Annotated in this window: 90 protein-coding genes and 4 tRNA genes (2 of these 94 only partly in view); 38 read left to right on the plus strand and 56 right to left on the minus strand. The window is 41.9% G+C overall.

The features are described 5' to 3' along the window. From AAHJ11_RS10800 to AAHJ11_RS10815, 4 genes are all read right to left on the minus strand, one after another. A protein-coding gene (locus AAHJ11_RS10800; RefSeq protein ID WP_217721147.1) for an HD domain-containing protein crosses the window boundary here: on the minus strand, window positions 1–476 show its 5' portion. Its footprint begins 166 nt before the window's first position; the window shows 476 of its 642 coding nt (coding positions 1–476); it begins with the start codon at window positions 474–476; its stop codon lies beyond the left edge, outside the window. A 37-nt stretch (window positions 477–513) separates the two neighbouring features. After that, window positions 514–969: a preQ(1) synthase gene (gene queF, locus AAHJ11_RS10805; protein WP_004304260.1), complete on the minus strand. Its 456-nt coding sequence runs from the start codon at window positions 967–969 to the stop codon at window positions 514–516. A 580-nt stretch (window positions 970–1,549) separates the two neighbouring features. Further along, the gene (queC, locus tag AAHJ11_RS10810) at window positions 1,550–2,209 is read right to left on the minus strand and encodes a 7-cyano-7-deazaguanine synthase QueC (RefSeq protein WP_320982727.1); all 660 of its coding nucleotides are present in this window, start codon (window positions 2,207–2,209) and stop codon (window positions 1,550–1,552) included. 8 nt (window positions 2,210–2,217) lie between these two features. Next, a complete protein-coding gene (locus AAHJ11_RS10815; RefSeq protein WP_148364806.1) occupies window positions 2,218–2,898 on the minus strand; it encodes a queuosine precursor transporter in 681 nt (226 codons plus the stop codon). Window positions 2,899–3,628: 730 nt separating this feature from the next. Between AAHJ11_RS10815 and AAHJ11_RS10820 the strand changes: the two genes are divergently transcribed. Continuing rightward, window positions 3,629–4,471, plus strand: a complete 843-nt coding sequence (locus tag AAHJ11_RS10820) for a DNA-directed RNA polymerase subunit alpha C-terminal domain-containing protein (protein WP_217721148.1) — start codon at window positions 3,629–3,631, stop codon at window positions 4,469–4,471. A gap of 399 nt (window positions 4,472–4,870) precedes the next feature. On the opposite strand, the gene AAHJ11_RS10825 is transcribed toward AAHJ11_RS10820, so the two are convergent. Then, window positions 4,871–5,377, minus strand: coding sequence for an RNA polymerase sigma factor (locus AAHJ11_RS10825; RefSeq protein WP_074559099.1), 507 nt, complete (start codon window positions 5,375–5,377; stop codon window positions 4,871–4,873). A 163-nt stretch (window positions 5,378–5,540) separates the two neighbouring features. Between AAHJ11_RS10825 and AAHJ11_RS10830 the strand changes: the two genes are divergently transcribed. After that, window positions 5,541–6,830, plus strand: coding sequence for a DcaP family trimeric outer membrane transporter (locus tag AAHJ11_RS10830; protein WP_074559100.1), 1,290 nt, complete (start codon window positions 5,541–5,543; stop codon window positions 6,828–6,830). 83 nt (window positions 6,831–6,913) lie between these two features. Here AAHJ11_RS10830 and AAHJ11_RS10835 read toward each other — a convergent pair whose 3' ends face one another. Further along, on the minus strand, window positions 6,914–8,341 hold the full coding sequence (locus AAHJ11_RS10835; protein WP_413579518.1) for an OmpP1/FadL family transporter: 1,428 nt from the start codon (window positions 8,339–8,341) through the stop codon (window positions 6,914–6,916). Window positions 8,342–8,549: 208 nt separating this feature from the next. On the opposite strand from AAHJ11_RS10835, the gene AAHJ11_RS10840 reads away from it, so the two are divergent. The 6 genes from AAHJ11_RS10840 to AAHJ11_RS10865 all read left to right on the plus strand — a co-directional run bounded on the left by AAHJ11_RS10840 (window position 8,550) and on the right by AAHJ11_RS10865 (window position 13,346). Continuing rightward, a complete protein-coding gene (locus tag AAHJ11_RS10840; protein ID WP_195649410.1) occupies window positions 8,550–9,551 on the plus strand; it encodes a 2-hydroxyacid dehydrogenase in 1,002 nt (333 codons plus the stop codon). Window positions 9,552–9,614: 63 nt separating this feature from the next. Then, entirely contained in the window at window positions 9,615–10,319 is a 705-nt protein-coding gene (locus tag AAHJ11_RS10845) for a pirin family protein (RefSeq protein WP_148364804.1), read from the plus strand. A gap of 44 nt (window positions 10,320–10,363) precedes the next feature. After that, a complete protein-coding gene (gene pdxH / locus AAHJ11_RS10850; protein WP_259023248.1) occupies window positions 10,364–11,011 on the plus strand; it encodes a pyridoxamine 5'-phosphate oxidase in 648 nt (215 codons plus the stop codon). Window positions 11,012–11,078: 67 nt separating this feature from the next. After that, window positions 11,079–11,810, plus strand: a complete 732-nt coding sequence (locus AAHJ11_RS10855) for an MBL fold metallo-hydrolase (RefSeq protein WP_413579520.1) — start codon at window positions 11,079–11,081, stop codon at window positions 11,808–11,810. A 13-nt stretch (window positions 11,811–11,823) separates the two neighbouring features. Beyond that, a complete protein-coding gene (locus tag AAHJ11_RS10860; RefSeq protein ID WP_148364801.1) occupies window positions 11,824–12,954 on the plus strand; it encodes a DUF4468 domain-containing protein in 1,131 nt (376 codons plus the stop codon). 14 nt (window positions 12,955–12,968) lie between these two features. Then, the gene (locus AAHJ11_RS10865; protein ID WP_004304308.1) at window positions 12,969–13,346 is read left to right on the plus strand and encodes a VOC family protein; all 378 of its coding nucleotides are present in this window, start codon (window positions 12,969–12,971) and stop codon (window positions 13,344–13,346) included. A 66-nt stretch (window positions 13,347–13,412) separates the two neighbouring features. On the opposite strand, the gene AAHJ11_RS10870 is transcribed toward AAHJ11_RS10865, so the two are convergent. Together AAHJ11_RS10870 and AAHJ11_RS10875 are read right to left on the minus strand one after the other, a co-directional pair. Beyond that, window positions 13,413–13,877, minus strand: a complete 465-nt coding sequence (locus AAHJ11_RS10870) for a DUF3592 domain-containing protein (protein ID WP_258981349.1) — start codon at window positions 13,875–13,877, stop codon at window positions 13,413–13,415. A 4-nt stretch (window positions 13,878–13,881) separates the two neighbouring features. Then, the gene (locus tag AAHJ11_RS10875; protein WP_004300779.1) at window positions 13,882–14,067 is read right to left on the minus strand and encodes a hypothetical protein; all 186 of its coding nucleotides are present in this window, start codon (window positions 14,065–14,067) and stop codon (window positions 13,882–13,884) included. Between the two features lie 95 nt (window positions 14,068–14,162). Here AAHJ11_RS10875 and AAHJ11_RS10880 point away from each other — a divergent pair, with 95 nt between their 5' ends. Continuing rightward, the gene (locus AAHJ11_RS10880) at window positions 14,163–14,894 is read left to right on the plus strand and encodes a class I SAM-dependent methyltransferase (RefSeq protein ID WP_413579521.1); all 732 of its coding nucleotides are present in this window, start codon (window positions 14,163–14,165) and stop codon (window positions 14,892–14,894) included. 98 nt (window positions 14,895–14,992) lie between these two features. Here the strand turns inward: AAHJ11_RS10880 and AAHJ11_RS10885 are convergent, their stop codons facing one another. After that, window positions 14,993–15,595, minus strand: coding sequence for a TlpA family protein disulfide reductase (locus AAHJ11_RS10885; protein ID WP_148364800.1), 603 nt, complete (start codon window positions 15,593–15,595; stop codon window positions 14,993–14,995). Between the two features lie 94 nt (window positions 15,596–15,689). Here AAHJ11_RS10885 and AAHJ11_RS10890 point away from each other — a divergent pair. After that, window positions 15,690–15,763 (plus strand) — tRNA-Thr (locus tag AAHJ11_RS10890). Window positions 15,764–15,979: 216 nt separating this feature from the next. On the opposite strand, the gene AAHJ11_RS10895 is transcribed toward AAHJ11_RS10890, so the two are convergent. The 3 genes from AAHJ11_RS10895 to feoB all read right to left on the minus strand — a co-directional run bounded on the left by AAHJ11_RS10895 (window position 15,980) and on the right by feoB (window position 18,801). Beyond that, a tRNA-Cys gene (locus tag AAHJ11_RS10895) sits at window positions 15,980–16,051 on the minus strand. A 51-nt stretch (window positions 16,052–16,102) separates the two neighbouring features. After that, complete coding sequence (locus tag AAHJ11_RS10900; protein WP_148364751.1) at window positions 16,103–16,318, minus strand: hypothetical protein; 216 nt, start codon at window positions 16,316–16,318, stop codon at window positions 16,103–16,105. After that, entirely contained in the window at window positions 16,315–18,801 is a 2,487-nt protein-coding gene (gene feoB / locus AAHJ11_RS10905) for a ferrous iron transport protein B (RefSeq protein WP_413579522.1), read from the minus strand. The genes AAHJ11_RS10900 and feoB overlap by 4 nt, the downstream gene beginning before the upstream one ends. 145 nt (window positions 18,802–18,946) lie before the next feature. Between feoB and tilS the strand changes: the two genes are divergently transcribed. Beyond that, window positions 18,947–20,227, plus strand: coding sequence for a tRNA lysidine(34) synthetase TilS (gene tilS, locus AAHJ11_RS10910; RefSeq protein WP_413579523.1), 1,281 nt, complete (start codon window positions 18,947–18,949; stop codon window positions 20,225–20,227). Here the strand turns inward: tilS and AAHJ11_RS10915 are convergent. Beyond that, window positions 20,212–21,048, minus strand: coding sequence for a 4Fe-4S binding protein (locus tag AAHJ11_RS10915; RefSeq protein ID WP_195649502.1), 837 nt, complete (start codon window positions 21,046–21,048; stop codon window positions 20,212–20,214). The genes tilS and AAHJ11_RS10915 overlap by 16 nt on opposite strands. 236 nt (window positions 21,049–21,284) lie before the next feature. On the opposite strand from AAHJ11_RS10915, the gene rho reads away from it, so the two are divergent. The 11 genes from rho to AAHJ11_RS10970 all read left to right on the plus strand — a co-directional run bounded on the left by rho (window position 21,285) and on the right by AAHJ11_RS10970 (window position 35,190). Continuing rightward, window positions 21,285–23,582 carry a transcription termination factor Rho gene (gene rho, locus AAHJ11_RS10920; protein ID WP_217721156.1) on the plus strand — a complete coding sequence of 766 codons (2,298 nt, stop codon included), beginning with the start codon at window positions 21,285–21,287 and terminating at the stop codon, window positions 23,580–23,582. 283 nt (window positions 23,583–23,865) lie between these two features. Beyond that, complete coding sequence (locus AAHJ11_RS10925; RefSeq protein WP_167511758.1) at window positions 23,866–25,332, plus strand: sulfatase; 1,467 nt, start codon at window positions 23,866–23,868, stop codon at window positions 25,330–25,332. Window positions 25,333–25,422: 90 nt separating this feature from the next. After that, the gene (locus AAHJ11_RS10930; protein WP_195649503.1) at window positions 25,423–27,273 is read left to right on the plus strand and encodes a sensor histidine kinase; all 1,851 of its coding nucleotides are present in this window, start codon (window positions 25,423–25,425) and stop codon (window positions 27,271–27,273) included. Then, window positions 27,270–29,225, plus strand: coding sequence for a sensor histidine kinase (locus tag AAHJ11_RS10935; RefSeq protein WP_148364746.1), 1,956 nt, complete (start codon window positions 27,270–27,272; stop codon window positions 29,223–29,225). Before AAHJ11_RS10930 ends, AAHJ11_RS10935 begins: the two co-directional genes overlap by 4 nt. Before the next feature lie 39 nt (window positions 29,226–29,264). Continuing rightward, window positions 29,265–30,587 carry an MATE family efflux transporter gene (locus AAHJ11_RS10940; RefSeq protein ID WP_195649505.1) on the plus strand — a complete coding sequence of 441 codons (1,323 nt, stop codon included), beginning with the start codon at window positions 29,265–29,267 and terminating at the stop codon, window positions 30,585–30,587. Between the two features lie 104 nt (window positions 30,588–30,691). Continuing rightward, complete coding sequence (gene ffh / locus AAHJ11_RS10945; protein WP_320979106.1) at window positions 30,692–32,014, plus strand: signal recognition particle protein; 1,323 nt, start codon at window positions 30,692–30,694, stop codon at window positions 32,012–32,014. Window positions 32,015–32,170: 156 nt separating this feature from the next. Then, entirely contained in the window at window positions 32,171–33,052 is an 882-nt protein-coding gene (gene folD / locus AAHJ11_RS10950; protein WP_148364743.1) for a bifunctional methylenetetrahydrofolate dehydrogenase/methenyltetrahydrofolate cyclohydrolase FolD, read from the plus strand. Beyond that, window positions 33,049–34,197, plus strand: a complete 1,149-nt coding sequence (locus AAHJ11_RS10955; protein WP_320979107.1) for a CapA family protein — start codon at window positions 33,049–33,051, stop codon at window positions 34,195–34,197. The genes folD and AAHJ11_RS10955 overlap by 4 nt, the downstream gene beginning before the upstream one ends. 65 nt (window positions 34,198–34,262) lie before the next feature. Next, window positions 34,263–34,339 (plus strand) — tRNA-His (locus tag AAHJ11_RS10960). Between the two features lie 238 nt (window positions 34,340–34,577). Then, window positions 34,578–34,811: a PspC domain-containing protein gene (locus AAHJ11_RS10965; protein ID WP_298046905.1), complete on the plus strand. Its 234-nt coding sequence runs from the start codon at window positions 34,578–34,580 to the stop codon at window positions 34,809–34,811. Window position 34,812: 1 nt separating this feature from the next. Further along, complete coding sequence (locus tag AAHJ11_RS10970; RefSeq protein WP_195649507.1) at window positions 34,813–35,190, plus strand: VOC family protein; 378 nt, start codon at window positions 34,813–34,815, stop codon at window positions 35,188–35,190. Here AAHJ11_RS10970 and AAHJ11_RS10975 read toward each other — a convergent pair. Beyond that, complete coding sequence (locus AAHJ11_RS10975) at window positions 35,182–37,047, minus strand: DNA polymerase III subunit gamma/tau (RefSeq protein ID WP_148364740.1); 1,866 nt, start codon at window positions 37,045–37,047, stop codon at window positions 35,182–35,184. The genes AAHJ11_RS10970 and AAHJ11_RS10975 overlap by 9 nt on opposite strands. Before the next feature lie 157 nt (window positions 37,048–37,204). On the opposite strand from AAHJ11_RS10975, the gene AAHJ11_RS10980 reads away from it, so the two are divergent. Both AAHJ11_RS10980 and AAHJ11_RS10985 read left to right on the plus strand, forming a co-directional pair. Further along, complete coding sequence (locus AAHJ11_RS10980; RefSeq protein WP_148364739.1) at window positions 37,205–37,501, plus strand: FtsB family cell division protein; 297 nt, start codon at window positions 37,205–37,207, stop codon at window positions 37,499–37,501. Window positions 37,502–37,504: 3 nt separating this feature from the next. Further along, window positions 37,505–37,846, plus strand: a complete 342-nt coding sequence (locus tag AAHJ11_RS10985) for a hypothetical protein (RefSeq protein WP_148364738.1) — start codon at window positions 37,505–37,507, stop codon at window positions 37,844–37,846. A 102-nt stretch (window positions 37,847–37,948) separates the two neighbouring features. Here the strand turns inward: AAHJ11_RS10985 and AAHJ11_RS10990 are convergent, their stop codons facing one another. After that, window positions 37,949–38,551: an OmpH family outer membrane protein gene (locus tag AAHJ11_RS10990; protein ID WP_004300804.1), complete on the minus strand. Its 603-nt coding sequence runs from the start codon at window positions 38,549–38,551 to the stop codon at window positions 37,949–37,951. A 27-nt stretch (window positions 38,552–38,578) separates the two neighbouring features. Then, window positions 38,579–38,812: a hypothetical protein gene (locus AAHJ11_RS10995; protein WP_004300805.1), complete on the minus strand. Its 234-nt coding sequence runs from the start codon at window positions 38,810–38,812 to the stop codon at window positions 38,579–38,581. Between the two features lie 133 nt (window positions 38,813–38,945). Between AAHJ11_RS10995 and AAHJ11_RS11000 the strand changes: the two genes are divergently transcribed. Both AAHJ11_RS11000 and AAHJ11_RS11005 read left to right on the plus strand, forming a co-directional pair. Beyond that, window positions 38,946–40,406: an aminoacyl-histidine dipeptidase gene (locus AAHJ11_RS11000; protein ID WP_298046403.1), complete on the plus strand. Its 1,461-nt coding sequence runs from the start codon at window positions 38,946–38,948 to the stop codon at window positions 40,404–40,406. Further along, a complete protein-coding gene (locus tag AAHJ11_RS11005) occupies window positions 40,387–41,586 on the plus strand; it encodes an endonuclease/exonuclease/phosphatase family protein (RefSeq protein ID WP_298046401.1) in 1,200 nt (399 codons plus the stop codon). Before AAHJ11_RS11000 ends, AAHJ11_RS11005 begins: the two co-directional genes overlap by 20 nt. Window positions 41,587–41,751: 165 nt before the next feature. On the opposite strand, the gene AAHJ11_RS11010 is transcribed toward AAHJ11_RS11005, so the two are convergent. The 10 genes from AAHJ11_RS11010 to AAHJ11_RS11055 form a co-directional block, all read right to left on the minus strand. Beyond that, a complete protein-coding gene (locus tag AAHJ11_RS11010; protein WP_148364735.1) occupies window positions 41,752–42,927 on the minus strand; it encodes a mechanosensitive ion channel family protein in 1,176 nt (391 codons plus the stop codon). Window positions 42,928–43,067: 140 nt separating this feature from the next. After that, window positions 43,068–44,885 (minus strand): alpha-L-fucosidase, encoded by a 1,818-nt coding sequence (locus AAHJ11_RS11015; protein WP_320979108.1) that lies wholly within the window; start codon window positions 44,883–44,885, stop codon window positions 43,068–43,070. Window positions 44,886–45,029: 144 nt separating this feature from the next. Further along, the gene (locus AAHJ11_RS11020; RefSeq protein WP_320974947.1) at window positions 45,030–48,104 is read right to left on the minus strand and encodes a glycoside hydrolase family 2 TIM barrel-domain containing protein; all 3,075 of its coding nucleotides are present in this window, start codon (window positions 48,102–48,104) and stop codon (window positions 45,030–45,032) included. A gap of 152 nt (window positions 48,105–48,256) precedes the next feature. Further along, window positions 48,257–50,581, minus strand: a complete 2,325-nt coding sequence (locus tag AAHJ11_RS11025) for a family 20 glycosylhydrolase (protein ID WP_413579525.1) — start codon at window positions 50,579–50,581, stop codon at window positions 48,257–48,259. 15 nt (window positions 50,582–50,596) lie between these two features. Continuing rightward, window positions 50,597–52,180 carry a sulfatase gene (locus AAHJ11_RS11030; RefSeq protein ID WP_148364731.1) on the minus strand — a complete coding sequence of 528 codons (1,584 nt, stop codon included), beginning with the start codon at window positions 52,178–52,180 and terminating at the stop codon, window positions 50,597–50,599. Window positions 52,181–52,458: 278 nt separating this feature from the next. After that, a complete protein-coding gene (locus AAHJ11_RS11035) occupies window positions 52,459–54,273 on the minus strand; it encodes a RagB/SusD family nutrient uptake outer membrane protein (protein ID WP_148364730.1) in 1,815 nt (604 codons plus the stop codon). A gap of 22 nt (window positions 54,274–54,295) precedes the next feature. Then, window positions 54,296–57,502 carry a SusC/RagA family TonB-linked outer membrane protein gene (locus tag AAHJ11_RS11040; protein WP_413579526.1) on the minus strand — a complete coding sequence of 1,069 codons (3,207 nt, stop codon included), beginning with the start codon at window positions 57,500–57,502 and terminating at the stop codon, window positions 54,296–54,298. Between the two features lie 848 nt (window positions 57,503–58,350). Beyond that, entirely contained in the window at window positions 58,351–60,330 is a 1,980-nt protein-coding gene (locus AAHJ11_RS11045; RefSeq protein ID WP_148364728.1) for a response regulator, read from the minus strand. 108 nt (window positions 60,331–60,438) lie between these two features. Then, window positions 60,439–61,188, minus strand: a complete 750-nt coding sequence (locus tag AAHJ11_RS11050) for a nucleotidyltransferase family protein (protein ID WP_167511756.1) — start codon at window positions 61,186–61,188, stop codon at window positions 60,439–60,441. Between the two features lie 35 nt (window positions 61,189–61,223). Then, window positions 61,224–62,654, minus strand: a complete 1,431-nt coding sequence (locus tag AAHJ11_RS11055) for a phosphotransferase (protein WP_148364727.1) — start codon at window positions 62,652–62,654, stop codon at window positions 61,224–61,226. Between the two features lie 165 nt (window positions 62,655–62,819). Here AAHJ11_RS11055 and AAHJ11_RS11060 point away from each other — a divergent pair, with 165 nt between their 5' ends. Further along, window positions 62,820–66,770: a two-component regulator propeller domain-containing protein gene (locus AAHJ11_RS11060; protein WP_413579527.1), complete on the plus strand. Its 3,951-nt coding sequence runs from the start codon at window positions 62,820–62,822 to the stop codon at window positions 66,768–66,770. 78 nt (window positions 66,771–66,848) lie between these two features. Here the strand turns inward: AAHJ11_RS11060 and fsa are convergent, their stop codons facing one another. The 8 genes from fsa to AAHJ11_RS11100 form a co-directional block, all read right to left on the minus strand. After that, a complete protein-coding gene (fsa, locus tag AAHJ11_RS11065) occupies window positions 66,849–67,505 on the minus strand; it encodes a fructose-6-phosphate aldolase (RefSeq protein WP_148364720.1) in 657 nt (218 codons plus the stop codon). A 67-nt stretch (window positions 67,506–67,572) separates the two neighbouring features. Continuing rightward, on the minus strand, window positions 67,573–68,625 hold the full coding sequence (locus tag AAHJ11_RS11070; protein ID WP_148364719.1) for a class I fructose-bisphosphate aldolase: 1,053 nt from the start codon (window positions 68,623–68,625) through the stop codon (window positions 67,573–67,575). 27 nt (window positions 68,626–68,652) lie between these two features. Beyond that, a complete protein-coding gene (gpmA, locus tag AAHJ11_RS11075) occupies window positions 68,653–69,399 on the minus strand; it encodes a 2,3-diphosphoglycerate-dependent phosphoglycerate mutase (RefSeq protein ID WP_148364718.1) in 747 nt (248 codons plus the stop codon). Window positions 69,400–69,694: 295 nt separating this feature from the next. Then, on the minus strand, window positions 69,695–72,187 hold the full coding sequence (locus tag AAHJ11_RS11080; protein ID WP_074558749.1) for a zinc-dependent metalloprotease: 2,493 nt from the start codon (window positions 72,185–72,187) through the stop codon (window positions 69,695–69,697). A gap of 16 nt (window positions 72,188–72,203) precedes the next feature. Next, window positions 72,204–73,631, minus strand: coding sequence for a RagB/SusD family nutrient uptake outer membrane protein (locus AAHJ11_RS11085; protein ID WP_148364717.1), 1,428 nt, complete (start codon window positions 73,629–73,631; stop codon window positions 72,204–72,206). Window positions 73,632–73,652: 21 nt separating this feature from the next. Next, the gene (locus AAHJ11_RS11090; RefSeq protein WP_148364716.1) at window positions 73,653–77,252 is read right to left on the minus strand and encodes a SusC/RagA family TonB-linked outer membrane protein; all 3,600 of its coding nucleotides are present in this window, start codon (window positions 77,250–77,252) and stop codon (window positions 73,653–73,655) included. 19 nt (window positions 77,253–77,271) lie between these two features. After that, window positions 77,272–78,336, minus strand: coding sequence for a FecR family protein (locus tag AAHJ11_RS11095; RefSeq protein ID WP_413579528.1), 1,065 nt, complete (start codon window positions 78,334–78,336; stop codon window positions 77,272–77,274). A 66-nt stretch (window positions 78,337–78,402) separates the two neighbouring features. Continuing rightward, window positions 78,403–78,906 carry an RNA polymerase sigma factor gene (locus AAHJ11_RS11100; protein ID WP_148364714.1) on the minus strand — a complete coding sequence of 168 codons (504 nt, stop codon included), beginning with the start codon at window positions 78,904–78,906 and terminating at the stop codon, window positions 78,403–78,405. Between the two features lie 491 nt (window positions 78,907–79,397). Between AAHJ11_RS11100 and AAHJ11_RS11105 the strand changes: the two genes are divergently transcribed. After that, the gene (locus AAHJ11_RS11105; protein ID WP_195649526.1) at window positions 79,398–81,218 is read left to right on the plus strand and encodes a PAS domain-containing sensor histidine kinase; all 1,821 of its coding nucleotides are present in this window, start codon (window positions 79,398–79,400) and stop codon (window positions 81,216–81,218) included. Between the two features lie 40 nt (window positions 81,219–81,258). Here the strand turns inward: AAHJ11_RS11105 and AAHJ11_RS11110 are convergent, their stop codons facing one another. The 9 genes from AAHJ11_RS11110 to AAHJ11_RS11150 all read right to left on the minus strand — a co-directional run bounded on the left by AAHJ11_RS11110 (window position 81,259) and on the right by AAHJ11_RS11150 (window position 93,563). After that, window positions 81,259–82,713 (minus strand): ATP-binding cassette domain-containing protein, encoded by a 1,455-nt coding sequence (locus AAHJ11_RS11110; protein WP_148364713.1) that lies wholly within the window; start codon window positions 82,711–82,713, stop codon window positions 81,259–81,261. A gap of 107 nt (window positions 82,714–82,820) precedes the next feature. Then, window positions 82,821–84,959, minus strand: a complete 2,139-nt coding sequence (locus AAHJ11_RS11115; RefSeq protein ID WP_320974945.1) for an alpha-glucuronidase — start codon at window positions 84,957–84,959, stop codon at window positions 82,821–82,823. A gap of 37 nt (window positions 84,960–84,996) precedes the next feature. Then, window positions 84,997–85,974, minus strand: a complete 978-nt coding sequence (locus AAHJ11_RS11120) for a glycoside hydrolase family 43 protein (RefSeq protein ID WP_148364711.1) — start codon at window positions 85,972–85,974, stop codon at window positions 84,997–84,999. A gap of 27 nt (window positions 85,975–86,001) precedes the next feature. Continuing rightward, window positions 86,002–87,132 carry an endo-1,4-beta-xylanase gene (locus AAHJ11_RS11125; RefSeq protein ID WP_148364710.1) on the minus strand — a complete coding sequence of 377 codons (1,131 nt, stop codon included), beginning with the start codon at window positions 87,130–87,132 and terminating at the stop codon, window positions 86,002–86,004. Between the two features lie 38 nt (window positions 87,133–87,170). Then, window positions 87,171–88,586 carry an MFS transporter gene (locus AAHJ11_RS11130; RefSeq protein WP_320979109.1) on the minus strand — a complete coding sequence of 472 codons (1,416 nt, stop codon included), beginning with the start codon at window positions 88,584–88,586 and terminating at the stop codon, window positions 87,171–87,173. A 22-nt stretch (window positions 88,587–88,608) separates the two neighbouring features. Next, window positions 88,609–90,261, minus strand: coding sequence for a sialate O-acetylesterase (locus AAHJ11_RS11135; protein ID WP_413579531.1), 1,653 nt, complete (start codon window positions 90,259–90,261; stop codon window positions 88,609–88,611). Between the two features lie 382 nt (window positions 90,262–90,643). Next, complete coding sequence (pulA, locus tag AAHJ11_RS11140) at window positions 90,644–92,650, minus strand: type I pullulanase (RefSeq protein ID WP_320982721.1); 2,007 nt, start codon at window positions 92,648–92,650, stop codon at window positions 90,644–90,646. Between the two features lie 47 nt (window positions 92,651–92,697). Then, the gene (gene ruvC, locus AAHJ11_RS11145) at window positions 92,698–93,264 is read right to left on the minus strand and encodes a crossover junction endodeoxyribonuclease RuvC (protein ID WP_004300848.1); all 567 of its coding nucleotides are present in this window, start codon (window positions 93,262–93,264) and stop codon (window positions 92,698–92,700) included. Then, complete coding sequence (locus AAHJ11_RS11150; protein ID WP_148364706.1) at window positions 93,261–93,563, minus strand: DUF4286 family protein; 303 nt, start codon at window positions 93,561–93,563, stop codon at window positions 93,261–93,263. The genes ruvC and AAHJ11_RS11150 overlap by 4 nt, the downstream gene beginning before the upstream one ends. Before the next feature lie 116 nt (window positions 93,564–93,679). On the opposite strand from AAHJ11_RS11150, the gene AAHJ11_RS11155 reads away from it, so the two are divergent. Further along, window positions 93,680–93,756: transfer RNA gene (locus AAHJ11_RS11155), tRNA-Ala, on the plus strand. Between the two features lie 100 nt (window positions 93,757–93,856). Here AAHJ11_RS11155 and AAHJ11_RS11160 read toward each other — a convergent pair. The 5 genes from AAHJ11_RS11160 to AAHJ11_RS11180 form a co-directional block, all read right to left on the minus strand. Further along, window positions 93,857–94,177, minus strand: a complete 321-nt coding sequence (locus AAHJ11_RS11160) for a HigA family addiction module antitoxin (RefSeq protein ID WP_320974941.1) — start codon at window positions 94,175–94,177, stop codon at window positions 93,857–93,859. A gap of 5 nt (window positions 94,178–94,182) precedes the next feature. After that, complete coding sequence (locus tag AAHJ11_RS11165; protein WP_148364704.1) at window positions 94,183–94,503, minus strand: type II toxin-antitoxin system RelE/ParE family toxin; 321 nt, start codon at window positions 94,501–94,503, stop codon at window positions 94,183–94,185. A 179-nt stretch (window positions 94,504–94,682) separates the two neighbouring features. Further along, the gene (locus tag AAHJ11_RS11170; protein WP_117934125.1) at window positions 94,683–94,895 is read right to left on the minus strand and encodes a hypothetical protein; all 213 of its coding nucleotides are present in this window, start codon (window positions 94,893–94,895) and stop codon (window positions 94,683–94,685) included. 128 nt (window positions 94,896–95,023) lie between these two features. After that, a complete protein-coding gene (locus AAHJ11_RS11175; RefSeq protein WP_258981407.1) occupies window positions 95,024–95,890 on the minus strand; it encodes a hypothetical protein in 867 nt (288 codons plus the stop codon). 891 nt (window positions 95,891–96,781) lie between these two features. Beyond that, window positions 96,782–97,798 (minus strand): energy transducer TonB, encoded by a 1,017-nt coding sequence (locus AAHJ11_RS11180; protein WP_320979112.1) that lies wholly within the window; start codon window positions 97,796–97,798, stop codon window positions 96,782–96,784. Between the two features lie 120 nt (window positions 97,799–97,918). Here AAHJ11_RS11180 and pheS point away from each other — a divergent pair, with 120 nt between their 5' ends. The 8 genes from pheS (at window position 97,919) to AAHJ11_RS11220 (ending at window position 108,083) form a co-directional block, all read left to right on the plus strand. Then, a complete protein-coding gene (pheS, locus tag AAHJ11_RS11185; RefSeq protein WP_148364701.1) occupies window positions 97,919–98,938 on the plus strand; it encodes a phenylalanine--tRNA ligase subunit alpha in 1,020 nt (339 codons plus the stop codon). 154 nt (window positions 98,939–99,092) lie between these two features. After that, the gene (locus tag AAHJ11_RS11190) at window positions 99,093–100,292 is read left to right on the plus strand and encodes an MFS transporter (RefSeq protein ID WP_320974939.1); all 1,200 of its coding nucleotides are present in this window, start codon (window positions 99,093–99,095) and stop codon (window positions 100,290–100,292) included. After that, a complete protein-coding gene (nth, locus tag AAHJ11_RS11195) occupies window positions 100,289–100,966 on the plus strand; it encodes an endonuclease III (protein ID WP_004300865.1) in 678 nt (225 codons plus the stop codon). The genes AAHJ11_RS11190 and nth overlap by 4 nt, the downstream gene beginning before the upstream one ends. A 93-nt stretch (window positions 100,967–101,059) precedes the next feature. Next, window positions 101,060–102,319, plus strand: a complete 1,260-nt coding sequence (locus AAHJ11_RS11200) for a phosphoglycerate kinase (protein WP_148364699.1) — start codon at window positions 101,060–101,062, stop codon at window positions 102,317–102,319. A 105-nt stretch (window positions 102,320–102,424) separates the two neighbouring features. Continuing rightward, window positions 102,425–103,393, plus strand: a complete 969-nt coding sequence (locus AAHJ11_RS11205) for an ABC transporter substrate-binding protein (RefSeq protein ID WP_217721182.1) — start codon at window positions 102,425–102,427, stop codon at window positions 103,391–103,393. A 61-nt stretch (window positions 103,394–103,454) separates the two neighbouring features. After that, on the plus strand, window positions 103,455–104,447 hold the full coding sequence (locus AAHJ11_RS11210; protein WP_195649547.1) for a porin: 993 nt from the start codon (window positions 103,455–103,457) through the stop codon (window positions 104,445–104,447). Between the two features lie 236 nt (window positions 104,448–104,683). After that, on the plus strand, window positions 104,684–105,868 hold the full coding sequence (locus tag AAHJ11_RS11215) for a DUF418 domain-containing protein (RefSeq protein ID WP_148364696.1): 1,185 nt from the start codon (window positions 104,684–104,686) through the stop codon (window positions 105,866–105,868). 7 nt (window positions 105,869–105,875) lie between these two features. Continuing rightward, the gene (locus tag AAHJ11_RS11220; protein ID WP_195649548.1) at window positions 105,876–108,083 is read left to right on the plus strand and encodes a tetratricopeptide repeat protein; all 2,208 of its coding nucleotides are present in this window, start codon (window positions 105,876–105,878) and stop codon (window positions 108,081–108,083) included. 183 nt (window positions 108,084–108,266) lie between these two features. Here the strand turns inward: AAHJ11_RS11220 and AAHJ11_RS11225 are convergent, their stop codons facing one another. The 5 genes from AAHJ11_RS11225 to AAHJ11_RS11245 form a co-directional block, all read right to left on the minus strand. Next, window positions 108,267–108,848, minus strand: coding sequence for a Maf-like protein (locus AAHJ11_RS11225; RefSeq protein WP_148364695.1), 582 nt, complete (start codon window positions 108,846–108,848; stop codon window positions 108,267–108,269). Between the two features lie 183 nt (window positions 108,849–109,031). Next, complete coding sequence (locus AAHJ11_RS11230) at window positions 109,032–109,553, minus strand: KdsC family phosphatase (protein ID WP_148364694.1); 522 nt, start codon at window positions 109,551–109,553, stop codon at window positions 109,032–109,034. Further along, window positions 109,534–110,328 carry a Rossmann-like and DUF2520 domain-containing protein gene (locus tag AAHJ11_RS11235; protein WP_148364693.1) on the minus strand — a complete coding sequence of 265 codons (795 nt, stop codon included), beginning with the start codon at window positions 110,326–110,328 and terminating at the stop codon, window positions 109,534–109,536. Before AAHJ11_RS11235 ends, AAHJ11_RS11230 begins: the two co-directional genes overlap by 20 nt. Window positions 110,329–110,335: 7 nt before the next feature. Then, window positions 110,336–110,671, minus strand: coding sequence for a hypothetical protein (locus AAHJ11_RS11240; RefSeq protein WP_148364692.1), 336 nt, complete (start codon window positions 110,669–110,671; stop codon window positions 110,336–110,338). 2 nt (window positions 110,672–110,673) lie between these two features. After that, window positions 110,674–111,210: a nitroreductase family protein gene (locus tag AAHJ11_RS11245; protein WP_004327009.1), complete on the minus strand. Its 537-nt coding sequence runs from the start codon at window positions 111,208–111,210 to the stop codon at window positions 110,674–110,676. A gap of 122 nt (window positions 111,211–111,332) precedes the next feature. Between AAHJ11_RS11245 and AAHJ11_RS11250 the strand changes: the two genes are divergently transcribed. Continuing rightward, window positions 111,333–111,551, plus strand: coding sequence for a hypothetical protein (locus tag AAHJ11_RS11250; RefSeq protein ID WP_320974938.1), 219 nt, complete (start codon window positions 111,333–111,335; stop codon window positions 111,549–111,551). A gap of 5 nt (window positions 111,552–111,556) precedes the next feature. Here the strand turns inward: AAHJ11_RS11250 and AAHJ11_RS11255 are convergent, their stop codons facing one another. From AAHJ11_RS11255 to AAHJ11_RS11265, 3 genes are all read right to left on the minus strand, one after another. Next, window positions 111,557–112,099 carry a beta-class carbonic anhydrase gene (locus AAHJ11_RS11255; RefSeq protein WP_148364690.1) on the minus strand — a complete coding sequence of 181 codons (543 nt, stop codon included), beginning with the start codon at window positions 112,097–112,099 and terminating at the stop codon, window positions 111,557–111,559. Window positions 112,100–112,217: 118 nt separating this feature from the next. Next, the gene (locus AAHJ11_RS11260; protein WP_148364689.1) at window positions 112,218–114,242 is read right to left on the minus strand and encodes a RagB/SusD family nutrient uptake outer membrane protein; all 2,025 of its coding nucleotides are present in this window, start codon (window positions 114,240–114,242) and stop codon (window positions 112,218–112,220) included. Window positions 114,243–114,265: 23 nt separating this feature from the next. Then, window positions 114,266–115,343, minus strand: the final stretch of a protein-coding gene (locus tag AAHJ11_RS11265; protein ID WP_413579533.1) for a SusC/RagA family TonB-linked outer membrane protein. Its footprint extends 2,162 nt past the window's final position; only the last 1,078 of its 3,240 coding nucleotides appear in the window; its start codon lies off the right edge, out of view; its stop codon occupies window positions 114,266–114,268.

Raw genomic sequence — 115,343 nt, forward strand, 5'->3', positions numbered from 1 at the left:
TTCCGAAAACGGGCGTATTGCTCTTCTTTATCCATCTCCGGATAATGAGACAGCCCATATTGTACGGTACGACGTAAAGTGACTTCGGGATCAATAATTCGGTCAGCCTCGGCAACAATCATTCCATAGATTGTTCTGGGAGCCTGTTTATTAGAAGCCCGATGATCTTCTATCGCCTCTTTCATCTGCAACAGCTGCTCATCCGTAAACCAACGCCGCAAAGTTTCGTCCGCTAGCAACACTTTGCCGGAGGTTATATGATGAAATTCACGTCCTTCGTATAATCCCAGGTCATGATAAGCAGCAATGACATAAACCATCGAATAATCGACTTCATAATGTGCCGCTAATTTCAGACTTTCCTCCATAACCTTTTCTACATGGTCTATTTGATGCGCTTTATCAAAGTTAGCGTATTGAGGGATAATACTTTGCCGAACATAGTTTTGCAATTCAACAGGCACATGATGAGTCATATTCGATATTTTTAGCAAGTGAATTCCTTTATTTTTATTATTCCCGATTCATCAAACGATGTTCTGCCATCTGTTCGAACTTTGTTCCCGGACGACCATAATTGGCATACGGATAAATGGAAATACCACCGCGAGGAGTAAATATCCCGGTTACTTCTATGTATTTGGGATTCATCAACCGGATAAGATCTTTCATGATGATATTCACACAATCTTCATGAAAGGCTCCATGACTGCGGAAACTGAAAAGATAGAGTTTCAAACTCTTGCTTTCCACCATTTTTATATCAGGAATGTAGCTGATACGTATTTCGGCAAAGTCCGGCTGTCCGGTAATAGGACACAGACTTGTGAACTCCGGGCAGTTGAAACGTACCCAGTAATCATTTTCAGGATGCTTATTATCAAAGGCTTCCAGTACTTCAGGAGCATAATCTTGCTTATACTCGGTTTTTCTTCCTAACAAGGAAAGTTGGTCTTTTAATTCAGTCACTGCACTCGTTAACTACAACCTCTACCCTAAACAAAAAAATGCATTTCCTCTTTCACCTATCACCGTTCAGCCTCAAACGCTTTATTCATCGAGGTTTCAGTGGTGAAAGATTCATTTTACAACCTATCACCGCATCTATCACCTATCACCATCAACTCTTAACCCACGTTTGCTTTCTCCTCATCTTACTTGTTACGGTGAGTTTCATTGCCTGAAACAATGTGTTTCCCGTGCTGAAACAAAGTGTTTCATTACTTGGAACAAACTGTTTCAAGCCTTGAAACTATAGTTTCAAGCGTTAGAAACTTTAGTTTCCTACCGTTGAAACTCTAGTTTCTCACCGATGAAACAACAGTTTCATGCTGTTGAAACTAATCTAAGCCTATACGTTCCGGATAGAAGCTACTACCATTTATTAATTAGAACGTACCGGTGACGGCAAGTAGTGACAGCAAAATATCAAAATTAGCTGCTGTCACTACTTGCCGTCACAGACCAGACATTTCATAATCAAACACTTACCTACAACAATGTGACAGATGACAACAAAAAAATGCATTTTAATCTCTATGTAGAGATATTATTGATTCTTACTTTTTAAATACTTCTTCAATCCCTCCCGACGTAGTGTACAAGCCGGACAGTGCCCACAACCATCTCCCTGAACGCCATTATAGCAAGTCAGAGTCTCGGTGCGAATCAGTTCCAGCACTCCCAGTTCGTCGGCCAATGCCCATGTTTCTGCCTTATCAATCCACATCAAAGGGGTATGAATCACAAATTGTTCATCCATAGCCAGATTGAGAGTTACATTAAGAGACTTGATAAAGGCATCACGGCAATCGGGATAACCGCTGAAATCCGTTTGGGAAACTCCCGTTACCAAATGATTAATGCCACGTTCACGGGCATATACCGCTGCGATACTTAGAAAAAACAGATTACGTCCCGGAACAAAGGTATTGGGAACGCTATCTGCTGGTTTTTCCTGATCCATCACCATCGTAGTATCGGTCAATGAATTGTGACCTAACTGTCCGATAAAGGAAACATCCATCACATCAAATTCCACTTCTGCTTTCCGGGCTATCTCCCGTGCAAGCTCCACCTCTTTCTGATGCTTCTGACCATACAGGAAACTCAAGGCATATACTTTCTTAAAGTTGCGTTTTGCCCAAAACAAACAAGTAGTAGAGTCCTGTCCACCGCTAAACACAACCAATGCTGCTTCTCTATTCATATTCTATCTTAAATATCTTTGATTTTCAACACATTATAGGAGATATCGGTATCATACACATCACTACCGTCTACCTTCTTAATGGCTTTCACTACACGGATTGTCACCGGAAGGATCATAACTTCATACATGGATTTCAGCACAATCTGAATCCCCATCATGATAAGCAGTTCTTTCCAAGCAATGATTCCGCCAAAAGCTACCGGGAAGAAAATCAGTGAATCGGCAGTCTCACCTACTACAGTAGACCAGATGGCACGGGCCGAAAAGTTACGTCCCTGACTGGCTACTTTCATCTTACTCATCACATACGCATTGAGAAATGAGCCTACCAAAAAAGCCATCAGACTGGCAGCCACGATACGAGGCGCCATGCCGAATACAAAATCAAAATGTTCTTCACCCTCCCAGAAAGGAGCAGCCGGAATGGCAACAGCTATCAACCCAAGAGCAACCACGAAGAAGTTCATGGCAAAACCGCTCCAAATGATGAGCCGCGCTTTCTTGAATCCCCAAACTTCGGCGATACAATCATTAATAATATAAGAAATAGGAAAAACTAATAATCCGGCTGTCACGGTCAGACTACCCACCTGGATTACTTTTGTTTCAAGAAGATTGGCTGCAATGAGACAGACATTAAACAGAATGCCCAGCAGCATAAAGGGTACAGATACTTTCTCTTTCATTATTCCTGTTTTTTACGTGGTGTTCTAGAATACACGACCGCTATTCACGGCATCATACTTTATTTTTATCTTTCGGGGGCAAAGGTATAAGAAAAAAGCGAGAGGGCAAAAAGAAAAGAACAACATTTTAAACACCTATCTTTTTCTACTCATACTATAATCGTTTTGAAATAAGTCAAGTCATAAAAAAACAGGCACGGATTACGCGGATTAACACGGTTTTTAATAGTCTATCCAATCTCTTAAAACCGTGAAATCCGTGTAATCCGTGCCTAAAATATATTCCTTATCGTACCATTTAAAGTAATTTTTGGTGCAGTTGTCCGGCTTGTTCATCTGCAACAGTATATAAAAGTGTCCCAACTTATTTTTTAGCGATTACTTATTTTCTATGAGATTGACAAAAAACGACCTTTTCATATCCTTTCTTCTCGAAAAAATATTTATATTTGCAGCGAGGATTGGACCATTATTGACAGCCAATCTTCATGTTTTAGGACATTTAATTTATCTTATTAGAAAAGTCGCGTTTTCGAAACAGAAATCAAAATTAGATGTCCGCACTGAACTTATATCCAAATTAAGACATATAAGTACAGGTGCGGGCATACTATATTCGATTTCTGTGGGCTCGCGCGACTGCCTCTAGTAAGGAATATATGTATCGTCCGTGCCTCTTATTTTATTATAATCCGGCTGCGGCGCATACACTAAAAAAACAAATTGAGGTATGACAACAAAACAATGGATTGGCATTGAAGAAGCCGCAGAGAAGTATCAAGTATCTATCAGACGTATCAATACGTGGTGCAAAAGACAGGAAATTACTTTCACAGAAATTGACCATTACCTGATGCTGGATGAAAACAGTTTGCTGGAATGTATCGAACGAAACACACAGCTTGCCCTTACAAATGAAGAGTTTGAACGACGCAAAGAAAAACTCATAAGAGAAAACGAAGAAAATCTATTTATTCTCCAATCATTAGCGCCACTAACCCCAATGATGCGTCTGATAATAAAAGAACTTGCCGGAATGATTCAAAATGAAAACAGAAGACGCATGTTCCTGTTTGTCACACTGGAAGGTAATTTCAAAAAATATGCAGAAGAATCCTGCCAAGATTTCTTTTATATTCGAAGAGAGTTTCAGATACTTATTCGGGATATTCAATCCCGAATCGGATTTCTAAAGACATACAAAGACGAAATGACGTATCTCAAAGCGGCACTGCGACTATACGAAATGAACTTCGGCAGAAATCTATTCAGCAAGAATAGTTTAGAAAAGGAAAGTCCGGCAGCCCGGGAAAAGAAAAATGCCATCCACCTGCTCAATACTCCTATTCGTGACTTTGAGTTTGACCCAAGATCAAGTCGGGTGCTAGGCGAAAACGGTGTACAGACACTTCGGGATTTATTAAAAATCACCTATAAATACGGATGGAATAGAATAAATAAACTACCGAACATTGGTCCGACCTCACTAAATAAGTTAATCAACCGACTGAAACAGTTGAATATCCTTGATGATGAAGAAGGGTGCTATCTCTATAAATATTTGGATGAATGAAAACAATCATGAAATTTCCCTAACATCGAAATCCTTTTAGTCGCTCTGTTGTTCTAAGTGGATGTTTAATCAAAAAATATATCATGGAACATCAAGTCTTCTTATCGGTTACTACGGTGGGAAGACTGTTTTTTTAACTATTTCGGAGAGCGAAAATATAAAATTGTTTTATCTCTGAAAAAGAAAGCTTCAACAAGCTCCAGTTGTTCGGAGTTTCCGAACAACTAAGGCGATATCTATGCTACTGCCGTGGATTTATCCCTATGTTGAAGATAGTATTAAAACGTTGATGGACGGCATTCAGCAGAAAATAAACAAGCCTTCCCATCAGTCGTCGTATTCTGACAGGAAGGCTCATCACTTTGACCTTAAAACACATCACTCAATCAGGCACCTGCATCAGGAAGAAAAATCTTTCAGTTCCTCTTTCAACCGCTTACGGATGAAAAACAAACGGCTCTTTACCGTTCCCATCGGCAATCCTAATTTTTCGGCAATTTCTCGATACTTAAATCCGGCAACAAACATCTGGAAGGGAACTTTCATTTCTTCCGGTATGGAATGTATCACCCGATACAGTTGTTTCATATCATACGTAAACTCAAACCTGTCGGCATCTTCATCCTCGATCAAATGTTGCTGATTGATAGAATAACTGTCATCAATCAGATTCATTTCGCGAACTGTACGACGATAGTTGTTGACAAAAATATTACGCATAAGCGTATACATCCATCCTTTCAGATTCTTACTATATGTAAACTTTTCACGATTATCCAGTGCCTGCAACACACAGTCCTGAACCAAATCATTGGCAGAGTCACGATCTGCCGTCAATTTATATGCGAAGCGATGCAAATCCGGTTGTATCGCCAATATTCCTTTAGTAAAATCCACTTTTTCCATCATCGTATTTCTTTTATCTAATTAGTACGATACAAAGATCCGCTTTTTTAGAATCATTATAAATAGCAATTCTTCCGATTAGTTTGGCTATTTTTCCTTTGCCCCTCTCAACCATTTCTTTTTTTAGTTGTTCATTGGGCATTCACCTAAAACTTAACTGATAATGAGAACAAGCTTTAAAATGGTAGCCATGCTACTGGGGATAGGAATTTTTCCCCTCTGTGCTCATGCACAAAAGAAAGTAATCATCGAAGATGAAGAACCCAATTCCATCATGTTTGTTTCGAAGAACAAAGCAGGAGATGAAATCATCCGAATCATGAACGACCGTTCGCAGATGCGTTTCCACGACCCGAATGCTCCCCGCTTCCTGCTCACCGACCAAAAAGGGAAATTTGCCCTGGGCATCGGAGGATATGTCCGTGCAACGGCAGAGTATGACTTTAACGGTATCGTAAATGATGTCGATTTCTATCCGGCATTGATTCCACAACGCGGAAGCGGCAATTTTGCCAAGAATCAATTCCAGATGGACATCACCACTTCTACCCTATTCCTCAAACTGGTAGGACGTACGAAACATCTGGGAGACTTCGTTGTCTACACAGCCGGAAACTTCCGGGGTGACGGAAAAACCTTTGAATTGCAGAACGCTTATGCGCAATTCCTCGGTTTCACGATCGGATACAGCTACGGTTCGTTCATGGACCTCTCCGCACTGCCTCCTACCATCGACTTTGCAGGTCCTAACGGGTCGGCATTTTACCGCACCACGCAATTGAGTTATATGTACGATAAGTTGAAAAACTGGAAATTCGGTGTTTCAATGGAAATGCCTTCAGTAGACGGTACAACCAACAATGACTTGTCTATCAACACCCAACGGATGCCGGACTTCGCCACTTCCGTACAGTATAACTGGAATAGTAGCAGTCACGTTAAATTAGGTGCTATTGTCCGTAGTATGACTTACTCAAGTAACGTACATGAGAAAGCCTATTCCGCCACCGGATTCGGGTTGCAAGCATCTACAACATTCAATATTACCAAGAAATTACAAGCATTCGGACAGTTTAATTATGGAAAAGGTATCGGATCTTACCTGAACGATTTAAGTAATCTGAACGTAGATATCGTTCCCGATCCTGATAATGAGGGAAAAATGCAGGTTCTCCCGATGCTGGGATGGTATGCAGGGTTGCAATATAACCTTTGTCCGAGCATCTTTATATCCGGCACATATAGTTTATCCAGACTTTATTCTGAAAACGGATATCCAAGTGAAAATCCGGAATCCTATCGCAAAGGACAGTATTTAGTGGCTAATGCTTTCTGGAATGTAAGCAGTAACCTGCAAGTGGGCGTAGAATATTTAAGAGGATGGCGTACTGATTTCAGTTCTTCAACCCGCCACGCCAACCGGTTGAATATGCTGGTACAGTATTCTTTCTAAACTAACATAGAACAGTAAAACAAAAAAGCCGTCTCGAACATGGTGTCGAAACGGCTTTTCTATACATATAAAGGATTAGAAATCTAGAACTTATAGTTCACGCTCACACCAAATACTTTATTGGTACGGCTATAAACGTCTTTATCAATAGATGCACCTAATCCACGTACATTTTCTTTAGTGTAATCACTATACGTAGTCCAGAAATAAGCAACATCAAGGCTCAATGCCTGCGTGAAATTAATACGACCTCCGAAACCAACTGAATAAGAATCACAAGAAAAACTTGTATCTGATTGGAAAGCATCGCTCAATCCGTAGTCTGTTTTCTGATAACCTCCACTGACTGTGAACAGTTTATTGATATCCCATTCGACACCCGCCAAGTACTCGTGTGTACCATGTCTCAGTGTTTTCTGCTTACCATCCGCCATACCGGCATTCTTATCATCAAAAAAGTGATATTCTACCGAAGCTCTCAATGATGGCAAAAATTCATAACTTGCTGCTACAGAAAGCATAGAAGGAAGGTCGCTCGGCGTGTTCACACCATTCGCATAAGGTGCCATAAAATCCGCAGCTGCATCCGGAAACTCACGTGTATGCGTATCATTTTCAATATTCATATTAGCCTTAAATTCGTACTTCGCTGCCAAATTCAACTTTCCGAATTTAGCATCTACGCCGATAATAGGTGTCAATCCCCAACCTGTCTGGTCACAATCAAGCTCAATCTTTGTATCATCCAGTTTTTGAAGCAAAGGACCCGATTGCGCCTGCGCTGCCAGAGTTGCTTGTTCCAAACTCATATCAGGATTAGCAGCCATGATTTTTTGTACTATGGCAGCACCCAACTGTTGAGCCACACCCTCTTTCAGACTAATATTCAAATGCCCCTTATATCCACCAGTAAAATAATTCATACGTGCACCAGCAAAAACAGAGAAGTGTTCATTAATCTTATAACTTGCTCCTAACTGAAAACCATAGATGTACTGACGACCTTCCATAGCCGAATTAATATTGTACATATTAGGTTTCAACATTCCTCCACTCGCAGAATTTGCCAAACTAATAGCAGCGGCATCAAACATAGGCAAGCCTGTGTTGAAAGAAGCTTTTCCACCGCCACCCACAATGGCAAAGCTACCGGAAAACGCCCAGTCACCTTTCTTATATACAGCATGTATGGAAGGAATAACGGGAGCAGAAGCCGTCCCTTCATAATTACGCACAGTAGTCTGTCCGTCCATGGTCCATAAAGGACTTGTTGCAGCAATATCACGGGTCTGATATGCACTTTGAATAGTAAGTGCTACTTGAAGACCATCTTTGGGAAGAAATGCCAGTCCGGCAGGATTACTATAAACTCCATCAACATCGATGGAAGCGCCGCGGGCTATCATGCGTAAGAAAGCAGCATTCTGATTCGTATTGGTTAGATAATCTCCGGCAAAAGTTGGAATTGAAACGATCAACATTGCAAGACCAATCAACGAAATTTTTCTCATCTAAATCTTTTTTAAAATTATTTCGGCGCAAAGATATAATAATATTGCACAGGGAGCACACATTTGTGCATTTATTTTCATATATCCGCCATTTTAATTGAAAAATCAAACTGTTTCTAATGAAACAATCTGTTTTTCGAATGATGGATTGATTAAACAAATTCACCTGCTCCAACGTTTAATATTATATAATTTATAGAATAATATTATGGCCTATACAATTGCATTTTTCGGCACAAAGCCTTATGATGAGTCCTCTTTCAATGACAAAAACAAAGAGTTCGGGTTTGAGATACGCTACTACAAAGGGCATCTGAATAAAAACAACGTACTACTGACACAAGGAGTAGATGCTGTCTGTATCTTTGTGAACGACGTTGCCGATGCAGAAGTAATCCGTGTGATGGCAGCCAACGGAGTAAAACTATTGGCACTACGCTGTGCCGGATTTAATAATGTAGATTTAGATGCTGCCGCCGCTGCCGGAATTACCGTAGTACGGGTTCCTGCCTACTCTCCTTATGCCGTTGCAGAGTACACCGTAGCTCTTATGTTATCGCTAAACCGGAAAATTCCCCGTGCTTCCTGGCGTACCAAAGACGGCAATTTCTCCCTGCACGGCCTGATGGGATTCGACATGCATGGAAAAACAGCAGGCATCATCGGCACAGGAAAAATAGCGAAAATACTGATTCACATCTTAAAAGGGTTTGGAATGAACGTATTGGCTTACGACCTCTATCCGGACCATAACTTCGCCCGTGAAGAACAAATAGTTTATACTTCATTGGACGAACTATATCACAATTCGGATATCATCTCCTTACATTGTCCGCTCACCGAAGCGACCAAATACCTGATTAATGACTACTCTATCAGCAAAATGAAAGACGGAGTAATGATTATCAATACCGGCCGTGGACAGCTGATTCATACCAACGCACTGATCGAAGGATTGAAGAACAAAAAAATAGGTTCTGCAGGACTGGACGTATATGAGGAAGAAAGTGAATACTTCTACGAAGACCAATCCGACCGTATTATCGACGATGATGTACTCGCCCGTTTGCTTTCATTCAATAATGTGATCGTCACTTCTCATCAAGCTTTTTTCACACATGAAGCGATGGAGAATATTGCTGCGACCACCCTGCAAAACATAAAAGATTTTATCAAACATAAGCCTTTGCTAAATGAAGTGAAGAAATAAAACTTTTAAGCTCCTTTCTTTGTTTACAAAACATATAAACAAATAAGAGAAAGGACAGATTTTATGAAAAAAGTAATACATAAAGCAGATACAAGAGGACATTCCCAGTATGACTGGTTGGATAGTTACCATACTTTTAGTTTTGACGAATACTTCGACTCCAATCGTATCAACTTCGGTGCCCTTCGCGTATTGAATGATGATAAGGTTGCACCCGGAGAAGGTTTTCAGACTCACCCGCATAAGAATATGGAAATCATCTCCATCCCTCTGAAAGGACATCTGCAACATGGAGACAGCAAGAAGAACAGCCGCATCATTACTGTTGGAGAAATTCAGACAATGAGTGCCGGAACGGGAATCTTCCACAGTGAAGTGAATGCAAGCCCTGTAGAACCGGTAGAATTCCTGCAGATCTGGATTATGCCGAGAGAACGGAACACCCGTCCCGTTTACCAGGATTTCAGCATTGCAGAACTGGAACGTCCGAATGAACTGGCAGTCATCGTATCTCCCGACGGCAGTACACCTGCTTCCCTTTTACAAGACACCTGGTTCTCAATCGGTAAAGTTGAAGCCGGAAAGAAACTGGGTTATCATATGCATCAAAGTCATGCAGGCGTCTATATTTTCCTCATTGAGGGAGAAATTGTAGTAGACGGCGAAGTATTGAAACGCCGCGATGGTATGGGTGTTTACGATACCAACAGTTTCGAACTGGAGACACTGAAAGATTCACATATCCTATTAATAGAAGTACCTATGTGATTCCATCATTAGAAATTAAGAACTAAAAACAGCCAGATAATCTTATGGCGAAATTAAACATAGCAGATATCCGACAGGAATATACGAAAGGCGGGTTGCGGGAAAGTGAACTTCCCGGCGACCCGCTTTCGCTTTTCAATCGTTGGCTACAAGAAGCAATTGAGGCAGAGGTGGACGAACCGACTGCAGTCATTGTAGGAACCGTATCTCCCGAAGGGAGACCGTCTACCCGTACCGTATTATTAAAAGGGCTCCATGATGGAAAATTTGTCTTTTATACCAATTATGAAAGCCGTAAAGGCAGGCAATTGGCACAAAATCCGTATATCTCCCTCTCTTTTGTGTGGCACGCCCTCGAAAGACAAATACATATAGAGGGAATAGCGACGAAAGTTCCTCCGGAAGAATCGGATGAATATTTCCGGAAACGTCCTTATAAAAGTCGGGTCGGTGCACGAATTTCTCCCCAAAGTCAACCTATAATAAGCAGAATGCAATTAATACGGTCTTTTGTCAGGGAGGCAGCCCGGTGGATCGGAAAAGAAGTGGAAAGACCTGATAATTGGGGCGGATACGCCGTTACCCCAACAAGGATTGAATTCTGGCAAGGACGTCCCAACCGTCTGCACGACCGTTTTCTATATACCCTGCAACCGGACGGGGAATGGAAAATCAGTCGTCTTGCTCCTTGATTTCGTCGATTTTTCTTGGCAACTCCAACTAGAATACGTAATATTGCAACTATAAAATAGTCAGCTTATGACACTGGATTATATTTATCACAGCGGTTTCGCCATCGAAATGGAAGGTGTAACCGTTATCATCGATTACTACAAAGATTCTTCCGAAACGGAACATAACCGGGGAATCGTACATGATTATCTCCTGAAAAGGCCGGGTAAGCTATATGTATTGGCCACCCATTTCCATCCCGACCACTTTAACCGTGAGATATTGACCTGGAAAGAACAACGCCCCGACATTCAATATATTTTCTCCAAAGATATCTTGAAATCCCATCGTGCCAAAGCCGAAGATGCTTTCTATATTAAAAAAGGAGAAACATACGACGACGAGACAATTCGTATCGATGCTTTCGGCTCAACGGATGTCGGCAGTTCGTTCCTGCTTCACCTGCAAGATTGGAGTATTTTCCATGCCGGCGACTTGAACAACTGGCATTGGAGTGAGGAATCTACTGAAGAAGAGATCCGAAAAGCCAATGGTGATTTCCTTGCAGAAGTTAAATATTTAAAAGAAAAAGCGCCAAACATCGATTTAGTACTATTCCCAGTGGATCGGAGAATGGGAAAAGATTACATGAAAGGGGCAAAACAGTTCATCGAACAAATAAAAACTACTATATTTGTGCCCATGCACTTCAGTGAAGATTATGAGGGGGGAAATGCGCTTCGTAGTTTTGCTGAAAATGCCGGATGCCGTTTTATCAGCATCACCCATCGGGGCGAAAGTTTTGAGATTACCAAATAAACACATGATAATTATGAATAAATTTACGATTCTGTTTCTTACCCTGTTCCTTGCATTGCCGATGGCGATGAAGGCAGATTCTGCAAAAGAGAAGAAAGACGACACCAGGTACCTTGTAGGAGCTGTTCCTGAAGTAGATGGTAAAGTAGTATTTTCCAAAGAATTCCAGATTCCCGGAATGAGTCAGGCACAAATCTACGACACAATGACAAAGTGGATGGACGAACGTCTGAAAGAAAATAAAAATATTGATAGCCGCATTGTTTTCTCTGACGAAGCAAAGGGGACAATTGCCGGTGTTGGAGAAGAATGGATTGTTTTCAGTTCAAGCGCCCTTTCATTAGACCGTACACTGGTCAACTATCAGATTACCGTTACCTGTAAACCCGGCAACTGTCTGGTAGAGCTTGAGAAAATCCGTTTCACTTACCGTGAAACAGAGAAATACAAAGCAGAAGAATGGATCACCGATAAATATGCGCTCAATAAAGCAAAGACCAAATTAGTGCGCGGCTTAGCTAAATGGCGTAGAAAAACTGTAGATTTCGCAGATGATATGTTTATGGATGTAGCAGTAGCTTTCGGAGCACCTGATACTCGTCCGAAGACAGAGAAAAAGAAAAAAGAAGAAGAGCAACAAAAAACATCTGTTGTGGCCGCTGCCGGTCCGATCATTATCGGTCAGGGAGGTAAAGTTACCACTACCGAATCTGCTCAAACCACCATTCCTGCGGCTACTTTGACTCCTGCCACTCCGGCTACCAAAGTTGCATCCGACGCATCCGGTTATACAGAAATTGATTTGAAACAAATTCCGGGCGAAGTATATGCTTTAATGGGAAGTGGCAAATTAGTGATCAGCATCGGAAAAGATGAGTTCAACATGACCAATATGACTGCAAATGCAGGTGGTGCATTGGGTTATCAATCAGGAAAAGCTGTTGCATATTGCACACTTTCACCCGATCAACCTTATGACGCAATAGAAAAGGCAGACAGCTATACACTAAAATTGTATGCTCCGAACCAAACAACTCCTTCAGCTGTTATCGAATGTAAGAAAATGCCTTCACAGACAACTCCGCAAGCCGGACAACCCCGTACCTATGTTGGAGAAATTGTGAAACTCTTAATGAAAAAATAAGGAAAATTGCAACAATGGAAATAAAAAGTAAATTTGACCATTTTAATATCAACGTTACAAACTTGGAGCGGAGTATCGCTTTTTATGAGAAAGCACTCGGCTTAAAAGAACATCATCGGAAAGAAGCATCCGACGGTTCATTCACACTGGTTTACCTGACAGATAATGAAACGGGATTCCTATTGGAATTGACATGGCTCAAAGATCATACTGCTCCATACGAACTGGGGGAAAACGAAAGTCACCTCTGTTTTCGTGTAGCCGGTGATTACGATGCAATCAGGGCCTATCACAAAGAAATGAATTGTGTATGTTTTGAGAATACTGCCATGGGGCTTTATTTTATTAACGACCCGGATGATTACTGGATTGAAATACTTCCACAGAAGTGATTTTATATAAAAAGGTGGGGCAGGATAATTATCCTGCCCCACCTTTTTATATAGAGAACGCTGTTTCTAAAAAACAAAGGATAGCCCTAAAATTGCCGACATTATAAAAAAACTACCAAGAACAAAATGGCTAATAAACAGCCTCATTATTTGCATGCTTGGCAACACAAACATATCATCTTTCTTATTTTTATCATACAATATGACAACCTTATCACCTACATGATACTGTTTTGGATAAAGATAAACATGACTTTCCCTTTCACTCTTTGGAGCAGAAGGAAGAAATTGGCAACATACCTCTTTTTCTCCCTCCAATTTATATTTTATTTTTGGTATACATACATCAGTAATATTCACACCATCAGACTTTAGTATCTCTATATCCACTACCTTCCCATATGTTTTCTTGCTATACGCTTTTATTATCTTGCAATGAATTATCCACAAGATTCCCATTTGCAGAACAAGAAAAGCACCTCGCAATAGAAGTATAACAGCAACTATACAAACTATTATATTTATAAACATATTTTTATTTTTTATGTCGACTAGCTCTTTTCTTCCGGATATCTGCTTTCATCTTCGCTGCACCCGAACCATGCTGACCACGAATATACGTCGCTTTTTTCGCTTTCGTTTTCACCTTTTCCTCTTCTTTGGGCTTATCTTTCTTACCTTTAAAAACGATGCCACCCATGATTGCTTCTTCTATACTCATATAATCATTTATTAGTATTCAATATTTCCGATGGCAAAGATAACCCTTTTCTGCGGATTTATTTATCTTTGCAAAGTTAACAATCGTAACCACCAATGGCAACAACAATTCTTTCTGCAGAAAAGGACCCGATGGGAGCCGCTATTTCTGACTATTTCAACCATCACAGAGCTGATCGTTTGCGGGTATTTTCTTCTCAATTCGAAGAAGATGAAATTCCCGTCAAAGAACTGTTTCGTAATATACAGTCTATGCCTATACTAGAGCGTACCGCCCTGCAAATGGCTACCGGACGGATTTTGGATGTAGGTGCCGGAAGTGGTTGCCATGCGCTGGCACTTCAGGAAATGGGAAAAAACGTATGCGCCATTGACATTTCTCCCTTATCTGTCGAAGTAATGAAACAACGCGGAGTGAACGATCCCCGCCTCATCAACCTTTTTGATGAAACATTTTCCGAAACATTCGATACGATCCTAATGCTCATGAATGGTTCCGGAATTATCGGACGGCTGAATAATATGCCCGTTTTTTTCCAACGGATGAAACGTATTCTCCGCCCTGGTGGATGCATACTTATGGATTCCAGTGATTTGCGTTATCTTTTTGAAGAGGAAGACGGTAGCATAGTCATCGACCTTGCCGGAGATTATTACGGAGAGATTAACTTCCAAATGCAGTATAAAGATGTAGAAGGAGACACATTCGACTGGTTATATGTAGATTTCCAGACTCTTAGCTTATATGCTTCCGAATGTGGTTTTAAGGCAGAATTGATAAAAGAAGGAAAGCATTACGATTATCTGGTCAAACTTAGCATTGCTTGAATACATCATCATATAGTGACGGTATGCACTCCGGATAGCGTCACTATTTTTATATACTCATACCTGTTCCGTTAGGAACATCTGATGAGGGTTTTCTTTTATTTTAGCATTTCATTAATTGCCTGCACAAGAGAAGCAAACTCTTCCTCATTATATAAACGAGTCAGCTTTACAATTTTCCCTTCCTTATCAATCAACACGTTTCTCGTTATTCCGGATTCACGTAATGCATATTTCGCAAAAATATCAGCTCCCGGATCCAGTCCTAGCGGATAAGTGACTCCGGTAGATTTAGCAAAAGCCAGTACTTTGTCAAGCGGTTCGTCACGGTCAATGCCAATCAGAGCAAAGTCTGCATTATTTTTATGCTTCAACCAAATATCCTTCTCGATAAACGGCATTTCTTTACGGCAAACTCCACACCAGCTTGCTGTGAACTGCAACATGACTACTTTACCACGAAGGGAAGATAAACTCACTTGTTTCCCATCTGTCAAGGTAATCGTGAAATCCGGAGCCATCTCTCCTACCCGGACAATATATCCTGTACTATCTGCCTGAACAGATTTTGCATCCGTAGCTACTTCTACACTATCTGTTGCAACTTCAACATTCGCCGTTCCTTTCTTCTGTCCGGAACAAGCCCATATACCTATGGCTAAAAGCGCCATACTACATACATTCATAATTTTCATTTTCATCTAATCATTGGTAACTTTGCAAATATAAAAAAAGTATGCGATGTATTTGCATTTTTAAAAGAAATTCATACCTTTGCACCCGCAAAAGAAAAACGCCTCTTTAGCTCAGTTGGCCAGAGCACGTGATTTGTAATCTCGGGGTCGTTGGTTCGAATCCGACAAGAGGCTCTCCAGAATGAATGCTGTTTATCACATCAGATAAGCAGCATTTTTTTATTAATTACCGTTACATTTCAAGTAGCAAGTCCGGGTACACGTTGAAAAAAAGCGTTTATCGGTGCATCGTAAATAAACTTATCCAAAGCTTGCGCCCCTATTTGCGTCCTCTTCAAAAACAAAAAGCTCCGAAACCCTTTATTATAAGTAGTTTCGGAGCTTTGCTTGAGGTTCCTGGCGGATTCGAACCGCCGTACACGGTTTTGCAGACCGCTGACTAAGCCACTCATCCAAGGAACCATTATTTCTCGTTTGCGGTTGCAAAGGTAGTACAAATTTTGAAACTACCAACTATCCGCAGCAATTTTTCTTTGTACTTTTTTTCTTTACATCACACTCTCCGCGTTTCTTGTCCATCATATCCTTTAGTTCACAGCCACTTACACAGCTATCGCAAGGATTCTGATTTTCTCGCGTACGACGAAAAAAAAGAAATATTCCATATATAACGCGGGCAATACAGAGTACAACCAGTACTCCGACTACCCAATCTTGCCAATTATTCATACAAACAGTCCTCCAATCTGATAAACAGCAAATGATACAAGCCAAGCCAAGCCCGTTGTGTAACAAGCAGCAAAGAGCGCCCATTTCCAACTACCCGATTCCTGTTTTATAGCCGCTATCGCCGCAATACACGGAAAGTAAATCAATACAAACAACATATAACAGAAAGCAACCAATGGAGTAATCGGAATTCGTTCTGCCAAACTTACCGAATCAGCATCCGGATCATCTGCATATAAGACACCTAATGTACTTACTACCAACTCTTTCGCTCCCACACCGGAAAGCAAGCCAATACCTAGTTTCCAATCAAATCCCAGTGGTTTTATAACCGGCTCTATGCCACGCCCCAACTGGCCGATATAAGAATTTTCCTGCTGTTCAGCAGCCGTTTCATAAGCATCATGATTCGGATAATATCCCAGGAACCAGATTATAATAGAAGCAATCATAATAATTCCTCCCATCTTTTTCAAATACTGCGCTCCCTTTTCCCATGTGTGACGGAAGATCGATTTCGCTGTCGGCATCCGGTAAGGTGGAAGCTCCATCACAAATGGAGTATCATCACCTTTCACCAAAAACTTGCTAAATAAGCGGGCCATTACCACAGCCAATACAATACCAATCACATAAATACTTAACAACACCAGACTTGCATTGTTCGGGAAGAAAGCACCCACCAACAATAAATAAATCGGCAGACGCGCACTACAAGACATCAAAGGATTCACCAACATTGTAATAAGGCGGCTCTTCCGGTTCTCAATAGTACGGGAAGCTATAATAGCAGGCACATTGCACCCAAATCCCATAATCAAAGGTATGAATGATTTTCCGTGCAATCCCATTTTATGCATGATCTTATCCATGATAAAAGCCGCACGAGCCATATAACCCGAATCTTCCATAAGAGAAATGCAGAAATACAAAATCAAGATATTCGGCAAAAAGACAATAACCGCTCCTACCCCACCAATAATTCCATCAATCAGCAAATCTTTAAATGGACCTTCTGCCATATTATTGCGCAACAAGTCACCAATCTGCTCAACAACCCATTCAATCCCCATCATCGGATATTCTCCAATGACAAACGTACCTTCAAACATCAGATACATAAAAAGGAAAAAAATAGGAAATCCCCAAACACGATGAGTTACGATCGAATCCAGCACTTTCGTTGTCTGCGCCTGCTCCAAGTGATTATCTGTGAATGTCTCTTTCAGTGCACCGCTGATAAATCCATATTTAGCATCCGTAATAGCCGATTCACAATCCTCATTCATTGTGTCCTGAACACGCTTCGACATCTTGTCACGGACATGGAATATCTCATCCGCATTTGGCAATGTGCGCACAATACGTTCAATATCAGGATCATTCTCCAACAATTTAATGGAAAGGAAACGGGTAGAATATTTATGCCGGATAAATTCGTTCTTAGACACTTCACTTTTTACAGCCTCAATCGCTTTTTCGATATCAGGTCCATGATTAATATGAATATGTCGGAAGACACGTCCCGTCTTTTTGTGTTCACGCACATAATCTTCCAAATGCTCTTCCTCATGTTTCTTGCGATCCACCAAGGAGTCATGCCATTCAGTCAAATCCTTAAGAACTTCCGGATTCATATTTCCCTGTTTGTCGAAGAAGTCTACTCCTTCATACAGATTGATAACAACATGAAACAAGGTGTCCAATCCACGATTTTTCTTACTGACAGTAGGCAACATCGGCACCCCGAACAACTTGCTCAACAGATGATAATCCAAGGTATTTCCACTGGCTTCCAACTCATCATAAATATTCAGAGCTACTACCATGCGGACATTCATATCTATCAATTGGGTAGTCAGATATAAGTTTCGCTCCAGATTGGAGGAATCGACCACATTAATAATCACGTCCGGAGTTTCATCGATAATATGACGACGGACATAGATTTCTTCCGGCGTATAAGCAGACAAAGAATAAGTTCCCGGCAAATCGACAATACGGAAATGATAGCCTTCGAAATCAAAATAACCTTCTTTGGCATCCACGGTTACACCGCTGTAGTTTCCGACATGCTCATGAGCACCGGATACAAGATTAAACAGAGAAGTCTTGCCACTGTTCGGGTTTCCGACCAAAGCAACATTGATGGTACGGCGTTTACCTAACGCCAACCGTTTCATATCTTCTTCTTTTACTGAAAGGTCTTCAGGCAATCCTTCATGATAAACGGTCTTTTCGGCCAGCTTCTTTGCTTCCTCCTCGCTGATCACTTCGATCATTTCAGCTTCCTGACGACGAAGAGAAATTTCATAACCTAAAACTTTATATTTTATGGGATCTTTTAGCGGGGCATTCAACAGCACTTCAACCGTTTTACCTTTAATAAAGCCCATCTCCACAATACGTTTACGAAAACCACCGTGCCCCAATACCTTTACAATAACACCTTTTTCTCCTGTTTTTAATTCGGACAAACGCATAACTCTCAAAATTTTTGGCAAAGATAATTCATAACTTCGGAGCATGCAAATTATTTAGAATGTTTTTAAATAGCAGCCTTTTTCATCCTCTAAAAGATTCAGAAAAAATAAAAAAACTTATTGATAAACTCGTATCTTTGCAGGCATGATACAACAACGCGTTACAAAATATATAGAAAAGGAACATTTGTTCTCACCGGATGATAAAATCCTGATCGCATTGAGTGGTGGTGCCGACTCGGTAGCATTGCTATATATTCTGCATACAGCAGGTTATCATTGCGAAGCCGCACATTGTAATTTCCACTTGCGAGGCAAAGAGTCAGACCGGGACGAGTTATTTGTCCGCCAACTTTGCGAAAGAATGGAAATCCATTTACATACCATTGATTTCAACACGACCCAATATGCAACGGAAAAACATATTTCGATTGAAATGGCCGCACGGGAACTCCGCTACCAATGGTTCGAGAAAATTAGAAAAGAATATCAGGCAGATGTTATCGCTGTGGCCCATCACCAAGATGATAGCATAGAAACTATACTACTTAACCTGATTCGGGGAACAGGAATTACCGGTCTGTTAGGAATCCGCCCCCGTAATGGAGCCATCGTACGCCCTCTGCTTTGCATCAACCGGGAAGAAATAATTCGTTACCTGCAAAACATCGGACAAGATTATGTGACAGACAGCACCAATCTGGAAGACGAATATACCCGTAATAAGATCCGGCTCAACCTCCTTCCCCTCATGCAGGAAATTAATCCGTCAGTCAAAAACACTCTGATAGATACGAGTAATTATCTGAATGATGTAGCCACTATATATAATAAATGTATAGAGGCGACTAAAAAGAAAATCATTACAGCAGAAGGTGTCCGAATCAGTGATTTGGTTAAGGAACCGGCACCCGAAGCTATCTTATTCGAAGTCCTGCATCCTCTAGGATTCAATTCCGCACAAATCAAAGATATCGCCCATTCGCTTCATAGCCAACCGGGCAAGCAATTCTGCAGCAAAGAATGGAGAGTGATAAAAGACAGAGAATTCTTATTAATAGAAACCATTGAATCTGAAAATGAGGTTCTTCCTCCTTTTCAAATCACCAAAGAGGAAAGAGAGTACACCCCGGATTTTCTCATTCCACGTGAAAAGAAAATAGCCTGTTTTGATGCCGACAAACTGAATGGAGAAATTCATTACCGGAAATGGCAACCGGGAGACACTTTTATCCCTTTTGGAATGAAAGGAAAGAAAAAAATAAGCGATTATCTGACCGACCGCAAATTTTCTATCAGCCAAAAAGAACGCCAATGGGTACTCTGCTGTGGAGAACACATCGCATGGCTGATAGGCGAACGAACAGACAACCGCTTTCGTATTGATGAAACGACCAAGCGCGTCGTGATCTACAAAATAGTTTGAGGCAACTTCTGTTTCTTGAAGCAATCTGACAACAAAACTGCAAAAGGGGTATCATATACCCTTGCTTTCCTAACGCAAGCTTTTACACAGGCACAACATTTAATACATTTAGCCTCATCCGTATGTAGCTCGTCCCCTTTCGTTATAGCCCCTGCCGGACAACGGACCACACACAACCCGCAATGGGTACACAAATTCTCATCTTCCACCCAAGGAGCCCGGGGAAGCGGTGTCCCACTTTTACGTAACTTGATGACTTTCCTCAAAAAACGGAACAAAGGAAAAAATGGCTGACTCGGACGCTTGATAGCACGTACATCCACCGGATAAAGGGTATCCATATTATCAGCTGTCTGTATTTTTTCCATGATTTTCTTCCCAAACTCCACCGCAAAGGCTAAATCCGTTTCATCAGGACGTCCCATTGCAATCGGATATTTGTCGGTACTATATGAATGTTCTCCAATAAAAGTTGCCCCGGCTATTACTTTAAATCCATGAGGAATAGCAAAAGCATCCAGTTCCATTAAAGCTTTTTCATAAGCACGATTTCCATAAACCACTACCAAAACGGTAGGAGTATCCACTCCACGGATATACTGCAAACGCTCCATTGCCAGAGGAGCGACATGTCCTCCATACACAGGCACTACAATAATAGCCAAAGAAGATGTAGGAATCACAATTTCATCTGCAATCTGCTGTGTCACATTGATAGGAAAAATATTTTTTATGCCCGCTCCGTGAACAATCGCCTCCGCAACTTGTTTAGATGTGTGTGTAGGCGAAAAATAAATTAAATGAGCTTCATTTACTGTCATACTATTTTCTTTTATGTAGCAAAGATACACTTTTACGTGGAAAAAAATGTTTGATTGTTCATGAAACCAAAAAAAATTATTATCTTTGCCCCGTTGAAACATTCTACGATTCAACATATACATCCCTAATTCAGAATAAAAAACAAAACGTATGCTCGCATATCTGTAGCCATGAGCTGTAGTAATGCTGTCCATAATTCAGCAAAAAAAGAAATATTAATAACTTACCATACTATATGTATAACATTATCCAATTAAACGACAAAAATCTGTCGGAACTTCAAGTTATTGCCAAAGAGTTAGGCATAAAAAAAGCAGACTCATACAAAAAAGAAGACCTTGTTTATAAAATACTCGATGAACAGGCCATTGTAGGAGCTACAAAAAAAGTTGCCGCAGATAAACTAAAAGAAGAACGCAAAAATGAAGAACAAAAGAAAAAGCGTTCACGGGTAGCTCCTACCAAAAAAGAAGACAAGGTGGTTTCCGCAACAAAGAGTGGAGAGGCTAACAAGACAAAAGAGCCCACTCCTGTAAAAGCGGCACCACAACCTTCCCAAAAAGAAGAGAGTACAAACAAAGAAAAAGAAACTGTTGTTGTAGAAGCTAAAGCAGAAAACACTGCTACTCCCAAGCGTAAAGTAGGCCGTCCTCGTAAGAACTCTGACGCAGAAGAGAAAAAAGAAGTAGAAAATGCAAAACCGGCAGCACCCAAAGTAGTGGAGTCTAAGCCTGTTGTTGCAGAGAAAGCTACTGGTACTGAGGAAAAAACGGCTCCGGTACAACAGCAAACAGCCGAGAAGAAAGCAAAAAACAAACCTGCATCAGAAGCGAATAAGCCTGTTGCAGAAACAAATAAACCGGCTGCAGAACCTAACAATCCTGTTGTAGAGAAAAAGGTTATAGATAAACCACAAAAGAAAGCTGCCCCCGTTATCGACGAGGAAAGTAATATCCTGTCCAACGTTGACGACGATGATTTTATTCCAATCGAAGATCTGCCTTCTGAAAAAATAGAGCTTCCTACCGAACTATTCGGAAAATTCGAAGCTACCAAAACAGAATCAGCACAGACAGCACCGGAACAATCACCTCATCCTCAACAGCAACAACAATCTCAACAGCAGCAATCCCAGCAGCAACGTCCGCGTATTGTTCGCCCACGCGACAATAACAACGGCAATAATAATGCTACTAACAATGGCAATAACGCCAATAATAATAGCAATAATAATTTCCAGCGTAACAACAATAACCAGAATCAGGCTCAGATTCCAAATCAAAATCAGAACCAAAACCAACAACGCTTACCGATGCCACGTGCCGCTCAGCAGAACAATGCGGGTGAAAATCTTCCGGTACAACAACAGCAGCAGGAACGCAAGGTTATTGAACGCGAAAAGCCTTATGAATTCGATGATATTCTCAACGGAGTAGGCGTTCTGGAAATTATGCAGGATGGATACGGATTCCTCCGTTCTTCCGACTACAACTACCTTTCTTCTCCGGACGATATTTATGTATCACAGTCTCAAATCAAACTATTTGGTCTGAAAACCGGTGATGTAGTAGAAGGAGTTATCCGTCCACCCAAAGAAGGAGAAAAATATTTCCCATTGGTAAAGGTTTCGAAAATCAACGGACGTGACGCAGCTTTCGTTCGCGACCGTGTTCCTTTCGAACATCTGACACCTCTCTTTCCGGATGAAAAGTTCAAACTTTGCAAAGGCGGTTATTCAGACTCTATGTCTGCCCGTGTTGTCGATCTTTTCGCTCCTATCGGTAAAGGTCAGCGTGCATTGATCGTTGCCCAGCCAAAGACAGGTAAGACCATCTTAATGAAAGATATAGCTAATGCTATCGCAGCCAACCACCCGGAAGTTTACATGATTATGTTGCTGATTGATGAACGCCCGGAAGAAGTAACAGACATGGCTCGCAGTGTTAATGCAGAAGTAATCGCTTCTACTTTTGACGAACCGGCAGAACGTCACGTAAAAATTGCAGGTATCGTATTGGAAAAGGCAAAACGTCTGGTAGAATGCGGTCACGACGTAGTTATCTTCCTTGATTCTATCACTCGTCTGGCTCGTGCATACAATACAGTATCTCCTGCATCCGGAAAAGTTCTTTCTGGTGGTGTGGATGCAAATGCACTTCATAAACCAAAACGCTTCTTCGGTGCTGCCCGTAATATTGAAAACGGCGGTTCACTGACCATTATTGCTACCGCACTGATCGATACCGGTTCTAAAATGGACGAAGTTATCTTCGAAGAATTTAAGGGTACAGGTAACATGGAGTTGCAGCTCGACCGCAACCTGTCCAACAAACGTATCTTCCCGGCAGTCAACATTACCGCATCCAGCACTCGTCGCGACGACCTGTTGCTTGATAAAACAACCCTTGACCGCATGTGGATATTACGCAAATATCTTGCCGACATGAATCCGATCGAAGCAATGGACTTCGTTAAAGACCGTCTGGAAAAAACCAGAGACAACGACGAATTCCTGATGAGCATGAACAGCTAATCAACAGCAAACTTATAAATGAACGGTGAACAAACTGCGCCATAACAAGTGCAGTTTATTCACCGTTTTCTTTTTCAGTAACCCGTTTTATGACTCATCACCTGCCGTTTATCACTTATCATTCAACTCCCATCACCGATAGTTCCCCCTAACGGCCAGCCAACCTTTCATTTTTGTACAAAATACTTTCATTTGCGTCCAAAACCACTACCTCACCCTTTTTTACGTTTCCTTTTTTCCTATTTTTGCTTCCAAATCAAATATTACTTAATTCTAACCAGTAATGAAAACTATTTATCCATTCATGGGATTAGCCCTGTGCAGCGTGACAGCACAGGCTCAAGAAAAGCCCAATTTCCTGATTATTCAGTGCGACCATCTTACACAACGTGTTGTGGGAGCTTACGGACAAACACAAGGCTGTACCCTCCCTATTGATGAAGTCGCTTCACGAGGAGTTATCTTCTCCAATGCTTATGTAGGTTGCCCTCTCAGCCAACCCTCACGTGCTGCTTTATGGAGTGGCATGATGCCTCATCAAACCAATGTACGCTCCAACTCCAGCGAACCTATCAACTCACGTATTCCCGAAAACATACCGACATTAGGAAGCCTTTTCTCTGAAAACGGTTATGAAGCCGTACACTTCGGAAAAACACACGACATGGGTTCACTTAGAGGATTCAAGCATAAAGAACCGGTAGCCAAGCCATTCACCGATCCGGAATTCCCGGTTAATAACGACAGTTTCCTGGACGTAGGAACATGTGAAGACGCTGTTGCTTATCTAAGTAATCCGCCGGAAGAACCATTCATCTGTATTGCCGATTTTCAGAACCCTCACAATATCTGCGGATTTGTAGGAGCAAACGAAGGAATACATACCGACCGCGCCATCAGTGGAACCCTTCCGGAGCTACCGGCCAATTTCGATGTAGAAGACTGGAGCAATATCCCTAAACCAGTGCAATACATCTGCTGCAGCCATCGCCGCATGACCCAGGCCGCTCATTGGAATGAAGAGAATTACCGTCATTACATTGCCGCTTTCCAACACTATACCAAGATGGTTTCCAAGCAAGTAGACAGCGTATTGAAAGCCCTCTACTCCACTCCTGCCGGAAAAAACACAATCGTTATTATCATGGCTGACCATGGTGATGGAATGGCTTCACACCGCATGGTGACCAAGCACATCAGTTTCTATGATGAAATGACCAACGTACCGTTTATCTTTGCAGGTCCTGGCATCAAACAACAGAAAAAGCCCGTAGACCAAGTATTGACACAGCCTACGTTAGATCTTCTGCCTACCCTTTGTGATTTGGCAGGAATTCCCGTTCCGGCCGAAAAACCGGGAATCAGCCTTGCACCTATATTAAAAGGGGAGAAACAGAAAAAAACTCACCCTTATGTAGTTTCCGAATGGCATAGCGAATATGAATATGTCGTTACTCCCGGACGTATGGTACGCGGACCGAGATACAAGTACACTCACTATCTGGAAGGTAACGGAGAAGAGCTATATGATATGAAAAAGGATCCGGGAGAACGCAAGAATCTCGCCAAAGACCCTAAATACAGTAAGGTTCTCGCCGAACACCGTGCCATGCTTGATGATTACATCGCCCGCACCAAAGATGATTACCGGAGTTTGAAAGTAGATGCCGATCCACGATGCAGAAACCATACTCCCGGCTACCCCAACCACGAGGGCCCTGGGGCACGAGAGATACTCAAAAGAAAATAAATTATAAAAAAGAGTGAAGATTTCTTTGTAATCTTCACTCTTTTTAGTTCTTTTGCAGATAAACTTACAAGCAAGCAATTCTTATATCAAGTGAAAAAATACAGACGTCATATAATTGCAATAGTCGTAACCGTATTAATATCGGTCACCTTATATGCAGCACGTACAAATTCAGATCGTCTTTCTTTATTACAACCTTTACTTGAATATAATCATCCATTCAGTCCGGACATCCCTATCGACAGCATCATTGCCTGGGAAAAACTTTTAGAACCGGAATTACAAAAGAAACAACAATATCCACTCCTATTTCAAATAAATTTGCTGACCGTTCAGGCCTTGATAGCAGAAGGCAACATCAGTCTTGCCATCAATCAGGCCAACCAGATGTACCAGAAAGCCAAAGAAATGGATTATCCTCTGGGGACAGCACTCGCATTACACGCCATTGGAAATACTTATTTAAGTTCATCAACGCCACAAGCCGCCATCGAATCATACAGGGAAGCATTAGAAGTGATCCGGAAAATCCCTCATGCCAGCCAATATGTCAAAACAATTCTGCCCCAACTCATTCTGACCAAGCTCAAATATCATCAAATGACAGATATAGAAGACAATATCCGGGAACTCGAATCTGTTACTGACAAAGGCGGGAATCCACAAGACGACTTTCATCTAGTTTACTGTCAGGCATTCTACCGTATTCAGACACACCATCTTCCCGAAGCATTAAACCACATACAGCAAGCCAAGCAAATCAGTCAGCAGCATCTGTACCCATATTTTCATTTAATGATTAAATACTTGTACTCTTGCTACTACACTGAATCTAAAGAGTACATTCAGGCATTAACCACACTTGATGAATTACTTTCGCATACGAGAACTACCAACTCATACACATCCTTGCAAGTACAAAAGGATCGTGCCCACATACTTGCCCTGATGGGAAAAGGCAAGGAAGCATGTGAAGCCTATGAAATATTCAATACGTACAAAGACTCTTTGGACGCAATGAATTATATTCGCCAAATCAACGAATTACACACCCTCTACCAAATAGACAAAAACGAACTGGACAACTTAAACAGACAGAAGACAATCCTTTTCTGGAGTTGGTTTACCATCCTATTCATTGTCATACTGATTGTATTTTTCATCCTTTTGGTCAAACGAGGGAATAAAAAACTGCGCCAATCACAACAGGAACTGGAAAAAGCGAAAAAGCAAGAAGAAAATTCCATCCGGGCAAAGAGCCTTTTCCTTTCCAACATGAGCCATGAAATTCGGACACCACTCAATGCGTTGTCCGGCTTCTCCTCTATCCTGACGGAAGAATCCATCGACAACGAGACCCGGAAACAGTGTAGCGATATTATTCAGCAAAATTCAGAACTGTTACTCAAGCTGATTAACGACGTAATCGACTTGTCCAGTCTCGAAGTGGGCAAGATGAAATTCAAATATGAGCGGTGTGATGCAGTAGCAATATGCAAAAATGTTATCGACATGGTTGAGAAAATAAAACAGACAAATGCAAACGTCCGTTTTTCAACCTCTCTCCATTCATTAGAACTGACGACAGACAATGCAAGGTTGCAACAATTATTAATCAACCTTCTCATCAACGCAACCAAATTTACTCCGCAAGGCTCCATCACCATGGAACTGGAAAAACAGACAGAAGATATAGCACTGTTTTCTGTGACCGACACCGGTTGCGGTATCTCTCCGGAGAATCAGAATAAAATATTCAACCGTTTTGAGAAACTAAATGAAAATGCTCAAGGCACAGGACTCGGCTTGTCTATCTGCCAACTCATTGTCGAACAGCTGGGCGGCAAAATATGGATTGACTCCAATTATAAGGAAGGAGCCCGTTTCCTGTTCACACACCCTATTTACCATGAGCAACCAGGAAAGGAGGAAGCCGAATGAAACAAGTCCTGCTCCTGTTCCTTCTATTATGCTGCGCCTTCACCGGAAAAGCCAGTACCGAGATTGTTTTGGAATCAGATAGCCTGATAAAGGTGTTGCAAACGTTACCATACGATACGACACGGCTGAATGTTCTTAATAAAATCATCAGAATAGAACAAAACAACCAGCAATGTATCCAATATTCAGATGTATTAATGAAAGAAGCATTGCAACTGAGAAACGACAGATACGCCGGTCTGGCCGCTTACTACCATATCTTATACTATTACAATCGTAATAATCAAGACAGTGTAGCGAAATGGCTCACCATAATGGAGCCTCATGCCCGGAAATCAGATTTATGGAATTACTTCTTTGATGCCAAACGTTTCCAGATAGATCTGTACACATTCAACGAACAATATGAACTTGCTATCAACGAATCTCAAAAGATGCAACAGCAAGCCTCCCAAAGGAATAGTAACCGGGGGAGTATAGCCGCCTATCAATGCCTAAGCAATGCATATATCGGCAGTCAGCGCTGGGATAAAGGAATAGAAGCATTGGAGACTGCCTACCAGCTACTCACCCCGACAGAAAATCCGGTGGTCCGTATCTCGGTATTATCACAGTTAGTATCCGTTGTCAAAGAAAAGAAGGATAATAAAAAACTACTCAAATATCTGCAGGAACTGGAAAACACCCTTCATAACCATATCAGTGCGAACCCATCTTTAAAAACGGGGTTTGCCGATGTATATCTGTTCAATGAACTGTTCTACAGCTATTATTACCTGAATACCCATCAGCCGCAACAAGCTTATGAACATCTTGTAAAATCTAAAGAATATCTGGATGAGAATACTTATTTCATGTATAAAGTACTCTATTTCGACACATTTGCCAAATATCACCAAGCAATTGGAGACTACCAACAGGCATCGGATTATATCGACACGACACTGACGATGTTGAAGAAAGACTTCACAAGCGACTATGCCGAACAGCTACTCGAAAAGGCCAGAATATGGAAACAGGCAGGGCAAAGCGAAAAAGCCATCCCTCTGTATGAGGAGGCACTCGCCATCAAAGACTCGACAGCCACTGTACTCTCAAACAATCAGATGGCACAGATACAGAGCAAATACAATATCGAAAAAACAGAACTGGATCAAAAAAGGGAAAACAACCGGCTCCAGCTCACCTATCTGATCTTTATATTTGTTATCCTGCTTCTGCTTTTTATCTTTATGGCGCGACTCTTTATGGTACGGAAAGCACTCAAATACGCAGAAAACGAAATCCGGAAAACAACAGAAAACGTGCGGAAAACCAATGAAATAAAAAATCGCTTCCTGTCCAACATGAGCTATAACATCCGTACCCCGCTCAACAATGTAGTCGGTTTCTCACAACTCATAGCCAGTGAACCCAACATAGACAAGGAAATAAGGCAAGAATACTCAAACATCATCCACAAAAGTTCGGAGAAGTTAATGAGACTTGTCAATGACGTTCTCGACTTATCCCGTTTGGAAGCCCAAATGATGAAGTTCCAGTTGCAAGACTATGATGCCACTACCCTATGTAAGGAAGCATGTTGCATGGCGCAGATGCAAAACGAGAAAACAGGTATCCAGATTGAGTTTTCCAGTGAAACAGACGCTCAAATCCATACCGATATAACACGACTGACGCAGGCCTTGCTTAGCGCACTGGTATACCCGCAAGAACACAGACAAGCACGAATCATCCGATTCACATTAAACCGGGATGAAGATATGCTCCGTTTCCGGATCACTAATTCACCTTTGGCAGACCATGCATTCGTATCACAGGAAACCATCATCCGGCATGATATAAACCTGTTATTGCTAAAACATTTCGGAGGAAACTATCTCGTCAACGATAAAACTCCCGAAGGTCCGGAAATTGTTTTCATCTACCCCATCGTTTCCGAATCGAAATAAAGCACTATCTTTGCAAAGTGTAAACTTAAACACTTAATTATGTACACCAACAAACAGATTTGGAGTGTCAGTTATCCGATACTACTAAGCTTGCTGGCACAAAATGTCATCAATGTCACCGACACAGCATTCCTCGGACACGTGAGTGAGGTAGCCCTTGGAGCATCGGCTATGGGCGGGTTATTCTATATATGCGTATTCACCATCGCATTCGGATTCAGTACCGGTTCGCAGATAGTCATAGCACGACGCAACGGCGAAGGACGCTATTCGGATGTCGGTCCCGTCATGATTCAAGGAGTCATGTTCCTGTTCGTGATGGCACTGCTGCTATTCGGATTCACCAAAGCATTCGGCGGAAACATCATGCGTTTGCTGGTTTCTTCAGAATCCATCTACGAGGGAACGATGGAGTTTCTGGACTGGCGTATTTACGGATTCTTTTTCTCGTTCATCAATGTCATGTTCCGGGCATTGTATATCGGCATTACACGCACTAAAGTACTAACGATCAATGCTATCGTCATGGCATTAACCAATGTAGTACTGGACTACGCATTAATTTTCGGAAAGTTCGGTTTGCCGGAAATGGGTATCAAGGGAGCGGCTATCGCCTCCGTACTGGCAGAAGCTTCCTCCATTCTCTTTTTCGTCATTTACACATACCTCACCGTCGATTTGAAGAAATATGGTCTGAACCGTCTGCGTACATTCGACCCGGCATTGCTGATGCGGATACTTAGTATCTCCTGTTTCACTATGCTGCAATATTTCCTGTCAATGGCTACCTGGTTCGTATTCTTCGTAGCCGTAGAACGGTTGGGACAACGGGAACTGGCGATTGCCAATATCGTCCGGAGTATCTACGTCGTACTGCTGATTCCGGTCAATGCATTGGCTACTACCACCAACAGTCTTGTCAGCAACGCCATCGGTGCGGGAGGTATCCAGCACGTGATGCCGCTCATCAATAAAATTGCCCGGTTCTCCTTTTTCATCATGCTGGGATTAGTAGCAGTATCAGCATTATTTCCAGAGTTCCTGCTCTCCATCTACACCAGTGAAGCGGCACTCATTACGGAATCCGTGCCCTCAGTATACGTTATTTGTTGCGCCATGCTTATCGCATCTGTAGCCAACGTGGTGTTCAACGGCATCTCCGGAACAGGAAATACACAAGCAGCCCTGTTGCTCGAAACAATTACAATCATCATCTACGGGTCCTACATAGTTTTCATCGGAATGTGGCTGAAAGCACCGATTGAAATCTGCTTTACAATTGAGATTGTGTATTATAGCTTACTGTTGATCACAAGTTATATTTATCTCAAAAAAGCAAAATGGCAAAATAAAAAGATATAAATACAAGAGATTTTTGTACATTTGCAAGCTCAAATAAAGAGTAGACGGAAAAGTCTCTCTTTTGCCCAAGTAAATTGTAATTAGTAATTCGTAATTAAATAACTATGTTCGATAATTTAAGTGAAAGACTAGAACGGTCATTCAAGATTCTGAAAGGTGAAGGCAAAATCACCGAAATCAACGTGGCGGAGACGCTGAAAGACGTACGTAAAGCACTTCTCGACGCCGACGTAAACTACAAGGTTGCAAAGAATTTCACGGATACAGTGAAAGAAAAAGCGCTTGGCCAGAACGTTCTTACGGCTGTGAAGCCAAGCCAGTTGATGGTGAAGATCGTGCATGATGAACTTACACTGTTGATGGGTGGAGAGACAGCCGAGATCAATATCGACGCCCGTCCGGCAGTTATCCTGATGTCAGGTTTGCAGGGTTCGGGTAAGACCACTTTCTCCGGTAAACTGGCACGGATGCTGAAAACCAAGAAGAACCGTAAGCCATTATTGGTCGCTTGTGACGTTTACCGTCCGGCAGCTATCGAACAGTTGCGTGTATTGGCAGAACAGATTGAAGTACCGATGTACTGTGAACTGGACAGCAAGGATCCGGTAGAAATCGCACAACACGCCATTCAGGAAGCCAAAGCCAAAGGATACGATCTCGTTATCGTCGATACAGCCGGACGTCTGGCAGTAGACGAGCAGATGATGAACGAGATCGCCGCTATCAAAAAAGCAATCAACCCAGACGAAATTCTGTTCGTGGTAGACTCCATGACCGGTCAGGACGCTGTAAACACTGCTAAAGAATTCAACGAACGTCTGGACTTTAACGGTGTGGTACTGACCAAACTCGATGGTGATACCCGCGGTGGTGCGGCTCTTTCTATCCGTTCGGTAGTGAACAAACCGATTAAATTCGTAGGTACAGGTGAAAAACTGGAAGCAATCGACCAGTTCCACCCTGCCCGTATGGCCGACCGTATTCTCGGTATGGGTGACATCGTTTCATTGGTAGAACGTGCTCAGGAACAATACGATGAAGAAGAAGCCAAACGCTTACAGAAGAAAATTGCCAAAAACCAATTCGACTTCAACGACTTCCTTAGCCAGATTGCACAAATCAAAAAAATGGGTAATCTGAAAGACCTAGCTTCCATGATTCCGGGAGTAGGAAAAGCAATCAAAGACATTGATATTGATGACAATGCTTTCAAGAGCATCGAAGCCATTATTTATTCCATGACTCCGGCAGAACGTTCCAACCCGGAAATACTGAACGGTTCACGCCGTACGCGTATCGCCAAAGGTAGCGGAACGACTATCCAGGAAGTAAACCGCCTGCTGAAACAGTTCGACCAGACACGCAAAATGATGAAAATGGTGACTAGCAGCAAAATGGGTAAGATGATGCCTAAGATGAAAAAGTAATCATTCAATAGATCCAAATCTAATGATAAGTAAGAAGAGGGAGTTTCGGCTCCCTCTTTTTTTATACCACTCATCTCTTGACAAAAATTCCAATCCCTTTGGAGAGTTCAGTTATTTATTTTACTTTTGTCCATCACCAATAAATACTCTGAAAATATGACTCTGATAGACGGAAAAGCAATTTCCGAACAAGTAAAACAAGAGATTGCAGCCGAAGTAGCCGAAATGGTGGCTCATGGCGAAAAACGCCCGCACCTGGCCGCTATTCTTGTAGGACACGATGGTGGTAGCGAGACTTATGTAGCTGCCAAAGTAAAAGCCTGTGAAGTATGTGGATTCAAGTCTTCCCTCATCCGTTATGAAAGTGACGTGACCGAAGAAGAACTGCTTGCCAAAGTACGTGAACTGAACGAAGACAACGACGTGGACGGCTTTATCGTACAACTTCCCCTACCCAAACATATCTCCGAACAGAAAGTAATCGAAACAATTGATTACCGTAAAGACGTAGACGGTTTCCACCCGATCAACGTAGGCCGTATGTCCATCGGACTTCCATGTTACGTATCTGCTACTCCCAACGGCATCCTCGAATTGTTGAAACGTTATAACATAGAAACTTCCGGAAAAAAATGCGTCGTACTCGGACGCAGCAATATTGTCGGCAAACCGATGGCTGCCCTGATGATGCAGAAAGCCTATCCGGGCGATGCCACAGTAACCGTATGCCACAGCCGTAGCAAAGACCTGGTAAAAGAATGTCAGGAAGCTGATATTATTATCGCTGCTTTGGGACAACCGAACTTTGTAAAAGCCGAAATGGTGAAAGAAGGCGCGGTAGTTATTGACGTAGGTACTACCCGTGTGCCGGATGCAACCAAGAAATCCGGCTTTAAACTGACAGGTGACGTAAAGTTTGACGAAGTTGCACCGAAATGCTCATTCATCACTCCCGTACCGGGTGGTGTCGGACCAATGACGATTGTATCGTTAATGAAAAATACACTCTTAGCTGGTAAGAAAGCTATTTATCAATGAGACATACCCTGTTTCTGATGATTTTGCTTCTCTCTTTGTCCTGCACCTCCCGGTCGCAGGCAAAGAGAGATTCTATCATTGACACCCTATCGGACGGACTTTCCGACAGCATCTTCCCCACCGACACCCTACGCCTCCTTTTTGTAGGTGACCTCATGCAACATCAGGGACAAATCAACGCTGCACGAACATCGACCGGTTATGATTACTCCACATGCTTTGCGTATGTCAAAGAAGAGATAAAGAAAGCCGACCTCTCTATCGCCAACCTGGAAGTGACATTAGGAGGCAAACCTTACAAAGGTTATCCTGCTTTCAGCGCGCCGGACGAATTTCTGACCGCAATTCACGATGCAGGTTTCAATGTTTTAGTGACTGCCAACAACCACAGTCTCGATCGTGGTAAATCCGGACTGGAGAGAACCATTCAATTAATAGACTCTTTAAAGGTTCCACACGCAGGCACGTATATCAACGCTGATGAACGCGAAAAGAAATATCCTCTTTTATTAGAAAAGAACGGATTCCGCATCGCTCTGCTCAACTACACGTATGGAACAAACGGCATCCCCGTTACCTCTCCTAATATCGTGAACTATATCGATACAGCCATCATCGCCAAAGATATTGAAGAGAGTAAAGCAATGAAGCCGGATGCCATCATAGCTTGTATGCATTGGGGAATCGAATACCAGTCACTCCCGGACAAAGAGCAAAAATTCCTCGCCAATTGGCTGATTGAAAAAGGAGTAAACCATATCATCGGCTCCCATCCTCACGTAGTTCAGCCCATCGAAGTTCGCACAGACAGCCTGACGAATGACAAACATCTCATAGCCTATTCGCTGGGAAATTATATTTCCAATATGTCCGCCCGCCGCACTGACGGAGGACTGATGGTAAGAATGGAATTAGTAAAAGACAGCACTGTCCGCCTCAATAATTGTGATTATAGTTTGGTATGGACAGCCCGTCCCATTCAATCAGGGAAAAAAAATCATCAATTGCTCCCAGTCAATTTGCCGATTGATTCAATTCCTTTACAAGCACGTAACTCTCTGAAAATCTTTGTAAATGATGCGCGAACCCTTTTCAGCAAGCACAATCGGGGAATAAAAGAATATACTTTTTTCGAAAAAAAATAGCAGAATCTTTTGGAGATTAGAAGATAATATCTATCTTTGCACCGCGTTAGAGAAACGCAAACATGGTGGATGTAGTTCAGTTGGTTAGAGCGTCAGATTGTGGTTCTGAATGTCGCCGGTTCGAGTCCGGTCTTCCACCCCAACAAAAACCCTTGTAAGTCAATCGCTTATGAGGGTTTTCTGCTTTCAGGAAATAGGCATCTTAGAGAGTAAATCATGCTAAATCCTACCTAATATTCCTTATTGTTGGTCTATTGTTGACCCCCAATTAAGTAAGTTAAAATGCTAACAAATAATACATAAATCTTTCCGTTTAACCCATAAACCAAATATATTCTCTATATTTGTGTAGCATTTGCACTAAAAGAACATAGTATATCATGGAAAATGAAAAGAAATTAACCCGCTCTTCCAATCGAATGATTGCAGGTGTATGTGCCGGAATAGCTGAATATTTCGGATGGGATGCTACTTTATTGAGAATAGTATATATATTGGCTACATTCTTCACTGCTTTCGCCGGAGTGATTATATATATCATCCTGTGGATTGTCATGCCGGGAAGAAAACCTTCAGACAGATATGAAAACCGCATGAATCAACGCCTACATTGATATGAAAATCAAGAATATCGACCATATCGTCATACCGGTGTCCGATATAGATAAAAGCCTACATTTCTACACAGAAGTCCTGGGAATGGAAGCCGATACAAGCAACCAACGCTTTGCCGTCAAGTTCGGCAATCAGAAAATCAATCTTCACGTAGGAGAAGCACAGTTCCTTCCTGCCGCCAAGCATCCTGCTTTCGGAAGTGCGGACATCTGTTTACTGACAGAAGGAAACATAGAGGAAATAAAAGCCGAAGTAGAATCCAAAGGAATAGAAATAGAAGTCGGTATAGTCCAGCGTCAAGGTGCTCAGGATGCCATCCGGAGTATTTATTTCAGAGATCCGGATGGTAATCTGATAGAAGTAAGTACATTAATATAATTCCAGCCCGAACTCATCTTTCAGTTGCATCAATGCCTGATTCTTTTGAGCCATCATCTGGAATTTCTCGACACGTCCCACAGGACGCACTGTTTCTGTTGCCTCACTTACCCGCACTGTCATCATCACTTTACTGTTCTTCAGTCTGCCGCGAAGATAATCCTGCAATTCGGGAATCAAAGCTGTAAAATCCTTTGCAGCAAACTCATTATCAACCACCACTTCAAAAGTCGTTGAGTTGTTAAGCAACGCCGGACGGAGCATTTGCATACGTTTTGCGAGAGCATCCTGTTCTTTCGGCAACTGGCCGGCATACTCCTGCCAATAATAATTCAAATCCCGGTCATTGAACATAAAATCCTCTTCCGGTTGTTGCACCTTAGGAACATAAGTTGTAGTCGCATTCTGCGATACTTGGTCACGCTGCGGATTCTTGATAGATACCCCCAAGCTGGACATCTTCATCACGGGAATTTTCCGTTCTTCCTTGGCAGTCTGAGCAACTCCCGCTCCTTGCGACGGAGCAGACGAAGCCGCCCTAGGAGAAGCCGGTGCTCCCGGTTGCACAGCCGCAGAAGCCTGCGGATACTGGGCAGTAGTGCCATTAGCAGCCTGTGTTGTAACTGAAGACGGAGACGAATGAACTGGAGCCTGCTGAACCTGAGTGGCAGAAGCTACCTGCGGCTGCTGTGCTGCGGCAGGCTGAGTGAATACGGGTTTTATGGTCTTCTTAGGGCCACGCCCACCACTCACGTCATCCCCCTCGGTGGTAAGCTGTGCAACCTGTATCAAGGTCAGTTCTACCAGCAAACGCTTATTTTTGCTGATGCGGTAATTCAAATCGCACTCATTACACAGCTTCATAGCCCGGTACAAAAAAGGTAGCGGACATTTCTGCGCCTGTTCCTGATAGCGTTGGCGTATGCTCGCTCCCACTTCCAGCAAAGGCAATGTCACCGGGTCTTTCCCGACCAACAGGTCACGGAAATGAGACGATAATCCGGTAATAAAGTGACTTCCGTCAAAACCTTTATTCAATATATCATTGAAAAGCAACAATGCGTCACTCACCTTGTTTTCGAGGAAGCAATCCGTCAGACGGAAATAATATTCATAATCAAGTACATTCAGATTATCAATCACACTCTTATAGGTGATATTTCCTCCGGTGAAACTAACCACCTGATCGAAGATAGACAAAGCATCACGCATACCACCGTCCGCCTTCATGGCTATCACATTCAGCGCTTCCGGCTCTGCCGTGATTCCTTCTTTCGAAGCAACGTACGACAGATGGCTCACCGTATCTTCCACACTTATCCGGTTAAAGTCATAAATCTGACAACGGGAAAGAATAGTAGGAAGAATCTTATGCTTCTCCGTCGTAGCCAGAATAAAGATTGCATGGCGGGGAGGCTCTTCCAGCGTTTTCAGGAACGCATTGAAAGCAGATGCCGAGAGCATATGCACCTCGTCGATGATATATACCTTATACTTACCAATCTGTGGCGGGATGCGTACTTGCTCCACCAATTGGCGAATGTCATCCACCGAGTTATTGGAAGCAGCATCGAGTTCGTGAATATTATATGACCGCTGTTCGTTGAAAGCTACACATGACTCACACTGATTGCAAGCCTCTCCGTCAGCGGTGGGCGTCATACAATTAATGGTTTTGGCAAAGATACGCGCGCAAGTCGTCTTTCCTACCCCGCGCGGTCCGCAAAACAAATAAGCATGAGCCAGTTTTTGGGTAGCAATTGCATTTTTCAGCGTAGTAGTCAACGCCCGCTGTCCCACCACCGATTCGAACGTGGACGGACGGTATTTACGGGCTGAAACGATATAGTTTTCCATATCCGGGATTCTCTCTGTTTTTTGAATTTTCGCTTATTCTGCAAATGTACACAAAAAAAGTGATAAGTAATAAGGGATAAAGAGAGAAGTTTTGAAGCCGAAGCGATAAGTTTTTAAGTTATTAGTTTTATCTTTGCAGATATTAAAAGGAGAAATTATGGGTAAACTAATCAGTATCTGGAGTTTCATATGCAGACGCAAGTACCTCATTACGGTCGTTGCATTTGCTGTTATCATTGGCTTTCTGGACGAGAACAGCCTGATTCGTCGTTTCGGATATGAACGGGAAATCAGCCAGTTGAAAGAAGAGATAGAAAAGTACCGGACAGATTACGAAGAGAATACCAAACGTCTCAACGAAATAAGTACCAATCCGGACGCCATCGAACAGATCGCCCGTGAAAAGTATCTGATGAAGAAACCCAACGAAGATATTTACGTTTTTGAAGATTAAAGAATGAAACAATTAGTACCTGCCCTTTTTGTCGTGGGCGCCATAATGGCTCTCGCCGGAGCAGCCGTATTTATCACCGGATGGATATACGCTCCTTACATATATACTGTTGGAGCCGGATGTATCGCATTGGCACAAGTGAACACACCCGTCAAAGGAAAGAGCAAAACATTGAAACGCCTGCGCGTTCAGCAGATATTCGGTGCACTGGCACTTATCCTGACCGGAGCCTTTATGTTTACCACACGAGGCAATGAATGGATTGCCTGCCTCACAGTTGCTGCCATCCTCGAACTTTACACCGCTTTCCGTATTCCACAGGAAGAAGAAAAAGAAAGATCATAAAAAAAGCCCGTTCATGGCTTCGCAGTCTTGAACAGGCATAACTTTTTTTTAATTCGATAATGTTCCGTCCTTTTTATAAGGAACGGAACAGTTTAATATCATTTATTTCTTCACAGGTGAATATCTTGCATTCAACCCATCAACAATTTCTTTTGTAATATTGAAAGTGCTGTCAGCATAAAGCAGGTTATCGAAACCAGTGTTGCTGAAGATCAGGCTATATCCGTGAGTCTTATTATATTCTTTCAGGAAAGCGTTGATAGAATCGCGGAACTGCAAGCTATTCTTGTTGTTCTCTTCCATCAGACCATTCTGAAGTTTGTTGCTCAACTCTTGCAAATCTTGTTCCAACTTCACCAGACGGTTGTACTCTTGCTGCGCTCTATCTTGTGACAGGAAAGCATTATTTTCAACTTTCTTCTGAAAATCTTGTTTTTCCTTGTTCAAAGAGGTAGCCTTCTGATTCAATGTCATACGAACGTTTTCGCTCTTCTTTACCATCGCCTCATTCAAGTCAATACAGAAATTGTATTTGGCAAGCAGCGTATCTATTTCAACATAGGCAATTTTCATTCCTGACAGTTCGGCATTAGCCTGCGCCGGAGCATTTGTAGTTTGATTGTCAGTTTTGCCAGCACATTGTGAAAATAAAACGATAAACGCAAGAGCAGCCAAACCGTTCATGAGGTAGTTCATTCTATTCATAATTAATAAGTATTGTTTTTAATAAATTTAATTCATACTATCGTTCAAGGCTTTTTCCAACTCGTTAATAGAAAAACGCGGTTTCTTTTGTGCTTCGCGATCTTGCGATTGTGCGCATCCGATTCCTTTCTGACGCAACGCTTTATTCCCGCTCACATGACCATTCGGGAACTTCCCACCCTTCGTAAAGAATACTTTCACCCCTAATAATACCAGGGAAATAGCAACTATTAACAAAGTTATCAGTATAGTCTCAACCATTTCTATTAATTTTGTGAGTGCAAAGATAGGCTTTAATGAGATATGAGTTCAGATAAGTCAATCAAATTAACCATATTTAGCAATAGAAGAAGCGAAAACAGCCCTTCTATTCCTATTATAAAATAGAAACAGCATGGAAAAAAAAGACTTAAAGCCGGCTGGCGTATTCAAGTATTTCGAGGAAATCTGCCAAGTGCCGCGCCCTTCGAAGAAGGAAGAGAAAATAATTGCCTACCTGAAGGCATTCGGAGCAAAACATAATCTGGAAACCAAGGTGGACGAAGCCGGCAACGTATTGATTAAAAAGCCCGCTACTCCGGGAAAAGAAAATCTGCAAACCGTCGTTCTGCAATCGCATATCGACATGGTATGCGAAAAGAATAACGACGTTCAACATGACTTCCTCACCGATCCCATCGAAACGGAAATTGACGGTGAATGGTTGAAAGCCAAAGGTACTACCCTCGGAGCCGACAACGGTATCGGTGTAGCTACCGAGCTGGCTATCCTAGCTGACGACAGCATTGAGCACGGTCCGCTGGAATGCCTGTTTACCGTAGACGAAGAAACCGGACTTACCGGAGCTTTTGCCCTGCAAGAAGGTTTTATGAGCGGTGACATCCTTCTGAACCTCGATTCGGAAGATGAAGGGGAAATCTTTATCGGATGTGCCGGAGGTATTGACTCCGTTGCAGAATTTACTTATAAGGAAGTGGAAGTTCCCGCCGGATATTTCTTCTTCAAGGTGGAAGTGAAAGGGCTGAAAGGCGGTCACTCCGGTGGCGACATTCACCTGGGACGTGGCAATGCCAACAAAATTCTGAACCGTTTCCTTTCCCGCATGGCTACCAGACACGATCTGTACCTATGTGAAATCAACGGAGGTAACCTGCGCAACGCTATTCCCCGCGAGGCTTATGCCATCTGTGCTGTTCCCGAAGATGCCAAACACGATGTCCGCACCGAACTGAATATCTTCACCAGCGAAATGGAAGACGAATTATCCGTTGTAGAACCCGACTTAAAACTGGTTCTCGAATCGGAAAATCCACGCAAAATGGCTATCGACCAAGATACTACCGCCCGTTTATTAAAAGCTCTGTATGCAGCTCCTCACGGTGTATATGCCATGAGCCAGGATATTCCCGGACTGGTGGAAACTTCTACCAATCTGGCATCTGTCAAGATGAAGCCCAACCATATCATCCGCATTGAAACCAGTCAGAGAAGTTCTATACTGTCCGCACGCAACGATATGGCGAACACGGTTCGTGCCGTATTCCAACTGGCAGGAGCCAATGTTACTTTCGGAGAAGGTTATCCGGGATGGAAACCGAATCCACATTCGGCCATCCTCGAAGTAGCTGTTGAATCATACAAACGTTTATTCGGCGTAGATGCGAAAGTAAAAGCAATCCACGCAGGATTGGAGTGCGGCCTGTTCCTTGATAAGTATCCAACGTTGGATATGGTTTCTTTCGGACCGACACTTACAGGCGTTCACTCTCCCGACGAACGGATGCTTATTCCTACCGTAGAGAAGTTCTGGAAACATCTATTGGATATCTTGGCACATGTACCTGCCAAGAAATAACAGACAGACCAAATATCACAAAGAAGAGTATGGTAACAAGCGAAAAAAAAATGCTGTTGCCATGCTCTTTTTCACAATGTTTTTAATTGTCGTAAGTTTCTTCGCTCCTTGTTATGTCATCGCACAAGACTATCATAGCAAACAAGCTCCCTGTCAGGAAGAAAGAATCCCTTTCCGTGTTGTCAGCTGGAACATAGAAAACCTGTTTGATACGCATCATGATAGTTTAAAGAACGACCGTGATTTTCTTCCCGATGCGCTGCGTCATTGGAATTATAGCAGATATAAGAAAAAGCTGGCTGATGTGGCGCGCGTAATCACAGCTATTGGAGAATGGAATCCTCCTGCGCTAGTCGGATTATGCGAAGTAGAAAATGATACGGTGCTGCGTGATCTGACCCACCGTTCTCCTTTAAAAGAGCTTAACTACCGTTATGTAATGACTGATTCCCCTGATTTGAGAGGGATTGACGTAGCCCTGCTTTATCAACGGGATTTATTCAAGTTGTTATCTTCCCGTTCTATCCCCATTCCTCCATTGGGACAATACCGCCCGACAAGAGATTTACTGCACGTCAGCGGACTTCTGTTGACAGGAGATACATTAGATGTATTTGTCTGCCATCTCCCAAGCCGTTCGGGTGGAGCTAAAGAATCGGAACCCTATCGTTTATACGCAGCTCAAATTCTGCGCACGGAAGTCGATCACATTCTGAATATTCGTTCTCATCCACAAGTTATTATTATGGGGGATTTCAATGATTATCCCACGAATCAATCTATCCAGAAAGTACTGGAAGCCGAAGCACCTCCCATTACTACCCAAGAGCCAGCCTCAACACTCAACTCCACCAACCCTTCAACAATTGTTCCTTCCTCATTAAAACTATATCATCCGCTTGCCCGGAAAGCAAAGTCAAAAAGCTTCGGTTCTTACAAATATCGCGGTGAATGGGGGTTGCTTGACCACCTGATTGTATCGGGCACTCTATTAAATCAATCGAGCCATTTTTTCACCAGTGAAGAAAGAGCAAACGTCTGTCTTCTCCCCTTTTTACTGAAAGAAGACGAGAAATATGGGGATAAAGAACCTTTCCGCACCTACAAAGGAATGAAATATCAGGGAGGTATCAGCGATCATCTTCCTGTTTATGCAGACTTCGAACTGATTCCCTATTGATTAGAACTCACTAAACGACGTCACAGTATATTCTGACAAGAGATCATTCTCACCGTAGTGAGAAAATATTCTCATTGCAATGAGAAAAAGTTCTCACCATTATGAGAATAAATTCTCATAGTGGTGAGAATACTTGAGAATATATATTCCCCTGTTGATGGTTGACTAATCCGAGTACTGATAAACTTTTAAATCAAACTTCGGAACCATTGCCAGCAAATGATCGAAGATATCGGACTGAATACGCTCGTATTCTTTCCAAACCTTATTGCGGGAGAAGAAGTAAACCTGAATAGGTACTCCGTACATGGTAGCTTCTTTCTGGCTGATAATCAGATCCAAATCCTGATTGACCACAGGCAGACTGCACAAATAGCGCTCAATATACACCCTGTACACTTGAGAATTGGTAGGAACCACTCCTTCTTCCGGTTGATAATCCGCCATTAATGGAATTTCTTTCCGGTAACGGTCCAGCATTTCCGGCGTACAGAATTGAAGTGTAGTTAAATCCAAAGTGATATTCTTCATCACCCGTCGTCCTCCCGACTGCACCATTCCCCGCCAATTCTGGAAAGGGCTGCTCACTAACGTATAAGGGGGAATAGTGGAAATGGTATTATCAAAATTCTGAATCTTGACCGTATTCAATGTTATCTCCTGTACCGTACCATTTGCGTCGCCGGAAGGCAATGTTATCCAGTCGCCCGGACGGACCATGTCATTGGCAGAAAGCTGGATACCTGCCACAAAGCCTAATATGGAATCCTTGAACACCAACATCAAAATAGCTGCCGAAGCACCCAACCCGGCAAACAAAGTGGCAGGAGACTTATTCACGATAATGGCAACGATCACAATTCCACCTACAAAGAAAAGAAGCACCTGCAAGACCTGAATAAACCCTTTCATCGGGCGATCCTTCATCGTTTCTTTTCCATCATAGATATCCATTATCATCAACAGAATCCCATTGATAGCCAATAGTAAAGAGAAAATAATATAAATGACACATACCTTTTGAGAAATCAACAACAACTCTTTTCCCCGGATAAAAGCCATCGGCAACAAAGCATAAACCAAAAAAGCCGGGATGGTATGAATCAAATGATGAAACACCTTGCGCTTCATCAGCAATGTATTCCACTGATGGGGCTTCCGCCTCGTATACTGTTTCATTCCTCCGATTAGAATCGCCTGGCAGAGGTAATTCAGAACGATGGCAACCACTATCATCAATAAAGCCATAATAGTCTCATCAAAACGATCGGCAACAGCCGGATCTATTCCCCAATTTATGAGGGTTTTATTCATCCATTTTCCTAAATCTACTACTAACATAACTTCTGTCTTTTTTTAATTAATAACAGTAAAATATTCATTTGGTTTAGAAAAAAAAGAGACCGGCACCTGATTCATTAAAAATCAAGAGGCCGGTCTACACTGCTATTCTCTAAACATATCTTCCGATGAGGGCTCTATCAGGGAGCCACCATCACTCCTATTTCATCCATATTTACTTTAGCAACGGCAGCATCAGGTGTAGTGGCCTCCAGTTTAATGAAACGTGTCCTCACTTTCTGATTGAAAGCAACCGTCTGTGGCAACGGATTATGCATGATATTGCTGAACTCCCCACTAGTAGGCACCTCTTTCCAATTCTTACCATCCACACTTACAAAGAATTTATAACGGAATGCCATCGTTGGCTTAGCCTCGGCTTTCGCGGGAGCATACGTAAAACTGTTCAATGTTACTGTCTTCCCCAAATCAACCGTTAATGGAGAGACGGCCACTTGTTTCCATCCGGAACGCGGCAAATTATTCCAGTCTTCTTTCTTTGTTTCTTCCTGCAAAAGTTCCGCATAATAGGCAGCAACCTGACTAATAGATGCAGTCAACCGGCATTCGTCTATTTTCACGCGAAGCTTACTGGCTTTAACTGCCGGAAAACGCAACATACGCTTATATCCTATCGTCGTACCTTTTCCAACTTCCTTCCAACCATTATCAGTCAGGGCTTCCACCGTAAAGGCTTCTACCCGCTGCCCTTTCGTTATATCCTCCTGAAGCATCACCACATTTATCTCTGCATTCGGCTTCAATGAATAAACCTTTTCACTGCCGAAAGTTGCATTCCAATATTTTCGGCCATTCACAACCTTGTTAGAAGCGAATACCCGCTCACGATAAGCTGCAAATTCATTCAATCGCTGCACATCGGCTTCATTAATCAATCCCCTACGATCCGGAGGAATATTCAGCAACAAAACGGAATTATAACCTACTGATTGAAAATAAATATCCGCCAAATGTTTCAAAGACTTCACTTTGCTGTCTTCTTCCACATGATAGAACCATCCCGGACGAATGGATACGTCCACCTCCGAAGGATACCAGAATAATTCCGTAGCTTTCTCCAATATCTTACGACTTCCCAAATCTTCCGCTTTACCAAAAACTCCCAGACGATTATTATTCTCTGGTGAACGGGTATATATGCCGGGAGTTAGCACAGTTGCACTCCATTCAGTTGCACGTCCTAATCCTTTTTCGTTTCCTACCCAGCGGACATCATCCCCCATAATTGCCATCACAGCTCTGGGTTGAAGGCGTTGGATGGTCTGATAGAAAGCATCCCAATCATACACCTGTTTCTTTCCGTTCGGACCTTCTCCATTCGCTCCGTCGAACCAGACTTCATGCACTTCACCATAATTAGTGAGCAATTCAGTCAGTTGCCGGATAAAAAATTCATTGTAACGGGGAGAGTCTCCATAACATTCCGCATTCCGGTCCCAGGGAGAAAGATATACTCCAAACTTCATATCATATTTATCACAGGCAGCACGAAGTTCTTTCACTACATCGCCTTGTCCGTTTTTCCAGGGAGAAGAGGCTACGGAATGTTTGGTAGTAGCCGTAGGCCACAGGCAGAAACCGTCGTGATGTTTTGCAGTCAGAAGCACCATTTTAAAGCCGGCTTCCTTGAGGGTACGTACCCATTGTTCAGCATCCAGTTCCGAAGGGTTAAAAAGTGCGGGGTCCTCTTTTCCGTCGCCCCATTCACGTCCGGTAAAGGTGTTGATTCCGAAATGAAGGAAAGCAGTCAGTTCCATTTGCTGCCAGGCATATTGCTGCGGAGTGGGTACCAGCCGTGCTGCCATATCGACTTTCTGTTCGAGAGTTGCACCCTGAGGAAACTCAACATGCTTCACATAATAGTTTTCTTTTTTCTGCGCCTGCACTCCACCCATGAGAGTAACAGACAATAAAAGAGAGGTTAGTAGTTTATTCATGGTCTATTCATTATTGTAATCGTACAAAGATAAAATAAAGGTGCAGATTTCAACGATTATCACGGAATACTTTCTTACGATATTCCATCCAATCAGTGCAACCCCCACCTTTATATATTATCTAAAAACCTATTGATTCAGTATCTATTTCACCGGATAAAGGGTAAATTCAAAACTCTGTTTCTTTAATGGAACCAGGTATTGCGGTAATACTCCGGGACCACAAGTGGCCGTTCCCACGCCTGCCTGTTCGGCATCCAGATGTACAGTCAGCAATCCGTCACGTTCCAGTTCATTAATATGGCGGGCCTTCTCTAATAATACATCCGAGAAAGGAATGATACTAAACTGGAAAGCACGATCCGACTCAACAAAGATGCCTTCGCCGGAAGTATCTGCCAATTTTGCCCAACGTACATCGGTGCGGTTACCCGTAGACTGCGGAGCAACATAATAATGGAACATCCGTTCCGGTGTGGTCTGATATACACCGATTTTGCCGGATTGATTGCGGTCAACGTATGTTTCATTGTCCCCACGTCCCAGATAAGAAACCTGATCGTAAGAGTTCGCTACCCGGAATATCAGTCCCAAGCGGGCTATGGATTTCACGATGGTCGTATCAGGTTGGAAAGTAGTGTGTACCTTCAGTGCACCGTTTTTATCCAACGAATACACAAAGTCGGCTGTTCCTACCTTTTGATTTTTCGCATTTAGAATTTCTACACGGGCAGTAGTCGAAGTCTTACTTTCCTTCAGTGAAATTACTTTCTGGGTCAGACCATCCAGTCCTGCATCGCGCCACAGGCGTGCGCCGTTCTTATCCCGGTTGTCATTATCCGTTGCCGGGCGGAAAAGGCTCAATGTCAGCGGAGCAGCCAATAAATCTTTGCCGTTCAGATTCAATGAAGTAAGCGCTCCTGTTTTCTTATCAACGGTGAAAGTCGTTTCGCCTGCTTTTTGCGGACGGTAGCCTGTGTAATTCTTATTACCGGCAAGTACAAACTGGTCGTATGCCACTTCCCAGTCCTTATCTATCATTGAAGAAGCTTCACGACGGGTCCAGCTGATATTCAGATAAGCCTCACGGACTGTATTCGGAAATTTTACAGCACCCAAAGTAACATCGACGGTGGCGTGCGGCGCACAATCAACCATTTTCGTACCTTCCGCCAATATCTTGCCATTATCTGCTGTCACATTCCAGTTCAGTATATACTCGTTCAAGTTAGAGAAATCATACCAGTTCTTAACACGGATGGTCAGATTCTTCTGATTTGCGAGCGTTGCTTTTATGTTCTGATATACTTTCTTTACTTCGAGCAAATGCGGGTGCGGTTCACGATTAGCACCTACCAAGCCGTTACAGCAGAAGTTGCCGAAACTCGGAATTCCTTCCGGTCCGTAATCACCGCCATACGTCCAGTACCATTTACCGTTCTTGTCTATTTCGCGGAATGACTGATCCACCCAGTCCCAAACGCAGCCGCCTTGTGCCATCGGGTTGTTTTCAAATACATCCCAGTATTCTTTCAGTCCACCGCAACTATTACCCATTGCATGGAGGTATTCACAAAGAATGAAAGGACGATAGATGTCTTTCTCGTTTACATACGCTTTGATGTCGTCCACACTGCGGTACATACGGCAATAAATATCTGTGTTATAGTTCAATTCAGCACGTTCATACTGCACGGGACGAGTTTTCTCTACCGATTTCAGCCAGTCATAGGTACGTTCGAAGTTGATTCCGTTTCCGGCTTCATTTCCCAACGACCAGATAACGATAGCCGGGTGATTCTTGGAACGCTCATACATGCGGTGGGTACGATCCATGTGCGCAGTCAGCCAAGTACTATCCTTGGCAAGGGAAGCAGGACCATATCCCATTCCGTGAGATTCGATGTTTGCCTCGTCAATCATGTACAAGCCGTAACGGTCGCAAAGTTGATACCAGTAAGGATGCGTGGGATAATGTGAGTTACGCACGGTGTTGATATTGTGCTGCTTCATCAGTTTGATGTCCAGTTCCATCAGTTCCTTGCTCACAGTACGTCCCAGTTGGGAGTGTTCGTGACGGTTGGTTCCCTTCACCAGTACCGGAACGCCGTTGATACAGAAACGTCCGTCTTTAATCTCCGAGGTACGGAAACCTACTTCACAGCCGGTCAGTTCAGTGACCTTGCCTTGTTCATCTTTCAATTCGAGCATTAATGTATAAAGATAAGGATGCTCCGCGCTCCAAGCCTTTACACCGGGGAGCTTCTTTTCTTCAAATGCGATAAAATTGCTCAATCCACGGGATTTTATCCGGATAGCATCCTGCAAAACAGCTTTACCATCAGCATCTTTCAGTGTATAAGCAATGGAAGAAGTAGTAGCGGAAGGTCCCTCTACGGTCACTTCAAGTCCGAAAATACCATCTTTGTATTTCTCTTTGTCTAAAGAAGCATTCAGTTTATAGTCTGCAATATACTGTTTGGGGGTACTGTAAAGATACACGTCACGTTCGATGCCGCTCAAACGCCACATATCCTGACATTCCAGATAAGCGCCCGAACTCCAACGGTACACCTCCAAAGCGACCACATTTTCACCTTCATTCAGTACATCTGTAATATCCCATTCGGCAGCCGTCTTTGATCCCTGGTTATATCCCAGTAATTTTCCATTCACCCATACATAATAGAAAGAAATAACTCCTTCACAACAAAGTACAACCCTGCGTCCTTGCCAGTCGGCAGGCACTTTGAAGGTACGGCGGTAGGAGCCGACTTCATTCTCTGCATAAGGAACCAGCGGCGGATTTTTCTTGAAGTTGAACATTTTATCATCAAACTCGTACGTCTCGTTGACATAGATAGCTGTACCATACCCCTGTGGTTCCCAGTTACCGGGCACGTTGATGTCCGCCCATCCTCCTGTATAATAAGAAGGTTGGTAAAAGTCCTTCGGACGGTTATCGGGATTCTTCACCCAATGGAATTTCCACTTTCCGTTCAGGCTCATATAAAATGGAGACTGCTCGTATCCTCCCGGCTTTTCAATGTCGGAAGCGTTGGCATAAGGCCATACGTATGTGTGAGGAGCGAGTTTGTTCAGTCCCACCGCATATTGGCTTTGCCATTCGGGCAACGGTTGTTGTTGCGCTAACATGAAAGTTGTGGCAGCCAGTACTGCTGATAAGATTAAAAACGTTCGTTTCTTCAGGTTATTCATGGTTAAGTACTCATTATTAATTTAGTTCATACTATTTCTTAAAGCTATTATTTTAAGGCACGGATTACACAGATTTCACAGCTTCAGTACTATGATTACGCAAAGCAACAGTGTTAATCCGTGTAATCCATGCCTCAAATAACCAATATTGATTATTCAATCATTATTTCATCAAAATAAACTCTCGCCTCTTGTCCCGGACGTACATGGTCGGCAGGACATTCTCCCGCCCCTTCTGCCGTTACACGGACATATCTTGCTTCCGTTCCTTTCATATCCATGGAGAAATCTTCGATAAAGGTTCCTTCACGGAATATATCCCGGAAAGTAAAATTCAGACCTGCTACCTCACGATAGGTTTCGTTATCATCTGAAACTGCGATACGGATTGATTTCGGTTTATGTACCGCCATGCCGTAATTAGTGATACAACCTATAGTAAAAGCATTCAATTTTTCTTTTTGCAGCAAATCTATCGTAAAAGATATGTGGTCGCTCTTCTCCCAACAACACCATTCAAAGTCTGTATACTTCAAGCTACCACGTAATCCGTTCGTCATGAGTTTCTCATTCGGTTTATTTCCGAGGATAGGTTTGCCGGTCGCTTTGTTCCAGACAATAGGTAATACAAGCGTCTGCCCCATCTGCTCACCTTGTGCAAAGGTAGCACTCTTAATGATTTGAGTCGCCGTTACCGTTAATGAATCGGTATATAAAGATGAACTAGCCGTCGGCTCGCTACCATCTACTGTATAACGGATTTCCACATCAGGACGAATACACTCCAACTTCACTTGCAACACACCATTTTCGGGAGTCACTTTATGCTGGATATTATACATGGAACGAGCATAAACAATTCCCTTCTCTGCAAGATGCTCATTATACCTGTCCATTCCTTTCAGGAACAAAGCCCAGTCTTTCTTATCCGGTTGTGTCCAAGCTACTTCGGCTAACGCGGCTAAACGAGGAAATAAAAGATAGTCCACATCTTCCGGTTTATTACAGAATTCTGTCCACATACAAGCCTGTACACCCATCAATAACGAAGCATATTCCGGTTTCCAATCCTTTTGTACCGGCTCGTAGTCATACACGTCTTTCAGGGTATTATTCCCGAAATATGTCAACGGTTCAAACCACTGCGGTCCCTGATAACGAATCAGATACATAATGCGTGCCGGAGTCATAATAAAACGATGTCCTTTCTCTGCCGCCTTCAATGCAGCCTGTCCAAACCCTTGCCAACCAAGAATAATAGACTCTTCCGGCAGAAAACTGCTATTGGTCAGTTCATCCCAACCGATCACCTCTCTGCCTTTGCTACGTACATAGTCACTTATCCGCTTCATGAAATATCCTTGCAGGTCCTCTTCATTAGCCAGATTTTCTTTTTTCATCCGTGCCTGACACAACGGACACTTCTTCCAATGTGTTTTTTGAGCCTCGTCACCACCAATATGGATATAGCGTGAGGGAAACAATTCCATGATTTCATCCATCACATTTTGCAAAAAGTTGAAAACACTGTCGTTTCCTGCACAATAAATGATCTCGGAATTTCGTCCTCCCAAGCCGGGCAATACACCAATATAATCCTTCACCGTCGGGCAAGCCAGTCTGGGATACGCTGTCAATGCAGCATTGCTATGAGCAGGCATATCTATTTCGGGCACAATCTCAACCTGACGTTCAGCAGCATAAGCCACCATTTCCCGGATGTCCTCTTGGGTATAGAAGCCTCCTACCGGGGTAGGTTCTCCCTTTTTCGGATTGCGACGGGCAGGAAAAGGCAAATCCTGATGATCCACCCGCCACGCACCGACTTCCGTCAATCGGGGATATTTCTTTATTTCCACCCGCCAGCCATTGTCGTCTGTCAAATGAAAATGAAGTGTATTCAGTTTAAGCATTGACATACAATCAATGATACGTAATACATTTTCTTTAGGAATAAAGAAACGGGATGCATCCAACAACAATGCCCGGTATCCGAAACGTGGTTCATCCTGAATGATTACGACCGGAATGCTCCATTCCAATTTCTTGTCCAACAAACTTTCTCTTTCAATGGAGGGAGGAAGTAATTGGCGAATTGTTTGTAAGGCATAGAAAAAGCCTTTGTTATCCGAAGCCTTAATAACGATCTCTGGGGGAGAAACTTCCAAAGAATAGGCTTCGCTCTTCAAAGAAGGGTCTGTCAGCAAACGGACATTCCCCTCTCCTCCTACATTCAGTTTGGGGGTAAAACCGGCTGTACGAGTAAACAAAGTAATCAAACCTCTTGCAATTTCCGCCTGCTCCTCATTCTCCACTGCAAAAACTGTCTGATCGGAGAATAAATGGTTGCCACTGCCCGGCATCATCTGTGCCGGGCGCGGAACCATAGAAATACTGCGTGTTAAGTTTGTATTATCACATCCTGTCACTATTGATGCCAGAAATCCGGTCAACAGTATGAAGATATATTTTATCATGATATTATTTCAGGGTTATTCCTTGTCTCTTTCGGGGGAGAATCGGACAGGGTCATTATATTGTTCTTGTAGTTTCAACATCTCTTCTTTCAATTCCTTCACTACCGGCTCGTATTCAGGTTGCTCGTAGAGGTTATGCATCTCTGTCGGATCTGCCTGTATGTCATAGAGTTCCCACCAGTTGATATCATTATAGAAATGAATCAGTTTATAGCGTTCTGTGCGTATTCCATAATGGCGTTTCACCATGTGCTCGGCCGGATATTCATAGAAGTGATAATAAAGTGCCTTGCGCCAGTTTTCCGGATGTTCTCCTTTCAACAGAGGAACAAGCGAGACTCCCTGAATATCCGATGGCACCTCTGCTCCTGCCAATTCGAGGAAAGTGGGTGCATAGTCGATATTCTGTACCATTTCGGTGATATCCCCTCTACGGTCGAAGCCTTTCGGTAAGCGCATGACAAGCGGTGTACGCATGGATTCTTCATACATAAATCGTTTGTCGAACCAGCCATGTTCGCCCATATAGAAGCCCTGGTCGGAAGTATAGACCACAAGTGTATTATCCAGCAATCCTTTTTCTTTCAGATAATCGAGTACACGACCTACATTGTCATCCAGCGATTTAACCGTCTTCATATAGTCACGCATATAACGCTGGAATTTCCAATTGGCAAGGTCTTTGCCTTGCGGATTCTGTTTGTAGAAGTCATCGATAATCGGACCATAGAATTTATCCCATGCAGCACGTTGTCCTTCGTCCATTCGGGCCAAGAATCTTTCGTACAGTGATTTTAACCGCGAGTTCTTGTCAGGACGCAGCATTTTGAGGTCATAGATCATATCCATATCTTTCACGATGCTCATTTCTTGTGCAGCGGCAGCCGGACGGCCTTCATAATCATCAAAGAAATTATCCGGCAACGGGAAGGTCTTGTCTTCATATAAAGCCAGATTGCAAGTATCTGCCATCCAGTTACGATGAATAGCCTTATGATGAATCAAAAGGCAGAAAGGCTTTTGTGGGTCACGCTTGTTTTCCATCCAGTCAATGGCATCATCCGTAATAAGATTGGTGATATAACCATGTTTCTGAATGGTATCATTGTCCTGCGTAATAAAGTCCGGATTATAATAATCTCCTTGTCCGGGGACGATTTGCCAGTAATCAAATCCTGATGGCAAACTCTCAAGATGCCATTTACCGACTAATGCGGTCTGATAACCGACTTTTCTCAAGAGTTTAGGGAAAGTCTGCTGAGAACTGTCGAAAACGCAAGTGGTATTATCATAGAATTTGTTTGCACAGCTATGTTTACCCGTTATCATGCAGGCACGGCTGGGACCACTTAAAGAATTGGCCACAAAACTTTGAGTAAAACGTACTCCGTCAGCTGCAATACGGTCGAGATTCGGAGTTTCCATATAGCGAGTGTCATAACAGCTCATCATTTGAGCCGTATGGTCGTCTGTCATGATATAAACAATGTTCAGAGGTTGCTGTTCCGCAGGTTTTTGCTTGCCTGCACAAGAAGCTAGGGAAGCTATAGCAGCTACTCCCGCTAAAGGAAAAAATAAGTTTGATTGCAGTTTTTCCATAAATACTATTTTGTATAAGATTGTTGTGACAAAGGTAGGGGGCTGTCGACCAAATCTATGTTCACAAATCACCAATTAATTTCCAATATTCTCCACTTCTAGCTGTTTCATAAAGAAAAAGTAGTAAAAAACACTATTTACGACTCATTCCCAATCCAGCAAATCCTAGAAAACATATACAATGATTTCTACTAATAACAGAAAACCCGAATGAAGAGCAGAAACACCCCTCCTCTGCATCCGGGAAATCTAAAATTACCTGTTATAACTACATTTTTTTAATAGCCGAAGTTATTTTCCGTAATAGCTATATTAGTATTCATTTCATCGCGCGGAATGGGGAACAACAGATTCTTCTTCAAGAAAGTCTCATCATCCAAATTTCCATTATTGTAAATACGTTCTCCCCAGACTCCCGTTGCATTGGGATTATTTTCCTGCCACTTTTTAGTTATGGAGTGATTATTATTCACAGTAAGCGCTTTTTTCAAATATTCAGTTCCACGCAAGCGCATCATTTGATACATTTCAGTTTCACCGGCACCTTCAAAAAGTCTTTCGAAGAATATCTTTTCACGTACTTGATCTTTTGTTAAGGTTGACTCCCATTTGGCTGGTTGTGCAGAAACCTTAGCTCCCGACTTACGTGCACGCGCCAACACGAGATCTACCGTATTAATAGCATCGTCTTTTCTATCCAATTCATTATAGACATCAGCCAACATCAATAATAAATCTGCATAACGATATAAAATCAGATTTTTATGACTGGCAATACCTGCCATATTCATATCAAAGGTTTTTGCAAAATGAGGCCATGCCGCTCTTTCTCCTGTTCTACCTGCAGCAGTACATACATTTAGATAATCTTTCAATCCTTTACGGTATTTCTCATCAAATTTCGCTTCATCATCCGTGATAGCCAGAATTTCATCTGCGCTCGGATTCTCTTTATTAGTCAATAACTCATAAGGAATTCTACCAACTAACAACTTGTTATTTTTCCAACCTGCCGGTTTTACACCACTATCATAAGTGAAATAAGGATATTCATAGGTGGAGTCGCGGGCAGACGGCACAGGTTCTACTTGAGCTACAGGTCCGACATTGTTTGTACATTTTCTCCATTTTGCCATAAATGTAGTTTCAATACGAGGATCTCCGAAATAGGTTCCCGCAAAAAAATCATAAAATGCTTTCGTACACTTAACTCTATGAAAACTCTTACCATAAGATGATGCAGCAGGATTAAAGACCCAAGACCCTCTATTGAAAGAAGACAACTCACCATTCACCTGAAATCCCAGTTGGAATATAGACTCTTTTGAACCTTTAATCTTATCAACAAATAAATTAGAAAATTTCGGTTCCAGATCATATTTACCTTTCACTCCTTCAAAATAGGTCCTTGCTTTTTCCCAAGCTGTGGCATCACCCAAACAGCCTAAAGTATGATATAATTTTCCTAAATATGCTTCTGCAGCCCATTTCGTTGGAAATCCGTCAGAATTTGTTTCCGGTAAATATCTCGCAGCAAATTCCAAGTCCGTCCGTACCACATCCAGCACCTCTAAACGCGGAGAACGAGACACAGCTACTCCATCATGAGAAGAAGGGCTTGTTTTCAAAGGTACATCTCCCCAACATACCGCAAGATTATAATAAGACAAGGCACGCAAGAAATGAGCTTCTGCAGCCATTTCGTCTTTATCTTCTAAAGAGGTGCTTTCCACATTGGCTATAAATGCATTAGCTTCATTAATTACTTTATACATCACATACCATGCATTTGTCAGCAAATCATCTGTATAGTCACATTGCAACCATCCACACATATCATTTGTTCCCCCATTGGTCTGGGCCCATCCGAAACCACTATACCGTACCGGAATTTCCTGCCAATGCTGACCATATCCTCCACTAGTCAATGCAAAATATCCATAGCATCCATACAATGCTGCACGCGCCTTTTCAGAAGTAGAAAACTGAATTTGTGTATTCAATGTATATTGCGGATCTTCATCCAACCACGATTCACAAGAAGCCAGTAATAAGCAGCTTGCCAATAAAAATATATAGGTTAATTTCTTCATTTTCATAATCATTTATTGTAAATTAAAAGGTTACATTCAAGCCAAACACAAAAGAACGCATATTGGGGAAAGCATTCATATCAACACCCCGACGCAGACCGTCAAATGCAAAACTATTTACTTCCGGATCATATCCACTATAATTGGTAATCACAAATGCATTCTTCACTGAAGCAAAAATGCTGGTATTCTGAAACCCTATCTTAGTCATCCACTCTTTAGGCAAAACATAATTCAGCGTAATATCCGAACAGCGCAAATAACTTCCATCTTCTATGTAGCGATCATAAACAACGCCTTTTACATTTGAAGTAGATGACGGATATAAATTAGAACGATTCTCCGGAGTCCATGCATTATAATAAGCATCTTTTCTCAAGTTTCCGGCCTGTCTGGAAGGAGTTTGTTCGTAACGGATATTTGTATTCAGAATATCATTACCATAAACGCCTGTGAAAGAAGCTGAAAGAGAGATATTCTTCCATTCCAGGCGTGTCTGGAAACCATAGGTGAAGTCGGGATTCGGATCACCTATCACAACCATATCGTTAGCATCCACTACACCATCTTCATTCACATCCACACATTTAATATTACCAGCTGCCATATCATTTCCTGCAGATGAAGTGTAATATTTAGTGGAACCATCCGATGAGATATATCCTACTTTACCATCAACTACATCTTCTTCCTGAATAATTCCTTGTGTCTTATAACCGAAAAATAGTCCCGGAGCTTTACCCTCAATAAAAATATTTGCAGGTCCGAAATGATCGCCAATCGTCTTTCCTAAATAACCACGTACTCCTTTCAAAGAACCTATATCAGAAATTTCCAAACCTAAATTTTCAATAGTAGTCTTGTTGAAACCAATATTTCCGCCTATATTCCATTTCCATCCATTACTACGAATGATATCAGCATTTAAACTAAATTCAAAACCTTTATTCAATAACGATCCTTCATTTATCATCACTGTTGCAAACCCACTGGAATATGGCAAAGCACGTTCAACCAACAAATCCTTTGTATTTTTACGGTAATAATCAAATGCACCATTCAGACGGCCATTAAAGAAACCAAAGTCAAGACCAGCATTCCATGAAGAAGTACGTTCCCACTTCAAGCCCTCATTTTGCAGGCTTTTGATTTGCATAGACGTCAATTTATTTCCATCTCCATCAGCATAGTCCACCTTATTCTCATAAATAGAAAGAGACTGATATGGATCAATACCTTGATTACCTGTCTCACCATAACCCACACGTACCTTCAACTGACTTAACCAATCGATGCTCTTCATATAAGCTTCCTGTTCCATACGCCATGCTAATGAGAAAGAAGGGAAATATGCCCAACGATTACCTTTTTTAAATTTACTGGATCCGTCAGCACGCAATGAAGCTGTCAACAAGTACTTATCATAAGCAGATAAATTAACACGTCCTAAATAAGAAAGCAGCTGATAATCTTTTTGTATAGGTTGTTTCACATCTACTTTTCCAGCATTGGATAATCCTTTTGTACGCAAGTCATAGATAGAAAAAGTATTACCTGAAACATTCTCTGTCAGAAAATGATATTCATCATAAGTGATACCGGCAGTAGCCGACAGACGAAAATCCTTTGTCAAATCCATGTTAAAGTTTAACAGGTTTTCCACTGTATAATTAGACTTATTGACATTACTGATTGCCAATAAACCTTTCACGTTTTCTCCCGGAGGCAACTGAATCCCGTACCAACGCTTACGGTCATTCACTATAATATTTCCTCCTGCACGCAGGCTATACGAGAAATATTTATTAATATTCCAATTCAGATTCAAACTTCCGTTGAATGTTTTATCATTCGTAATATCATCGTAATCATTTACCCAACTAAAAACATTCATTTTTGATTCCAAAGCACCCGGATCATCATCAGGAACAATATAAGGAGCTGTATCGAGAACCGTACGAGCCAAAGATCCGGCAACGCCTCCAGTTGTATTACCACCCGTCATCATGTCATTCTGCTTCAATGAACCACTCAATATCAAATTTAAAGTTACTTTTTTAGATAATTCAGCAGTTAAATTGGCACGCAAGTCACCCTGTTTTATTCCTGTATTCTCTACAATACCATTAATATCTTTAAAGTTACCCGATATATAATATTTCATACCAGCAGTTCCTCCACTGACAGAAGCCGAGTAGACTTGTGAGAAAGCTGATGCATATGCCTCTTTTTGCCAGTCACGATAGGTAATAACCTTATATAATTCCGGATTATTCGGATCTGCCTGATAAGCGGACTCATTACCACTAAATACGTACCGCATTTCACCATTAGGTTGCAAATAATATCGCGGCTGGTCCAATTTAGAATTTGAGTAATCGGCATATTCTTCCAAATTTAACATATCGTGCAAGTTACGCGCATTAGCTATCGTAAAATTTGCTGTGACATTCACTTTTGCCTTTCCGGCCTTTCCCTTTTTAGTTGTAATAAGAATTACACCATTAGCACCACGAGAGCCGTAAATTGCAGTAGCGGAAGCATCTTTCAGGACGGTAATATCCTCGATATCATTAGGATTGATTGCACTCAACGGATCTTGAGCTATTTGGAAGTCACCACTGCCTACAGCAGACTCGGCAAATTCACCAGTAGATGCTTGCGGCACATTATCAATCACATATAATGGCTGATTATCTCCACGTAACGAGTTAGCACCGCGGATAGTAACAGAAGAAGCAGCACCCGGAGTAGACATTGAAGCAGTTACATTTAAACCTGCAATCTTACCTTGTAATAATCCATCGATGGATATAGCTTTTGAAGCATCATTTGCATCAGGACGGAGACTGGCAGTGGCACCTGTTAAATCGCTCTTTTTAGCCGTTCCATAACCGACAACAACTACTTCATCCAAATTTTGTGCATCTTCTTTTAATTGAACATTCATTTTAGTCTGATTTCCAACCATGATTTCCTGTTTGGAATAACCGATAAAAGTAAAGATCAACACAGATTTTGAGTTTGGAACGGAAATGGAGAATTTTCCATCAATGTCGGTAATTGTTCCATTAGTAGTACCTTTTACTTGTACATTGACACCAGGCATACTTTCATTTAGAGCATCCACTACCTGACCGGTAATGGTCTTTCCTTGTCCCATGGATTGCGCAGAAAACACAAACAATGTGATGAAACATAGCAGAAAAACTTTTGATAGGTTCTTCATAGAAGTCATTTTTATAAATTATTAAATTTAAAGATTAAAAAGCTTATTCCAGTTTATTTGCTGAAATCGATACGCAAATATAGATGTGGTTATCGAAAGCACATGTTCTATTTTTACTATAATTCTTCCAATTTTGTCTAAAATCGTCCAATTCATCGACAAATTAGAGCATTATAGACATCATTGAACATCTTCCAAACCAAATATGGAAACCTTTAAATATAATAGTTAGCAAATATAACAATCCTATTCTCCTCCAGACACTATATGTGTGCTATTTTTCAGATTCAAGAAGAAAAAATAACTGCAGAAAGAAGTGTCTTAGCATAGAAAAGCATTGAGATATTACATATATATGCATACTATCAGAGAAATACCACATTTATTCTCTGATAATATGCATTTTTCTTTAAGAGATGGATAAGTTTCCCCGGTGTGCAACAGGTCGTTCCTCGGTGAGCAAGGTTCCGTTGCTCACCGAGGAAGCCCTCCTTAGCCACCGACCAAGGTATAGTAGCCCTCTTAAAAAGGCATTTGTAAGCTAGTTTACTTCCAAACAGTCGGACGTTTTAAATAACATAAAGGATAGGAAATAAGAAAAAACAGCACATACATCTATAATAAGTAAGCCTCATCACAGACATTTTAATAGCAATATTACAAAATACCAAACAATTTCACATTCCATAATTTGAAATGCCGGGCATTTTTCTATATACTACAAATAAGTGGTCGAAATATTAGAAGCAGCAAGGATATAATATACTTTTTTTCATATTAGTATATTCTTAATCAGCTTTGCATGATTAGCACATTTCGCAAGTAAAAGATTCTCAAAAAGAAATCATCTAACAACCATACTCTTTCAACGTCTGCATCAACTTCGCTCCATTGATCGGCTTCACTAGATAATCATCGCAACCGGCTTTCAAAGCAGCCACCCGGTCGGCATCAAAAGCATGAGCGGTCAGGGCGATAATTGGTATTTCCGTATTGAACTTCCGGATCTCGGAAGTTGCAGTACGCCCATCCATAACAGGCATCTTCATATCCATCAATATCAGATCCACCGGTTGAGTCCGGACGATCTCAACCGCCTTCAGCCCATTCGGAGCATGTAACAACTGAAATTTATTTTTCAATATAGAAGATACTAAAAAAAAGTTACTCTGAATATCTTCTACTACAAGCACTCTTTTAGAAGACTTCATCTCTTCGGAAGCATGAGGTTCTTCTTTTTCCACTTCCCTCCCAAGGCGCTGACGGGAAATATACAGTCCGCTGTCGACCGATTCGAACTGACACGGCAGAACCGCCCAGAACAGGGATCCTTTATCAAATTCCGACTCAAAACCTATCTCTCCTTTGAAAGCCTCAACTATGGCTTTACAAATAGATAATCCCAATCCGGTCCCCTGCGCAAACTCATCCAGTTTTTCAAAACGCTGGAACACCTTGTCTTTTTTATCTTCCGGTATGCCGATGCCTGTATCACGAACATAAAGATGAATACTCCCGTTTATCTTTTCATATCCCATTTCAATCATTCCTTCGCAGGTATATTTGATGGCATTAGTTACAAAATTGGTGAGAATCTGTGCCAACCGGTTCTTATCCAGACGAACGATACAAGATTCATAAGGATTCATAGCAACCAAACGAACCTGTGGATTCACTACACGACGATGCATTGCAGCAGCCAATTCATTGAAATAAACAGCCAGATCAAAATCCTCGTATTTCAATTCTACCGAGCCGGCTTCTATTTTCGAAAGATCCAGTATGTCATTAATCAGTTTCAGAAGTAATTCATTATTGGCATTGATAATCTGAATGAACTCTTCTTTTTCTTCTTTATCTTCCGTCACCATCAGCAAGTCGGAAAAACCAACGATAGCATTTAGCGGAGTACGGATTTCGTGACTCATATTTGCTAGAAAAGCAGACTTCAACCTATCGGATTGTTCAGCCCGGCTCCTCGCCTTTTCAAGTTCACCAATCATGTGCTGCCGCTCGGTCACATCATCCACGCGAATTACCACACCATCAACATCTCCCTGTTCATTAAATATAGGAGTAGCAAATACTTCAATGACGTGCTTGTTATCCAGATTAAACAAAATAGACTCTACCTGACCGGATTGGCGGGCACGTTGCATCACACAATTCTCACAAGGAGCGTTGCGATTATGGGCTGTCAAATAGCAAGGTTCTCCTTTCTTATAAGCCTCATACGAAAGGCTTTTACTACAAAGCGAGATATTCTCCCATTGTACGATATAGTCGTTTGCAATATACGCCAAGCCTGAATTAATATTGTTCAGCACCAATTCATTCTGACGAATCAAATGAATCATCCTTTGTTCGCTCTCAAGGAGTTCTTTTTTCGAGCGCACAGCTTCTTCATAGAGATTATCATATTTGTTTTGCCATAAGATACGCTCGGTGACATCCTGAGTTATCACCATATAATTCGTAATTTCAGACTTTTCATTATGAACGAAAGAAACAGTGATCTCAAAGAATCGAGTACCGGACAAACAAGTAGGGAAAAGATGACGTAAGGCATCAAAATCATATTTTGCAACGAAACGCACAGTCTCCCCTTTTCTAATTTGTTCTCTGATTTCATCAGAGAAACTCGTATAGTTGAATAGATTATAACCCAAAATGTCTTTTTTGTCTTTTATCCCCATTGATCTCAACCGCGAATAATTGACATCTATCATAATGCCATCCTTATCATACAACTCGAGTCCTACAGACAAATCATTAAAAATGTCATGTAATAAATTATCAGCTATCCCATTTATCCGAATCTGTTCCATGTAGCAAGATTTGTATAGTATTGCAATTTCGTTTGTTCAGCCGGGCAAAGTTAAACAAATATTTTGCTACATATTAGAAAAGGGACCTTTTGGTCCCTTTCTGTATCTTTATTTGGTGCTTTGGTATAGAAAACTTTCAGCTTTAGCCAATGTCTCCGGTTTACCGATGTCAATCAGTTGTAAATTCTCTGCAAGATAACCGGAATAGTTTATTTGCCGACAAGTGGCAAGATAGAAATCCATAATAGAAAACTTCCCTTCCCAACGAGGCGTATCCATAAATTGGAAAATGGCAGGTGAAAGGACATGGATACCGCTGAATGCATATTCCTGATAGCATAATTCATCATATTGGAATCCCTCCGGCTTCACCTGTCCCGTATCCTTGTTAGTCCAGCCACAAAGTTTCTTCTTTTCATCAAAAAGCAGATAACGAGAGGTTTTACGTCGGCTTGCCAGTAAAGTTGCCACACCGCCACTCTGTAAATGATAGTCATATAATTCCTTCAGATTCACATCTGAAAGAATGTCTACATTATGTATCAGGAAAGGTTCATCCGAATTTTCAAAGAAAGAACGGGCTTTCTTGACTCCTCCACCAGTATCGAGCAACAAGTCACGTTCGTCGGAAATATGTATGGTAAGCCCGAAATTCTCATTGACTTTCAGGAAGTCAAGTATTTGATCGCCAAAATGGTGGATGTTAATCACAATTTCCGTGAATCCGGCAGCTTTCAGTTTTAAAATCACATGTTCCAACATCGGATGTCCGGCTATGGGAACCATAGCCTTAGGCATGGTATCGGTAAGCGGTTTCAACCGGCTACCCAAACCGGCAGCAAATATCATTGCTTTCATTTTATTCGTAACTTCCTCCTTTATAGTTAATCTCTTTAGATAGTTGCCTCAAACGTACGTTCTATATTCTGTTCCCGGTGCACCAGTTCGACTTTCACACCAAATTTCTGATTCAGGTGTTCTGCCAGATGCTGGGCTGAATAAACAGAACGGTGTTGCCCTCCGGTACAACCGAAACAAACGGACAAATTGCTGAATCCACGTTCCATATAGCGTTTTACGGAGGCGTCTACCAAAGCATAGGCATGATCGAGGAAACGGAGTATTTCACCATCTTCTTCGAGGAAAGTGATTACAGGTTCATCCAGTCCGGTGAAAGGTTTGTAACGCTCATACTTACCGGGATTGTTGACGGCCCGACAGTCGAATACATAGCCTCCTCCATTGCCGGTAGAGTCATCAGGAATTCCTTTCTTATAGGCAAAGCTCATCACTTTGACAGTAAGCTGCCGCTTTTTCAGGTCGTCCGTAAATTGTTTCAGTCCGGTAAGTTCCCGCAAAACCTCGCAGAGATACGGATATTCCGGGTATTCTTCTTTCAACAATTCACGCAGGTTTTCGATAGCATAGGGAACGCTTTGAATAAAATGAGGTTTCTTTTCGAAGTATCCGCGGAAGCCATAAGCCCCTAGCACTTGCAACGTACGGAAAAGAACAAAGTGACGAAGTTGGCTATAAAAATAGGATTCGTCAATCGGTTGGTATTTGCGAAGAGCGTCTATATATTCTTGCAGCAGTTCTTTACGGAGGCTATCCGGATATTTCGCTTTCGCTTGCCACAGGAAGGAGGATATGTCATAATAAAACGGACCTTTACGTCCTCCCTGAAAGTCGATAAACCATGGCTCCCCGTCTTTTATCATCACATTACGACTCTGAAAATCACGATACATAAAAGTAGCGGAAGAACTACGTAGCAGAACATCGCTCATCTTCTGAAAATCATCTTCCAGTTTGTCTTCCTGAAATTCCATTCCGGTAGCTTTCAGAAAACAATATTTGAAGTAATTCAAATCCCAAAGGATAGAACGCTGATTGAACTCCGGTTGGGGATAGCAACGGGAAAAGTCGAACCCGTCAGCACCGGCAAACTGAATAGCGGGAAGTAAACGGATCGTCTTGCGGAGCAGTTCTTTTTCTTCCTCGGAAAATACACTGGTGGCCCGGCCTTTCTCAATGGCATGAAACAATAAAGTATCACCTAAATCTTCTTGCAGATAACAAGTTTTATCTTCCGATGCAATGTAAACTTCGGGAACCGGCAGGCCGTTTTTACGGAAATGTCCTGCCATATAAAGAAAAGCTTCATTCTCATCAATAGAGGTTCCATATACTCCAACCAGTGTTTGTATGCCCGTCAGACGGAAATAACGGCGATTGGAACCGGAAGACGGTAATTCTGCGATGTTTTCAGCGGGAACACCTGTATATGACTGATAAAGTTTCTGTAGTTCTTCGGTAATCATAGTCGTATATTTTCGGGCAAAGATAGAGAATCCAGCTAAATAAAGAAAAGAATTTTCATTCAAAGACCATTCTCTGACTCAAAGGAATAATAAAATAAGTTTGCTTTCTTAACAAATATTCATTTGAATATATTATCTTTGTTTCAGTTTAACTGACCTAATACCATGAGAAAAAGAACCTTTATTCTGCTATGTATAGCGTTCATCATACAGTTTGTCGGCGTTCCCTCCCTTCAAGCCGGACATTATTATTACAAGCAAATCTCCCTGAAAGACGGGTTACCTTCTACCGTACGATGTATCCTGACCGATGAACAAGGTTTTGTATGGATTGGAACCCGTTCCGGACTAGGACGGTACGACGGCCACGAACTTAAAAAGTATACTCATCAAGCAGACAACCCTCATTCCATCCCCCACAACCAAATCAATCAGATAACAGAAGATAAACTGAATAACATCTGGATTCTGACAGAAAAAGGAGTGGCATGTTATCAACGGCAAAGTGATGATTTCTTCATACCTACGGACGAGAAAGGAAATAATATAGTAGCCTACTCGACTTGTTTAATGAAAGACGGAGTTTTATTCGGCTCGCAAAACAAAGTCTATTTCTATAGTTATCAGCATTCTTCTCTTCACCTTTTACAGACGTTTAATCGAGAGCCCAATTTCAATATCACGTTACTAAGTTTATGGAATGAGCACACTCTTCTTTGCTGCAGCCGATGGCAGGGATTACTTCTTCTGGATTTAAATACGGGTAAACACACACCTCCTCCTTTTGACTGCGGAAAGGAAATCATGAATATGCTTATTGATTCACAAAACCGGATATGGATAGCCCCCTACAACGAAGGCATAAGCTGTTTTTCCCATGACGGAAGACCATTGGCTTCGTATACCACACATAACTCGGATTTAAGCAATAATGTCGTCTTAAGTCTTGCTGAACGGGAAGGGAAGATATGGATCGGAACGGATGGAGGAGGCATCAATATTCTTGAACCTGAAACGGGAAATTTCTCTTTATTGGAGCATGTACCGGGAAGAGATAACTACTCACTGCCCGCTAACTCCATTCTCTGTCTTTATAATGACCGGAACAATAATATATGGGCAGGAAGTATTCGCAACGGTCTTATCAGCATCCGGGAGGTTTCCATGAAAACTTATACGGATGTATTGCCGGGCAATGACCGCGGATTAAGTAACAATACCGTACTAAGCCTCTATCAGGAATCTGATAGTCGCATTTGGATAGGCACGGACGGTGGAGGTATTAACCTTTTTAATCCCCTTACAGAAAAGTTCACCCACTTTCCTTCCACATGGGAAGATAAAGTTGCCTCTATCTGCCCTTTTACCTCCGGTAATCTATTGCTTTCTATTTTCTCACAGGGCGTATTTGTTTTCAACCCGTCAACGGGAAAGAAGACTCCTTTTATTATTATTGATCCCGAAACTTCCAAACGTCTCGGAAGCCGGGGAAAAACAGTAAACCTATTCCTCAATTCCCCCCATAGTGTACTGCTATTGGGAGACCATATCTACCAATACAACTTGAAAGAACAAACATTCAGTATTGCTACCGAACAACAAGGAGCAGACATTATCGGTACCATTTTGCCTATAGCAAATAGTCAGAATAACACATATCTGAACGACAGCAAACATATCTTCTGTCTGGACAACCGTACCAACCGCCTCGAAATAATATTTCAATGCAGTAAAGACACATTGATTAATTCTGTCTCACGAGATGAATATGGAAATTTCTGGATAGGAAACAATTACGGACTGATACATTATAACCCTGTCACTCAAGAACAAACTCCGATACCAACCTCCCTCTTTGAAGAAGTCACTCTGATAGTATGCGACCAGCAAGGAAAAGTCTGGATAGGAACAGACAATATGCTTTTCGCCTGGTTAATCAAAGAAAGAAAATTTGTTCTATTCGGTGAATCCGACGGTGTCATTCAGAATGAGTACCTATCCAAGCCCCGTTTATTAAGTTCACAGGGGAATATCTATATGGGAGGTGTGAAAGGATTACTGCATATTAACAGCAACTTGCCCTTAATCACTTCCGAATTCCCGCAATTACAACTCTCGGATGTGGTTATCAACGGAGAATCCGTTAATGATAAGCTAAGTAGTAACCCTATAGGAATTTCTGCTCCCTGGAACAGTAATATAACCATTCGGATCATGTCGAAAGAAAAAGATATCTTCCGGCAGAAAGTATACAGATATCAGATAGAAGGACTGAACGATCAGCAAATCGAATCATATAATCCCGAATTGGCCATACGCTCACTTCCTCCGGGAAGTTACAAGATCATGGCTTCCTGCACAGCGAAAGATGGTAGTTGGATTCCCAGTCAAGAGGTACTGGAACTGACGATTCTCCCTCCCTGGTATCGGACATGGTGGTTCATCATTAGTTGTGCAGTGTTCATTACTGCTGCTGTCATCGAAACTTTCCGAAGAACGTTAAAACGCAAAGAGGAAAAGCTGAAATGGGCAATGAAGGAACATGAGCAACAGGTGTACGAAGAAAAAGTGCGCTTCCTTATTAATATCAGTCACGAACTGCGTACCCCATTGACTCTCATACATGCGCCACTTAGCCGAATATTGAAATCGCTTTCTGCCGAAGATACACAATATCTACCTATAAAAGCGATATATCGCCAGTCACAGCGAATGAAGAATCTTATCAATATGGTACTTGATGTGCGTAAGATGGAGGTTGGAGAAAGCAAATTGCAGATACAACCATACGCTCTCAATCAATGGATTGAACATGTATCACAAGATTTCACCAGCGAAGGAGAAGCAAAGAACGTATGTATCCGTTATCAGCTTGACCCGCATATCGACACTGTTAGTTTCGATAAAGACAAGTGTGAGATTATTCTAAGCAATCTGCTTATCAACGCCTTAAAACACAGTCCGCAAGATGCAGAAATAATCATTACTTCGGAGTTGCTTTCAGAGGAAAACAGGGTCCGTGTCTCCATCATAGATCAGGGAAACGGTCTCAAACAAGTAAATACGCAGAAACTCTTCACCCGTTTCTATCAGGGTACAGGAGAACAGAGCGGGACAGGAATCGGATTATCCTATTCCAAGATTCTGGTCGAATTACACGGAGGTTCCATCGGTGCCCTAGACAATCAGGAAGCCGGTGCAACATTCTTCTTTGAACTCCCACTTCGCCAACAATCAGAAGAGATTATCTGCCAACCGAAAGCCTATCTGAACGAATTGATGAGCGATGACAGTAAAGAACAATTGCCGGAGGAGAGTAATTTCGATACGAGTTTTTACAGTATATTAGTGGTGGATGATAATCCGGACCTGACGGATTTCCTAAAAAAGTCACTGGGAGAATATTTCAAACGGATAATCATTGCTTCGGACGGTGTGGAAGCCCTCCAACTGACCAGAAGCCATACTCCGGATATTATCGTCAGTGACGTGATGATGCCGAGAATGAATGGATACGAACTTTGTAAAAACATCAAGGAAGACATTACCATCAGTCACATTCCTATTGTACTGCTGACAGCAAGAGATGATAAACAAAGCCAGTTAAGTGGTTATAAGAATGGAGCAGACGCCTATCTTACAAAGCCTTTTGAGATAGAAATGTTAATGGAAATCATTCGTAACCGGTTAAGAAACCGCGAATCTATCAAAAAGAGATATTTAAATGCAGGATTGGTTCCTGCACCGGAAGAAAGCACATTCAGCCAGGCAGATGAAACCTTCCTGTTGAAACTGAATAAAATTATTCAGGAGAATCTGGATAACAGCAATCTGGATGTCACTCTTATTTGCAAAGAAATAGGAATGAGCCGGGCTTCCCTTTACAATAAGCTGAAAGCTCTAACCGATATGGGAGCCAATGATTACATCAATAAATTCCGGATGGAGAAAGCGATCACATTCATCACTCATACGGATATGTCTTTTACGGAAATTGCCGAGAAGATCGGATTTACTACTTCACGCTATTTCAGTACGGCTTTCAAACAATACACAGGAGAAACGCCGACTCAATACAAAGAAAAACAGAAACAAAAAAGGAAAGAAGGAAAATAAAAAAGGTGAACATCATGCGGACAAAAAATATCCACGATGATGTTCACCACCCATTTTATCATTGCATCTCACTTACATTCAGCCATTCACTTTCTTATAATCCTCCAGAAACTTCTTCAATCCTGAATCTGTTAACGGATGATTGAGCAATCCTTTGATAGCACTCAACGGACAAGTAGCCACGTCGGCTCCTACTTCTACACATTCGATAATATGTTTTGTATTGCGAATAGAAGCAGCCAACACCTGTGTTTTATAATCATACGTACGATACATACGTACGATATCTCCCACCAGCTTCACCCCATCTTCACAAATATCGTCCAGACGGCCGACAAAAGGTGAAACATAGGTAGCTCCGGCTTTAGCAGCCAGCAATGCCTGTCCTACAGAAAACACTAACGTACAATTGGTACGGATTCCTTTCTGCGTGAAATGTTTGATAGCTTTGATTCCATCAGCAATACAAGGAACCTTTACTACGATATGCGGATTGAGTGCGGCAAGTTCCTCGCCCTCACGAATCATCCCTTCATAATCGGTTGCTATCACCTCGGCACTTACATCTCCCTCAACGATCTTACATATCTTGACGTAATGTTCACGCTGATTCTGCGTTCCTTTAATGCCTTCTTTCGCCATCAACGAAGGGTTGGTAGTCACACCGTCAAGTACTCCGAGGTCATAAGCCTCCTGAATCTGCTCCAGATTAGCTGTGTCAATAAAAAACTTCATACTCTTAATTTTTAATGGTTAACGATCTAATAGTCAAAGATAAGAATTTATTTCTATTCATCCCTGATTAAGCGATCGTAATTGACGGATCAAGATATACATCCTGAATGGCATTCAATAATTCTACTCCTTCGTTCATTGGCTTCTGGAATGCTTTACGCCCGCTAATCAATCCCATACCTCCGGCACGTTTGTTGACTACGGCTGTAATGACAGCATCACGTAAATCGGAAGAACCATGAGATTCTCCACCCGAATTAATCAAGCCTACACGTCCCATATAGCCGTTGGCTACCTGGTAACGGCAAAGGTCAATCGGATGTTCGGAAGCCAGTTCGGTATACATACGTTCGTCGATCTTTCCGAAACCAATGGCTTTGAAGCCACCATTATTAGTAGGAAGTTTCTGTTTCACAATGTCAGCTTTGATAGTCACTCCCAAGCGGTCGGCCTGACCTGTCAGGTCGGCGGCAGCATGGTAATCGACTGCACCTTTCTTAAAATCATTGTTACGCAGGTAACACCAGAGGATGGTTGCCATACCCAATTCGTGAGCATATTCAAAAGCTTCGGCAATCTCTACCAGTTGACGGCGACTCTGTTCCGAGCCAAAATAAATAGTAGCTCCTACGGCCACCGCTCCCATATTCCAGGCTTCTTTGACAGTGCCAAACAACACCTGGTCGAAGCTATTCGGATAAGAGAGCAGTTCATTGTGGTTCAATTTCACAATGAAGGGTATCTTATGCGCATATTTACGTGCTACGGATCCAAGAATTCCAAACGTGGAAGCTACTCCGTTACAACCGCCTTCAATAGCCAGTTTCACAATATTTTCAGGATCGAAATAGATCGGATTGGGAGCAAATGATGCTCCGGCAGTATGTTCGATGTCCTGATCGACAGGAAGTATAGACACATAACCGGTATTTGCCAACCGTCCATGTCCCAACAGAGATTGCAGGTTGTTTAATACTCTTATGTTTCGATCCGAATCAATCCAGATTTTATCTATCGTATCGGGAGACGGAACATGAATTAATGATTTATCGATGGTTTCACAGGTATGTTCCAAATAATAACAGGCCTGATCTCTTAATAATTCAACTACTTTACTCATAACTTTACTTTTTAATATGTAACTATTTTATTTTTTCTTTCCCTGATTGGCAACTGCCTCCATTAGTTTTTTAATCTCTTCCGGATTTCCCAGGAAGTAGTCGTTGGATACATTCAGGTTTTCATCAAACTCAAATACGTAAGGCACAGCCGTAGGTAGATTCAGTTTGACAATATCTTCATCGGAGATGTTTTTTAGATGCTTGATGATGCCTCTCAAACTATTGCCATGAGCGACCACCAACAGCGTATGAGCTGTTTTCAGACTAGGAAATATATCACTTTCCCAATAAGGCATAATACGTTCAATGGTATCTTTCAACGATTCCGTGCGAGGTAATTCTGCATCGGGCACTTCATGATAACGGTAATCAAAATGCGGATTTCTCAAATCTTTTTCCGAAAGTGGATTGGGGGCTATATCATAACTACGGCGCCAGATGAGCACTTGTTCTTCACCATACTTCCCGGCAGTCTCGGCTTTATTCAATCCCTGTAAGTCACCATAATGTTTCTCGTTCAGACGCCAGTTCTTTTCGACAGGAATCCAGTCGAGATTCATTTTATCGAGTACGCAATTCAACGTTTTCACTGCACGTTTTAAATAAGAGGTGTATGCTTTATCAAAATTAAAGCCATACTCTTTCAATGTTTCTCCGGCTTTTTCGGCTTCGGCAACCCCTTTTTCTGTCAGGTCTACGTCGGTCCAACCGGTGAAACGATTCTCTTTGTTCCATGCACTTTCTCCATGACGGAGCAATACTATCTTTTTCATTGCTAAAAGTCTCCTTTCTTCTTTTTATATATACAACAGATTGTTTCTTCACAAAGTTCACTAGAAAACAAATAGTTATCAATACCCAGAAATTATGATTCTTTCAGCTAAGAAGTAAGGTGCAGTAATTAGGCATATAAAAAAACTTACTCTCCTCTAACTCAAAACTTGCATGTATTGATCGCTTATGAATCAAAACAAGTTTATCGTCAGAGAAGAGTAAGCCTGTTAGAGAGAGAGTTTATATATACAAGAAAATCTGTTCTGTTTTTCCGTTTCTTTTAAAGGTCCCTCTTCAAGATATCTCGGCATTTTTTCCGTAATACTCTTCTTTTGCTTTCTTAATATTCCGTAGTAAAGCCGTGTAATGCCTATAATTGAAATCTCCTTCTTTACATACGGTAAGCTGCTCTTTCACATATTCTTCAATCTTATCCAAATGCATTTCTATAAAAAGCAAAATATCAGAACGGTTCACCGTCGCATTTACATTTCCGGCATCTTTATCACTTGGATTCATCATACGTTCAATAAATCCCAGGTAAGTCCGTTGCTGCTGACGGCGGAAATTATTCTCTAATTCATTTGAATCATTCAAAGGTTTCCACACTGTAGCAAACACATCGTCCAGATATTCCTCGAGCGGATAAGGATCCGAAGCACACATCGAAGCCGAATACAAATTCTGCAACATTCCCGATGCCAGTAATAAGGCTATAATAGAACTTTGGCGATCACGAATTTCATCCACAGCTTTCACTCCCGTGCAATTCACTACCTTATCAGGATAGAGCCAAAGTGGAGCTACAAGCAAATTCCGTCCTAACCATTCTACAGCTTCTTTCTGCACACTACGTGGCAAGTAATCATGAGGATCCTGCCCTGGCAGATTATTAGTATACCGGCCCCCCAAGTTTCTCTGTACATGCAGCGTATATTTCATATATTGGGCACGCACTGATTTATAAATCGTATTTAAATCGTCATATTGGCCGTCAGGTTGTGCAGTCCAAGTCATAATATTTTCCATCACCCTTTTCAGGTTCTTCATACCATACTCATTGGCCTTCATATTATTATCCCCCAAGTCCTCACTCTGGCTACGGGGATCAGTCCCTTTTCCTTCATCACCGATAAACAACAGACGACGGTCGCCTTGAAGTTTCTTCGTGACTTCAGCACGCAACGCTGCTTTCTCCTTAAAAGGATCTTTAAATTCCGGACGGTATTGATACCCCCATTTTATCGCCCATTTATCATAATCGCCAATACGGGGGAAAAGCCCTTTTTCTGAAATCCGGTCTTCGGGTTGTGCTACATAGTTAAACCGTGCATAATCCATAATAGATACTGTGTGACCATTGGCCTCCACCCATGCTTTATCACGCAATTTCTCTACCGGGGTAGCCGAACTGGCAGCCATATTGTGACGCAATCCAAGCGTATGACCTACCTCGTGTGAGGAAACAAATTGGATCAGAGTCCCCATTAATTTGTCATCAAAGGTCATTGATTGCGCACGTTTATCCAAAGGTCCACACTGCACCATATACCATTTCTTAAGTAAGTTCATTACGTTGTGATACCAACAGATATGACTTTCCATGATCTCTCCGCTACGAGGATCTACAATACGCGGACCATAAGCATTTTCCGATTCCGAAGGCAGATAGCGCAATACGCTATAACGTGCATCGTCCAGGCTCATTGTAGGATCGTCCGGCCATTCTTTGGCAATAATGGCATTTTTGAATCCGGCTGCTTCAAAAGCTACATTCCAGTCATTCACACCAGCTTTAAGATAAGGAATCCATTTTTTTGGTGTCGCCGGGTCTATATAATACACAATAGGACGTTTAGGTTCAGTAAGTTGCCCTTTGCGATAACGTTCCGGATCTTTCGGTTCCAACCGATAACGCTGGATAATGGCTCCACGGGTCGTGACTTGCTGGTCATCCGAAAACTCTGTCACCGGATTTTGGAAGAATCCGACCCGTTCATCTGCCAATCTCGGCTGCATAGGTTCTTTGGGTAACATCACCATACTGGTATTCAGTTTCACTGTCACCGAACCTGTTGCCGCAGCCGGCAACTTGCCGGAAGTTATATTGTAAGTACGTAAAGTAAGCACTTCCACATTAATGGGATAGGTTTTTATAGTATCCATGAATGTACGGTCCTGTGCTAAAGAACCAATGCCAAGAATAGAACGGTCACTTGATGTAAAGCCACACGTCTTATTATCACCCAAAAGAAACTTGGATACATTGATGAGCTGCGCCTGAGTCTCCGGATTTCTACCGATAACGTCAAACTTACAAATAACCGGATCTATCGTTGACTGCTTCAATGCTTCCGCAATTTTATCACCTGTGGGAGCAAACTGTGACTGTACATATTCACGTAAAAAGAGCGTCTTGTCGTTATGTTGTTCCCAATAAACCACACTCCGGTTCACCTCTTCCCCACTAAGCATTTTGAACCCCTGCGGCACAGCTTTAAAGCGAGTAACAACCAATAACAATCGTCCCAACAAAGAATCCGGTACTTCAAAATACCAGTCATCCTTGATATGACGCACTGTAAACATACCCTGACATTCACTTCCTCCATCTTTCAAAAGTTTCTCGTAAGCTGTCGCTTTCTTGACAGTGTCTTTCTTAACTGTATCTTCACGGACCACCAGACTTTTCTTTCCATGTTCAAACGGATTCATAACACCGGCCCGTGCTTCTGCTCCTTGCAGTGCCCAAAGTAGCAATACAGTTATCATCAAAATCTTTTGCATTGTTTTTCTATCTATTTTATTCGTTAGTATTTAATGTCAGGTTCGGATTTTTCTCACGGGCAGCCAACGGGAACGGAATGACGTACAAACGTGAATCCGGTTTCAACGTATATGTCTTCTGTTCGACATTAGTAGAAACCAGCGGGAAAACACGGGTGATCGTCTTTGCATAGTCCGCTTCCGTATTAAACCGCTTCAAATCCCAGAAACGACTAAAACCGAAAAGCAACTCCTTACGACGCTCATTAATGATTTCCTGCATCATCTCACGCTGGGTAGCCGGTTCCGGTAATACTGCCTCTGTTCCTTTGATTCGTTTTTCACGCAACTGATTCAAGACTTCAACAGCTCCGGATAAATCGTTCTGACGTGCCTTTGCTTCTGCCAGAATCAGATAAACTTCGGCTGTACGCATACCTACAGCCATATACTGGAACTTGGCATAAGTAAGTGACGTATTCCACAAAGCAGCCCCAGACCCTTCATCGAAGTAGTATTCAAGATTTCCAGTCGTCTTGAAAAACAGATTCATACGCTCATCATTCGTACCGAAAAGTTGTACTAGTTCCGGGCTGATCATACCATAAGTAAAAGCCGGATTTTCGGTAACGCCACCCATATAAGCATAATTCAAAACTTCAGGGTTTCCACCTTTAGCATAAGTTGAAACCTTCATTGGCCCTCCCTCATCCTCCAAAGCTATATAATCGATCAAACTGTTATTTCGTTTTAATGATTCTTCCGCTGCATCTTCAGCTTTTTTCCAGTCGCGATGAAACAAATAAACACGGGCAGCCAAAGCATAACCGAAAGCTTTCGACGGGTGATAGACATTCACCGGTTCTTCTTGCAGATAAGGTAATGCATCCTCAATATCTTTGATGATAAAATCATAGACCTCGGCCACAGTCGCTTTGGTAGGAGTAGCTTCGAGATTGTACTCTCTGACAACGGCAACACCACCGTCAGTAGCCGCCGTCTCTGGATTATAACTTTTCGCAAAAGTGTTTACTAAAATAAAGTGGTCCCAAGCACGCATTATCTTTGCTTCCGCTTTTGCCAGTTCCTTAGTACCCTTGTCACCTGTACTATAATCTACCAATGAAATCACAATGTTCGACCGCAAGATATATTCATAACAATTTGCATATAAATTATTATCACTCAAATCCTTACGATAAGCATCTTCATTAAATGTCATATTGATTCCATCCCAAGATAGATATTCTTTGCCAATAATATTCGATTCTTTTGACCAGACATTATCACTCAATAGGGCAAAGGCCGACGGATAATAACACCGGTTAGGCAAAGCCACCAGCTCATAATAAGTATCAGTAGAGTCCACAGTCTTCTTCCCTGTGGGAGTTATATCCACGTAATTCTCACAAGCAGCAAGTCCCAATATCAGCAGAACCGGCAATATATAAAGTAGTTTACGCATATTCTATAGTCTTTTTAATAATTAGAAACTTGTTGATAATCCAATAGAGTAAGTCTTGGGCGAGGCCATGCCACGAGTACCTCCGTTTAGATCGTAGCTCTCCGGGTCTATATCATTTCCTGCCTTACACCAAGTAAAAAGATTGTTCACCTGCAACTTCACCTTCAACGAACTAAGCCGGAGTTGACGGCAAATATCAGACGGCAAATTATATCCCAAGCTCAGGCTACGTAATTTCACATAGCCGGCATCTTTCACATTGATGTCACCATACTGCCACCAATCCTGAAAAGTCCCCGCATAAGTTTTCACTTTTGTAGGCATATCAATATACATACGTACATCTCCATTCGGGTCATCAGCACTCCAACGATTAGTAATATCTTTCAATGTCTGACTTCCCACCTGATCATTCATATCCACTACACTATTACGTAATTTATTACCACCTGCATATACAAGGAAAGCATTCAGATCAATTCCTTTATAGCTTAGTCTGAAAGTCAGTGCTCCATTGAACTTAGGCGTCAGTGAACCAAGATTTACCAGATCATCTGTACCTTTAAGGGATGATCCGGTAGTGATGTTAGCCACCGTTCCATCTTCATTAAATGTTACAAGATCATTTCCGTCCTTATCCACCGCTACCGGATATCCATTCTCAATACGATCGATGCGGTAAGCCCAAAGCGTATTATGACTGGTTCCCTCCATAAAGTAGTTCAGCGGACTCTTGATAAAGCTTGTCGATGTATCCGAATCGCTATGATCCACTTTTATCATTTTATTTTTGTTATGAGCAAAGTTGAAATCAATGGCAAAGTTCCAGTCTTTCTTCCTGATAATATTGGTTGTAAGTGATAACTCAATACCCCGGTTACGCATTTTACCATTGTTCACGACACGTGATTTAGCTCCCAAAGTGGGATCCATGTATCGACGTACAAGCAAATCTGACGCAGAACGGTTATAATATTCCAAGCTACCGGCAATCACATTATTGAAAAGACGGAAATCCATTCCCACATTATAAGTAGCAGTTTTTTCCCAACGAAGTTTAGGATTCGGAAGATCATTATCTTCATAAGTCAGATAATTCGTCTTAATCGGATTACTCTGAGTTTTTTGCTTTACCACAAAATAGGTAGTCGAACTTTGATCTACATTACCATTAATACCATATGTCATACGTAATTTCAAGAAATCAAGCCAAAAAAATTCTTTCATAAATGACTCGCCCGACACAACCCAAGAAGCACCGACCGACCACAGAGGGTGACGTTGGTTACGAATATCAAGTCCGAACAAGTCTGCCTGATCCCAGCGAATACTTCCGGAGACATTGTAACGTGACAGATACGAATAACCCGCATTAGCATAAAAAGACGCATAACGATGGCGTGATTCCTGTAATGTAGCCGACAAACCTGTTAACTTAATAGTATTACCGGAAAGAGCACTTGTCCCTATTCCATCGCGATATGCCTGCCAATCTATTATATCGGAAGTTAACGTTTGGGGATCGTAACCATACATTAGCTGTCTAGTTAATTTAGGAATTTTATTTTCCCGAAATTCCAATCCGGCGATAGCTGTTACAGAATGATCCTTCCAATTTTTATCAAAATCTATCTGGTTACGGACCGTATAACGGTTACTGCCCACTTCACTTTGATAGAATCGTCCACCTTTCGGCATACCCGAGTTCCCATCCGTATCAATCATGGAATTGTGCGTCATACGCATCAAATAAGAATCTTCTGCATCATACACCTCACTTTTATTATTGTTCCATTCATATTGATACATAAAATTGTATTTGAACATCTTCAAGAAACGAGCCTGCAAGCTGACAAACGGACGTATACTAACATCATGCGATTTTGTACCACTTTCACCTAAGGCATCAAGCACATTGAAGCCAAATGATTTATAAGGTGAAACACCTTCCGCCTGACTTACCACTCCCCCATTGTAAGAGCCACCTGAATATCCGCTTACATTTACATAAGGAGAATTGTAATGCCCGCCATCGTCATCCAGTATTCTTTCATAACGTTGTTGTAAGGTATAACCGGTAAATAGACTATTAGGCGTGTCACTACGTCCCAAGCGGGCATCCACTCCGGCATTCACATTCAGCCAGCTGGTGATAGCATAGTTCGACTTGTAGTACAAAGAAAATCTATTACTTTTGTCATTTATAGTTCGCCCTTTATCATTTTCATAATTAAAAGAAAGGAAGTGATTACTGTCCCCTACTTTTTGAGAAACAGTCATATTATAACGTTGCGTCACAGCTGCACGCCAAGCATTATCACGATACTCTTTATAATAATCGTTATTACGCCACTGATTCAGTGTAGTTTCTACTTCACTGTTACTTACCATTCCATTCTCCCTATCTAAATAAAGCTGGAATAATGGATAATAGTAACCTGATTTATAAGTGGATAGAAAACTGGAAGCACTGCCGGATTCAGCAACATTAGCATCAAATACCGCAGTCTGATAATCAATAATATCACTCGTAGACGCCAGATTCAAACTATTGAAATTAGGTTTGCTAGTAATAAACCAGTCTGCATTGATACTAACATGTGCTCCTTCTTCTTTAGCCTGCTTGGTTGTTACCACGATAACTCCGTTTGCAGCCAAAGCACCATAAATACTGGCTGCCGCTGCATCCTTCAAGACAGTCACGCTCTCTACATTATAAGGATTTATCTCACTTAAAGTTAAGTTTGTCGGCATATCATCTACAACAATCAACGGGTCTGTCCCCACATCATTCGAGAATGTGCCTACACCACGAAGGATGGGACTCATATCACCGTTATTCGGATTTATATTCATACGCAAACCAGCCACTTGCCCCTCCAGAGAAGAAGTCAGGTCCGTATGCATCTGTCTTGTCAGCTGTTCGGAATCCACAAAGCCGAAAGCAGCGGTAGAACGCTCCCGACTAATACGCTGATAACCGGTCACTACAACATCTCCCAATTGTTGTTTGTCTTCATGCATAATCACATTGACATGGGTACGTCCTTTAATAGAAACTTTTTCTGTCTGCATACCGACAAAAGAGACCTCCAAAGTGTGAGTTTCCTCCAGCACCTTACAGGTAAAATTTCCTTCGACATCGGCAATGGCTCCAAACGGACTATTGATTCCCCGGATATTTGCACCTGGTAACGGGATGCCTTTTTCATCTACCACCCGCCCCTCTACACTTCTAGTTTTTCGTACAACGCCAGTGGAAGTGGTTTTCACTTTACGGATAGTAATGAAATGCTGGTTCACCTCATATTCAAAAGGTTTTCCCTCCAGAATTTTCTGAAGTGCAGACAAAGGTGCCTGCTGGCGTATACTGACACTTACCCGGTACGGACCGACATCTTCACTAGGGAAATTCACCTTATAACCGGACACATTACTGAACTGCTTCAAAGCCTCTCCCAACGATACCTCTTTCAGTTCCAAAGAAATTAGTTTGTTGTCCGTACTTTGTGCCCATCCATGCAAGGCAGTTACAAACATCAGCAATAAAAAGGCGGTTTTCATCCACACGATCCTTCTCGTTGCCTTTTTGTAAGACAATGTAAATTGTTGCTTTTTCATAAGAGTTGTATTTGTAAAGTTATATATGTTTAATCGTGATCGTCTCGTCTTGATAATCCACACGTACTTTTTCCAGTTTATTCAGAAGTTCCAAAGCTTCTTCCAAGCGGGCATCACGGTTAGCCCAGAAGTTTAATCGGATATGGTATAGTTCCGCTTGTTCGAAATCAATATTCACGTTATACCATCTGCCTAAAGAACTCATGATGTCTTTCAGTGATGCATCTTCAAAATAGAACATTCCCTCAGTCCAAGCTGTATAAGTCGCAATATTCACACGTGATATATTTTCTTCTCCGTTTTCCGTATAAGTGAGATCCTGACCAGGCTGGAGTATAACGGATTGATGACTGGTCATATTCGTAACCTCCACCTTTCCTTGTACCAAGGTCACGTGCCGGTCTTCCGTTTTATATGAACGTATATTGAATTTAGTACCCAATACCGTAGTTTCCATCCCATCGGTACTTACAATAAACGGACATTTTTCATTCTTCGCAACCTCGAAACAGGCTTCCCCTTTCAATTCCACACGCCGTTCCTTACCATTAAAAGCCACAGGATAACGCAAGCTACTTTCAGCATTAATCCAGACTTTAGTACCATCCGACAACACCAATAGAAAGCTCTTCCCGCGTGGAGTAGTCAAAGTCTGACAACATATTGTGTCCGAAGTTAATGCTCCCACTTCTTTAAGATTCATCACACTATCTTCCAGCAGTTGTTCACTATGACCATCCGTTTGCAACATCACATGTTCTCCATCAGTGATTGCATCAAAGAGCCGTATGGGTTGTTCCATTTGCCGGGAAGTAGTCGGAAATAACGAAGGAATCAGAAAAACCAGCACTAATACGGCAGCCGCAGTAAAAGCCGCTGCCCCTATATACATTCTTGACCTGACTCTACGTTTCCGTTCCAGATTCTCACGTATCACAGCTTCCTTACAAGCCATTAATTCCAAGAAAAGTTCTTTATTACCAGATATATTTATCCACTGAAGGAATTCATCAGTTTCCCTTAATTGTGGATGTTGTATGGCACGAAGTGCATAATCTAAATTTTTATCTGAATGGTCTATCATAGTGTCAATAGTTTCATTAAACACGTAGAGGTTACTGAAACTGATGACACCCCGATAGGATTTTTTTTAAAAAAAGATGGTTAATTGTTTTCGGAGTATCTTTAAAGCTCTGGCAATGTGCGTTCTAACGGTATTATCACTAATACGTAACTTTTCACTGATTTCCGCACATTTCTTTTCATTTAAGAAAAACTCTTCCACTACGGTTCGCATTTGTGGAGCCATCTGGCGAATACTCTCCTGCATCCGGTTTATCTTATCTTCATACTCACGGTATTCTTTCACAGTCCAGCCACTGTAAAGTTCTTCCAGATACCTTTCCGCATTTTTATACACCACGTTCTGATGACGTATTTGGTCAATACAACGATTTCGCACCATGACGAAGAATAACGGCAGCAGATCCTCTTCCGTTGTCAACCGTTCGCTGCTCTCAAGCACCGAACAAAAGACATCGTTCACCACATCTTTTGCACTTTCCTCATCATTCAGCAGATTATATGCATGAATATAGAGTTTTTGCCAATGTTCCCTGTATATAACAGTTATAGCATTTTGACTATCATTCATGTATTTCCTGTTACTTTTTGCATTTTATAGAGCGCAAAGATAACCAATTAGAGCAAAAAACATTCTATTTATTAAAAAAGATTATAATTCATATAAATGCATTTGTTGTTATAGACATATTCTATTCCCATCGTCTGGCTCTTAATATTTTGACACCTTGTTTCTCCCCAGAAAGATACGATTCACAACTATATCCGACCGTTCCCATTCATCTGGATGTTGATTTAATCTTCGCTTTATCTTTACGCTTACAGAATGCTTCGATTATTTTTTTTACACGAAGATAATTTATTGATATTCTGTTCATATATGCCCGTTTTCTTTGTAGTACAGACTTTCCTTATGATACAATCATACTATCTTTTACTTTTTTAAGGTGGAATTCAACAAAAATGATTATTTTTACGAGCAAATTATTGTCTAACTCTTGATAATACAGACATATCTTGAAAATAAACGAACAAAACGAAAGTGAATTCCTACAAAAGCTTATGAACAAAGCGAATATAGGATGGTGGGAAGCTGACTTAAAAGCAAAGACTTACAAGTGTTCGGAACTTATCTCCCAACTACTCGGAATAGGAGAAGACGGGCTCATCAGTTTCGAAGATTTCAACAAGCGTATTCTAAAAGAAGACCAGGGATACGCCACTTTTCCGTCTTTTGACAAATTGCAACAGACTGTAGAAGAAATATACTTGTTTGATACTCCCAAAGGCCATGTATGGATTCGCAGCAAGGCATGCTTTCAGGAAACAGACGAAAACGGTAACACCAAAGTATATGGAATTGCCGAAACACAAGAGGGAATTCATATAGCCTCTGCACATCAGGCTCTACAAAATAGCGAGCGGATCCTGCATAATATTTATAAGAATCTTCCGGTCGGCATCGAATTATATGATAAGGACGGTCAAATGGTCGACCTGAATAAAAAAGATATGGAAATGTTCCGTATTTCCAATAAAGAAGATATTCTGGGAGTCAACATTTTCGAGAATCCTATATTGCCGGAGGAAATAAAACAAAAGATTAGAGACAATGAGAACGCAGATTTTACATTCCGGTATGACTTTTCCAAAATCAACAAATATTATCAGCCTGACAGTACAACCGGTTTCATTGACTTAACAACGAAAGTAACCACTCTATACGATCACAACCACGCACCTATCAACTACCTCTTAATAAATGTAGACAAGACCGAAGATACAATTGCCTATAATAAGATTCAGGAATTCGAGAGTTTTTTCGATCTGGTGGGAGATTATGCAAAAGTAGGTTACGCACACTTCGATGCTTTGAGTCGGGACGGGTATGCTTTGAGAAGCTGGTACATGAATGTAGGTGAAGAAGAGGGTACCCCATTGCCGGAAATCATCGGTATTCATTCCCATTTCCATCCGGAAGATCGGGCTGTGATGATCGACTTCCTGGATAAAGTGATAAAAGGAGAAAGTTCCAAGCTATCCCGCGATGTCCGCATCCGCAGAGCAGATGGAAATTACACTTGGACACGGGTTAACGTATTAGTCAGGAATTATCAGCCGCAGGATAATATCATCGAAATGCTGTGCATCAACTTTGATATTACCGAACTGAAAGAGACAGAGCGGATGCTGATTGGCGCCAAAGAGAAAGCTGAAGAAGCCGACCGGCTAAAATCTGCTTTTCTTGCGAATATGAGTCATGAGATACGTACTCCACTCAATGCGATAGTAGGCTTTTCCAGTCTGCTTGAGGAAGCGGAGGATGCAGAAGAAAAACATCTGTATATAACAATTATTGAAGAGAATAACAAGCTCTTGTTACAACTGATCTCGGATATTCTTGACTTGTCAAAGATCGAGGCCGGGACTTTCGACATTATCCCGGAACAAGTGGATGCACAACAACTTTGCAACGAACTGCTACAGGCTATGCAGGTAAAGGCTACTGAACAAGTAGAGATTCTTTTAGCACCGGAACTTCCCGAACTTACTTTTACCAGCGACAAAAACAGGTTGTATCAGGTATTGCTGAACTTTATAACGAATGCTCTGAAATTTACTTCCAAGGGTAGTATTGTCATTGATTACCAAATCAACGGAAATGAAGTCAGATTCTCGGTTCAGGATACGGGAATGGGCATCGAACCGGAAAAACAGGAAGCTATCTTCACCCGATTCGTGAAATTGAATAATTTCATTGCCGGCACAGGATTGGGACTTTCCATCTGTCAGAGTATCGTCACACAGCTGGGTGGCAAAATCGGAGTGGAATCGAAACCGGGAGAAGGGTCCTGTTTCTGGTTTACGCATCCGCTCAACTAAAACCTGATTTCAAAGAAAAATAAATATCAGAAAACAATGTTTACCGGTTTCTCTTTAAGAAAATACGGTCTGTTATAGTGTTGGGAAGTTCCGATTCATAATGTGTCACCATAATCATCGTCTTATCTTTGCGTCGGCAGAAAGCCTCGATCACTTTCTTTACCCGGCGACGATTATAGGTATCCAAGCCATGAAGCGGTTCATCCAGAATCAGCAGTTCCGGGTCTTTGACGAAAGCTCTTGCCAGCAAGGCCAAACGTTGTTCTCCACTGGATAGTTGCAGGAATGGTTTATCTTTCAAATTTGCAATGCCGAATATATCCATCCACCACTCACAGATAGCCATCTGTTCCGGTTGAGGACGTTTATACAGACCGATACTGTCATGCAAACCACTGGCTACAATCTCAATAGCGGGCAGATTTTTAAGATAAGCACGGTGCATCTCCGGACTTACGTAACCGATATGTTTCTTGATTTCCCAAATACTTTCTCCCGTCCCTCTTTTCCGTCCGAAGAGACTGATGTCACAGGCATACGATTGCGGATTGTCTGCACAGACAAGGCTCAACAGAGTCGATTTCCCGGCACCGTTCTCACCACTCAACGCCCACTTCTCACCACGACGGACTGTCCAGTCCAGTTCTTTCAGAATAGTTCGGTCGCCATAACGGATACTGACCTTATTCAGTTTCACTACTTCCTCCGAATCGTAATTGTTGCCATCAGATGGCAAATCTATAATCCGTTGCTGCAAATCATCAAAAGAGGTAACCACATCTCTACTACGGAAAGCTTCGAGATAGGCTTCACGTTCCATTTTAGGAAAGACCTCCATTTTGTCCACAGGAATGACATGAGTAATGAATGACGGTATATCATCGAGCATGGAAAGCACCAGAATAATTTGTACGGACGACATTTTCGTCAGACGTTCGAGCAAAGAGAATAACAGTTCACGCGTAGGAGCATCCAGTCCGATAAACGGATTATCCATAATCAACACGCGGGGAGCAGTCAACAGGGTTTTGGTTAGCTGGAATTTACGTAATTCACCGCTGGAAAGGAGAATGATTTTCTTGTCGAGCAACGGTTCGATACGGAAGAGTTCAAACAGTTCGCATTGCAGTTGCTCGTCCTTGATTTCTCCCAACATCTCACGAACATCGGGAGCCTCATCCTGATCATGAGCATTCCAACGCTGCTGATAGTAGTAATTGGCATCGGCAGCTCCATAAGTATCGCGGAAAGCAATGTATTTCACATTATCATAAAGAGTCTGGGTGGCAGAGGGGGAAAAATCATATTGCACGGTTCCATCACGCAATGGATATTTTCCGATCAGGGTATCTATAAAAAGACTTTTACCACCACCATTGGGACCTACAATGGCTATGTGCTCATTCGCTCCGATAGTTGCCGTGATGGGTTTGGCTAAACGCACAAGCGGGTTGCGTGCTACGCCCCCCGCCATGCAGAATGTATTTTGGTTCATATTCTTTTATTCTGTTTTATTATTGCCCGCAAAGGTAACAATTTTATCATAGAAGACGCCAAATTGCAAACATATTCTTATTCGTTCCGTATAGGGAATATCTTTGTTTACTTACTAAACCCATAAGGTGGACATTCAAAATTGGTAATATCCAATTTGTATTCCATCATATCTTTCAACTCGTGTATGGGACGTTCCAATTCGTAAGGTATCGGTTGTCTGCTGAATTGCTGGAAGTAAAGCAAACAAGCATCCCGCCACCAGACAGCATCCCGTGCCTGAATCTTCAGGCGGTGTTGCACATCACGAAAACGTTCGAAATCAATATACGGTTCCATCCTGTCCCACACTTTTTGAAAGTTTCTCACTTCGTTTACACCACGATCATACGCGTAGCACAGTTCTGTCCAAAGTGTACGCCCGCTCTTCATCTGATGATTCCAAGGGACATGGTGAAACCAAAGGAGCAGATTCTCCGGACAGGTATTCACATTGTCCAGTTGCTCGCATAATGGAGAATGGTATTGTCCGGTAGCATTACTTCCTGTACTGCTGCGGTCGAAACCTATTCCCATGTTGTCGGCACGGTGGTAATAAGGAGGTAGCCAATCCGGGCGGGCATCGGGAATATCACACCAGGGTTCCGGTCCGTAATGATGTCCCCATGCAAAGATATGATGCAAGCCGAGAGGCATCATGTAGTCTACTACTGCTTCTCTCGATTTCTGAAGCACTTGGGAGTTGAGAAAGGAGAGTTCAGCGTCAATTTGCTCTTTTTGAATGACTTCTCCTGCCGGAGTATCGATTTGCGCACCGGTAACGGGAAGAAAAGTCTGTTTCAACCATTCATTTCCTATCTGTTCGGAAGAAAGCGAATGCTTCCATGCCAAGCGTCCGAAAGCATACCAGTTAGCTTGGGCAAAAGGATGTCCACACCAATTAGTATCATCACCCATGTTTGCCACTCCGGAAATAGCCGTGAGCGGATGAGGGAATAACGAACCATCCGTCACACGGGCAATGGTGGAGCCTTTGCCTTGTAGATAAGTATCACTATCTAAACATTCTTTCCACATAGGAGCAAGGAACGCAAGGTGATTGGAAAAGCCAAGATACTCTTGTGTGATTTGAAACTCGGGCATAACTGCCGTCTTCTTCATAGCTCCGAACAGCGGGCTGAATGGCTCACGGGGCTGGAAATCTATCGGACCGTTTTTGATCTGCACAATAACATTGTCCCGGAACTTACCATCCAAAGGTTCAAATTCAAGATAGGCTTGTTTGGCACGGTCGCTGTCAGTAGGAGAATAAACGAAAGCGCGCCACATCACAATACCATGATAGGGCCTCAACACATCGGCAAGCATATTGGCTCCTTCGGCATGAGTGCTTCCGTAGTCACATGGACCGGGCTGCCCTTCGGAATTCGCTTTCACCAAGAAACCTCCGAAATCGGGAATCAGAGAATAAATCTCTTTGGCTTTCTGCTTCCACCAGTCTATCACTTCTTTATTCAACGGATCGGAAGTGGACAAACCACCTAAAGCTGCGGGAGAAGAGAAATTGATAGAAAGATATATTTTCAAGCCATAAGGGCGGAAAACGTCGGCCAAGACTTTGACTTTCTGCAAATAATCATTAGATAGTATCTTAGGACTTGCATTGACATTGTTTATTACGGTGGCATTAATGCCGATAGAAGCATTGGCACGAGCGTAGGCTTCATAACGGAGAGAGACAACAGACGGAAGTTCGTCCCATTTCCAAAGTGAATGTCCGGCATATCCGCGTTCGATTGTACCATCCAAGTTATCCCAATGATTCAGGATACGAATTCGATAATCAGGTCGTTCAGAGATATTGAGGGATTGCAAAGCTGATTCCGGTAGTTGTCCGGTAGCTTGCAGACGGAGTAAATGATAAGTTCCATAAAGTACTCCTTGTTCACCGCAAGAAGCTATCGTTATTTGATTGCCACCTTTGGAGGTCTGAATCGTATATCCCTCATTTCCAAGTGCACGAAGTTCTTTATTGCTCCGAACCTCCAAAGTAACCGAGATTCCTCCCTGCCAGAAGTTCTGTAATTCGGAAACCGCAATACGTAATGTAGGTGATTGTTTCTTGCTGGTGATTTCCGCTTTCGCTCCCGATGCATAACGAAGCCACAAGGCACTTCCATCTTCTGCCCAAATAGAAGAAAAGCAAAAAAGGATAGTGAATATCAATGCAAATATATTTCTAGGCATATTTTTCAGATAGAGGCGGTTGTTTTAATGTATTCTATTATTCATCTTTTCCCTCGATAGTAATGATTCGCCCGTCTGCATCATACTGAAGTTCACAGACTTTTAGGCTACGGAGCCATGTCTTTCCCTCTGATGGCACACAATCGTGATGAAACAGATACCACTTACCTTTAAACTCTACAATAGCATGGTGAGTAGTCCATCCTACCACCGGAGTCAGAATGACTCCCTGATAAGTAAACGGCCCATAAGGGTTATCACCTATTGCATAGCAGAGCAGATGAGTATCTCCCGTAGAATAGGAGAAATAGTATTTGCCATTATATTTATGCATCCACGAAGCTTCAAAGAAACGGCGTTCCGTATCCCCTGCTGTCAACGGCTTGCCGTTTTCATCCAGAATTACCACTGCACGGGGTTCTTCGGCAAACTCCATCATATCTTCACTCAAACGAGCGACACGCGACGGGATTGCTTCCTCCTCTCCTTCCGGCAAAATAGCAGATTCCAAGGCTTTATTATTACGGTAACGTTGAAGTTGTCCACCCCACAATCCACCGAAATACATATAATAGTTACCATCTCCGTCATCCCATACAGCCGGATCGATGCTGTAACTTCCCTTCATCGGATTAGCTTCCGGTATAAAAGGACCATAAGGTTTATCACTCACAGCTACCCCGATACGAAATATATCATTCTGATCTTTCAATGGAAAATACATATAGTACTTACCATCTTTACAAACCACATCACAATCCCAAAGTTGACGGCCCGCCCAAGGAATATCCTCTGTGGAAAGCACCACTCCATGATCTTTTATTTCACCGTTCATCACATCATCCATAGAATACACGTGATAATCTTTCATATTGAAATGATCGCCATTATCATTTTCGGCAATACCACTTTCCCAATCGTGCGAGGGATAAATATACAGTTTGCCATCAAATACATGTACGGCAGGGTCAGCCATATAATCACTGGGAACTAAATATCTTTTTTCTGTTTTCATATTATTTCTATTTTTTCTGTTAGAAACTTATTTTGTTTTTTCAGCCTCTTTGATAATCAGGTCGACTACCGGCTTCGGCTGATAATTGCGATCAAAAAGTAACGGATAATCCGTGCGGCCTCTCATCGGCCAGTCATTACGCCAAGAGTTCTGATCGGCTACTCCCCAAAGAGTAACCCTGGTGATGAGGTTATGATGCTTCAGGAACAGACGGAAAAAGTCATTCATTCTTTCAGTCCATGCTTTCGATACCTCTTCCGGTAATCCATCCGGATAAGGATTCATCTCTTTTTTATATTCAAAGGAAGCGGAAACTTCTGCACCTACATTGGGATTCGGTGATGGTATCACCGTCAAATCCAGCTCTGTTATCATTATCTTTACCCCTGTTCCGGCAAAGGCCAGCATACTCTTCTCAAATTCACTGATTTTCGGGTAGTCCATGCCTATGTGTCCTTGCATACCTACGGCATCAATACGGATTCCACGTTTTTTCAAACCATTTACCATCTTCACGACTGCATCTCTTCTGCCCGGTTGAGCCATAGAGTAGTCATTGTAGTAAAGTTCGGCATCCGGATCGGCCTCGTGTGCATACTGGAAAGCCAATGGAATATATTCTTTCCCCAAAATCTCATAAAACTTTGTCTTGCGATATGCTCCATTATCTTCAATCGCTTCATTTACTACATCCCAGCCTTTGATGCGGCCTTTATAGCGTTTCACGATAGTCGTGATATGGTCTTTCATCCGCTTCTTCAGGACTTCCGGAGAAACATTGTTCCCATCCTTATCTACGCAAAACCAAGGGGCCAATTGTGAATGCCAAATCAGGCAGTGACCGATGATAGCCATTTGATTGCTCTCACCAAAACTGACAAATTCATCTGCCTGCGTAAAATTATATTTATTTTCTTTCGGATGAATGACAGAAGACTTCATGCAGTTTTCCGCCACGATGGAATTAAAATTCTTCTTTACAACTTCAACAGCTGCGACATCCTTACCGGAACTTTGATGTGTGTTCACTGACACGCCAATCAAAAACTTGTTTTTCAAAGCCTTTTTCAGCGAATTTCCATCTTTCGCAAACACTTCTCCATAAGAAAAAGAAAACATCACTGTCAATAACAACAGAATTATTCGTTTGAGTTTCATACGTTATATTTTTGAGTAATAAACATTCTACATCTTATCTATTCGCCTTTCTTACAGCGCGATTCTATCTCCTCATTAATATTGTCAATCACATTATCTTCCAGTTCATATTTAGAAATAATGAACATAGCTACCAAAAGTAACAATGCCGGAATAACGGCCACGAGCCACAGTATTCCCTGTTCGGCAAAAGGCGATTGTGACACTTCATTTGTCTGGTCGAATCCGACAAAAGCCATAACAAGTCCCGGTACAACTCCTCCAAGAGCCATTCCCGCTTTATAGAAAATACCAGTCAAAGCATTGACTATGCCCGAAATACGTTTACCATGAGTATATTCGCCATACGAAATTACTTCAGGAACCAAAGCCCACATATACCCTGTTGCAATAATGACTCCGGTAGATTTTATGAACTGCGCCACAAAGACCAGCCATATCTGTGTTTTGAGTACCGGAACCACAGAAATAATATACAGCAATGCCATACCCAATATAGCGACTGAAAGGAATACATAAAACATTTGCTTTTTTCCAATAGCACGTTTAATGGCAGGTACCATCGGCATGAAAATGAATGCGGGTATCGAGCCCAAGGCCATGAAATAAGGTAACATCTCCGGTGCATGTACATTATAAATCATATAATATGAACCGGCAGAATTACCAATGGCCATCATTGCAAAAGCAGTAATGAAAAAGAATGCCAAAATACGCAAAGGTTTATTTCTACAAAATTCTACCCACAAGTCGGACACTTTTACTTTAGAAGTCTCCTCCCGGTTCATAACTACACGCTCTTGTGTCTGGCTAAAACAAAACACCAATAATACCAATCCGATAACAGCATAAATAGTCATCGTAATAAACCATGCGTTAGCAGATGCAGTAGTATTGATTTTACCATCGGGAGACAACACCTTCACCAGTATCGGAATACCGTATGCCACGGCCAAACCGCCCAAATTGGCAAGAAACATACGCACTGACGTCAACACCGTGATTTCATTCGTATCACGGGTAAGTGACGCATTCAATGCTCCATAAGGCACATTAATCAATGTATAACACATGGATAATCCAACGTAAGTGAAATAGGCATAGAACAGTGAGCCCGAAAAGCCGTTCCAAAAACAAAGAATAGCAAAACCTGTCAGCGGAATTCCTCCCCAAATAAGGTATGAACGGTATTTGCCTAGTTTAGGATTGTGCTTATCGACGAAAGCACCCACCAGAGGATCCCAAAGCACATCCACTATCCTGACAATAAGAAACATCACGGCTGCCACTTCCGGTTTAAGTCCATATACATTGGTATAAAAAATCAGCAGATACATACATACGGTTTGGTAAATAAGGTTTTGCGCCAAATCACCGGAACCGAATCCTATACGTTGAAGCCAAGAGAGTTTATAGAAACCTTTCGCTTCATTGGTCTTTATTGTATTCTCCATAAAATAGATAAATTGGTCATTTTCAGTTTTTCGTATTCATTTCTATCAAGATAGCTGCTGCCACTCGTTTCCCTAGCGTCTTTTTATCCAATGGATGAATATCATTCCATTCTCCTAAATCACTGTTTTTAATCAGAATAACATTTTTATTTGTATCGGCTACTTCCGCCTGCGCTTTCCGGAATTCCGCCCAGGCAGCGCGTCCTCCTTTATCTGTGGGTGAAAGAAAATCCGCCAGCTCAATAATATAAAAAGACATATCCGACTTATTCCATCGTTGTCTCCAATCGGTAATCATGGCTGTCAGCAAATCTTTATACTCATTTCTGCGCGAAACATTCGATTCTCCCTGATACCAGATGACACCGGATACCGTATAGTTCAGCAAAGGAGCAATCATGGCATTATACAGTCCTGTGGGTTTATAATGGAAAGCTGTTTGTCCCGGAGCAGCGGGCATAGGAGCACCGAGGTGATATTTCCAACTCCCCTCCAGATTGATCTCCGACCCTCCTTTTTCAGGCTGCCCTTTTCCGAAAAGGATTTTATAAGGCTTTTCCTTTACAAATTGAGGACGACCGCCATAACTGAACAGGCGTATGGTTATTGTATTTTTTCCGGCTTTCAACAATCCGGCAGGAATGGTATAGATACGGGGAGGATACTGATAAGAGACAGACCCCACAAATGTGCCATTTACATAGACTGAATCTGCATCGACGATGCATCCCAAACGAAGAGTCGCTTTCTCTCCCGCCGGTTTTGCAGACACCTGAAAGTCTTTACGGAACCAGTGGGAGCCATTGATGGTATTCAGTCCGTTTGTTGCCCAGCCAGAAGCAAACAAATCCGTTTCTTTCCAATTGCTATCATCATAATCGGTAGCATACCAAGGGGTAGCCTCATGCATCCCTTTGTCTCCCTGATATAACGACACATTCCAGGCATGACTTTTCTTCCTTTCCTCTCTTTTCATCGACTCCATCAAATCGTCCGCCTCATAAATACGCTTTTCATTCAAATAAAATGGAAAAGGCTTCAACCCTTCCTCGCTGATCCACGCTTCTACTGGTGAACCTCCGACACTGGAATTTATGATTCCTACCGGAACTTTTGTTTTCTGATAGATATCTTTAGCGAAAAAATAGACCAAAGCAGAGAAAGGCATCACATTTTCAGGAGTCATTGCCTGCCAGGAAATTCCCGGAATATCTGCCTGCGGGGCATGAAAATTATAGAGGAGAGGTGTTTTTATATAGCGCACCATCGGATAGTTACTGTCCGTAGATATTTCATCGCGAAAACGATCTGTAACCCGTGAAACAGGCAATTCCATATTCGACTGTCCCGAACATACCCAAACATCACCAATAAGAATATCTTTTAATTCGATATCATTAATGGTCATCGTATAAGGTCCGCCGGCTTTCAAAACAGGCAAAGTCACTTTCCAGTTACCTTGTACATCGGCAACAGTCTTATATTTCTTTTTCAGGAAAGTTATATCAACGGTTTCATCAGGATCAGCCGTTCCCCAGATATTGACAGGTTCCCCACGCTGAAGTACCATTCCGTCGGAAACAAGAGCCGGAAGTTTAACCTTTGCTCCGCCCAACAAGGCGAAGCAAAGGAACACAACTACTAACCCTACCTTATAAAACCAATACTTATTCATTCTGTCTTTTCTTTTATATGTCTTTATTTCATGATAATTTAGCAAGAGAAGAAATCCATCGGGATTCCACTTTGCAAACTTAGGAAGTTTCTTCCCACTTACCCAGAAATTCTGATTCAAATCATTACTCGCTTGTTACATCATCGTTTACGTATGTTACAAAAACTTGTTGCGATGTTACATCCAAGCTGAAACCACCAATGAACAGGAGGAAAAAGAAAGATTTAACAAGAACGGATTACAGCAGTTATTGTTATTCATTCAATCCGTTTTCATGAATAATCATTAAGAATTGCCCCGCTAAATATTCATAAAGCAGGTAGATTTACCGAAATTGTTATTGAAATGTATACCGGAAAGATTCTCTGTCTTCAAACAAAAGTTACTTATACATGATCAATGCAGACTGTCCGGGAATAATCACTTCCGGCCCGGTTTGCGTACCTAATCCACGCACATCTATCACGCCGTCTTTGCATACCACTGTATATTTACCAACAGGCACTTCCAAACGCGCAGGAGTCATACGGGAATTAAAAGCCACGATAATATCTTCCCAACTATCTCCGTTCGCATGATCCTTCAGGCGGAATGCAATCAGGTTTTGTCCTTCCACCGGAAGAAACTCCAGATGCTTCCGGACCTTTTCCGCATCTCCCATACGGAAAGCGGGATGGGACTTACGCAAATCTATGAGTCGTTTATAATACATGAAAACATCTCCGTTCGTCGTTTTACGTCGCCAATCGATAGCATTGACTGCATCCGGACTCTTATAACTATTGTCCACTCCTTGTTTATCGCGCATCACCTCTTCTCCTGCATAGATAAAAGGAATACCTTGCGAAGTGAAGACCACCGTTTGCGCAAGCTTATCAAGCCGGACCAGTTGTTCGGGAGTAGCTCCCGGCATACTTGCTTTCAAGCGATCAACAAGGCACAAACCATCATGACAGGAAACATAGCTAATCATCTGGGTAGGCTGTTCCGCCCACGGTTTCTGACTGTAATTGACGGAATCACACCGTACTTGCGGATGCTCAATAGCACCCACAATACCGAATTTAACACTCATTTCTGCTCCGGGAACTCCGGCAAGGAAAGCACCTTTCTCTTTTTTCCATACAGGTCCGCAAAGCCCGTCACGCAATTCATCCGAGAATACGGCAATTCCGGGCATATGGGAAACATTCCCTTTCATAGCCAACGAATCTGCCGGATATTGGGGAGTGTCGGCTGCCCAACCTTCTCCATAAATACAGATGGTAGGATCAACCTTGTTCACAGCTTTCCGGATCTCATTCATGGTTTCAATATCATGTACTCCCATCAAGTCAAAGCGGAAACCGTCAATATGATATTCTTTTATCCAGTAAAGAACGGACTCTATCATGAACTTGCGCATCATAGGGCGTTCACTTGCCGTCTCATTACCGCATCCGGAACCATTTGCCAATGTCCCGTCTTCTTTCTGACGATAAAAATAACCGGGAACAGTACGTTCGAAGTTACTTTCAACAGTATTAAAAGTATGATTGTAAACCATATCCATTATCACACGGATACCAGCTCTATGCAGTGCTTGTACCATCTGTTTGAACTCTTTCACACGAGTGGCAGGTTGATAAGGATCAGTTGAATAAGAGCCATCCGGCACATTATAATTCGCCGGATCATATCCCCAGTTATAGTGGTTTTCTTCCAGTTTTGTTTCGTCGATAGAAGCATAGTCAGAGGAAGGAAGAAGATGTACATGTGTCACTCCCAGTTCTATCAAGTGATCGATACCGGTCAGTAACCGATCCGAATTCATGGTCCCGTGTTCAGTCAATGCGAGGTATTTACCTTTATTCTTAATTCCCGAAGTAGAATCAACCGAGAAGTCACGATGATGCATTTCATAGATAATCATATCAGCAGGAGATTTCAGAGAAGGACGTCTGTCACTCTCCCATCCCTCGGGATTTGTAGTCTTCCAGTCAATAATGGCGGCACGTTTCCCATTCACTCCGACAGCATGTGCATTGATTCCCGGCGTGTCTCCCTGCCATTTATCATTGATTTTTACATTGAAGGCATAGAATTTACCAAGCAGGTTCTTATCTACTGAAGTTGTCCAGGTTCCATCTTCTGTGGGCTCCATCTTTACTGTTTCATAAGCATGTCCGCCTTCACCGGCATCATATAGCATCAGGCGTACTTCTTCTGCAGTTGGTGACCAAAGATAGAATTTGGTTGCCAACGGCGTATATTCCATTTCCATAAGACTTCCCGTACGAACCGGATACAGCTCAAAAGAAGCATATTCCTTTTTCGCAGGGGAGCAGCTCATTACTGTTGTCACTGTAGTCACCCCTAATATTGCTAAATAATTACTTCCCATCTTCATTTAAACCTCCCCTAGATATTTCCTATCTATCCCTATAATCAGTCGCTTTACTTCACCTTATCCGGATTCTTCGCTATAAAATCCTTCCAGCTATTATAACCTTTTTCCATTGTCGGCCGCCCCATTTGCAGGAAATGACAATAGGCTGCTGCCAATCCGTCCGTTGCATCCATAAAAGTAGGCATATCCTCTTTGGGAAAGCGCAACATCCGCTGTAACATATCCGCCACCTGTTCCTTTGATGCCTGACCGTTTCCGGTGATAGCCATCTTTATCTTCAAAGGAGCATATTCCGTAATCGGAATGTCCCGGCTCAATGCTACTGCCATCGCTACCCCCTGTGCACGGCCCAACTTCAACATCGATTGTACATTTTTACCGAAGAAAGGAGCTTCAATAGCCAGCTCATCAGGCAGATAACTTTCAATAATGCTCAATACCCGTTCATGGATATGGCGAAGTTTCAGATAGTGGTTGGCAAATTTACGCAAGTCGATAATCCCCATCGCAATCATTTCAGGCTTGGTTCCTTTCACTCTTAGAACACCATATCCCATGATTGTCGTACCGGGATCAATCCCCAGGATTATCTTTTCTTTTACCGGTTGAATCACTCTATCACCTCCATCAGGGTCGGAAACCCGATCACTTTATCTTTAAATATTTTTGTTAGTTCATCATTCAGACGTACTCCCTGTTCCAGATGCCAACGATGCAGCAACCCGCTGCTTTCCACCTCCCATTGCAAAGAATACGCACTTCCTTCTTCCCGATGACTCAATATCCGGCAAATACGCGGTGCTTTTAAAGCACCGTGTTTCTGTATTTCAGGGATATAGCTTTCTTTTATCCAAATCATAAAATTGTCGTGAACGTCATCGTCCACTTGAAAAGTTGTATTATAAATCAGCATATCTTAATTTCATACTATTATTTACCGCAAACATAGCAATTATTTCAGAATAATGCATTATATTTGCGCCAACAAAAAAGGATTCGTTTACAAACGTTATCATATAAGATAGAAAAGGGGCGTTAGCTCATCTGGCTAGAGCGCGACACTGGCAGTGTCGAGGTGATGAGTTCGAGTCTCATACGCTCCACCAAGCAGGGAAATCAAGAAATTGGTTTCCCTTTTTTAGTTAAACTAAAGCCCGACTTCGCTTAGTCAAGCAATTGGTTATCAGATTATTTAATAAGATAAATCTATAATGCAGCCGCAATTTTTCTAATATTATTAAGTCTCTCCTTTAGCTTATCGCTATTTCTAGCCATATCCAAATTGTAATCTGTTTGAATTCTAACCAAAACATCTGCCTTGATACCCAAAGCAGCTTCCAAGACTAATGCAAATTCAGAAGTTATATTTCTTTTCCCGTTCAAGACTTCATTCAATGCACTATAAGATATATTGAACTTTTCAGCAAAATCCTTTTGCTTTATAGCCCGGTATTCCAATTCATCTTTTACCAATTCACCAGGATGATACGGAGTGAACGACTGTAAATTGTTAGCTAATTTTCCCATATCCTTTATTTATAATGATTCGTTATATCTACTATCGAACATATTTCTATTATTGATTGATCGCTTTGACTGGGTATTTCCCTAAACTCCAAACGATATTGGTCGTTTATGCGCAAAGAAGAAAGCCCCTTTTTGTCCCCCTTCAGTTTTTCATAATTCAAAGATTGGAATGTGAACAAATCCTCCATTCTGGAGATATTCATTAAGACTTTCACGCACTTCAAATATCCCTTTACGATATTGGGCTGGAACCGATGTTTTTTATCGGTCATTTTCCCCTTTTCATACAGGTCAGCTAAATAATCTTTTTCAAATTCTACATTCATAGCTATTTATTGATGCAACAAAGATACTATTTCAAATTTAAAATTCGCACATTTAGTGAATTTATTTAAGATCATATTAGAAATAAAACCGCCCATCATACGATGGGTGAAACCTGCTCTAGTTTCAATATTTCAACATTAAAGTTATTACTCCGGCAAACTAAAATTAAAAAGGACCTTTATTCAAGGTCCTTTTTAATCACTTCGTCCATTTCTTTTATACGTTTCTCACGGTCTTTAATGGGACCGTCTTTCTTGTCATTCTTAAATGCGTCATCGGCACGGTCGGCAACCTCGCCACTCCATTCCTCAAACTGGTTCTTAGCCGGACGACCATTCGGTTCGATATTTTCTTCGGCTATCGAATCATGCCTGTTAATCATATCATCCATAATTTCTCGTTTTAAAAGTTTATGGCTATAAGACAATACAAACGAAGAAAAGTTTTCTATTTTAATGATTTTTGAAGAAATCAGTCATGTTATTATACTATCAAAGAAACACTCCAGCCCAATCTGTGTCATTCATCCAGATACCTATATAAATTACAGTTACCGGCAACGTCCAGTACATTCAGCTCTTTCAAGCGTTTTTCCACTTTCTTTTGTGAAACCAGCCCGAAATTCCGTAACATATCACGCAATTTCCTAAACCCATATTGAGAAGTGATTTGTAGCAGTTCCCGGAGTGTTTTTATATCAGCTTCTGAAATGATCCGCTGCGACCGAATATCGAATTTCAATTCTGTGATAGGAGTATCGAGCAAAGCCTTTGCCGCTTTTATATCTTCGGGAATAAAAATTTCCGGATTCGTCTCTTCTGCTTCCCTCATGAGCATATCATTATCAAAGCCATTCTGGCGGGATTTCATTTCATACGCCCTTATTGTTGCTCTAAGGCGGATATTGTCTTCCTTATAAGTCCTAAGGAATCCCGCTTGAGATTTTATTTCCTGTACAAGTCCCTCAAATACTTTCTGCGCTTGACGATATTTCATGTGTTTCCGGACACTAAAATCCTTGATGTTTCCTTGCAAGACGGTATAGAGAAATAGCTGCCGTCTTTCATCATTTCTTATCATTCCGGCAAGCTCTTTTATTATTAACCGAATCAATGGGGTCAACTCTTTCAGCGATTGAAGCAGAAAAAGTTCCTCTTCATTTTCCTTCATCTTCTCATCCATCCGGCGTTTGTGTTCTTCTTCGGAAAGACTGAACCGGATATTTCGTTCAAGACAATCCGTCAGACTGTTTTCATCAAGCATCAGATAATCACCGATTTCTGAATAAATAATCTCCTGTCTTTTACACCAAGTAATAATACGTCTGGTAGATACCTGATACTTGGTTGCTGCTTCTTCAATACCAATCCATTGTTTTGTTGTCATACCTCGTTTTGTTTTTAGATGTATACGTCGCAACCAGATACAAAAAGGTGCGAACGATACATATATTTCCCAACAGCGGTACTAGCAAAACCGACAGATGAAAATACAGTATGCCCGCACCAGAACTTATATATCGATAGGGATATAAGCTTGGCACGGACATTTGATTTATCATCTGTTTGAAAATTGCTAGTTTCCTGTTAGATAAATTAAATGTCCTATAAATACAAGTCCGGCTGTCAAAGGTCCGGTCCTTGATTGCAAATATACTTCTTTTTTCTGAAAAGAAAGATAATAAATGACAAGCTTTTTAGTTACAATGGAATTTTATATAAGATAAATAAGTAAACAACTACATGGGGGAATAGTTTCATCGGCGAGAAACTAAAGTTCCATCAGTGTGAAACTATAGTTTCACCTAAGAGAAACTAATAGTTCCAAGCAGGAGAAACTAAAGTTTCAAGGCGATGAAACTGTAGTTTCACACCGCAAAACCAATAGTTTCAAGGCTTGAAACTATCGGTTACAAGGCAGATCCCGCCCCGTATGTACAGGGGTAATAAATAAAATAGCTTATCTGCCTGTGGTTAATACTATTCAGGCCATGAAACTTCATCTGTGATTTTTACTTGATTTGGGTATGCATCTCTACCATACCGCCTTTGCAGTGCGTTTATCTCTTCTTTGCTTTGCAGTGACAGCATTATTGCCGTCACAGTGCTGTCACCATGCTGCTGTCACGCCATTAACTTTTCATAATCAAACAGTTAAGTCACAATCTGTGACAGATGACAGCAAATTTATTTTTTTTATTTATTGGAGAGAGTATAAGTTCAACTTATAAATGCAATATCTCTTTTTTTATTAATCGGACTTTAGATGCAAAGTTGCTTATTTATTCCGATAGAGTTGCGGACGGAAAGGAACATAAAGAGTGTAATTACTATCCGCCGGCTTTCCTCCCACCAATGCAGGTGACCATTTCGGCATCCCTTTGACAATGCGGAGAGCCTCCTCTGCAAATTCCGGATGAGTGGAACGTAGAATATGAGGACGAAGGATAACCCCTTCTTTATCAATAGTAAACTCACATAAAGCATAACCCGAAACATTCTTCTCCAAAAGCCCTGACGGATAAACCATTTCACTGGCAATATATTCTTCCGGAGTCATCGCAGAGAAATGAGCAGGTTCCTCCACCTGTCTTCCGGAAAGTGTCTTTGAACGGGGCCCCACCGGATAAATTCCGATATACATCGGCCGCTTATAAGCATCCGGCTCTTCCTTGGTACGCTGTTGCAATGCTTTTAATAAAGCAGCAGCCTCCACTGCCAACGTCTGTTCCGAAATATTTTCCCCTCGGGATAACATATAAGCCGACTGACAAACCAACACGAGACGTTCCATCAACGTTCCCTTTTCCGGCGACCATTTACGTCCCATCTGCTCTTTACCTTTGGCATCCGTAGAAGAGAAAAAATAAACAATTCCATCCAAACCAGCCGTAGAACCGTCCAAATCCTGTACCTGCTCTGTCACCAAACGAAAGATAGCCCCTAAAGAGTGATATAGGGAAGCACTAATGACAGCCGATTTAGTATCCACCGTCACCGTCCCCTTCTCTGCCTGCCAATAAGTACGCGATAATGTGTTCGAAACCAGCGTATGACGCCCGTTCCTCTTCTCTACCGACATCGCATACTCCGGTGAAAAGGAAGGGATAGCTGCAAAATGCGCATAAGGCTGTTTCTGGAAGCCTGTATTAAGTAAAGAAAACACACTACGATAATATTCGCCTAACTCGCCTGTATAAGTGGAAAAAGGCTTCACCGGCTCCAAATAGTCAATTTGGGCCGCAAGGCGAAAAGAAAAGGTTAAAAGCAGAAGACAGAAAACAATCTTTTTCATAAGTTGCCGGATTTTCGGTACATATCGGCAACAAAGATACAAATTATTTCGATGGTTCGTGATAAAATTATATCTTTGCACGGTTTTTACTAAGAAACTGAATAACAATACATCAAAAATATGATAGCTAAGATTGAACAACTTCTGAAAGAGGTGGAAGCCTTACACGCCTCCAATGCCGAAGAACTCGAAGCTCTCCGCATCAAATACCTAAGTAAGAAGGGAGCCATTAACGACTTAATGGCAGATTTCCGTAACGTAGCTGCCGAACAGAAAAAAGAAGTCGGCATGAGACTGAATGAACTGAAAACAAAAGCGCAGGACAAAATCAACGCGCTGAAAGAAATGTTTGAAAGTCAGGACAACGATTGTGACGGACTGGATTTGACGCGTTCGGCTTATCCTGTGGAACTCGGTACACGCCACCCGCTCACCATTGTAAAGAACGAAATCATTGATATCTTTGCCCGTCTGGGATTCAGCATTGCCGAAGGTCCGGAAATTGAAGATGACTGGCACGTGTTCTCGGCACTGAACTTTGCCGAAGACCATCCGGCACGCGATATGCAGGATACTTTCTTTATCGAAGCCCACCCGGACGTAGTATTGCGTACACATACTTCTTCTGTACAGACCCGTGTGATGGAAACGTCACAGCCTCCTATCCGCATCATCTGTCCGGGACGTGTATATCGTAACGAAGCTATCAGCTATCGCGCACACTGTTTCTTCCATCAGGTAGAAGCACTGTATGTAGATAAAAACGTATCATTCACCGACTTGAAGCAGGTGTTGCTGCTCTTCGCCAAAGAAATGTTCGGTGCTGATACAAAAATTCGTCTGCGTCCGTCTTACTTCCCGTTTACCGAACCAAGTGCGGAAATGGATATCAGCTGTAACATCTGCGGTGGCAAAGGATGTCCGTTCTGTAAACACACCGGCTGGGTAGAAATCCTCGGTTGCGGTATGGTAGACCCGAACGTACTTGAATCAAACGGAATAGACAGCAAAATATACAGCGGTTATGCTCTCGGTATGGGTATCGAGCGTATCACAAACCTGAAATATCAGGTGAAAGACCTCCGTATGTTCTCTGAAAACGATACGCGCTTCCTAAAAGAATTCGAGAGCGCTTACTAAATTAGATTTCACCACAGAGGACGCAGAGGACACAGAGTTCTTATTTCAGCCGTATCAACTACGGCTCGTTTTTCATAGAAAGTCATTAGAAAGAAAAAACTCCGTGAGACTCTGCGTCCTCTGCGTCCTCTGTGGTGAAACAAATACATTCATTATGGCAAAGGATAGACTCATTACTCCCAGTTATTGTTTCATCTTGGCAGCCAACTTCCTGCTATACTTCGGTTTCTGGTTGCTGATTCCTGTTTTGCCGTTCTATTTATCCGAATTCTTCCAGGCTGGAAATTCCACTATCGGCATTGTCCTCTCCTGCTACACGGTGGCAGCCCTCTGTATCCGTCCGTTTTCCGGCTATCTGCTCGACACGTTTGCCCGGAAACCTCTTTATCTGTTTGCTTACTTCATCTTCATGATGATGTTCGGCGGATATTTAATTGCCGGTTCCCTTACCTTATTTATTATCTTCCGAATCATTCACGGAGTCTCTTTTGGAATGGTCACAGTAGGCGGAAACACGGTAGTGATAGACATTATGCCATCTTCCCGGCGAGGAGAAGGCTTAGGTTATTACGGGCTTACCAACAACACAGCCATGTCCATCGGACCGATGTTCGGACTGTTTCTGCATGATGCGGGAGTTTCTTTTGCTACGATATTCTGTTATGCATTCGGTTCCTGCATTTTAGGTTTTCTATGTGCAAGTCTGGTAAAAACGCTCTACAAGCCTCCTGTGAAACGGGAGCCGATCTCGCTCGACCGCTTTATCCTGATGAAAGGACTGCCTGCCGGACTTAGTCTGCTGTTACTTTCCATCCCTTACGGAATGACCACTAACTATGTCGCCATGTACGCCCGCCAAATAGGATTGAACACACAAACCGGGTTCTTCTTTACCTTTATGGCAGTCGGTATGGCCATCTCCCGCATCTTTTCAGGAAAACTGGTGGATCGCGGAAAAATAACGCAAGTAATAGCTGCCGGATTATACCTGGTTGTTTTCAGTTTCTTCCTGCTTTCAGCCTGTGTATACCTGATTCAATGGAATGATACCGTCTGTACCCTGCTGTTTTTTGGCATCGCATTATTAATGGGTGTCGGGTTTGGCATTATGTTTCCGGCATTTAACACGCTGTTTGTCAACCTCGCCCCTAACAGCCAGCGGGGAACAGCGACTTCTACCTACCTCACTTCCTGGGATGTAGGAATCGGCATCGGTATGCTGACCGGAGGATATATCGCAGAAATAAGTACATTTGATAAGGCCTATCTTTTCGGAGCCTGCCTGACGGTAGTTTCCGCCCTCTATTTCAGACTAAAAGTGACGCCTCATTACCATAAAAACAAGCTACGATGAGAAAGAAAGAACGTTATGAGAAAGTAATCGCCTGGTTTCAGGACAACATACCTGTAGCCGAAACCGAACTGCATTACAACAATCCGTATGAGTTGCTGATCGCTGTTATTCTTTCTGCACAATGCACGGACAAACGGGTGAATATCATCACTCCTCCTTTGTATAAAGATTTTCCGACTCCGGAAGCACTGGCTGCCACTACGCCGGAAGTGATTTTCGAATACATACGAAGCGTGTCTTATCCCAACAACAAAGCCAAACATCTGGTCGGCATGGCAAAGATGCTGGTGAATGACTTCAATAGCGAGGTGCCGGATAATCTGGAAGATCTGATAAAGTTGCCCGGTGTAGGAAGAAAGACTGCCAATGTGATTCAGTCGGTTGTATTCAAAAAAGCGGCAATGGCGGTAGATACACACGTGTTCCGTGTCAGCCACCGCATCGGACTGGTCCCGGACAGTTGCACCACCCCGTTCAGCGTGGAAAAAGAACTGGTGAAGAATATTCCGGAAAAGCTCATACCGATTGCCCATCACTGGCTCATCCTGCACGGCCGTTACGTTTGTCAGGCACGTACTCCCAAATGTGACACCTGTGGTTTGCAAATGATGTGCAAATATTTCTGTAACACCTATAAAGTTACAAAAGAGGAACCAAAAGCCAAGAATAAATAACGATTTAATAGCAAGGAACCGAAATAAATAGTAACTTTGCAGTCGTTCTAAAAGAAGAATTTTAAAAACACTTTTAAATAAAAATAGAGTATTATGCAGACAATTGACAAATTCAATTTTGCCGGTAAAAAGGCATTTGTTCGCGTGGACTTCAATGTACCCCTGGACGAAAACTTCAACATTACAGATGACACTCGTATGCGTGCAGCTCTTCCTACTTTGAAGAAGATTCTGGCAGACGGCGGAAGCATCATCATTGGCTCTCACCTGGGCCGTCCGAAAGGCGTTGCCGATAAGTTCTCTTTGAAACATATCATCAAGCATCTGTCTGAACTGCTGGGCGTTGAGGTTCAGTTCGCTAACGACTGCATGGGCGAAGAAGCTGCTGTAAAAGCTGCTGCTCTGCAACCGGGAGAAGTGCTGTTGCTCGAAAACCTTCGTTTCTACGCTGAAGAAGAAGGCAAACCAAGAGGTTTGGCAGAAGATGCAACTGACGAAGAAAAAGCTGCTGCTAAGAAAGCTGTAAAAGAAAGCCAGAAAGAATTTACCAAGAAATTGGCTTCTTACGCTGACTGCTACGTAAACGACGCATTCGGTACTGCCCACCGTGCACACGCTTCTACAGCATTGATCGCTAAATATTTCGACGTAAACAACAAGATGTTCGGTTACTTGATGGAGAAAGAAGTGAAAGCTGTTGATAAAGTATTGAACGACATCCAACGTCCGTTCACTGCTATCATGGGTGGTTCTAAAGTTTCTTCTAAGATCGAAATCATCGAAAACCTGTTGAGCAAGGTGGACAACCTGATCATCGCCGGTGGTATGACTTATACATTTACTAAAGCAATGGGGGGTAAAATCGGTATCTCTATCTGTGAGGACGACAAACTTGACCTGGCTTTGGATTTGATAAAGAAAGCTAAAGAAAAAGGTGTAAACCTGGTATTGGCTGTTGACGCTAAGATTGCTGACGCATTCTCTAACGATGCAAATACTAAATTCTGTGCTGTTGACGAAATTCCTGACGGATGGGAAGGTCTTGACATCGGTCCTAAGACTGAAGAAATCTTCGCTAACGTGATCAAAGAATCTAAGACTATTCTTTGGAACGGTCCTACAGGCGTATTCGAATTTGATAACTTCACTCACGGTTCACGTGCAGTAGGTGAAGCAATCGTTGAAGCAACTAAGAAAGGCGCATTCTCACTCGTAGGTGGTGGCGACTCTGTAGCTTGCGTTAACAAGTTCGGTTTGGCTAACGGTGTGTCTTATGTTTCAACTGGTGGTGGCGCATTGCTCGAAGCAATCGAAGGAAAAGTTCTTCCGGGTATCGCTGCTATTCAAGAATAAGATTATTGTTAATTTCACACAAAAATGTTGGTCGGGGCAGTTCTTTGTGAAAAGAGTTGCCCCTATTTATAAAAAAAGAGGTCCTCTTATTTATAAAAACGAGGTATGAAAAGACCGGTACTATTCTTTTGGTTCATCCTTTTCTTCCTTTACTCTTGCCAGAGTAAGAAAGGAGACAGCTCTTTTTTACCTCTAGCCGAACTGCAACCACTTACCTTAGGCATGATGCCTACACTAGACGGACTTCCTTTTCATATAGCCAAAACGCAAGGCATTTACGACTCATTAGGACTGGACTTGACCATTCTTTCATTCAACTCTGCCAACGACCGGGACGCTGCTTTCCAAACCCGGAAAATGGATGGCATGATTACTGATTATCCCAGTGCGGTAGCATTACAAGCTATTCATCATACTGATTTAGCATTCATCCTGAAGAATGACGGTTATTTCTGCTTCATTGTCTCCAAAGAAAGTAATATCAACCAACTGGAACAGCTCAAGGAAAAGAATATCGCTGTATCGCGCAACACAGTTATCGAATATGCCACCGACCAGCTATTAAGCAAAGCCGGAATCAAGCATACGGAAATAAACATGCCGGGAATCGGCCAGCTTCTTCTCCGCCTGCAAATGTTGCAGTACAATCAGATTGACGCCTCTTTCCTGCCCGATCCTGCCGCATCCATCGCCATGAACAATAAACATCGTTCATTGGTAAGTACACAAGAGCTGGGTATCGATTTCACCGCTACCGCTTTTTCACGAAAAGCACTCAACGAAAAGAGAAAAGAAATCGAGTTACTCATCACAGGATATAACCTGGGAGTAGATTATATAAAAATGCACCCGCAGAAAGAATGGGAACAAGTACTGATAGAAATAGGTGTGCCCGAAAATCTGACAGGGCTCGTTGCCCTCCCCGGTTATCAAAAAGCAAAACGCCCCTCCGCTGAAGCGATAGACAAGGCTATACACTGGTTGAAAGAAAACCACCGAATACCCCAAACCTACTCTGAAAAGAATCTGATTGACACTACGTTTATCCCCACAGTATCAACCATAATCAAATAACAACTGACTCATGCGAAAAACACTACTTAAACTCTTCACTTTTGTATTATGTATAATAGGTATGCAAAATGCCCTTCTTGCACAAGAACAAACGCCACTAAATCAGGTTGTCAACACGCTGAAAGAACGAATTAGCCTCTCCGGATATGCCCAGCTGGGATATACATACGACGATGCAGCGAATCCTGACAATACATTCGACATCAAAAGAATCATTTTCATGGCACATGGAAAGATCACCAAACGGTGGACTTGCGACTTTATGTATGACTTCTACAATGGCGGTATGCTACTCGAAGTATATACCGATTATCAGTTTCTCCCCGGACTTACGGCACGTATCGGTGAATTCAAAGTTCCTTATACCATAGAAAACGAATTGTCTCCTACTACAGTAGAACTTATTAATTGCTATTCACAATCTGTCTGCTATCTGGCAGGAGTAAGCGGTAGCGATAAGTGTTACGGAATGACTTCCGGACGGGATATTGGCATGATGCTTCACGGGAAAGTATTTCGAGACTTCCTGCAATATAAAGTGGCCGTAATGAACGGGCAGGGATTGAATACCAAAGACAAAAACAACCAGAAAGATGTGGTCGGCAATTTGATGGTTTATCCTCTGAAATGGTTATCCGTAGGTGGTTCGTTCATCCGCGGAACAGGGCACGCCATAGCCGATTCGGAATATACCGGAATCAAAGCGGGAGAAAATTACGCCAAGAAACGTTGGAGTGCAGGAGGTGTTGTCACTACTCCGACTTTTAATCTGCGTACGGAATATCTTGGCGGAAAAGACCGAAGTGTGACAAGTGAAGGCTTCTATGCAACGGGAAGCCTACGCTTTGCACGGAATTTCGATTTCATCGCTTCGTACGATTATTTCAACCCGAACAAGAGCGCAGATTTCAAACAAAATAACTATATTGCAGGCGTACAATACTGGTTTTATCCCAGATGTCGATTGCAGGCACAATATACCTTTTGTGACAAAAAAGGAGATGGACAGAAAGATTCCAATCTGATACAGGCACAGGTACAGGTGAGGTTTTAATTCAAGTATTGAGTGTCAAGTATTAAGTATTAATCGTAGTAGTTGAAAACAGACTATCATTCATTCCCATAGGGTTATGAATGAAATTATAAATAAGGAATTAGGCACGGATTACGCGGATTACACGGTTTTGGCTGCGCAATCTTTTTGAAGCCGTGTAATCCGCGTAATCCGTGCCTGAATATATTCCTCTTGGAACAAATATTAATCTTATTAATAACAATAGCTAAAAAAACATGGAAAGTAAAATCGCCGAAACCAATGCCCGAATAGACGTGGCCGACGTATTAAGAGGATTGGCAGTAATGGGAATCATCCTCTTGCACAGTATTGAACACTTTAATTTCTATTCTTTTCCGGAAGAAGTCCCTTTTGAATGGATGAAATTTACCGATCAGGCAATCTGGAGAGGATTATTCTTCACATTCAGCAATAAAGCATACGCTGTATTTGCTTTGCTATTCGGTTTCAGTTTCTATATTCAGGACAATAACCAACAACGGAGAGGGAAAGATTTCCGCCTGCGTTTTTTATGGAGATTATTCATCCTGTTCATTATAGGACAATTCAATGCCGCTTTCTTTACCGGTGAAATATTAACCATGTATGCGATTTTAGGAATTATCCTGCCGATATTTTGCCGGATGAGTGACCGTACAGTTGCCATCTTTGCTACTTTATTAATCCTTCAACCTATCGACTGGGCAAAATTGATCTATGCCTTATGCAATCCTGACTATGTGGCAGGTAAAAGTCTGGCAGGTTATTATTTCAGCATCGCTTTCGACGTGCAAAAGCATGGCAACTTCCTTGAAACAGTCCGCATGAATATGTGGGAAGGACAAATGGCTAACATGACCTGGGCATTGGAACACGGACGTATCTTACAAACACCGGGACTATTCCTATTCGGAATGCTGGTTGGTCGCCGCAAATATTTCCTGTATAGCGAACAGAACGAACGCTTGTGGCTAAAAGCATTGGCAATTTCGCTTCTCTGCTTCTTCCCCATCTACGGATTAAATAATATGTTGCCGGAATTCATCGAACGGAGTGCCGTCCTTGTTCCTCTACAATTGATATTAAGTTCATTCAGCAGCCTTAGTTTCATGGTATTACTGGTGACAGGATTACTGTTGACTTTCTACCGTGTGAAAGACCGCAGTTTCTTTATGCGTTTCACCTCTTATGGTAAAATGAGTTTAACGAACTATCTCGGGCAATCTATTTTCGGTTCTCTTTTGTTCTATCATTGGGGATTCGAATTGGGACGATATTTAGGAATCACATATAGTTTTCTTTTTGGCATCCTTTTTGTTCTATTACAAATGGTATTCTGTTCGTGGTGGCTCCGACACCATAAACATGGTCCTTTTGAGGGTCTCTGGAAACGTTTGACTTGGATTGGAAAAAGTAAATAATTAAATAATGATGAACGAAAAAACGATTAATGAACAATACGCATATATACGTACCTTACTTGAAGAGAAAAGACTCAAGGAAGCTTTGATGCAGTTGGAATCTCTGCTGTGGCAGTGTCCTGACTGGGATCTGCGTACCCGCCTGGAACAATTGCAGACTTCCTACAAGTATATGCTGGAATACATGAAACAAGGAGCAAATGACCCTGAACGGTGGAATCTGTATCAGAAAATGGTATCAGACACGTGGGGAATTGCCGACCAATCACGTTTGCTCATATTGGATAACGCTTCATCAAGATACTATCATGAAGTACGACGCACTCCCAAATCGCCAGACTTGTCAAACTATGGTCTTAAAACCATATTGCACATACTGGAGTCTTTTAATGACGACTTGGCAGTCAGCGGATTACTGTCTGACGAAAAGATGGATGAAGTATTAAAGCGGCATGAGGACACGCTCAAGTTTATGTTTATCAGAACATGGACGAATAGTGCATGGACTCCCGAAGACGAGGAAGATGCAAAAGCCATGCTTGCCTCGGAATTACTTCCGGGAGATGACTTATGTTTGTTTGTCAGCGCCCTCACATTAAGCTTGATGGAATGTTTCGACTTACGAAAAATAATGTGGTTGCTTGATGCTTACGAGCATCCCAACGTCAACGTCAGTCAACGGGCATTGGTTGGTGCGATGATTATTTTCCACATTTACAGAAGCCGCCTTACTTTCTATCCGGAACTGATAAAAAGGGTGGATCTCATGGAAGAAATTCCTTCATTCAGAGAAGATGTCGCACGTATTTACCGCCAAATGCTATTATGTCAGGAAACGGAAAAGATTGATAAAAAGATGAGGGAGGAGATTATTCCCGAAATGCTGAAGAATGTTTCCTCCATGAAAAATATGCGGTTCGGCTTTGAAGAAAGCGATGAAGAGAACAACGATATGAATCCGGATTGGGAAGATGCATTCGAAAAATCCGGACTGGGGGATAAATTGCGTGAAATGAACGAATTGCAGTTGGAGGGTGCAGATGTATATATGAGCACTTTTGCGGCATTGAAAAACTATCCGTTCTTCCGCGAGGTACATAACTGGTTTTATCCATTCAGCAAGCAACAGTCTAATGTGCTCAAGGCAATGAAGCAGGCGGGAAATCAGGGAGGCAGTCTACTGGATTTAATTCTTCAATCGGGGTTCTTCAGCAATAGTGATAAGTACTCGCTCTTTTTCACGATCCATCAATTGCCACAGTCACAACAGGATATGATGTTGAGCCAACTGAACGAACAGCAGGTTGCAGAATTGGCGGAGAAATCGAATGTTGAGACGATGAAGAAATTCAATGAACGTCCGGGAACGGTCAGCAACCAATACCTGCACGATTTGTATCGTTTCTTCAAACTTAGTGTGCGTAAGAGTGAATTCAGAGATATTTTTAAAGAGAAGCTCGATCTTCATCATGTCCCTGCACTTGACAATATATTACACTGGGAAGATGTATTGTTCCCCATTGCCGATTTCTACCTGTCAAAGGAACGTTGGGACGAGGCTATCGAAATTTATGAGGAGTTGGAAACGATTGGCGGATTCGAAGGAGAGAGTGCGGAATATTATCAGAAGTTTGGCTATGCATTGCAAAAAAGGAAGAAATATGCAGAGGCTATCCAAGCTTATCTGAAAGCAGACACGCTGAAACCGGATAATATCTGGAACAATCGCCATCTGGCTATTTGTTATCGGCTGAACAGAAACTATCAGGTAGCAATCACCTACTACAAAAAGGTAGAAGAAGCTGCTCCGGAAGATACCAACGTGACTTTCCATATCGGTAGTTGTCTGGCTGAATTGGGGCAATATGAAGAAGCACTGAATTATTTCTTCAAACTGGATTTCATCGAGAGCAATTGCATCAAGGCATGGCGTGGTATCGGCTGGTGTTCATTCATCAGCCAGAAACATGAACAGGCGATGAAGTATTATGAAAAAATAATAGAACAAAAGCCTCTGGCTATTGACTATATGAATGCAGGACATGTTGCTTGGGTGATGGGAGATATTCAGAAAGCTGCCGTTTTCTATGGAAAAGCCATTACGGCAAGTGGAAACCGGGAACGATTCTTGGAAATGTTCCATAAAGATGAAGAGGCTCTTCTCACACAAGGAATTCGGGAAGAAGATATTCCTCTGATGCTGGATTTATTATAGTTTTCGCATCTTTCAGTTTGGGATATTCAGTAAATGTTCCTGCTTAAAAATACAGAAAAAGGCTGCCTCATTTTCTATTTCAAGGCAGCCTTTTTTGCATTATTGTACTAAGTATATCTTATGTATTTTATGTAATCAATACGTTAATTACACTGATATATTCAGATAGATTCAAGATACTTACTATAGCTTTTTCAACTCTCCGTACAGTTTCTGTATAGGAAGTCCCATAATATTATAGAAACTACCGGAAATTGATTTAACCCCGATATATCCGATCCATTCCTGAACGCCATAAGCTCCTGCCTTATCCATTGGCTGATAACGATCTACGTAATACAGGATTTCATCTTCCGACAAGACATCAAACAATACTTCGGAGGAAGCGGTAAAGCTTTTTTGCCACTCGGTAGTAGTCAGGCAAACTCCTGTGAAGACCTGATGAGATTTTCCCGAAAGAGTACGAAGCATTTCAACGGCTCCTTCCCTGCCCTCCGGTTTTCCAAGTACTTTCCCATCTAACCAGACTATGGTATCTGCCGTAATCAATAATTCTCCCGGCTTCATCATGGTACGGTAAGCATCTGCCTTTTCACGAGCAATATATTCAGGTATTTCAGCACCCACCAATGTGTCCGGATATGACTCGTCTATATCCGGCAATGTTCTGACTACATAGTCTACTCCCAGTCCTGACATCAGTTCTTTCCGACGGGGAGAATTGGAAGCTAATATAATCCGGTATTTCTTTAAGTTATCAAGCATGATTTTATTTACGATTTGACGATTTACTATTTACGATTGAAAATACTTTTTATTGATGATTGAAAAATGTTTCTGTTGATGATTAAGAGCAATTTCGTTGACGGTCAAAAGTACTGCTATTGACATCACCGGATTAATTTACAAAGATACTCCAATCGTAAATTGTCCAATCGTCTAATCCATTCACCAACCGAAAGCGTCTTCCGCCATCCATAGACCGTGAGCTTTCAGCACCTGCTCCACTACATCACGTCCGCATCCGCGTCCACCGTCTGCATATGAGATATACTTTGCAACGGATTTCACTTCCGGCACGGCATCTTTCGGACAGCATGGCAGTCCGCACTCACGCATCACTTCGATATCCGGTACGTCATCTCCCATATATAAAATTTCATCATCGGTCAATCCGTACTTATCACGAAAAGCACGATAATCGTGTATCTTCACAGCAGAACCCATGTATAAATCCTTCACTCCCAGTCCTTCAAAACGAATACGTACCGCTTCTGTGCGGCCACCGGTGATGATAGCTATGTGAAGTCCTTTTTTCACAGCCAGCTGGATGGCATATCCATCTTTGATATTCACGGTTCGCATCGGTTCACCGGAAGGATGCAAAGGTACAGTGGTCGAACTCAATACTCCGTCCACGTCAAAAGCTAAAGCTTTGATACGGGATAAATCATAGTTGATGGTGCTCATGGATACTTTTGCTCATTAGTTTATATATTTCCTGCAATGCCGGAGAATCTACCAACATGGCAAGATGATTACTCATCACATTCTCATCGTAACGAACAGCGGGTCCGGTCTGTGCATCACGTGGCGCCAATTCGTGTACTTTACGAGCCGTTTCATCTATCAGCGGAAGCATGACATCGAAAGGCAAGTTGTATTTTTCAAGTAAATCGGCTGCTAATGCATACATGTGATTTGTGAAGTTGCAGATAAAAACAGCAGCCAAATGAAGGCTTTTACGTTGCTCGGAAGAAGCTTCGTAGACCTTTTCCGAAAGAGTGGCGGCAACAGCCTTCAACAGCTCCACGTCTTCCGGCCTTTTCGCTTCAACAAAGAAAGGCACTTCCTGAAATTTGACTTCACGCTGTTTGCTGAATGTCTGCATCGGATAGAATACTCCGTAACGTTCTGCATGCCCTTCCCAAATGCTCATCGGAATGCTTCCTGCCGTATGCACCAACAAAGACGCCTGCTTTCCTTCTGTTATCTGCGGTAACAAATCTACTAAAGCGGCATCTTTCAACGATACGATATACAATTTTGCATCTTTGGAGACAGCCTGCAAATTTGTAGTATATTCAGCTTCTACTTTCTCGGCTAAGGTACGGGCAGATTCCATGGTCCGACTATATATCTGTACAATGCGGAAGCCTTTACGATAAAGAGCTTTCGCCAGATTAGTAGCCAAGTTACCTGCACCGATAAACACGATCGGTGTATCTTCTATACTTCTTTTCATTATTCTCTTATCGTTTTGCAAACCAGAATAAAATGATTCCGATGATGAGCAATGTCAATGGCAACAGATATCCGGATAACGAACCTAATAAGGATATTACCAAACCGATATTCATCACTAGCCAAAGGCCAAGCAACACCAGACCAATTGATTTATCGCGTTTGAAAATAAGGAAACAGATCGAAGCGTACAATAACATATTGTCCTTATTCATTACCCATGGTAGCCCGATGGAAGAAAAATGAATCAACTTATCGATCAGAAAAAGTGCTCCGATTACAATAAAGGTAACAGCGGTAGCCAGATAGGTATCTTTACTATTATTCGCTTTAGCAGCTCCCATGCTTATTTTCCTCCAAACTTATTAATATGAATTTTCTCCCATTGAAGATGTTCCTCATTGAAAGGTTTACGTTCCATCCCTTTATGGCCGATAGCAATGACAGAAAGAATCTGAAGTTGCAAAGGAATATCCAAAATTCCATGGACAAATTCATCGGAAGGCATTCCGGTAGCAGTGAAACGTTCGCGAACCTGCACCCAACAACTTCCCAAGCCAAGATCTTCAGCCTGCAACTGTATCATGATGGAAGCAATGGAAGCGTCTTCAATCCAAACATCGCTAGCCAACGGATCGGCCATTACAACAATCGCCAAAGCTGCGTCGGCAATGAACGAAGAAGCCTGTTCTTTGCAATGAGACAATTCTTTCAATACCTCTTTATCATCAACCACTACAAACTGCCAACTATTACTACGTTTGGAAGAAGGAGACATCAAAGCTGCTTTCATCAATGCAACTACCTGATCTTGTGTCAATTCTTCATCGGTGAACTTCCGCATACTACGACGGTTCTTTATCAATTCACTGAAATTTTCCATATTATTTCCGGTTTCATTTGATTAATGTATGCAAAGATAATGCAAACCGAGCGTAATAGGAAATAAAAGTTTATACTAAATGAAGAATATATCGTATCTTTGCACAGAGAAATAATTTCATTATGAAAAAGCGAATTACACAAGACGATTACGTTAAAGCGAATCGTAAAGCTAGCCGTGAGGCAGAAATTGAGATGTACGGGCACCCTATTTGTCACAAACGAGTGCACCAGTCAAAGAAAGTATATAACCGTAGAAAGATAAAGGCAGCCAATAAAAAGCTGCCTTATTTTTTTGTATTCAGGATAGCGTCACTATATTTAGAGGTATTAAAAAGATAGTTTATCTATACAATCCGTGTTAATTCTCCAGTTGTAGAATCGATAATAAATCCGTAAACTGTCACATCTGAAGGAATCAAAGGATGACGCACGATAAAATCGACTGTTCCCCTCACGGACTTTTCCGTATCTTCGAAGCCATCCAGCCAGGCATGAAAATCAACTCCGCAGAAGCGCATCATGTCAATATAATCCGGATTTATCCCCCGTGCCGTCATCTTTTCAAGCATCGTTTCACTATGCATGTGACAAGCTCCACAATCAGAATGAGCAATCACCATTATCTCCTCCACACCCAGTTCAAAGATAGCTACGAGTAAACTCCGGATCACGCTACCGAAAGGATGGGAAATAACGCCACCTGCATTCTTTATCATTTTTACATCGCCATTCTTAATTCCTAATGCGGCTGGAAGCAAAGCAGTCAGTCGGGTGTCCATACAGGAAAGAATAGCTATTTTCTTATCGGGATATTTGTTGGTAATATACGATTCATATCCCTTGTTCTCAACAAATTCTTTGTTGTAAGCTAATATTTCTTCTATCATAGTTCCGCTTAAATTATAAAGCTCTGTTCGATGGCACAAAGATAAAGAAAATATATAAAAAAGGGATATGTCATCGCGACATATCCCCTCCTAATTTAAAATTTAATCTGTAAGAGTTCTAATACCCATTATTTCCATATTCTTCTGCATTATCAATCTGACTCAAGAAGTTAAAAGAGATCGGACGTAAATAATGCTTGTTTTCATCAAAGTTTTCAGCCGCACGAGGATTACCAACAGTAAGACGTTGTTTGAAAGAATCTTTGTGACGCTTCATCGTCACCCAACGTTGATATTCTCCACATAATTCACGAGCATACTCGTCCATAACATCATTTTGTGTAGCATTACTCAATTTCATGGCATTGTAAGATGCATCATCACGAGCTGCACGCTTTTTCAGTACATTCAGATATTCTGCCGCTTTTCCGCCATTTCCTAATTGCTGGTTAGCTTCAGCAGCAATCAGATATACTTCAGCCATACGCATAATGAATACATCACCTGTCTTACGTTGCAGATTACTACTATATGAATCTTCCGATAGCCAATTAAATTTGTTGAAACCAGGATACATGTTTTTGTCATTAGTGACTTTTATATCCGTTTTACGATATTGTCCGTTATCAAACAAATCATCAATATTGATTACATAATATCTACGTTTCGCTTTTTCCGCATCCGAAAGTTTTTCTTTTGACAAATAGAAACAAATTCTATCATCGTCTTCAGCAACAGGATAAGGGATTACATAAGGATTCTTCACTTCTTGCAACTTGGAAGGATCACCGCTATTTTCTCCTTTAGGCCAAACCTTGGCAGTAAGCTTCGGAGCCCAAGTTCCATCGTAATATGCATAATTCAAGTCACCATATGGATAAATATACTCATTATGAAATTTTGCATCCAACCCATAAGTATTAATCATATTTTGAGTAAGAATTGTAAATGAACTAATGTTATCATTTACACCATGTTTGGTTCCTATTTTCGGTGTAGTACCATCATCCAATGTTTGCTTCTTATTAGTAAATAGGTAGCTACCTCCCGACTGTACGCCGGAGAACTGCACAAAGGCGGTCGTAAAGGTTACCTCCCATCGCTTATCATAATCTGCATCAAAGCAATCCAACAAATACTTGGAGGGTGCCAAAGTACTATTATTTGTACGTCCATACCAATAGTTTTGATTATCCGGTGTTGGATAAATAGTTAAAGTATTTGGTTTTGGATACATATAAGTAAAGTTATTATTACATTGTGTCCCCGCGTTCCAAATCTCCAGATTTGTTGCATCCGGACCGGCAGCAATAAATAAGGCCTCCTTATTATTTCGATTGTTCGCCGGTGCCCAAACATCTTCCACATCATCATAAAGACAACTGCTATATGCTGAAATCATATCTTCTGCCACTTCTTTTGCACGCTGCCAATAAGATACTCCATCCTCTGTCAAACCATATTCACCTCCACCTTGAGCGTAGACACGAGCCAAAAGTCCTAACGCAGTCTTCTTAGTCACACGCGCACGATTATTATCGTAAGGGGTGTCCTCAAGATTGTTGGCTGCAAATTTCAAATCATCAATTATCTGCGTATATAGTTCTTCAATCGAGTTACGCCGCGGAGTCAAAATAGGATCTTGGGATGATTCTTCCAATGTTAATGTTACATTGCCATAATTATTCACTAATATAGAGTAATAGAATGCACGGAGACAACGGGCTTCAGCCACTAAAGTCGTTATATCCTTTTCATTACCGTCAGTTACCAATTCAGCTCTGGTCACTACCGCATTACAATTACCGATCATAGAATAAGCCTGACCAAACAACTTATTTGTCGCATTGGTATTTGTGGCTAAACCATCATAATAAATCACCTGTTTGGCATAATCAGGATTACCTGCAGGAGTTATCCAACAGTCCGTTCCGCCTTCAGCAACGGATAAGAAATCATACACACTGAATAACTGCCCATAAAGTGATGAATAACAGTAAGATTGTAATCCTTTGAGCCCATCAAAAGTAGCAAGAATTTCATCCCCTGTTTTTTGACTTGGATTATACTCATCAAGCGAGCAGGCAGACATTGAAGCCACAGCGAATGTAAGCGCTGCTATTTTATAGATTGTTCTTTTCATTTCAATACTTTTTTTAGTGAAAACTAGAATGTAACATTTACACCAAATACAAATTGTTTGGTCAATGGGTACTTCAGAGAGCCATTCATTTCAGGATCATAGTCTTTCAGCAAATGGCTTTTTGCAAATACAAACGGATTTGTAATTGTAGCATAGAAACGACATTTCTCTATACCGGCTGATTTTAATATGGATTTCGGCAAGCTATATCCCAAGGTTATGTTCTTAATCTTTATAAATGAACCGTCTACATAACGTAGTCCATAATATCCTGTATATTGTTCAAGCCCTTTATTAGCATTGGCAGCAGGAAAATCATTTGATGGATTGTTTTCCGTCCAATAATTGAAATATGTTGGGAAGTTACGTATACCCTTCGGGTCATAAGATGTCAACATATCATAGGCAAACATCTGTCCGTAGCGTGCATACACGAATATACTTAAATCAAAGTCCTTCCAAGTGAAATTATTCTGAAAACCTAAAGACCAATCCGGAGAATTGTGACCCAGGATTTGATAATCCGCATCACTTGGAGTATATTTATTATCAGATGTATAATAAATAACATTACCATTTGCATCTACGGCAGCACGCCCCGTTTCCTCATCAATCTTATAGAATCTGCCATCTGCCTCCTTTACCAAATTAGGTATATTGATTTTCAAATCACCAGGTGCAGCCCCAAATACTGCCGCATCAGTCTCTTCCCCCTTTTGCCATACACCGTCCAACTTATAATGATAATAAGAATTAATAGCTTCTCCCAATGCCAATGCATATCCAGTGTCACCATTATTAAGCACATCAGAATCTCCACCGGACAATTTAGTAATTTCTTCCTTATTATGATTGAAAGTCACACTAGAGCTCCAAGTAAAATTCTTTGTTATAATATTGCGTGTATTAAGAGCCAACTCAAAACCTTTATTGCTGGTCTCACACATATTCAAATTTGTGGTATAATTCGCTGTAGTTCCACCATCTGGTGAGAATGCACCGTTTACAACAGGAAGAGCTTTATTCCATATAACATCTTTCGTTTTTGTATTATAATATTCCATACTAACATCAATACGATTATTCAGGAACGCAGCATCA

The organism is Bacteroides sp. 90-K9/2 (genome assembly GCF_047310725.1).
Classification (GTDB): Bacteria; Bacteroidota; Bacteroidia; order Bacteroidales; family Bacteroidaceae; genus Bacteroides; species Bacteroides vicugnae.

Bases quoted from the DNA above. Each gene is read 5' to 3' on its own strand.
- AAHJ11_RS10860 (WP_148364801.1), top strand. From the start codon at position 11,824: ATGAATAAATTTACGATTCTGTTTCTTACCCTGTTCCTTGCATTGCCG.
- AAHJ11_RS11225 (WP_148364695.1), bottom strand. From the start codon at position 108,848: ATGCTTGATAACTTAAAGAAATACCGGATTATATTAGCTTCCAATTCT.
- AAHJ11_RS10925 (WP_167511758.1), top strand. From the start codon at position 23,866: ATGAAAACTATTTATCCATTCATGGGATTAGCCCTGTGCAGCGTGACA.
- pheS (WP_148364701.1), top strand. From the start codon at position 97,919: ATGATAGCTAAGATTGAACAACTTCTGAAAGAGGTGGAAGCCTTACAC.
- AAHJ11_RS10875 (WP_004300779.1), bottom strand. From the start codon at position 14,067: ATGAGTATAGAAGAAGCAATCATGGGTGGCATCGTTTTTAAAGGTAAG.
- AAHJ11_RS11010 (WP_148364735.1), bottom strand. From the start codon at position 42,927: ATGTTAGTAGTAGATTTAGGAAAATGGATGAATAAAACCCTCATAAAT.
- AAHJ11_RS11210 (WP_195649547.1), top strand. From the start codon at position 103,455: ATGCAAAATGCCCTTCTTGCACAAGAACAAACGCCACTAAATCAGGTT.
- AAHJ11_RS10995 (WP_004300805.1), bottom strand. From the start codon at position 38,812: ATGGTTGAGACTATACTGATAACTTTGTTAATAGTTGCTATTTCCCTG.
- AAHJ11_RS11170 (WP_117934125.1), bottom strand. From the start codon at position 94,895: ATGGATGATATGATTAACAGGCATGATTCGATAGCCGAAGAAAATATC.
- AAHJ11_RS11020 (WP_320974947.1), bottom strand. From the start codon at position 48,104: ATGAATAACCTGAAGAAACGAACGTTTTTAATCTTATCAGCAGTACTG.
- AAHJ11_RS11255 (WP_148364690.1), bottom strand. From the start codon at position 112,099: ATGATAGAAGAAATATTAGCTTACAACAAAGAATTTGTTGAGAACAAG.
- AAHJ11_RS10825 (WP_074559099.1), bottom strand. From the start codon at position 5,377: ATGGAAAAAGTGGATTTTACTAAAGGAATATTGGCGATACAACCGGAT.
- AAHJ11_RS10980 (WP_148364739.1), top strand. From the start codon at position 37,205: ATGGGTAAACTAATCAGTATCTGGAGTTTCATATGCAGACGCAAGTAC.
- AAHJ11_RS11230 (WP_148364694.1), bottom strand. From the start codon at position 109,553: ATGAGCACCATCAACTATGATTTATCCCGTATCAAAGCTTTAGCTTTT.
- AAHJ11_RS10835 (WP_413579518.1), bottom strand. From the start codon at position 8,341: ATGAGAAAAATTTCGTTGATTGGTCTTGCAATGTTGATCGTTTCAATT.
- AAHJ11_RS10855 (WP_413579520.1), top strand. From the start codon at position 11,079: ATGACACTGGATTATATTTATCACAGCGGTTTCGCCATCGAAATGGAA.
- AAHJ11_RS11215 (WP_148364696.1), top strand. From the start codon at position 104,684: ATGGAAAGTAAAATCGCCGAAACCAATGCCCGAATAGACGTGGCCGAC.
- AAHJ11_RS11125 (WP_148364710.1), bottom strand. From the start codon at position 87,132: ATGAAACTCAAACGAATAATTCTGTTGTTATTGACAGTGATGTTTTCT.
- AAHJ11_RS11015 (WP_320979108.1), bottom strand. From the start codon at position 44,885: ATGAATAAACTACTAACCTCTCTTTTATTGTCTGTTACTCTCATGGGT.
- AAHJ11_RS10915 (WP_195649502.1), bottom strand. From the start codon at position 21,048: ATGACAGTAAATGAAGCTCATTTAATTTATTTTTCGCCTACACACACA.
- AAHJ11_RS10900 (WP_148364751.1), bottom strand. From the start codon at position 16,318: ATGAATAATTGGCAAGATTGGGTAGTCGGAGTACTGGTTGTACTCTGT.
- AAHJ11_RS11260 (WP_148364689.1), bottom strand. From the start codon at position 114,242: ATGAAAAGAACAATCTATAAAATAGCAGCGCTTACATTCGCTGTGGCT.
- folD (WP_148364743.1), top strand. From the start codon at position 32,171: ATGACTCTGATAGACGGAAAAGCAATTTCCGAACAAGTAAAACAAGAG.
- AAHJ11_RS11235 (WP_148364693.1), bottom strand. From the start codon at position 110,328: ATGAAAAGAAGTATAGAAGATACACCGATCGTGTTTATCGGTGCAGGT.
- AAHJ11_RS11165 (WP_148364704.1), bottom strand. From the start codon at position 94,503: ATGAATGTAGAATTTGAAAAAGATTATTTAGCTGACCTGTATGAAAAG.
- AAHJ11_RS10935 (WP_148364746.1), top strand. From the start codon at position 27,270: ATGAAACAAGTCCTGCTCCTGTTCCTTCTATTATGCTGCGCCTTCACC.
- AAHJ11_RS11245 (WP_004327009.1), bottom strand. From the start codon at position 111,210: ATGGAAAATTTCAGTGAATTGATAAAGAACCGTCGTAGTATGCGGAAG.
- AAHJ11_RS11070 (WP_148364719.1), bottom strand. From the start codon at position 68,625: ATGAGTAAAGTAGTTGAATTATTAAGAGATCAGGCCTGTTATTATTTG.
- AAHJ11_RS11115 (WP_320974945.1), bottom strand. From the start codon at position 84,959: ATGCCTAGAAATATATTTGCATTGATATTCACTATCCTTTTTTGCTTT.
- AAHJ11_RS11050 (WP_167511756.1), bottom strand. From the start codon at position 61,188: ATGAAAGCAATGATATTTGCTGCCGGTTTGGGTAGCCGGTTGAAACCG.
- AAHJ11_RS11030 (WP_148364731.1), bottom strand. From the start codon at position 52,180: ATGGAAAAACTGCAATCAAACTTATTTTTTCCTTTAGCGGGAGTAGCT.
- AAHJ11_RS10975 (WP_148364740.1), bottom strand. From the start codon at position 37,047: ATGGAAAACTATATCGTTTCAGCCCGTAAATACCGTCCGTCCACGTTC.
- AAHJ11_RS10940 (WP_195649505.1), top strand. From the start codon at position 29,265: ATGTACACCAACAAACAGATTTGGAGTGTCAGTTATCCGATACTACTA.
- AAHJ11_RS11100 (WP_148364714.1), bottom strand. From the start codon at position 78,906: ATGAATGATAGTCAAAATGCTATAACTGTTATATACAGGGAACATTGG.
- AAHJ11_RS11130 (WP_320979109.1), bottom strand. From the start codon at position 88,586: ATGGAGAATACAATAAAGACCAATGAAGCGAAAGGTTTCTATAAACTC.
- AAHJ11_RS10965 (WP_298046905.1), top strand. From the start codon at position 34,578: ATGGAAAATGAAAAGAAATTAACCCGCTCTTCCAATCGAATGATTGCA.
- AAHJ11_RS11080 (WP_074558749.1), bottom strand. From the start codon at position 72,187: ATGCAAAAGATTTTGATGATAACTGTATTGCTACTTTGGGCACTGCAA.
- ffh (WP_320979106.1), top strand. From the start codon at position 30,692: ATGTTCGATAATTTAAGTGAAAGACTAGAACGGTCATTCAAGATTCTG.
- feoB (WP_413579522.1), bottom strand. From the start codon at position 18,801: ATGCGTTTGTCCGAATTAAAAACAGGAGAAAAAGGTGTTATTGTAAAG.
- AAHJ11_RS10820 (WP_217721148.1), top strand. From the start codon at position 3,629: ATGACAACAAAACAATGGATTGGCATTGAAGAAGCCGCAGAGAAGTAT.
- AAHJ11_RS11240 (WP_148364692.1), bottom strand. From the start codon at position 110,671: ATGGGAGCTGCTAAAGCGAATAATAGTAAAGATACCTATCTGGCTACC.
- fsa (WP_148364720.1), bottom strand. From the start codon at position 67,505: ATGAAGTTTTTTATTGACACAGCTAATCTGGAGCAGATTCAGGAGGCT.
- AAHJ11_RS11055 (WP_148364727.1), bottom strand. From the start codon at position 62,654: ATGATTACCGAAGAACTACAGAAACTTTATCAGTCATATACAGGTGTT.
- AAHJ11_RS11135 (WP_413579531.1), bottom strand. From the start codon at position 90,261: ATGAATAAGTATTGGTTTTATAAGGTAGGGTTAGTAGTTGTGTTCCTT.
- AAHJ11_RS11025 (WP_413579525.1), bottom strand. From the start codon at position 50,581: ATGATAAAATATATCTTCATACTGTTGACCGGATTTCTGGCATCAATA.
- AAHJ11_RS10970 (WP_195649507.1), top strand. From the start codon at position 34,813: ATGAAAATCAAGAATATCGACCATATCGTCATACCGGTGTCCGATATA.
- AAHJ11_RS11250 (WP_320974938.1), top strand. From the start codon at position 111,333: ATGAAAAAGCGAATTACACAAGACGATTACGTTAAAGCGAATCGTAAA.
- AAHJ11_RS11175 (WP_258981407.1), bottom strand. From the start codon at position 95,890: ATGACAACAAAACAATGGATTGGTATTGAAGAAGCAGCAACCAAGTAT.
- AAHJ11_RS10880 (WP_413579521.1), top strand. From the start codon at position 14,163: ATGGCAACAACAATTCTTTCTGCAGAAAAGGACCCGATGGGAGCCGCT.
- tilS (WP_413579523.1), top strand. From the start codon at position 18,947: ATGATACAACAACGCGTTACAAAATATATAGAAAAGGAACATTTGTTC.
- AAHJ11_RS10955 (WP_320979107.1), top strand. From the start codon at position 33,049: ATGAGACATACCCTGTTTCTGATGATTTTGCTTCTCTCTTTGTCCTGC.
- AAHJ11_RS10870 (WP_258981349.1), bottom strand. From the start codon at position 13,877: ATGTTTATAAATATAATAGTTTGTATAGTTGCTGTTATACTTCTATTG.
- AAHJ11_RS11045 (WP_148364728.1), bottom strand. From the start codon at position 60,330: ATGGAACAGATTCGGATAAATGGGATAGCTGATAATTTATTACATGAC.
- AAHJ11_RS11085 (WP_148364717.1), bottom strand. From the start codon at position 73,631: ATGCGTAAACTACTTTATATATTGCCGGTTCTGCTGATATTGGGACTT.
- AAHJ11_RS10815 (WP_148364806.1), bottom strand. From the start codon at position 2,898: ATGAAAGAGAAAGTATCTGTACCCTTTATGCTGCTGGGCATTCTGTTT.
- AAHJ11_RS11060 (WP_413579527.1), top strand. From the start codon at position 62,820: ATGAGAAAAAGAACCTTTATTCTGCTATGTATAGCGTTCATCATACAG.
- AAHJ11_RS11150 (WP_148364706.1), bottom strand. From the start codon at position 93,563: ATGCTGATTTATAATACAACTTTTCAAGTGGACGATGACGTTCACGAC.
- AAHJ11_RS11160 (WP_320974941.1), bottom strand. From the start codon at position 94,177: ATGGGAAAATTAGCTAACAATTTACAGTCGTTCACTCCGTATCATCCT.
- AAHJ11_RS11095 (WP_413579528.1), bottom strand. From the start codon at position 78,336: ATGATAGACCATTCAGATAAAAATTTAGATTATGCACTTCGTGCCATA.
- AAHJ11_RS11090 (WP_148364716.1), bottom strand. From the start codon at position 77,252: ATGAAAAAGCAACAATTTACATTGTCTTACAAAAAGGCAACGAGAAGG.
- AAHJ11_RS11035 (WP_148364730.1), bottom strand. From the start codon at position 54,273: ATGAAGAAATTAACCTATATATTTTTATTGGCAAGCTGCTTATTACTG.
- AAHJ11_RS10865 (WP_004304308.1), top strand. From the start codon at position 12,969: ATGGAAATAAAAAGTAAATTTGACCATTTTAATATCAACGTTACAAAC.
- AAHJ11_RS11005 (WP_298046401.1), top strand. From the start codon at position 40,387: ATGTACCTGCCAAGAAATAACAGACAGACCAAATATCACAAAGAAGAG.
- AAHJ11_RS11110 (WP_148364713.1), bottom strand. From the start codon at position 82,713: ATGAACCAAAATACATTCTGCATGGCGGGGGGCGTAGCACGCAACCCG.
- AAHJ11_RS10830 (WP_074559100.1), top strand. From the start codon at position 5,541: ATGAGAACAAGCTTTAAAATGGTAGCCATGCTACTGGGGATAGGAATT.
- gpmA (WP_148364718.1), bottom strand. From the start codon at position 69,399: ATGAAAAAGATAGTATTGCTCCGTCATGGAGAAAGTGCATGGAACAAA.
- AAHJ11_RS11120 (WP_148364711.1), bottom strand. From the start codon at position 85,974: ATGAAAACAGAAAAAAGATATTTAGTTCCCAGTGATTATATGGCTGAC.
- AAHJ11_RS11105 (WP_195649526.1), top strand. From the start codon at position 79,398: ATGAACAAAGCGAATATAGGATGGTGGGAAGCTGACTTAAAAGCAAAG.
- pdxH (WP_259023248.1), top strand. From the start codon at position 10,364: ATGGCGAAATTAAACATAGCAGATATCCGACAGGAATATACGAAAGGC.
- AAHJ11_RS11040 (WP_413579526.1), bottom strand. From the start codon at position 57,502: ATGAAGAACCTATCAAAAGTTTTTCTGCTATGTTTCATCACATTGTTT.
- AAHJ11_RS10840 (WP_195649410.1), top strand. From the start codon at position 8,550: ATGGCCTATACAATTGCATTTTTCGGCACAAAGCCTTATGATGAGTCC.
- AAHJ11_RS11000 (WP_298046403.1), top strand. From the start codon at position 38,946: ATGGAAAAAAAAGACTTAAAGCCGGCTGGCGTATTCAAGTATTTCGAG.
- AAHJ11_RS11180 (WP_320979112.1), bottom strand. From the start codon at position 97,798: ATGAAAAAGATTGTTTTCTGTCTTCTGCTTTTAACCTTTTCTTTTCGC.
- pulA (WP_320982721.1), bottom strand. From the start codon at position 92,650: ATGAAGATGGGAAGTAATTATTTAGCAATATTAGGGGTGACTACAGTG.
- AAHJ11_RS10985 (WP_148364738.1), top strand. From the start codon at position 37,505: ATGAAACAATTAGTACCTGCCCTTTTTGTCGTGGGCGCCATAATGGCT.
- AAHJ11_RS11200 (WP_148364699.1), top strand. From the start codon at position 101,060: ATGCAGACAATTGACAAATTCAATTTTGCCGGTAAAAAGGCATTTGTT.
- queC (WP_320982727.1), bottom strand. From the start codon at position 2,209: ATGAATAGAGAAGCAGCATTGGTTGTGTTTAGCGGTGGACAGGACTCT.
- AAHJ11_RS11205 (WP_217721182.1), top strand. From the start codon at position 102,425: ATGAAAAGACCGGTACTATTCTTTTGGTTCATCCTTTTCTTCCTTTAC.
- AAHJ11_RS11190 (WP_320974939.1), top strand. From the start codon at position 99,093: ATGGCAAAGGATAGACTCATTACTCCCAGTTATTGTTTCATCTTGGCA.
- AAHJ11_RS10990 (WP_004300804.1), bottom strand. From the start codon at position 38,551: ATGAATAGAATGAACTACCTCATGAACGGTTTGGCTGCTCTTGCGTTT.
- rho (WP_217721156.1), top strand. From the start codon at position 21,285: ATGTATAACATTATCCAATTAAACGACAAAAATCTGTCGGAACTTCAA.
- AAHJ11_RS11220 (WP_195649548.1), top strand. From the start codon at position 105,876: ATGATGAACGAAAAAACGATTAATGAACAATACGCATATATACGTACC.
- AAHJ11_RS10845 (WP_148364804.1), top strand. From the start codon at position 9,615: ATGAAAAAAGTAATACATAAAGCAGATACAAGAGGACATTCCCAGTAT.
- AAHJ11_RS10885 (WP_148364800.1), bottom strand. From the start codon at position 15,595: ATGAAAATGAAAATTATGAATGTATGTAGTATGGCGCTTTTAGCCATA.
- nth (WP_004300865.1), top strand. From the start codon at position 100,289: ATGAGAAAGAAAGAACGTTATGAGAAAGTAATCGCCTGGTTTCAGGAC.